Below are 113442 nucleotides of genomic sequence, written 5' to 3'. Positions count from 1 at the left end.
ATCATCGCGAACTCGAAGCCGAGTTCACGGGCGTCGGTGGCCTGCCGCACGAGGGAGTCGGGGGTGGTGCCGGAGCCGAAGTTGAGGAGGTTCACGCCGTATCGCATGACGCCAGTTTTGGTGATCAAGGACGCGGGTGTCGAATCCCGCCGCGCGTTTCACAGTGCGCCGCGCGGGTCTCGAACTCCGCTGACCGGGGCGCCCGTTGCCGGCGGGCGCCGCCCGGCCGGGTCCGGCCCCGTCCTACGGGCGGAGGTTCCAGCTCGCCACCACCGGGCGGCCGTGCTCCGTGCTCAGCCGGCTGACCGTGCCCGTCGCGAGGAGGAACATCGAGCCGCCCGACGCGGGCAGACCGAGGCGCCGGGCCGCAAGGACGCGCAGGAAGTGGCTGTGGGCGAAGAGGACCACGCTGCCCTCGCTGTTGGCGAGCGCCGCGTCCACCTTGGCCAGCATGCGGTCGGCGCGCTCGCCCACCTGCTCCGGGGTCTCGCCGGGGTGCTCCGGCGGGCCCGGGGCGACGCCGTCGGTGAAGAGGTACCAGTCGGGCCGCGTGCGGTGGATCTCCACGGTCGTGACGCCCTCGTACGCGCCGTACTCCCACTCGCGCAGATCCGGGTCGACGTACGCGTCGGGGCACCCGGCCAGCTCCGCGGTCTCCCGCGAGCGGATCCGCGGACTCGTGAAGGCCGCGCCGATCCGGAACCGGTCGAGGAGCGGGGCCAGCGAGCGGGCCTGCTCCCTGCCGTTGTCCGTCAGGGGGATGTCCGTCCAGCTGGTGTGCTGCCCGGTGAGGGCCCACGACGTCTCGCCGTGCCGGACGAGGAGCAGATCGCCCATGGTCGCGCCATTCCTGTTCTTCCGGTGGTGGCCGGACCGTGCGGCCCGGCCACCACCGAGACTGCCACGTCGCGCGGGCCACGCGCGTGGCGGCCCCGCCGAGGAGGGCCTACAGGCCCTGGGGTACTCGCGCGGGGCGGCCCGAGCCGCGGGTCAGGGCGTATCCGCCGACGCCCGCGAGCGCCGCGAGAATGCCGCCGGCCGCCGTCCAGAGCCAGCGCGAGGACCACCAGCCGGAAGCCCAGCCGTCCTCCGGCTCGGTGGCGGCGGCGGGCTGCTGCCGGTCCGAGCCCGCGCCCGGCACCAGCGGCTCCGCGAGCGCCCCGTCGACCGCCTGCGCGCCGCCCGCGTCGGTCGTGGTGACCTTCGCCTCGGCCCGCACGGGCAGCCCCAGATCGTCGGCCTTCAGGTCGGTGACCGTGAGCCGCAGGTAGTACGTACCCGGCAGTGGATCATTCGCCCACTGCTCCGACCAGGCCCTGACCGTACGCAGCGTGCAGGACAGCGAGACCGACCCGGCGTCCTGCGCGGCCGTCCTCGCCGGCGTGCCGAGCCGGCAGGCCTGGCGGCGCCGCAGACCGTCGTACACATCGACCCGCCAGGTCGACGCGGCGTGCCGCGCGGCCGCGTCGGGGAGCTTCACCGTGGCGTGCACGGTGGCCCGCTGCCCGGCGTCCACCGGGAACGCCCAGTACAGGTAGTCGCCCGTGGACGCCTCCGCGGTGGCCTCCTGGTCGGGGCGGATCGCGGTGGCGGTACGGAAGGAGGTACCGGCCTCGGACGGGGCGTCGCCCTTGTCGTCGTCGGCGGCGGCGACTCCGGGGAAGGCCAGCAGAGCGGTCGCGGCCAGCACGGCCGCCCGTCCCGTCACCCGTCCCGTCACATGTGTCCGTGTCGTACGCATCAGTTGGTCCTCCAGACCGCGAAGCGCCAGCGGGACAGCCAGCCCCAGACCAGACCGGCGACGAAGCCGACCAGTACGAGCAGACCCAGCAGCCACCAGCCGTGGCCGAGCCCGAAGGAGGCGACGTCCGAGGGCTCGTCGGGGGAGTCGACCAGGTCGACGGCCAGCTCGACCGGCAGCCCCGGCGTCGTCTTCACCGAGGCGGGCGCGGAGAAGGAATTGCTGACGCGCAGACAGACGGTCTCCGTAGCGCCGTACTTGTCGTCCTCGTCCATGTCGTCCGCTTCCGGCTTCGGATAGCGCAGACCCGTCGAGATCACGTCCGTACGACCGTCGCCGGACTCCTGGCCGCGTACGATCTCGCGGCCGCCCGGGGTCTCGGCGCGCAGCAGCACGCCGTAGTCCTGGTTGACGGCACGCTCGGCCGACACGCTCACGGAGGCGCGCAGCTCCTTGCCCGCGGGCACGTCCACGCGGTACCAGCGGTGCTCGCCGAACTTCTCGCGGTCGGTGTAGAGACCGGACTTCAGCCGCGGCGCGTCCGTGCACCGGGCGGCGCCCTCGGCCTCCACCGGGGTGACGGCCGGATCGGCGGCGCGGTCCACCAACTGCTTGACGCGACCCGCCAGTTCGTCGGTGTGCCGGATCGAGGTGTACGTCCCGCCGGTGGCCTCCGCGATGCAGCTCAGCTGGTCGCGGGTCTTGGCGTCCGGTACCAGGCCGAGCGTGTCGATGGTGAGGTGGATGCCCTTGGCGGAGATCTCCCGGGCCACCACGCACGGGTCGAGCGGCCGGCAGGTGTCCTCGCCGTCGGATATCAGCACGATGCGGCGGCTGCGCTCGGCGGTGTCGTCCGTCAGGTCGTCGGCCGCCTTGAGCAGCGTCGGGCCGATCGGGGTCCAGCCGGTCGGCGCGAGGGTCGCCACGGCGGTCTTCGCGTCGGTGCGGCCCGCCTTGTCGAGCCGCTCCACGGGGTAGAGCAGCTCGGTGTCCTTGCAGCCCGTCCTGCGGTCGTCGCCGCGGTAGTTGGCGCCGAGGGTGCGGATGCCGAGCGCGACCTCGTCCGGGGTGGCGTCGAGGACCTCGTTGAACGCCTGCTTGGCCGCGGCCATGCGGGACTTGCCGTCGATGTCGCGGGCGCGCATGGAGCCGCTGACGTCGAGGACCAGCTCGACCTTGGGGGAGGGCTGCGCCGGTTCGTCATCGTCATCGGCGGCCGCGGCGGGGCCTGCCGTGACGAGTCCGGCGGTCAGGGCGGCGAGCAGGGCGATGACCCAGGCCGCCGGCCGTTGTCTTGTGATCATCGCCGGATACTATTGATCTTGGGGGGCATCCCCCAAAACGGGGGGTCGGGCCGCGCCCCGAAGAGGTGCGGGGAACCGCGCGACCAGCCACGACGGTCCCGCGGATTCGGACCGGCCCACCACAACAGCGCTCAGCGCTCAGCGTTTGAGCTGCCGGCCCCCGAACGCCCCGGTCCCGTCCGCCTGCTTCCACCAGATCTCCAACGCCGTCTGATCCATCACCCTCCAGTCGGGCGTCGCCAGGACCAGCGCGTCACCGAGGCGGCGCCCGAGGTCCACCATCGTGCGCCCGGAGGGCGTGCGGTCACTGTCGTACGTATCCAGGGCCTGCGCCCACGTGTCCGCCGCCGCGAGGGCGGACTCCAGGACCGTCGCGTCCTGGAGCGCCTTGACCGCGCCCGCGCCGGTATGCGGCCGGGCCACCGCCGCGGCGTCGCCCACCAGCAGGACGCGGTCCGTCGCGCACCGGGGCGCCGTGAAGTCGTACATGGGCTGGAGGAAGAGCTCGTCGGGCGCCGTCGCGCGTACCAGTGCGCCCCAGTAGGGCGGCAGGAGGTCGTCGGCGACGTACCCGAGATGCGTGGCGAGCGCCTCGGTGAGCCCGCCCGGGGGCAGGCTGGTCGGCCCGGTGAGCCGCAGGTCGAGGCCGAGCCCGAGGTCGAGGTCCGGGGGCGGCGCGGTGTAGAGGACCCAGTTGACACGGTGGCCGCCGACGCCGTCGGGGATGCGGTAGAAGATGACGTGACCGCCGGGGAAGACGACGTACGCGCAGTCGTCGTCCGCCCACGGCCCCGGGTCGGCGAGCCGGCTCGCGGGATAGGCGCCGCGCCAGGCGAGATACCCGGCGTAGGCGGGGCGTACGTCGCCGAAGGCGGAGGTGCGGGCCACCGAGCGGTAGCCGTCGGCGCCGACGACGAGGTCGAAGCGTTCGGTACCGTCCGCCGTCTCGACGAGGGTGCCGTCGGGGCCGGGGCGCAGCGCCTCCACGGGTGTGCCCGCACGGAAGACCACCGTCCGCGGCACCCGGCGGCGCAATTCCCGCCACAGAGGACCCCAGTTGTACGTGCGGAACGGGAACGGCATCACGCCGATCTCCCGGCCCAGCGGGGCGGACCCGGCATCGCGCACGTACCAGCGGCGGCGCACTGTCCGCACCCACGGCATGCCCGCGTCCATGTACCCGGCGGACTCCAGCTCCGCGTACCGCGCGTCGTGCACCGCGAGCCCCACCCCGCGGTCCGCCAGATCACCGCCCGCGCGCTCGTACACGGTGACCTCGTCGGCACCCCCACGGCAGGCGGCCAGCGCGGCCGCGCATCCGGCGACGCTGCCACCCACGACAGCGACCTTGCCCCCACGCATCATGGGGGCCATCTTGGCAGCGGGGCCGCGCGGCTGTCAGCGCAGCGAGACACCTCGTCCGGCGAAGAACGGCTCGAACTCGTCGGCGGACATCGAGGCGGTGCGGGTCGCCGCGTCGACGCCCGACGGATTGTGGAGGTGCAGCCGCCCGTCGGCCGTACGGCCGGTGAGCAGCACCAGGTGACCGCCGCGGCCCGGCGCGGGGCGGTGCGGGCGGCGGATCTCGAAGTGCACGGAGGCGATGACCTGCCGCCCCTCGTCGAGGAGCGTGCCGATCTCCTCGACGGACAGATGCCGGTGGACGGTGGCGTCCACGCCGTGCGCCTCGCGCGCGTACTCGGCGAAGGGGGCGTAGATCATCCCCCGGATCACTCCATCGACCTCGGTGTAGGCGCCGTACTTCAGCGCGCCGTCCCGCAGTTCGAAGAGGGACGGCGCGGTGGGGCCGAGGGCCATCTGGAAGCACGTCATGCCGCAGAGGTGGCCGCACCAGCGGGCGTAGTCGTCCAGGGTGACCGCGCCCGATTCGCGCCAGGCCGGGTCCGCGGCCCGGTCGAACTCGTCGTAGACGATGGGCCCGACGAGTTCCGGCGAGGCGAACTGGGTGCGCGAGGGCGTCTGACAGGTGGCGCAGAGGGTCATGTCACTCCCGGTCGGACGTGGGGCGAGTCACTGACGATAACCGCTCAGGAAGCGGCCGATGCGGCTGATCGCCGCGTCGAGGTCGTCGGCGTGGGGGAGGGTGAGGATGCGGAAGTGGTCGGGGCGGGGCCAGTTGAAGCCGGTGCCCTGGACCACCTGGATCTTCTCCTGGAGGAGGAGGTCCAGGACGAACTTCTCGTCGTCGTGGATCGGATGGACCTTCGGGTCCAGCCGCGGGAAGGCGTACAGCGCGCCCTTCGGCTTGACGCAGGAGACCCCGGGGATCTCGTTCAGCTTCTCCCAGGCCCGGTCCCGCTGCTCGTACAACCGCCCTCCCGGCGCGGTGAGTTCGCGGATGGACTGGCGGCCGCCGAGCGCGGCCTGGATGGCGTACTGCGCGGGCGCGTTGGGGCACAGCCGCATGGAGGCGAGCATCGTCAGGCCCTCCAGATAGTTCCGCGCGTGCTGCCGCGGGCCGGTGACGACCAGCCAGCCGGACCGGAATCCGGCCACGCGGTACGTCTTCGACAGGCCGCAGAAGGTGAGGACGACGAGGTCGGGGGCGAGGGAGGCGACGCTGTGGTGCACGGCGTCGTCGTACAGGATCTGGTCGTAGATCTCGTCGGCGAAGACCATCAGGCCGTGCCGCCGGGCGAGATCGAGGATGCCCTCCAGGATCTCCTTCGGATAGACCGCGCCCGTGGGGTTGTTGGGGTTGATGATCACGACGGCCTTGGTCCGGTCGGTGATCTTCGACGCCATGTCGTCGAGGTCGGGATACCAGTCCGCGGACTCGTCGCACACATAGTGGACGGCCTTGCCTCCGGAGAGGGTCGTCACGGCGGTCCACAGGGGGAAGTCGGGGGCCGGGATGAGGACTTCGTCCCCGTCCTCCAGAAGAGCCTGCACCGCCATGGTGACCAGTTCGGACACGCCGTTGCCGAGGAAGACGTCGTCCACGGAGACCTCGTCGAGGCCGAGCGCCTGATAGCGCTGGGCGACGGCGCGCCGGGCGGAGAGGATGCCGCGCGAGTCCGTGTAGCCGTGCGCGTTCGGGAGCATCCGGATCATGTCCTGGACGATCTCCTCGGGCGCTTCGAAGCCGAAGAGCGCCGGGTTGCCCGTGTTCAGTCTGAGGACGCTGTGGCCCGCCTCCTCCAGGGCGTTGGCGTGCTCGATGACGGGGCCCCGGATCTCGTAACAGACCTCGCTGAGCTTGCTCGACTGCCGGAACTCCATGCGGTGCGCCTCCCGTGACGTGAGTTACTTGGTTTTACCAAGTCACACCTTGGGAAGTCCAACAACTTGTCTAGACTGCGTCACATGTCACCTCGCCGAAGCTACGACCAGTACTGCGCGGCAGCCCGGGCCCTGGACGCCGTGGGCGACCGCTGGACCCTGTTGGTCGTCAGGGAGCTGCTGGTCGGCCCCCGCCGCTACACCGACCTGCACGCGGACCTGCCGGGCGTCAGTACGGACGTCCTCGCCTCGCGCCTGAAGGACATGGAGCAGCAGGGCCTGACCACCCGCCGCCGACTGCCCCCGCCGGCGGCGGCGTACGTCTATGAACTCACTCCGAGAGGCAGGGAGTTGCTGCCGGTCCTCGAAGCCCTCGCCGCCTGGGGCGCACACGGCCTCGAAGAGCGCGGGCCCACCGACGCGGTCCGCGCCCACTGGTTCGCGCTCCCGCTGCTGCGGAGCCTCGTGCGGACGGGGGCCGAGGGCCTGGTGGAGGTACGGCTCGACGAGGGCCGCTTCCACGTCCGCCTCGCGGAGGGCGCCGACACCTACGGCGACGGCCCCGCCCCGGCCGAGCCCGACGCCACCCTCGCACTGGACGCCGCCACATGCGTGGCGGTGAGCCGCGGCGAACTCACCGTCGGGCAGGGCGTACGGGACGGGCGGATCGAGCTGTCCGGCGAGGGGGTCCTCGCCAAGGCGCTGCGCGAGACGTGACGGGCCCCTGCCCCCGGGAGTCCGGGGGCACCGGTCGGCTCAACCGCTCAGCGAATCCACCGGCTGGAGCGAGGGACGGCGGGCGGCCGCCTGCGCGAAGGCGAGCTCGCGCGCGGTGGCCATGTCGCTGAACGGAAGCAGCTCCCCGCGGACGGTCTGGTGCGGTTCGCTGCCCTTGCCGGCGATGAGGACGGTGTCCTGGGGGCCCGCCGCCGACAGGGCGAAGGCGATCGCCTCGCGACGGTCGGCGAGCCGCTCGAACGGGGTCCCGGTGGCGGCCAGACCGGGGGTGATCTCGTCGAGGATGGCCTCCGGGTCCTCGTCGCGCGGGTTGTCGGAGGTCAGGACGCACAGGTCGGAGTGGGCCCCGGCGATCCGCCCCATGTCGGCCCGCTTCGTGGTGTCCCGGTCGCCGCCGCAGCCGAAGACGGTGATCACCCGGCCGTGTGAGTAGCCGCGGATGGTGGCCAGGACCTTGTCCAGGGAGTCGGGGGAGTGGGCGTAGTCCACGATCACGGAGGTGCCGTCCGGGGTCTCGAAGCGTTCGAACCGGCCGGGAACGGGCGGCAGCTGACCGAGCGCGGCGACGAGGGCGTCCAGGCCGTGTCCGAGCACGTGGCAGGAGGCCAGCGTCGCGAGGGCGTTGGCCACCGAGTAGCTGCCCGGGAAGGGTATCGACGCCGGGTACGCGCGCCCCTCGTGATGGAGGGTGAACCGCGTCCCCGAGGCGCTCACGACGAGGTCCGTCGCGCGGTAGTCGGCCGGTACGTCGAGAGCGTACGTGGTCACCGCACCGGGCATCATCGCGGCGATCCCGGCACCTACCGGGTCGTCGGCGTTGACCACCGCGTGCCGGCACAGTCCCTGGAAGAGCCGGAGCTTGGCATCCCGGTAATCGGCCATCGTCCCGTGGTCGTCCAGGTGATCCTGCGTCAGGTTGGTGAACACCCCGACGTCGATGAACGTACGGTCCACCCGGTGCGTGAGAAGCGCCATGGAGGTGGCCTCAAGGACCACACTGCCGGTCGCGCGGTCCCGCATGTATCCCAGCAGGTACTGCAGGTCGGGCGACTCCGGGGTGGTGAGCACCGAACGCGGCATCGGGATCAGCTCGTCGCCGATCCGGCTGCCTGCCGTCCCGATGACTCCCACCTTCGCCCCGGCGGAGATCCGCAGGGTGGCTTCGACCATGTACGAGACGGACGTCTTTCCGTTGGTGCCGGTGATCGCCACCATGTCCATGTGCCGCCCCGGTTCACCGAAGTACCGGGAGGCCACCACCGCGGCCGCCCGTCGGGTGTCCGGCACCCGCACGGCACAGCCGGTCGCGGGCCACGGCAGCGCCTCCGGCAGCGGGTCCGCCCCTTCGACGAGGACGGCGACGGCGCCCCGCGCGAACGCGGCCGGCACCGAGCCCGGCCCGCCCTCCTGGTGTCCGGGCACGGCGACGAACACGGAACCGGGCACGACCCGGTCGACGTCGAAGGTCACGCCGGCGGTGATCGCGGTCGTGCCGGGGTCGCCCTGGAGTACGTGATGGTCGTGTCCGGCCAGCAATGCGCTCAGCTTCACAGTGGTCCCTTCGAGGTGGCGCGGCCCGGACGTGCGGTCGCAGCCAGGCGGCAGCACCGGCGGGGGCCGGGAAGCTGTGGTGGTGACGTGGAGCGGAAACGGAGATCGTCCGGCGGGCCGGGGCGGAGGCCCTGGACCCGGGGAAGAGAGCCGGGCGCGCGGCGTGGAGAGGCGGCGGGCCGGTACGAGAATCGCTAGCCGTGGTCGTGCAGTGCGACGACACGGGCATGGAGGGCCTGAGGTGTTCCCGCGAGGTCCACGAGATCCACGAGACCCATGAGACCCATGAGACCCATGAGATTCATGTGACTCATGAGCCCGAGTGTACGGCCGATCCACTACGGAGAGCCAACCGCCCGCCCGGACGGAGTCGTCCGGACGGGCGGGGGCGCTTCAGGAGGGGGGCGGCGAGGGTCATGCAGGGGGTGTGCCCCAGGTCGGTGTGGTGCCGAGGTAGGCGGGGACCCTTGGGGCGTCGGCGTACGACGTGTCTGTGGTGCGGCTGTAGTCGCCGATCTCGTTGAACGCCGACCAGTCGGACTTGTTCACCCGGAGCTGGATGTCACCGGTGTCCTTGCCGGCCGCCAGGGAGCCGCCGCCGAAGCCGACCTCCACGTAGGCGTCGGCGCCCGCTACCGGGGTGCTCAGTGGGACGACCTTGAGCTTGAGCCGGGAGCAGCCGACGGTCGCGTAGTCGCACACGGCGTTCACCGTGGGGGAGCCGCCGTCGCGGGTGAAGTAGTAGCGGGCCGTGACCTTGGTCAGGTCCAGGGAGCCGCTGCCCGTGTTGACGATCCGCAGGCCGGGACGGATGCCGTTGTCCGTGGCCGAGGAGTCGTTGTTCTTGTACCGGACCAACAGGTCCCCCGTCGGGTCGGGGTTTCCCCCGCCCGCGTCCGTGGTGACGCTCAGCGCGGCCGAGGACGCGGACGTGTTGCCCGTGGCGTCCCGCGCCCGCACGGTGTAGCTGTAGGCGGTGCTCGCGCTCAGACCGGTGTCGGAGTACGTGGTGCCCGACACCGGTGACGCGGCGACCTTGGCGCCGTCGCGGTAGACGTCGTACCCGCTCACTCCCACGTTGTCGGTGGACGCCGTCCAGGCCAGCGAGACGCTGCTCGCGGTCTTCGCCGTGGCCTTCAGGCCGGTCGGCGCGCTGGGGGCGGCGGTGTCGCCCGGGTCGGTGCCGCCCCCGGGCACGGCCGGGTGGGCGTTCTTCACCAGCATCGCGAACTGGTCGTGGAACCAGTGCCCGGCCAGCGGTGCGTCCGGCAGGGCGCCGGTCTTGCTGTTGCCCGCGTTGGGTGCGGTGTAGTCCGGGTCGCACATCGGGTCCTGGCGCTTGCCCTCGTCGTTCGGGATCTCCTTGCTGGCCCCGTCGGACTCACCCGGCGGCTTGATCCACAGGAAGGCGTCCAGGTGCGAGTCCGGGTGGCTGGACGGCGCACTCTGCGGGGGCTGTCCCAGACCCGCCCCGTCGACGTTGCACCACAGACCGCGATGCGTGCGCCGGTCGGCCTTGGACTCGGTGACGTAGGTGTCGAGGGTGGTGCTTGTGCTCTCGGCGGTCGGCCTGGCGGAGCCGCCCCAGCCGTTGCGGGAGGTGTCGACGACCATGCCGGTGGAGGCGGGCCAGCCGGCCGCGACCAGGGCCCGGTGCAGGTTCTTGGTGAAGTCCGACTCGTCGAAGTTGGGGTTCCACTCGTAGAACTTGCCGGACTTGACCATGTTGCCGCCGACCGTCTTGTCGGGGTCGGTCAGGAAGGGCTCTGCCAGCGGCGTGTAGTTGGAGACGTTCGTGATCAGCCCGTCGACGCTGCTCAGCCCGGCCGCTGTGCCCTTGGCGACGTCGGTGTACAGCTGTGCGGTCTGCGTGAGGTTCGTGTCCCAGCCGAGCCAGCCGGAGTGGGCGAAGTCCAGATAGGTGTAGACGTTGGGGATGGCGTGCAGCTTGTCCAGGGCGTACTGGGCGGCCTTGACGTAGATGCCGCTGCTCTTGGCCTGGGCGCACTCCGGGTCGGCGGTGTTGGTCACCAGGTTCGGCAGCCCGTCCGGCTCGATGACCGTCGTGATGCGGATGTCCCCGTACTTGGGGTTCTTGAAGACGTTCGCGATGACGTCGATGTAGTCGCTCTTGTAGCGGTCGAGGCCGGCCTGGGTGAGCGGCAGCTCGCCGTTGGAGGCCAGGGACGCGCAGTCCCGGCCGGGCAGGTCGTACACGACGAACGTGGCCGTGATCGGCTGCCCGGGCTTCTTCTGGGCCAGCGCCAGGTCGAGGTGGTCGGCCAGGCTCTTGCGGCCGGCGTTGGCGTCACCGCCGTGGATCGCCGCGATCCGGTCCAGCCAGACGGCGGTGGGATAGCTCTTGACCTTCTCCATCCTGGCCTTGAGCGCCGCGTCGGAGGTCTTGGCGATGGAACCCTCGACGCTGGTCGCGTAGTCCGGGTTGACGTAGAAGCTCGCCCCGGCGAACGGGTTGTCCACGTGTGCTTCCGCGGCGGCCGCGGGCTGTCCCGCGATCTGGCCGACCACCCCGAGCATCAGGGTGGCCAGTGCGGTGCCCAGAGCCGCTGACCATCGTCGGCGCGAGCGCCCCGGGCGTGGCTCGGCTGGTCTGTACGGGTCGGTCATCGTGTCTCCTCGGTTGTACGGTGCGGGTGGTGCCGGTCGTACGGTCCTGAGGGCGTCGGCGTGGGAGTCGTCGGCCCGGGCTACGGATTCCGTGTGGTGGCGTAGGACAGGCCGTATCCGTACGGGAAGAGCGCGGTCTTGCCGTCGCCGTCGTTGATGGGCTGCTGCGAGGCGCTGTTCATCCACGTCACCGGCAGCTTGCCGGTCGGGGCGTACGCGCCGAACAGCACGTCCGACACGCCGTTGCCCTCGGTGCCCGGCAACCACGCGGCCAACAGGGCCTTCCAGTCGGGCAGTTGCGCGGCGATGTCGAGCGGGCGACCGGAGACCAGGACCACCACGACGGGCACACCGCTCGCCTTGAGCCTGGCGAGGGTCTGGAGGTCCTCCTGGTCAAGGCCCATGCCGCCAGGACGGTCGCCCCGCCCCTCGGCGTACGGGGTCTCGCCGACGACGGCCACGGCTGCCGTGTAGCTGCCGTCGATCCCGTTGCCGTGGCGGTCGTAGGTGACCCGGGAGGAGTCGGTGACGGTCGACCGGATGCCCTGGAGGATGGTGGTGCCGGGCGTGATGGCGCCGCTGCGGCCCTGCCAGCTCATGGTCCAGCCGCCGCTCTGGTTGCCGATGTCGTCGGCGGACTTGCCGGCCACGAACAGCTTCGCGTTCCTCGCCAGCGGCAGGACGCCGCCACTGTTCTTCAGCAGCACCTGCGAGGCGCGTACGGCCTGCCGGGCCAGGGCGCGGTGCTCGGCGGAGCCGACCCCGGAGGTGTACGAGCGGTCGGTCAAGGGGCGCTCGAAGAGGCCGAGTTGAAACTTCTTGGTCAGGATGCGGCGGTTGGCGTCGTCGACGCGGGCCTGCGGGATACGGCCGGCGCCCACCTCGCCGCGCAGCAGGGTGAGGAACTTCCTGTAGTCGTGCGGGACCATCACCATGTCGACGCCCGCGTTGACGGCCCTGGTGATCTCGGCTCCGGTGAAGCCGCTCTGCCCGTCGAGCTGGTCGACCGCGGCCCAGTCGGAGACGACGAAGCCGTTGAAGCCGAGTTCGCCCTTGAGCACGTCGGTGACCAGGTACTTGTGGGCGTGCGATCGCACGCCGTTCCAGCTGCTGTACGAGAGCATCACCGAGCCCACGCCCCGCCGCACCGCCTCCTTGAACGGTGGCAGATGGACGGCGCGCAGCTCGGCCTCGGACAGCTCCGTGTTGCCCTGGTCGACCCCGCCGGTGGTGCCGCCGTCACCGAGGTAGTGCTTGGCGGTGGCGAGCACCGAGGCCGCATCCGCGCCCAGGGTCGCGCCCTGCATCCCGGTGACGAACGTCGTCATGGACGTGGCCAGTTCGGGCTTCTCGCCGAACGACTCGTAGGTCCGGCCCCACCGGTCGTCGCGGGCCACGCACAGGCAGGGCGCGAAGTCCCAGTCGATGCCGGTGCCCGCCATCTCCTCGGCCACCGTGCGGCCGACGCGCTGGACGAGGGCGGGGTCGCGGGTGGCGCCGAGGCCGATGTTGTGCGGGAAGATCGTGGCGCCGCGTACCGCGTTGTGGCCGTGCACCGCGTCGATGCCGTAAATCATCGGGATGCCGAGCGGGGTCGTCCGAGCGGTGCGCTGAAGTGCGTCGTAGGTGTCCGCCCAGGTCTGGGCGTTGTTGGGGCTGACGGTGGAGTCGCCTCCGGAGAGCACCGATCCGATGCGGTAGGTGGCGAGGTCGGAGGACGGGACGAGCGCGTCCTTCTCGATCTGCGTCATCTGGCCGATCTTGTCGTCGAGCGTCATCCGGGACAGCAGATCGGCGACGCGGTCGGGCACCGGCAGGGACGGGTCCTGATAGGGGAACCCGGCGGCGGTGACGGGAGGTTCGGAAGGCGGGGCGGCGGCGGTCGGCCCGGTCAGGGACAGCGCCACGGCGCACAACGCGGCGACGATCACCGGGCGCGGGCGGCGGGGGGACGACGAGCGGTTCATGCGGACAGGCCTTTCCGGGACGGTCGGCGCCGGGGGAGTCCCGGGGCCCGCCCTGTTGGCGCAGGGAGGAAGAGCGGGCCCCGGAGCGGGCGGGACGCGGCGGGCCCACCGGCCCGCCGGCCGGGTCACGCGACGGTGCAGGAGGTGCCGTTCAGGCTGAAGGCGGCCGGTTCGGCGAACGCGCCGCTGTAGGTCCCCTGGAATCCGAACGACTGGCTGCCGCCCGGCGCGATCCGCGCGTTGTGGGACAGGCCGCTCGCCGTGACCGCCCCCGACGACGGGGTGACGGACGCGTTCCAGGCGTTGGTGACCCGCTGGCCGGAGGGCAGGGTGAAGGCCAGCTTCCAGTTGTCGACGGCTGCCGAACCGGTGTTGCTCACGGTGACATCGGCGCTGAAGCCGCCCTGCCAGGTGTTCGTGCCGTACGCCACCTTGCACGCGGCCGGGCCGCCGGGGTCCGGGCCGGTGCCACCGGTGTTGACGGTCGACGAGAAGGAGTTCACCGAAAGGCCCGCGCCGTTCTGCCAGGGCTCGAAACCGGCCTGAACGCTCGTCAGGTACCAGTCGTTCTCAGCCATGCCGCGAGCGACGGCCTGCCGGACGAAGTCCATGACGTCGAAGCTCCAGCTGGTGATCGCCGACGGGGCGACGAAGGACAGCACGTCGTTGCCGCCGTTGTTCCCCGACCACACCTGCCAGGTGCGCCCGGCCACGGTGGCCGTCCCCACCTGGGAGCCTATGGGCTGGATCGGACCCACCTTGTTGGACCAGATCATGATCTCGGTCCGGTTCACGCCGTCCTTGCGCGGCGTCGGGTCGAGCCAGATGTCGTACGAGGCGTTGTAGACGGCGTCGCTGACATAGCCGTACGAGATGCTGGTGGGCGCGCTGGATACGGTGCTGAGCTGCGCCGGAAGGTTCGTGCCCGGTGAACAGTTGGTGTAGTGGCAGCCGTTGAAGATGGACGGGTACGACTTGGGGGCGCCGTTGGTCGGCACGGAACCGTCGGCCCGGGTGACCTTGAAGCCCGTGTCCGAGGCGGAGACGCACTGCGTTTCGCTGGTGCCCCAGCGGTTGTTCTGGACGACGTAGCGCCCCTGGACCGTGGTCGATCCGAACGGTTCGCAGATCGTGGTGTCGGCCTGCGCCGGTGCCGCCGTGGTGACCAGCGCGGCGACGACGGCGAGAGCCGTGAGGAGCGTTCCCAACAGTCCGCGCAGTGAGCGGATGTGATGCGGTGACGAGCGCATTCGGGGGCCTCTCGTGAGAGTGCGGGGGGCGAACCAGCGGGAGCGCTCCCCTCTGCCCCGTAATGGGAGCGCTCCCACTTGTGGTTCGGTCGTGGACTCTAAAAGGCTCACATGTCCCTGACAAGGGTGCGCACAGGGACCCGTCGAAGGAATTTCGAAGGGCCAGGTCAAGTGCGGTGCTCACAAGAGAGGTTCAAGGAGGCTCAAGGAGGTTCAGACTTGGGAGCGCTCCCGATGCGCCGAGGAGAGGCCACGCACGCCAAAAGGTGACGGACGGCTCAGGACGACGGATCAGGACGGGTCAGAACGGGTCAGGCGGAGTCACGGAGCACCAGCTCCGTGCGCAGGATGACGTGCCGCCAGGCCACCGCCGAGTCCTCCATCTCCTCCAGGAGCAGCCGCACCATGGTCCGGCCGATCTCCTCGATCGGCTGGCGCACCGTCGTCAACTTGGGGTCCGTGTGCTGCGCCAGCAGGAAGTCGTCGAACCCGATCACCGCGACGTCCTGCGGCACCCGGCGGCCCGCCGCGCGCAGGGCGTTCAGCGCTCCGGCGGCCATGGTGTCCGATGCGGCGAAGACGGCGTCGATCCCCGGTTCCCGCGCGATGATCTCGGCCATCGCCGCGCGTCCGCTCTGCTCGGTGAAGTCCCCTTCGACGACCCAGGACGGCCTGATGTCGACGCCCGCGCGGTCCAGCGCCTCGCGGTAGCCGCGCAACCGGCACTGGGCGACGTACATGTCCAGCGGACCGGTGATGGTCGCGACCGCGCCGCGGCCGCTGCCCAGCAGATGGTCGACGGCGCTCCGGGCGCCCCCGGTGTTGTCCGCGTCGACATAGGTGATGCTCTCGTCGCCCGAGCGCCGTCCCAGCATGACGGTGGGCAGCCCCGCGTCCGCGAGCATGTCGGGCAGGGGGTCCTGGTCGTGCACGGACATCAGCAGCACGCCGTCGACCCGGCCGCCGCGCGCGTACTCCACGAAGCGCCGCCGCTCGTCGTCCGTGCGCACCTGGGTGAGCAGCAGCTGCATCTTGGTGTCGGTCAGCGCGTCCCCGACGGAGCGGATGGTCTCCGAGAAGAACGGCTCCCCGAACTTCCGCCAGTCCGGTTCCGTCATGACCAGGGCGACCGCGTCCGCGCGACGCCCGGCCAGCGAACGGGCCGCCAGATTGGGCACGTACCCCAGCTCGGCGATGGCGCGCTGCACGGCATGGCGGGTCGTATCCTTCACGCCTGCCACGTTGTTGATGACACGGGAGACGGTGCCCCGCCCCACACCGGCGAGCGCGGCCACCTCCTCCAGGGTCGGCGCCGTGCCGGGGCGCTGCTTGCCCATGACCGTCTCCCCCCACCCACGAGAAGATCCGATCCTACGGCCAGGGCCGGCCGCGAACGACCAGTCCTGGCCCGTTGCGACTCGCGGCAGTCAGCGGCCGACGGCGCAGGCGTCCCCGTCGAGTGTGAACCGCGGCGGCGCCGACGAGTCACCGGTGTGGTCGGCGAGGTAGCCGAGGGTGACGCTCGCGCCGGGAGCGATCGTGGCGTTGTGAGGGGCGTTGGTGGCCGTGATGGTGTTGCTTCCCTGGGTGAGGTCGGTGTTCCAGTCGGAGATGACGGTCTGCCCGAGGGCCAGCGGGAACTCCAGTGTCCAGCCGTTCACAGGGGTCTTGCCGGTGTTGGTGACGGTGAGGTCGACCGTCGTGCCGGTGCCCCAGGTCTTCACGGTGCGGTCCACGCGGCAGGTGGGTTCCTCCCGTGCGAAGGACACGCGGTGCAGGCCGCCGGGCAGGTCGTTGACCACGTAGAACTCCCCGTCGACGGTGGTGCCGACCGATGTCACCTGGGTGGGCGTCCCGCCGATCTCGGCCTGCTCGTAGCCGCCTTCGCCGTCGGGGCGCAGCGCCCAGACCGTGGACGAGCAGTAGTCGGTGGCGATGTACGTGCCGCCGACGAGATCGGCGTATTTCCGGCCCCGGTAGACGTGACCGCCGATGACCGAGCAGCCGCCGGTGTACGGGGAGTAGGTGAAGACCGGCTCGGTGTGCTTCTCGCCGGGCACGCAGTGGCCGCCGTCGAACCGCTCCAGGCCCTCGTAGCAGGACCAGCCGAGGTTCAGCCCGCCCCGGCCGGGCGGGAGATGGTCGATCTCCTCCCAGCGGCCCTGGCCGACGTCGCCGATCCACATCGAGCCGTCGGCGCTGTCGAAGGAGAACCGCCACGGGTTGCGCAGCCCGTACAGCCAGATCTCGGGGCGGGCGCCCGGGGTGTCGACGAACGGGTTGCCGTCCGGGACGCAGTAGGCGAGCGGGGCGCAGGCGCGGCGCACGTCGATGCGCATGACCTTGCCAAGCAGGGTGTCAAGACGCTGCCCGGCGCGCAGGGGGTCCGCGGAGCCGCCGCCGTCGCCGATGCTCCAGTACAGGTTTTCGTCGGGGCCGAACGCGAGCTGGCCGCCATTGTGATTGCTGTACTCGGCGTGCGGCTGGGAGAGCAGGACCTCCAGGCGGGACTCGTCGAGCCGGTAGCGGGCGAGAGTGACCGCGCCGTCGGGCAGTGCCGTGTACGCCAGGTACAGGTGATGGCTGACAGCGAAGTCGGGCGGGACGGCGATGCCGAGCAGGCCGCGCTCGTTGCCCGATTCGTCCACGGCCGGCGTGATGTCGATGAGCGGGTCCCGGGCCAGGCCGGTGTCCGGGTGGTAGACGCGTACGGTGCCGGACTTCTCGGTGATGAACAGCCGGTCCGTGCCGTCGTCGGGGGCGACGAGGGCGGTGGGCCGTCTCAGCCCGGAGGCGACCTGGGTGGTGGTCGCACGGAGCGACGGCAGGGGCACGGGCGAGGCCGTCGCTGTGGGGGGAGCCGCCGCGAGGGACTGGGTCCCGGCGACGGGCGGCAAGGTGAGGGCGGTCAACAGGAGGGGCAGCAGAAGAGGCCAGGTCCAGCGGCGTCGTGACATATCGGCTCCAGAGGCGGAGCGCGCCAGTGCGCCGGGACGCGGACGGCCCGGCGCACCGACACGGTCAGCGGAAGTTCACATCACTGCAGAGGAAATACGTCTGGTCCATGTGCGAGGCCTGCCAGACCGTGTAGACGACATGGCGACCGCTGTAACCGGACGTGCTCACCGGGATCGAGTAGTTCTGGCTGGGCGCGTACTTGCCGGTGCGGGCCACCAGTTCGAGGTCGCTCCAGCGCAGCGGCTGGGTGGTGGGGTCGAAGCCCTGCCGGGTGACGTAGACCAGGAAGTAGTCCGCGCCGTGACTGGCCTGGTCGTACAGCTTGACGTCGAAGTCGGCCCCGACGTCCTTGGTCTTCCACGGGCCCACGGCGTCCAGCGAGTTGTAGCGGCCGCCCTCGGTCCGGCCGCCGCTGCACAGCTGACCGTCAGGGACGACCGCCTGGAAGTTGCCGCCGGAGCCGTTGCGGTACAGCCCGTTCCAGTTCCACATGGCGTTGGGGTTGGCCTGCCACGCCTGCCAGCACATGGGGTCCTCCTGGGCCATGGCCGGATTCTGGAAGTCGCTGCCCCAGCGCAGCCAGCAGCCGTAGTTGCGCGATCCCGGGTCGACGACCGACCCGTGGGCCACGGCGGTGCCGCTCCAGGGGAGCAGGCTGAGCAGCACCGCGACGAAGGTGCTCAGGACGAGCGGCAGACGGCCCCGCGACAGACGGCCCCGCGACAGACGACGACGCGGCAGACGACGACGCACGCTATGGACATGCGCATGACAATCCATGATCTCCTTCTTTCCGTGACGGAATGTTGGATTCCTGTGTGGGGGGGGGCGTTCGCATGCCGGTGTCACGGATCGACGCAGGTGACCGAGCCGATCGGCAGGTTGTTCCCGGTGGAGGTGGCGGTGAAGCCGAACGTCACGGTGCCGTCCGGCGGGATGCGGCGGTTGTGGTCGACGTTCTTCACCGTGACCGCGCCGTCGGAGCCGGTGCCCAGGGTGCCGTTCCAGACCTGGTTGATCTTGGTGCCGGTGCCCGGCTGCCAGCGCACGGCCCATCCGTCACGCGCGGTGGTGTTGTGGTTCATGACCTCGACGGAACCCTGGAAGCCGCCGTTCCAGTAGTTCGTCACCTTGTAGAGGGCCATGCACCCGGTGTGCGGGTCGGACGGGGTCGGCGTGGGCGTGGGCGTCGGCGTCGGGGTAGGTGTCGGGGTAGGTGTGCTCCCCGAGCCGCGGATCCCGGTCACCTCGCCGTTGCCGCCGTCGAAGACGATGTCGGAGCAGGAGAAGAAGTTCTCCTGGCTGTCCGACCGCACCCACTGGATGAACATCATCGCGTCACCGGAGCGGCCCGCTGGCAGCTTCACGTCCCAGTAGTAGTGACCGGACTCGCTGCCCACCGCGCCGGACTGCGGCGGGTCGGTGACGGTCTGGACGAGCTCCAGGTCGCCCCAGCCCAGCGGCTTCGTCGGGGAGTAGCCGGGCTTGGAGACGTACACCCGGAAGTCACCGGGGTGCGCCGCCCAGTTGCTGTGCTTGATCTTGATCGTCGACCCGGAGGTGAGGTGCGTCCGGGGCCAGTCGGCGCGTGCGGCGTTGTAGCCGGTGAAGTTGTACGGGGAGCGGTCGCCGGCGCTGCACAGCTTGCCGTCCGGGACGTAACCCGGGCCGCGTCCGCCCGCGTTGGAGTCGAGCACGGCGAACCAGTTGTACAGCGCGTTGGAGCCGCTCTCCGCGAGCGCCGCCTTGCACGCCGGGTTCGTCGGGTCGAGCGCGCCGGTGCCGGTCCTGGCGTCCAGATAGCAGAGGTAGGTCCGCGATCCGGGCGTCATCGTCACACCGTGCGCCTGTGCGCCGTGCTGACCGACCAGGACCAGACCGAGCCCGCCGAGCAGGGTGGCCAGCGCCGCCAGTAAGGACAGTGGTCGTCTCTTGCTTCGAGCCATGGTGCCTCCTGTGGTGGCTGTGAATGGGAGCGCTCCCATTCGTCGAATTGGATCGGGACTGTAGGAGGCTGGCGTGTCTCTGACAACCCTGATATCACGCCAATCCGCTGCGCGGACGCGGAATGCGAGGCGCAGGGCGGCGGCCGGGGTCCGGCTCGGGCGCTCATGTCCGCTTGAGCGGTAGCCGGGGTGAGTTGGGTGGTGATGTGACCGGCCTACCTTGACAACGGAACCCCGGAGAGCTTGCCGAAGGGGACCCACCACCAGGCACTGTCGTCTGCGATCACTCACGGTTACTACGCGCACCCCGTTGCTTCTGTGGGGGCGCTGATCTGCGGCTTCTGATGTAGGGGCCCCGGGGCGGGGCGGTTACGTCACAGTGAAGAACCGCTGGAAGTAGTCGGCCGGCACGCCTTCGCCGACCAGGATGCCCTCGGCTTCGATCCAGGCGTGGACGGCGAATGGCGGGTGGGTGCGCGCCCCGACGCACCAGGCCGGCCACTGCCCGCGCGTGCGACAGAGCAGGACGGCGGCCAGGGACCTGACCAGGCAGCCCCGTTGCCCTCCAGCGGTCAGGCTGACGGCGAGTACGGTCTTCCTGGCCTCGGCCGCCTCGGCGAGGGTGGCCGGGCGTGCACTGCCCTTCATCCGTTCCAGCACGGAGCGGATTCGGTCCGGTGGCTGGGTGGCCAGCAGGTGGGCGCAGGCCAAAGCCGCTCTGGTGGTGAGCCTGAGCCCAATGGGGACGGATCGGGGGTCGTGGGGGACGACTTGTGAGGTGGACATCGCCGGTCCTTTCAGGAGACGAGCAACCCGGCCGAGCGCAGTTCGCCGGCGATGCGGGTGATGTCCTGATCGGCCGCGCCGGGGCTGATGTCGTAGGTGGTGGTGAGCTCGTCCACCGCTCGCTCCATGGAGCTGTCGAGCAGCGTGCGCAGTATCAGTGCCGCAGTGGGATTGAGTGTGTAGTACTCGCCGCTGTGCTGGTCGAGCAGGACCATGCCGTACTCGGTTTCTGTGATCAGAATCCCCGGACGCAGAGTGATGCTCATGGTGTGACTCCTTAACTGTCGAGGCTCACCGGCCGGATGCCGCTGGGGATGCCACTGGGGGCCCCTCACGGGAGCGCAGCCACACCTCGCAGCCGACGGTCGGGTGCAGAAGAGCGCTCTCCAGATCCGCCGGCAGAGGTCGCAAACACCACTGACGCAGTACCTCCGGATCGACCAATCCCAGCCGGGCCAGGCGCGAGTCCTCGCACAGGGCGAGCAGCGACGCACGATGCCGACGCAGCCCCGTCTCCTCTTCCAGTGTCGCGTGTGCCTTGGTGGTGCGCCCCCGGCTGACATCAGGTACGACCCCGCGCGTCGCCTCCGCGATGAGCGGCTTGTACCGCCAGGGTGTTACGCGCTCCTCGGAACGCACAGCGAGCGCGGTTTCGATCATCCGGTCGTCGTAATAGGGCGCGGTGAAGACGATGCCGAGCGGCATGGACATCTGTTGCACATGCCGGGCGAAGCGGGACACGCTGTGCATGCCGACCAGTTCACGGTGTGCGCCGTGCCCGTCGCCGAGCGGCGGTGTCGTCGCGGCCTGCTCACCGATTGCCTCCCGGACAGCATCAACGGCTCCGGGGGTGACCCAGGGAGGCAGCCGCGGGGGAGTGTTCCACGTGAACATGGGCACACTCAGGGGCGGCTGGGGGCTGGTCAGGTCGCGGGAGACCTGCCGCAGCCAGGCCGCGTACGGACGTCGGTCGGCCAGCTGGCGCAGAGCCTGCCGACGAGACCACCGGTACTTCGCGGTGAACCCGCGGGCGTTGCGCCACGCCGTCCGCGGGTGGCGGGGGAACAGCTGGTGCACGCGGGCAGGGGCGCCGCCGAACAACTCGTCTCCGCCCATGCCGCTCAGGTGCAACGCCGAGCCGCGTTTCGCAGCCTGCTCCACGATGTACATGCGCCGGTGGCGGTTGACCGCGTACATCGATGGCGTGTCCAGTATGTCGTCCAGGGCGTCTACGCCGTCGAAGGTCAGGGGCACTGTGGAGGCCGGCACCACGTGGTGCTCCACATTGCCGAGTGCCTCAACGGTGCGGCGGGCGTAGTCGACGTCATCGCCGAGGACATCGTGGAGGGCTGCCGTATACGTGACCAGCTTGGCACCGGCACGCGCCGCCGTGCATACGACGGCTGTGGAGTCCACTCCGCCAAGGTCGGCGCTGATCAGGTCATGGCCGCCGATCCGTACGGCGAGCGCCTCGGTGAGGGCCTCACGAACGTACCGCGCGCCCTCTGCCAAAGGCAGCGCGTCGTCCGGTGGGGTCCAGCGGCGGCTGGTGTGGGCGCGCCCGGCGTGGTCCAGGACGAGGCGGTGGTCGCCAGGCAGGACGTCGACGTCCCGCCAGACGGTCTGCTCCGTGAACGGATGCAGCGTACCGGGGCTCAGAAGTTGGATGGCCAGGCGCTTCTCGTCGAGCCGGGCGTCAACCAGAGCGGCCAGGATGTCGGCTCGGTCGGAAGCGATGCGGCCCCCGCCGGACTGCCGGACACCGGCGTGGAAAACGCTGCGCACGCCGCTCACGGTGCCACGCACCACCACTTCGCCGCCGAGGCTGGCGATCACATGGTGGCTTCCCGGCCACCTGTCGGCGAACAGGTCGAGTTGCCGTGGCGAGGCGGCTGCCGCAGCCCGTTCCGCCTCCAGGGCCGTGACGGCGTGTTCCCCGCATACCGCGAGCCGGTTGGGCCCGCGGGTGGCCGTCGTGACACTGCCGGGCGCCCAGTTGCCAAGGAGCCAGGGCCTGCCCGAGGCGTGTGCGATCTGTTGGGTGGCAAGGACGCGGGCACGGGCCGCATGGTCCGCGACCGCGTCGGTGTCCGGGAAGGCGACAAACCACGGTGAAGGGGGAAGGGGAGTGTTGGCTGCCACGGCGGCCTCCGTTCAACTCATCCGTTCAACGCATCCGTTGAACTCATCGCTCACGGGTATGGAACGGCGGGGGCAGCCAAGAGCCGCCCCCGCCCGCCGATGCGCTCGGTCAGTGACGCGTTCAGGGACACGGCATCGGAAACGCCACACCGGTCACAACAAGCTTTGGCCGCCCAGCAGGTCGGGGTTGGCATTGCCGACCAGGCCCGTGATCTTGCGGAAGCCACCGGCCTCGGTGAGGGTGGGACGCTCATACGGTTGCTTGGCGGTGGTGGTGTGGCTGACGGCTTTATCGGTGCTGGTCGACGTGGACTCGTACTGCATGCGAGTGTCTCCTTCAGAGAATGTGAGTCGATTCCGCTGACACGGCGGAGTGCCTGCTCGGGCGCTGACCGCGGGTCGACGCGGATACACACGACGGGCTGTCACCCGTCGACCGGGACACGCGCGTCGCTGACCGGGAGCGGTGCCCTTCCGCTTCGATATGGGTCATAACTTGAGGCCCATAACAGTCCGCCCGCAGCCAAACGCCCTATTAAGTGGCGTGCCCACTACATGATGGACAAAGCTGCATCTAACCCGAACGAGTGAAAGCCCGGCTCGGTCGGCCATGAGGCCCTCGATGGGGCCGTGTCGGCAGTGCCTGGGACGACGGGGGCAGCCGAGTCGATCCGACCCCTTCGACACCCCCCGTGCACGCCAAATCCGTGCGGTGGCCCAAAACGCCGCTGTACTTCACTCTGCCGAAGAGGAAGAAGACCCGTGTCGTCGACATGCCCTGGGGAGGCCGGATGCGGAGGGACAGTGGAGGAAGGTCTCCTTGCTGCTCACCACGCGATTCGGCGATGCTGGGGACGGGAGAGTCCGTGGTGACCGTGGGGCGGTGGCTCGGGCGCTCCTCGCCTGCGATTACCCCGGTTACTATGCTCACTTCATGCCGGAGGCGCGATGAAGTGGGTGGCCTGAGGAAATGCTGAGAGAGGTCACCGCGACCCGCTACATCGAGCCCCTGCGCACCGGCGGTTCCGTCCCCGGCGTGGTCGAGGCCGACGATCTGGGCACGTACGTCGTGAAGTTCACCGGGTCCGCCCAGGGGCGCAAGGCTCTGGTCGCCGAGATCGTTGTCGGGGAGTTGGCGCGGCGGCTCGGGCTGCGCTTTCCCGAGCTGGTCCTCGTTCATTTCGACCCCGCGGTCGCCGTCGACGAGCCGCACCAGGAGGTGCAGGACCTGCTGCGCGCCAGCGCGGGGCTCAACCTCGGCATGGATCTCCTGCCGGGGGCGAAGGACTTCGCGCCGGACGCCGTCGACGTGGAACCGCTGGAGGCCGGCAGGATCGTCTGGCTCGACGCCCTCACGGCCAACGTCGACCGCACGGTGCACAGTTCGAACCTCATGGTCTGGCCCACGTTCGGTATCCGGCCGCCGAAGCTGTGGCTCATCGACCACGGTGCGGCCCTCGTCTTCCACCACCGCTGGGGGGCGTCCGCGCCCGACAAGACGTACGACTTCCGCCACCACGCCCTCGGCGGTTACGGCCCCGACACGGTCGCCGCCGACGCGGAACTGTCGCCGCTCGTCACGGAGTCCATGCTCCGCGAGATCGTCGCCCTCGTGCCGGATGCCTGGCTCGCCGACGAGCCCGGGTTCGCCTCGCCGGACGAGGTGCGCGAGGCGTACGTCGGCTATCTGCTGGCCCGCGCGCGCTCCTCGGCGGTCTGGCTGCCGACCGACTTCCCCAGCCGGGGGGAGCTGGCGGCGGCCGACGCGCGGCGAGCCGCCGCCACGGAGAAGGGGCGGCCCGATTGGCTCAAGCGCGTTCCCGATCTGCACGGGAAGCCTCCGGCTGAGCAGGACTGGTCGGCGCATCTTGACTGACCGCGCCGCCGCTGCTGCCGCCTGTGTGTTTCGGGTCGTGCGGGTCGGCCGTGGCTGGTCGCGCGGTTCCCCGCGCCCCTGACGGGGCGCGCCTCTGACGGGGCGCCTCTCCGACACGGACGAAGCCCCCGGCGCTGTGCGGTGCCGGGGGCCTGGTCATGAACGTACGCGCGAAGAAGGTCAGCGCAGCCGCTCGTACGCGGGAAGGGTGAGGAAGTCCGCGTAGTCCTCGTCCAGGGAGACTTGGAGGAGGAGGTCGTGGGCCTGCTGCCACTTGCCCGCCGCGAACGCCTCGTCGCCGATCTCGGCGCGGATCGCGTCGAGTTCCCGCGCCGCCACCTGGCGGGCGAGGTCGGCGGTCGCCCTCTCGCCGTTCTCGAAGACGACGCCCGCGTTGATCCACTGCCAGATCTGCGAGCGCGAGATCTCGGCGGTGGCGGCGTCCTCCATGAGGTTGAAGATGGCGACGGCGCCGAGGCCCCGCAGCCAGGCCTCGATGTAGCGGATGCCGACCTGGACGGCGTTGACCAGGCCGTCGTACGTGGGCTTCGCGTCGAGGGAGTCGATGGCGATCAGGTCCTCGGGCGCGACCCGCACGTCCTCGCGCAGGCGGTCCTTCTGGTTCGGCTTGTCGCCAAGGACCGCGTCGAAGGACTTCATGGCGATCGGGACCAGGTCAGGGTGCGCCACCCACGAGCCGTCGAAGCCGTCGCCGGCCTCGCGGTCCTTGTCGTTCTTGACCTTCTCGAACGCGACCTTGTTGACCTCCGCGTCCTTGCGGGACGGGATGAACGCCGCCATGCCGCCGATCGCGTGCGCGCCGCGCTTGTGGCAGGTGCGGACGAGGAGTTCGGTGTACGCGCGCATGAACGGGGCGGTCATCGTCACCAGATTGCGGTCCGGCAGGACGAACTTCGAGCCGCCGTCGCGGAAGTTCTTGACGATGGAGAAGAGGTAGTCCCAGCGGCCGGCGTTCAGCCCCGAGGCGTGGTCGCGCAGCTCGTAGAGGATCTCCTCCATCTGGTACGCGGCGGTGATCGTCTCGATCAGGACGGTCGCGCGGACCGTGCCCTGCGGGATGCCGACGTAGTCCTGGGCGAAGACGAAGATGTCGTTCCAGAGGCGCGCCTCCAGGTGCGACTCCGTCTTCGGGAGGTAGAAGTACGGGCCCTTGCCGAGCTCGACGAGCCGCTTGGCGTTGTGGAAGAAGTACAGGCCGAAGTCGACGAGCGCGCCGGGGACCGCGCGGCCCTCGAACTGGAGGTGGCGCTCGTCCAGGTGCCAGCCGCGCGGGCGCATGACGACCGTGGCGAGCTCGCCGGCGTCCTTGAGGGCGTACGACTTGCCCGTGCGCTCGTCGGTGAAGTCGATGCGGCGCTCGTAGGCGTCGGTGAGGTTGAGCTGGCCGAGGACCACGTTCTCCCACGTGGGCGCGGAGGCGTCCTCGAAGTCGGCGAGCCAGACCTTGGCGCCCGAGTTCAGGGCGTTGATGGTCATCTTGCGGTCGGTCGGGCCCGTGATCTCCACGCGCCGGTCGTTCAGCGCGGCCGGGGCCGGGGCGACCTTCCAGGAGTCGTCCTCGCGGATCGCGGCGGTCTCCGGGAGGAAGTCCAGCGTGGAGGTGGCGGCGATCTCGGCGCGGCGCTCGGCCCGCCGTGCGAGGAGTTCGTCACGCCGGGGCGTGAACAACCGGTGCAGCTCGGCCACAAAGGCGAGGGCCGCGTCGGTGAGCACCTCTTCCTGCCGGGGCAGGGGCTCTGCGTCGACGATGGCCAGCGGCGACGGCGCTAGTGCGGACATGAGCTGTCACTTCCTTCAGAGAGCTGCGCGGACGGTGCCGGGCGAGCCGCCGGGCAGACACAGTGGCACTGAGTGCCACAGGAGCCGAGGTGCGGCTGCGGGGCCCCGTCCGAGGTAACGGGCCTTCTGGTCAGTGGATACTAGTTTCCTCATGGTGGAAGTTCAATCGTTTGTTGATGTCGAGATTCTTTTCATCGACAGAACGTGGCGCTGGGTGCCATCCCGGTCACTCCAAGTGGATCAGGTCCTCCGCCGTGTCGATGTCGTACGCGTCGGCCACCCCACCGCACTCGATCAGCGTGACCGCGTCGGCGTGCGCCCGCAGATAGTCGCGTGCCCCTCGGTCGCCGACCGCAGTCGTCCCGATCCCCGCCCAGTGGTCGCGGCCGAACAGGACCGGGTGGCCGCGCTGCCCCTCGTACGCGGCCGCCGCGAGCGTCGACGGCGACCGGTACGCGGCACGCACCCGCGCCGTCGCCGCCGCGCCGATCCCCGGCTGGTCGACGAGAGACACCAGCGCGGCGGTCGCGTCCGTGTCCTGGAGCGAGGCGAGACCGGCCCTGAGGGAGGAACCCATGCCCTGCGCCCAGTCCGGGTTGTCGACCAGTACGCAGCCGGGGAGCGAGGCACGCGCGCGTACGGCGTCGGAGGAGGCGCCGAGGACCACGTGCACGCGCGCGCAGCCCGCGTCGCGCAGCACTCGTACGGCGTGTTCCACCAGGGGGCGGCCCCGGTGCTCCAGGAGTGCCTTCGGCCGACCGCCCAGGCGGCGGCCGCCGCCGGCGGCCAGCAGCAGTCCGGCGATCTCAGTCTCTGTCGTCATGACTCCTGGATACACCCGGAAAGTGGCGCATCCCGCGCCGGGAGCGGTTTACTGATCCACGACCCTCTGGTGCCTGACCAGCACCGCACGGGGTCGCGGGAAACGCACGAGAACAACCGCACGGCGGCGTACAGCGGCGTGCGAGGGGGAGAGCTGTGTTGCGGAGTATGGGGCAGAGGCGAGTGACGGGCGGCGACGAGGACCCGCGGGTGGCGGAACTGCGCGCCGCGGTGGCCCGGCTGCGCCGTGAACTCGCCGCACATCCGGCGGAATTCGCCGACCGGGGCATCGCCGAGGAAGAACTGGCCGCGCTCGCGGCCATGGCATCCGGCGGCACCCCCGAGATCCCCCGCCTGCGGCGGTCCCTGCTGCTCGTCGCGGGCGCGATCGGCTCCGTCAGCGCGCTGGCGACGGGGCTCGCGGCGGTGCGGGGCGCGGTGGAGATGTTCGGGGAGCAGGGCGGACGCTGAGGCGGGGGGCCCGGCGGTCCAGGGAGGACAGGGAGTACAGGGAGGACAGGGAGTACCCGGCGTACCCGGCGTATGGGGCGTACGTCGGTGTCGGCCTCCGTGTCGTTATGCCACCCAGGGGCGGCGGCTCGCGTCGGCGTCGGTCGTCCGGAGGTCCCCGGCCAGTGCCGCCGCCAGGCGGATCGCCGCCTGTTCCGACAGCTCGGGCGGGAGGGTGTACGGAACGCGGAGGCGGTGTTCGTGTGTTCCGGGGTCCGCCCCGAAGCGTGAGCCGCCCTCGATCCGTACGCCGTGCGCGAGCGCCGCGCGGGCCAGCGAGGACGCGACGGGCCGTCCCAGGTCCACCCAGAGCGAGAGCCCGCCCGGCGGCAACCGCCAGCGCCACTCCGGCAGATGGCGGGCCAGCGACGCCGCGAGGGCGTCCCGCTGCGCCCGCAGCCTCGGCAGCCGCTCGCGCAGCACGTCGTCCATGCCCCGCAGCAGATGCAGCGCCACCAGCTGCTCGATGACCGGCGTCGACATGTCGACCGGCACCCGTGCCATCGCCAGCTCCGTGATCAGCTTCGAGCCCGCCCGCACCCAGCCGATGCGTAGCCCGCCCCAGTGCGACTTGCTCAACGAGCCGACGGTCACGACCTGTTCGCCCGCGCCGTGCGGCGCCAGCGACGCGAACGGCGCGGGCGGCGGGCCGTCGAGCGCGATGTCGGCGATCGTCTCGTCGATCAGCAGCCAGGTGCCCGTGGCGCGGGCCGTCTCCAGGATGCGTACGCGCTGCTCACGCGGCATCAGACTGCCGGTCGGATTCTGGAAGTCCGGTACGAGGTACGCGATACGGGGCGCCGTCTGCCGCAGCGACGACTCGACGAGCCCGCTGTCCCAGCCGTCGTCCGTGACCGGCACGGGCACCACGCGCAGGCCCGCGCGGCGCATCGCGTCCAGGGCGTTGGGGTACGAGGGGTTCTCGACCAGGACCCGGTCGCCCTGGCTGCCGAGGAGCGACAGGGTCAGCGAGAGCGCGTGCTGGGCGCCCGTGGTGATCAGGATCTGCTCCGGGAGCGTGGGCAGGCCGCGCCGCGTGAAGCGCTCGGCGACGGCCGCTCTCAACTCCGGTATGCCGTACGGGTGGTAGCCCGGCGTCGGCGCGTGCTCGGCCAGCATCGCGGCCGCGGCGCCGAGCGCCGCGGTCAGCTCCGGCTCCGGGGCGCCGGGCGCCGCCACCGCGAGGTCGAGCACGCCGTCGCCCGCCTCGAACACGGCCACGCTGGACGGCCGCCGCCCCTCCGGCAGCTCCGTCCAGGTGCCCGCGCCGCGGCGGCTGCGCGCGTACCCGCCCTCGCGCAGTACGTCGTACGCCGCCGTGACCGTGGCCCGGCTCACCGAGAGCGCCGCGGCCAGCTCGCGCTCGGCGGGCAGCCGGGTGTGCAGGGGGATACGGCCGTCCAGCAGAAGGGTGCGTACGCCGTGGGCGAGCGCGCGGTAGCCCGGGTGCTCGCCGGCCGTTCCGGTCAGCAGGCCGGCCAGCTGACGGCTGCCCAGCCTCCTGTCCACCGTGTGGACCACCCGTGCCTCTGCCATGCCAACTCCCGCGTATTGGCCCTGCTCTCCAGGCCAATCAGCGTACAGACTCCCTCTCAGCCGGCTTCAACCAGCCGGTTTTCCACTTTTTGGCCCAGGAGGGGTGCAGATGGCAAGGACGGAGAGCGGACGCGTCGTCGTGGGGGTGAGCGGGTCGCTCGCGAGCCTCGCCGCGCTGCGGGTCGCCGCGGAGGAGGCGCGGCGCGGTCACCGCGTACTCGTCGCGGTGATCGCCTGGGAGCCGCCGGAGGGCGAGGCGCTGTACCTGCGCCACCCCGACCGGGCGTGGGCACGCCACTGGCAGGCCGAGGCCCGGGCCCGCCTCGACCGCGCCTTCGACGACGTCTTCGGCGGTGCGCCGCCCGGCGTCGAGTCCGAGCGCCGGGTGATCCGGTCCCGGCCGGGCCGCGCCCTGAGCGAACTGGCCTCCCGGCCGGACGACCTCCTCGTCCTCGGCACCCGCCCCACCGGATCCCGCCCCACCCGAACCCACCGCCACGTCCGCGCCCGCACCACGTGCCCGATCCTCGTCGTCCCGTCCCCGCGGGTGCCGAGACGCCTGCGGCGGGCGTTGCGCAGGGTGAGGGCGGAGGACTTCGCGTTGGTGGGGGAGTGAGGGGGAGTGAGGCTGAGGGGCATAGGGGCATAGGGGCGGGCATAGAGGTGTCGCGTACCAGGCGGTGGAGTCAAGGACCGCTGCGGATCAGGCCGCGGGTCGTGGCCGTCGCGACCGCCGCCGTGCGGGAGTCCACGCCGAGCTTGGCGTAGATGTGCACCAGGTGGGACTTGACGGTGGCCTGGCTCAGGAAGAGTTCCTTGCTGATCTGCTGGTTCGACAGGCCGTCCTTCACCAGGCGCAGCACCTCCAGCTCCCGGCGGCTCAGCGCCTGCGCGGGTGCCCGCATGCGGTCCATCAGGCGGTGCGCGATCGCGGGCGCGAGGGCCGACCGGCCCGACGCCGCGGTGCGGACCGCCGCGGCCAACTCCTCGGGTGGCGCGTCCTTCAGGAGGTATCCCGCCGCGCCCGCCTCCACCGCCGCGAGGATGTCCGCGTCCGTGTCGTACGTGGTGAGGACCAGGACACGCGGCGCCCCCTCGCGCGCGGTGATCGCGGCGGTCGCGGCGGCGCCATGCATCCCCGCGCCGAACTGAAGGTCCATAAGGACGACGTCGACGCCCTCAGGTCCGGCCTCCGCGGCCCGTTCCACCGCCGCCTCGGCCGTCGCCGCCTCCGCGACGATCTCGAAGTCCGGCTCCGCGTCGAGGACCGCGCGCAGACCGGCGCGTACGACGGGATGGTCGTCGGCGAGCAGCAGCCGTACCGTCGCCCCGGGCGCCCGCGTCACGCGGCGGCCTCCTTCGACAGCGCGGGCAGCGGCAGCGAGATCGCCACCGCCGTGCCCTGCCCCGGCCCGGACTCGACGGTGAAGGCACCGCCCAGCGACCGGGCCCGGGCCCGCATCGCGGGAATCCCGAAGCCGCCGCTGTCACTTGGGCGGCGGTCGTCGTCCGGGCCTGCGTCGCCCGGGGCCGCGCCCGTCGGAGCCCTGTCGGCTGTCGGGGCGGTGCCGTCCGGCGACTGGGTGGGCGTCGGCACTGTGGTGAGCCCGCGGCCGCCGTCACTTGGGCTGCCGTCGTCGTCCGGGCCTGCGTCGCCCGGGGCCGCGCCATCCGGACCCGTGTCCTTGGGCGCGCCGCCGGCCATGGGGGCGGTGGTGCCGTCCGGAGACTGGGTGGGGAGCCCGGAGGTGCTCTCACTTGGGCTGCCGTCGTCGTCCGGGCCCGCGTCGCCCGGGGCCGTGCCGTGCGGGCCCGTACCGTCTAGTGTCCCGGCGGCCGGCGGGGTGAAGCCGTGGCCGTCGTCCACCACGTCCAGCGTGACCGAACCCTCCATGAACGTCAGGGTGATCTCGGCGCGGGTGGCCTCCGCGTGTCGCACCGTGTTCGCCAGGGCGGACTGCGCGACGCGCAGCAGCGCCACTTCGTACGGGGTGGGCAGCTGTACCGGCGTACCGCTGAGCGAGAACCGCACACGCGGCCCCGCGCTCGACGCGCTCAGCCGCTCCAGGGCCCCGGCGAGCGAACCGCGCTCCAGGTCGGGTGGCGAGAGCGCGCGTACGAAACGGCGGGCCTCGGCCAGATTGTCCTGCGCGGCCCTCCGCGCCCCCTCGATGTGCGGCGCGGCCGGGGAGCCGTCCGGCAGGGCCCGCTGCGCGGCCCGCAGCAGCAACTGGATCGACGACAGGCCCTGCGCGAGCGTGTCGTGGATCTCCCGCGCCAGCCGCTCACGCTCGGCCAGCGTGCCCGCGGTCCGCTCGGCGGCGGCCAGTTCGGCCCGCGTGGCCATGAGCTCGTCGATCAGCTCGCGGCGGTGCTCGCTCTCCCGGTACAGCGCCTCGTACCCGAGAACCGTGGCCACGGCCACCGCAGCGCCGAGCAGCGGCCCGATGAAACTGCCCGGCGTGACCTGCGAGCTGTGCACCACGAAGCTTCCGATCGCGGCCCCCGCCGTCACGAGGACCGCGGGCAGCGACCAGCGGATCGGCAGCAGGTGCAGTTGCAGGAAGTACAGCGGGAACGCCGCCCACAGCCCGTCCGGCGAGAGGGCCAGCAGCGCCAGCCAGGCCACGCCCAGCGCCGCCAGCCACCATGCCGCCGCGCGCCGCGCCCCGGCCACGGCGGGGCTCAGCGTGCCCGCCGCGTACACGGCGGCCATGAGCAGTGCCGCCGCGACGACCCCGGCGGGGTGCGCCCCCTCGGAGTCGCCGCCCGCCAGCGCCTTGACCGCGGCGAGCGCCAGCAGCCCCGCGAGGAGGGCGTGCAGGCAGAGGCGGAGGGCGAGGGTTACGGGGGTGGGGACGCGGGTGTGGGAGGCGCGGGCCTGGGCTTGGGTTTGGGTTTGGGCTTGGGTTTGAGGCATGGGAGGGGCGTCGGGTCTCGTCTAAGTCTCGGTGGCGCGGCCGGTGGCTCTGTCTCCTCCACCGTACGGGCGGCCGCCCCCACCCCCCTCAACCAAAAGGTTGAAACGCGCCTCCCCCCTTCGATTCGAGTGAACCGTGCTGTGGCGCGATGCCCGGCCCCCGCCCGTCGCCGCAGGGTGGGGGCATGTTCGTCGCATGGAGAGACCTACGGTTCGCCAAGGGGCGGTTCGCCCTGATGGGAGCCGTCGTCGTGCTGATCACCCTGCTCGTCGGCCTGCTGTCCGGGCTGACCGCCGGGCTCGCCAGGGAGAACACCTCGGCCGTCACCGGGCTGCCCGCCGACCACCTGGCGTTCGCCGCGCCACCGGACGGCCAGTCCGTCTCCTTCACCAACTCGCTGGTGGAGGAGCGCGCCTGGGATACGTGGGCCGAGCGCCCCGGAGTGACGTCCGCGCAGCCCATCGGCATCAGCACCCTCAGCGCCACCACGGGCGACCGGTCGGCCGCGGTCTCCGCCTTCGGCGTCGAGCCGGACTCCGGGATCGCCCCGGACGGCGTCGCTCCGGGGCAGGTGGTGCTCTCCGAGAAGGCCGCCGAGGATCTCGGCGCCCACGTGGGCGACCGCGTCCGGCTCGGGGGCGGGGCCCTGCGGGAACGGGTCGCGCGGGTCGCGTCCGACGCCTCGTACAGCCATACGCCCGTGGTGTGGATCTCCCTCGATGAGTGGCAGCGGCTCGGGAACCGGGCCGGGACCGGGCCCGGGGAACGGGGGACCTCCGTGGACGGGCGGCAGGCGACGGTGATCGCGCTGCGGACGACGGCTGGCGTCGACCTCGCCGCCGGGGACGAGGCCGCGGGGACGGAGACGGAGTCGCTCGACGGCGCGCTCTCCGCCATCGGTTCGTACGAGGCCGAGAACGGGTCCCTGCAGTTGATGCGGGGCTTCCTGTTCGCGATCTCCGCGCTGGTCATAGGGGCGTTCTTCACCGTCTGGACGATCCAGCGGGGCGCCGACATCGCCGTCCTGAAGGCGTTGGGCGCCTCCACGCCCTATCTGCTGCGGGACGCGCTGGGGCAGGCCGTGGCGATGCTCGTCGCCGGTACGGCGGTGGGGACCGGGATCGCCGCGGCGGTGGGCGGGGCCATCAGCGGCGGTGACGTGCCGTTCGTCCTGGAACCGTCGACCGTGCTGTGGCCCGCCGGGGTGATGATCGCGCTGGGCGCGGTCGGGGCCGGTCTTTCCGTGCGACGGATCACCGCCGTCGATCCGCTGGTCGCGCTGGGGAGTGCTCGATGAGTCAGTCGTTGCTGCTGAAGGACGTCACGCTCACGTATCCCGACGGCGCGGGGCGGCTGACCGCGCTGGACGGCGTCGGGCTCGATGTGCCCGCCGGCACCATGACCGCGGTCGTGGGGCCCTCCGGGTCCGGCAAGTCCAGCCTGCTCGCCGTCGCGGCGACGCTGGTCACGCCCGAGCGGGGGCGGGTCGTGGTCGACGGCGTGGACACGGCGACGCTGAGCCGGTCCGAGAAGGCGGAGCTGCGGCGCCGCCGCCTGGGCATCGTCTTCCAGCAGCCGAATCTGCTGGCCTCGCTGACGGCGGTGGAGCAGTTGGAGCTGATGGCGCATGTGGACGGGCGGCGGCGGCGCTCCCGGGCGGCGGAAGTGCGGGGCCGCGCGCGGGAGTTGCTGGACGCGGTGGGGCTCGCGGGGGAGGCGGGGCGGCGTCCGCATCAGCTGTCCGGGGGACAGCGGCAGCGGGTCGGGATCGCGCGGGCGCTGATGAACGGGCCCGCGGTGTTGCTGGTCGATGAGCCGACCAGTGCGTTGGATCATGAGCGGGGGGCTGCGGTGCTTGCCCTGTTGGCGGGGCTCACGCGGGAGCGGGGGACGGCGACGGTGCTGGTCACCCATGACAGGGCGGGGCTCGCTGTCGCGGACCGGGTGGTGTCGATGGTGGATGGCAGGCTGGGGGATGGGCGCCGCGGAGGGGCGGGGTAGGGGGCTCTGGTGGGCGCAGGGGCGCCCGGGTTCCTGCGCCCACCAGAGTCTCAGTACGTCTTGACCCTGTCGGGCGCAGGCGCAGCAGGTGCGGGTGCTGACGCGGAATCCGCACGGTCGCCCCCGGTGGGGCGAGGTCGGGTCGGCCACCACAGGGAGCGGCCGAGGAGCGCGGCGACGGCGGGGACCAGGATCAGCGAGAGGACGAGTGCGGAGAGCATGATGCCGAGCGCCATCGCGAAGGCGACCTGCTCCTGACCGGGGCTCGTGGCGAGCGTGGCGAAGGAGCCGGCCAGGACCAGCCCGGCCGTCGCGATGGCCGGCGCCGTGTGCTGGACCGCGCGGGCCACCGCGGCCCGCGCCGGGCCCGGTCGCCGCATCTCCTCGCGGATCCGGTCGGCGATCAGGATGTTGTAGTCGGTGCCGAGCGCCACGACGAACAGGAACAGCACCAGCGGGAGGGTGAAGCTGACGCCCGGCTCGCCGAGGCCGTGCTGGAAGAGCAGCGTGGCCGCGCCGAGGGTGGCGGCGAAGCCGAGCCCGACGGAGAGCATCAGGGCCAGCGGCGCGAGCAGGCTGCGCAGGAGCAGCAGCAGGATCAACGCGATCAGCGCGGCCGCGACCGGGAACACGATCTTCAGGTCGTGGTCGACGGCGGTGGAGATGTCGGCGAAGACCGCCGCCGTCCCGCCCACGTATGCCGCCGTCCCGGCGGGCGCGTGCCGGGCGACCGCGTCCCGGACCGGTCCGGAGGCCACGTCGCGGGCCCGTCGGCTCTGCGCGTCCGCGGTCAGGTAGAGGTCGATGCGGGCGGCACGGCGGTCCTTGTTCAGGACGGTCTCCGCGACCTTGCCCACGCCCTTGACGCGGGTGAGCGCCCGGGAGAGGCCGTCCAGTCGGCCGGCGGTGAGGGTGGCGCCGTCCTTGGCGGTGACGAAGACGCTCGTAGGGTCGGACACACCGGCCGGCAGCGCGCGGGAGATCTCGGCCGCGGTGGCCGCCGCGGGGGTCCGGTCACCGGAGTCGGCCCGGCCGTAGTCCATGCGGATGCCGGTCAGCCCGGCGGCCAGCGCGGCGAGCAGGGCGACGGAGGCGGCCAGCATCGTCAGGGGCCGTCGTGTGACCAGCGCGCCGAGGCGGGCGGCACGGCCTTCGCCGGTCTTGTGGCGCAGGGTCTTGGAGGGCCAGAACATCTTGCGCCCGGCGGCCGCGAGCAGCGCCGGCAGCAGGGTGAGGCTGCCGAGCAGCATCACCAGGACCGCGACGGCGATCGCGGGGCCCAGCGAGCGGAACTGCCCGAAGGTCGCCACGCCCAGCGTGGCGAACGCGGCCACGATGGTCAGCGCCGCCGAGGTGATCGCGGTGCCCACCCGGCCGGAGACCTGCTCGGCCGCCTCACGGGCGGGCTGCCCGGGCCGGTCGCGCAGCTGCTCGCGGAAGCGGAAGAGCAGGAACAGCAGGTAGTCGATGCCGATGCCGAGCAGGACCACGTTGATCAGGTCCGGGGTGCCCGCGTCGAGCTTGCGCCCGGTGAGCAGCGCGGCGCCCGCGACGGCGCCCGCCGCCGTGCCGCCGATGACGGCGACCGCGAGCAGCGGCAGCAGGGCCGCCAGCACGCTGCGGAACACCAGCACGTTGAGCAGGACGATGAACCCCATGACGAGGGCGCCCCCGACCTTCGAGGCGGTCTCGTGGGCATCGGTGGTGTCGACGGTGTCGGCGAGGCTCCCGGTGAAACCGGTGCGCATCCCCGCCTCGGAGAACTCCGTGCGGGCGGAGTCCCGGAAGGTCCGGTAGACGCCCTGGACGCCTTTGTCCGAGGGGTTCCCGGTCAGCTGTACGGAGAGCAGTTCGAAACTCCGGTCGGGCGCCGTCACCCCCGGGGCGATCCGAGGCGTCTGGGAGCGGTCCGGGACCATGAAGTCCGGGCGGTCGTCCTCCCTGGGCATGACCACCCGGCGCTCGGCCAGCTTCTTCGCCCCGCCCGCGATCCGCTTCCGGTCGGCGGCGTCGAGGGCCTCGCCGTCGGAGCGGGCGACCAGCACCGTCACCGTGGTGGCGTCGGGGTCGTCGCCGAACTGCTCCTGGGCGATGTGCAGCGCGGCGGCCGAGTCGTAGCTGCGGGGCAGGAAGTCACCGGTCCGGTGCTGCGTGACGCGGGCGGTCAGTACGGGCGTCAGGGCGCTCAGCACGACACCCAGCACCACCCAGAGAGCGATGACCTTCCACGGGTTTCCGGTGGAGTATCCGGTCAGGGCGCGGATCAAAATGTCCTCCGGCGGACGGACTTGAAGCGGACGTCTGCCGGGGGCTCCCGGCATGTCCCCAGACCATCACCGGCAGGTGCCACCGGGCGTCGTGGCAGCGGATGATCCGGACCGGGGCCCTGGGTCCCTCCGCGGCCCGTGACCAGGACCCTGGTCCTGGTCACGACGCGGGTCGGCGACCGGGACGGGCGCCACGGCCCGCTGCCGCCGGTGCTGCCACGAAGGGCGCTGTGCAACCCTGTCCACACACAGGGGGGGGACAACGGACATGTCCAGGAGCCGATACGCCGGGGCCGGCGATGCCCGGGAGCCGCTGCGCACCGACGGCGCCGAGCCGCCGTGGTCCCGTAACGACGCACTCGTGACCGGCGGGGCCTGTGCGCTGAACCTGCTCAGCTACGTGTTCTTCAACGACCCGGACGGCCGGCACGTCGTGAGCGTGACCGGATTCCTCCTCGTCGCGCTGGCGGCCATGCCGCTGCTCGCCCGGCGCGAGCACCCGGTGGCGGCGCTCGCCGCCGTCCTGGCGCTCGACGCGACGGCCGCCCTGACCGTGCCCCTGCCCAGGCACTTCGGCGCCGTCCTGGTGGTCGCCCTCTACTCGGTCGCCAGGGCCTGCCCCGGCAGGGTGACGGCGGCCGCCGCGTTCGCGACGGTGTCGCTGACCCTGCTGAGCCAGAGCGGCGGCCGGATCCCGTCCTGGCAGGACGCCCTCACCTCGCCCCTCACCACCCTGATCGTCGTCGGCACCGCACTGGCGGTCAACCGCTGGCAGCGCGAGGTGGCGGCCAACCGCAGACTCCTCGCCGACCGCGCGGTGGCCGACGAACGCCGCCGCATCGCACGGGAGTTGCACGACATCGTGGCCCACCACATCACCACCATGCAGCTGATGGCCGGCGGAGCCCGCGCCAACCTCGCGCAGCCGGAGGTGGTCCGGGACGCCCTGGTCACCCTGGAGTCCTCCGGACGGCTCGCCCTGCGCGAGATGCGCCAGCTCCTCGACGTGCTGCGGGCCGGCGACGAACCGGAGGCCGCGCCGTCGCTGCCCCAGCCCGGCGTCGAGGACCTCGACCGCCTGGTGGACGAGTCGCGCCTCGCCGGACTGCCGACGGAGTTCGGCGTCCGCGGGCCCCGGCGCCCACTGCCGCCGACCGTCGGCCTCACGGTGTTCAGGATCGCCCAGGAGGCGCTCACCAACACCCGCAAGTACGCGGGGGCCGCCCGCGCCTCCGTACAGCTGACGTACGGCGAGGAACGGGTCACCATCGAGGTCCGCGACGACGGCGGAGGCGCACCGCCGCAGGAGGGGGCGTCGGCCGCGGGCTCGGGCGGTTACGGCCTCATCGGCATGCGCGAGCGCGTCGCCCTGCACGGCGGCACCCTCACGGTCGGCCCGCGGGCCGATGGAGGGTTCGCCGTGCTGGCCGACCTGCCGCTGCCCCCGGATGAGGCGGACAAGACGTACGAGACGTACGAGGCGGCCGGCGGGCACGAGGAGGCGCGCCGATGACCGGGAACGGGCCGACGCCGCCGACAATCAGGGTGCTCATCGTGGACGACCAGCCGCTGGTGCGGCGCGGCCTGTCGCTGATCCTCTCGCCCGACCCGTCCTTCGAGGTGGTGGGAGAGGCCGAGGACGGCGCGCAGGCCGTGACCCTCGCCCGCCGACTGCGCCCGGACGTCGTGGTGATGGACATCCGGATGCCCGTCCTCGACGGGGTCGGCGCGACCGCGGAACTCGCCGCCGCCGTGCCCGGCTGCCGGGTCCTCGCGCTCAGCACCTTCGACCTCGACGAGTACGTCGTGGGCGCCCTGCGCGCCGGGGCCTATGGATTCCTGCCCAAGGACAGCTCCCCGGAGGACCTGAGCGCGGCGATCCGCACCGTCCACGCCGGGGAGCCGCGGTCGCGCCGCGGCTGCTCACCCGGCTGATCTCCACGTTCGTACGGGCGCCCCGCGACGCACGGCCGGCGCCCGCCACCCATCTCGGCGAACTCACTCCCCGCGAGGTGGAGGTGTGGCGTCTGATGGCCACCGGCCTCGACAACACCGAGATCTCCCGCGCCCTGGACATCAGCCTGTCCACGGTCAAGAACTACATCACCAGCATCTTCGACAAGCTGCCCGCCCGCGACCGGGCCCAGGCGGTCATAGCGGCCTACGAATCGGGCCTGGTCAAACCCCGAGACCCGGCAACAGACGCCGACACCGGCTAAGGCTCAGGAGCCGGCCCCCGCGTTGGTCAGGGCCGAAGACAGCTCCACAGCCACCTGCTGCAACACCGGCACGATCTTCTCCGTGGCCGCCTCGGTGACCCGACCCGCAGGGCCGGAGATGGAAATGGCCGCCGCCGTGGGCGAGTTGGGCACCGGCACGGCGAGGCACCGCACGCCGATCTCCTGCTCGTTGTCGTCGACGGCGTACCCCGCGCGGCGGACCTCGTCGAGCGCGTCGAGGAACCCGTCCGGCGTGGTGATCGTCTTCTCGGTGGCCGCCGGCATCCCGGTGCGCGCGAGCAGCGCCCGGACCTCCTCCGGCGGCGTGTACGCGAGCAGCGCCTTGCCGACGCCCGTGGAGTGCGGCAGGACCCGCCGGCCGACCTCGGTGAACATCCGCATGGAGTGCTTGGACGGCACCTGTGCGACGTACACGATCTCGTCGCCGTCGAGCAGCGCCATGTTGGCCGTCTCACCGGTCTCCTCGACGAGGCGGGCGAGGTAGGGCCGGGCCCAGGTGCCGAGCAGCCGCGAGGCCGATTCGCCGAGGCGGATCAGGCGCGGGCCCAGCGAGTAGCGGCGGTTGGCCTGCTGGCGTACGTAGCCGCAGGCGACCAGCGTGCGCATGAGGCGGTGGATCGTCGGGAGGGGAAGGCCGCTGCTGGCGGAGAGTTCGCTGAGACCGACCTCGCCCCCCGCGTCCGCCATCCGTTCGAGCAGATCGAAGGCGCGCTCGAGTGACTGCACACCGCCGCTCGCGGCGGGGGGCTTCGAGACGGCGACTTCAGCAGGGGCGTCGTTGGCGCTTGACGTCGGCACGGCGCGTTCCTTTCGGTGCTGGCGGGCAAGGAAGCAGCCTACCGGGCGGTTCTTCCCGGGGGCTCTCGCGCGAGGGGGCGTCATCCCCGGTCAGACGGGTTTTGCCCGGTTCTCCGCAGGGTTGTCCCGTGATCCGTGACGCTGCCGTTGTGGGTAGCTACGTTCTGGCAAGCGGAATTCTAATTCCACGTTGTGGAAACGTCCAGTGGGGAAGTCCGCCCTTGACGCCGCGGGGCGGAGCGTGAAAACTCCTTCAACAGAACGTTGAATTCCGTTAAGCGGAAACAAAAGGTCTGTGAAGCGGAACAGAAGAAAGGGGACGCGGGTGTCCGAGAAGGACGTGAACGGCGTGGACGGCGTGGACGTGGACGCAGGCGTCGGCGTGCATGTGGACCTGGTGCTGCGCTCCACCCGCGTCGTCACCCCGGAAGGGACCCGCGCCGCCTCGGTCGCCGTCTCCGGCGGGAAGATCGTGACCGTCGGCGCGTACGACGCCGCCGTACCGGACGGCGCACGCCTGGAGGACTTCGGCGACGACGTCCTGCTGCCCGGCCTCGTCGACACGCACGTCCATGTGAACGACCCCGGCCGCACGGAGTGGGAGGGCTTCTGGACCGCCACCCGCGCCGCCGCGGCCGGCGGCATCACCACCCTCGTCGACATGCCCCTCAACTCCCTGCCGCCGACGACCACGGTGGACAACCTGCGGACCAAGCAGGACGTCGCCCGCCCCAAGGCGCACATCGACGTCGGCTTCTGGGGCGGCGCCCTGCCCGACAACGTGGCGGACCTCAAGCCCCTGTACGACGCGGGCGTCTACGGCTTCAAGTGCTTCCTCTCGCCCTCCGGCGTCGACGAGTTCCCCGAGCTGAACCAGGACCAGCTCGCCACCTCCATGGCCGAGATCGCCGGGTTCGGCGGGCTCCTCATCGTGCACGCCGAGGACCCGCACGAGCTGGACGCCGCCCCGCACAAGAGCGGCCCCAAGTACGCCGACTACCTCCAGACGCGGCCCCGCGTCTCCGAGGACACCGCCATCGAGGGCCTCATCGCCGTCGCGAAGCGGATCGGCGCCCGGATCCACGTACTGCACCTGTCGTCGTCGGACGCGCTGCCGCTGATCGCCGCCGCCAAGCGCGAGGGCGTCAAGCTGACGGTGGAGACCTGCCCGCACTATCTGACGCTGACCGCCGAGGAGGTCCCCGACGGGGCGAGCGAGTTCAAGTGCTGCCCGCCCATCCGGGAGGCAGGCAACCAGGACCTGCTGTGGGAAGCGCTGGCCGACGGCACCATCGACTGCGTCGTCACGGACCACTCGCCCTCCACCGCCGACCTGAAGACCGACGACTTCGCGACCGCGTGGGGCGGCATCTCCGGCCTCCAGCTGAGCCTGCCCGCGGTCTGGACCGAGGCCCGCAAGCGGGGGTACGGCCTTGAGGACGTGGTGCGCTGGATGTCCACGCGCACCGCACAGCTGGTCGGACTCGACCAGAAGGGCGCCATCGAGGCCGGCCGCGACGCCGACTTCGCGGTCCTGGCGCCCGACGAGACCTTCACCGTGGATCCCGCGGAGCTCCAGCACCGGAACCGAGTCACGGCGTACGCGGGCAAGACCCTCAGCGGCGTCGTGAAGTCCACCTGGCTGCGCGGCGAACGCATCCTGCACGGCGGCGAGTTCAGCGAACCCGCAGGCCGGCTTCTGGAAAGGAACAACTGAAACAGTGACGGCGCAGCACACAACCCCTGTGGCTACTTTCACCGGCGACGCGAGCCCCTACGGCGGCGGCGAGCCCTACGCCGACTACCGCACGGCCGACTTCCCCTTCACCCAGTACGCCAACCTCGCCGACCGGCAGCTCGGCGCCGGTGTGATCGCCGCCAACGACGAGTTCTTCGCGATGCGCGAGAACCTGCTGCTCCCGCACCCCGCCGTGTTCGACCCCGAGCACTTCGGGCACAAGGGCAAGGTCATGGACGGCTGGGAAACCCGCCGCCGGCGCGGTGTGTCGGGCGAGCACCCGTGGCCCACCGAGGACGACCACGACTGGGCGCTCGTGCGCCTCGGCGCCCCCGGCGTCATCCGCGGCATCGTCATCGACACCGCCCACTTCCGCGGCAACTACCCCCAGGCCGTCTCCGTCGAGGGCACCAGTGTCGAGGGTTCGCCGACGCCGGAAGAGCTCTGCGGCGACGACGTGAAGTGGACGACGCTCGTCCCGCGTACGCCCGTCGGCGGTCACGCCGCCAACGGCTTCGCCGTCGGCATCGAGCAGCGCTTCACGCACCTGCGGGTCAACCAGCACCCGGACGGCGGCATAGCCCGCCTGCGCGTGTACGGCGAGGTCGCCGCCGACCCCAAGTGGCTCGCCGCGCTCGGCACGTTCGACGTCGTCGCCCTGGAGAACGGCGGCCGGGTCGAGGACGCCTCCGACCGCTTCTACTCCCCGGCCACCAACACCATCCAGCCGGGCCGCTCCCGCAAGATGGACGACGGCTGGGAGACCCGCCGCCGCCGCGACAACGGCAACGACTGGATCCGCTACCAGCTCGTCCAGCGGTCCGAGATCCGCGCCGTCGAGATCGACACCGCCTACCTCAAGGGCAACTCGGCGGGCTGGGCCTCCCTCTCCGTACGCGACGGGGGAGAGGGCGGCGAGTGGGTCGAGGCGCTGCCCCGCACCCGGCTGCAGCCCGACACCAACCACCGCTTCGTCCTGGACGCCCCGGTCGTCGGCACGCATGTGCGCGTCGACATCTTCCCGGACGGCGGCATCTCCCGCCTGCGCCTGTTCGGTTCGCTGACCGAGGACGGCGCGGCCAAGCTGGTGGCCCGCCACCAGGAGCTGGGCGGCTGATCCGCGCCCGCTCCCGCTGAACGTGGGGCGCACCGGGTGGACAGCCCCGGTGCGCCCCGCACCCATGTCCCGGGCACGTCAGGCGGCGTGGCCGCCGTCGACCGACAGCTCGGTGCCGGTGACGTACGCGGCGTCGTCCCCGGCGAGATAGCCGACCAGGGACGCCACCTCCTCGGCGGAGCCGAAGCGGCCGAGCGCCGTCATCGCGCTCTGCCCGTCGGCGAAGGGGCCGCCCGCCGGGTTCATGTCGGTGTCGATCGGGCCCGGCTGGACCAGGTTCGCGGTGATCCGGCGCCCGCCGAGCTCCCTCGCGAGCGCCTTGTTGAGGCCGATCAGCGCCGCCTTGCTCGTCGCGTAGAGCGTGCCGCCGGGGCCCGGCACCCGCTGCGCGATGCAGCTGCCGATGGTGATGATCCGGCCGCCGTCGCGGAGCCGTCCGGCCGCCGCCTGGGAGGCCAGGAAGACCCCTCGTACGTTGACCGCCAGAACCCGGTCGACGTCGGCGAGCGTCAAGTCGCCGAAGGGGCCGAGGACTCCGATGCCCGCGTTGTTCACCAGGATGTCCAGGCCGCCCAGGTCGTCGGCCGCGCGCTCCACCGCGCCCGCGGCGTCCCCCGGGTCGGCCGCGTCCGCCCGGACGGCGATGCCGCGCCGCCCCATGGACTCGATCTTCGCGACGACCTCGTGGGCCGCCGCCTCACTGTGGACGTAGGTGATCGCCACGTCCGCGCCCTCCTGGGCCAGGCGCAGCGCGATCGCCGCGCCCATGCCGCGGCTGCCGCCGGTGACCAGGGCCGTCCTGCCGGTGAGAGTAGACATGTCCGTACCTCTTCCGCGTCTTCATCGGGATATCCACATATCCGCCGCTCTGGGCGGTAAGTGCTTGCGGGTTCAATGAAAGACGTTCGCGAGGGCGTCGGCTGGCGGTAAACGGACGCGGTCATCAAGGACGCCGAAGCGCCGCAGCAGCCCCCAGCCGTGCCGCTCGTCGGTGACTTCGTGGACCACGCCACCGGCGCCCCGGATCAGCAGGACGACACCGAGAAATTCCAGTAGCCGCTTCATGGTGAAGATCCTCACTCCGCGCGACTTTCGTAGCCGATCACGCGCGCGGGCCGTCCAGGGCCGTCCCGGGCCGCCAACGGTGCGTAGATTTGTCGACCATGAGCGGTACTGAGGACGCACGGCCGTGGGCGTTGCCCTCCGCCATCGCGCGGGAGTTCGACCCGGGGTTCGACCCGGGCCGGGCGGGGCGCAGGCCGCGGCGGACCGTGCGCGACTGGTTCGCCGACTTCACCTGCTTCGCAGCGGCCGTCCTCATCGGGATGACCGGCGCCGACGCGATCAGCGCCAACCCGCACATCTCCCCGGGCCTCGCGGAGTTCGACCAGGTCCTCGGGGCCCTCGCCTGCGCCGCCGTCTGGCTGCGCAGACGCCGGCCGGTCGGCTTCGCCGTCGCGATGGTGCCGATCGGCATGGCCTCGGACACGGCGGGCGGCGCGGCGGCCGTCGCCCTCTTCACCCTCGCCGTGCACCGGCCCTTCCGCTACGTCGCGTGGATCGGCGGGGCCTCGCTCGCGGTGATCCCCTTCGCGTACTGGATGCGGCCCGATGCCGACATGCCGTACGCGGTCTCCATCGCCTTCGGGGTGCTGATCACCGTGGCGGTCATCGGCTGGGGCATGTTCGTGCGCTCCCGCCGCGAGCTCCTGCTCAGCCTGCGTGACCGCGCCGTCCGCGCCGAGAACGAGGCCGCGCTCCGCGCCGAACAGGCCCAGCGGCTCGCCCGCGAGGCCATCGCCCGCGAGATGCACGACGTGCTCGCGCACCGCCTCACCCTGCTCAGCGTCCACGCGGGCGCCCTGGAGTTCCGCCCCGACGCGCCCCGCGCGGAGATCGTCCGCGCCGCGGGCGTCATCCGGGAGAGCGCCCACGAGGCCCTCCAGGACCTGCGCCAGGTGATCGGCGTCCTGCGCGGCGGCGACGCGGACGCCCCGGGCCGCCCGCAGCCCACGCTCGCCGCCCTGGACGCGCTGGTCGCCGAGTCCCGCGAGGCGGGCATGAAGGTCGTCCTCGACAGCCGGGTCACGGACCCCGGGGCCGTGCCCGCAGCCCTCGGCCGCACCGCGTACCGCATCGCGCAGGAAGCCCTGACCAACGCCCGCAAGCACGCCCCCGGCGCCGAGGTCACCGTCACCGTCGCGGGCGCGCCCGGCGAGGGCCTGACGATGTCCGTACACAACCCCGCGCCGCCCGGCGACGTACCGAAGGTGCCCGGCTCCGGGCAGGGCCTGATCGGACTCACCGAACGTGCCCACCTCGCGGGCGGCAGCCTCGCCCACGGACCCGGGCCCGACGGCGGATTCCACCTGGAGGCCTGGCTACCGTGGGCGTCATGAAACCGATCAGGCTGCTGCTCGTCGACGACGACCCGCTGGTGCGCGCCGGGCTCTCCTTCATGCTCGGCGGCGCGGACGACATCGAGATCGTCGGCGAGGCGGGCGACGGCACCGAGGTCGCCCCGCTGGTCGGTGAAGTCCGGCCGCACGTCGTCCTGATGGACATCCGCATGCCCATGATGGACGGCCTCGCCGCCACGGAGGCGCTGCGCAAGCGCCCCGACGCGCCCGAGGTCATCGTCCTCACCACGTTCCACGCCGACGAACAGGTCCTGCGGGCCCTGCGGGCGGGCGCGGCCGGGTTCGTCCTGAAGGACACGGCGCCCTCGGAGATCGTCGCGGCGGTCCGCGCGGTCGCCGCGGGCGAGCCCGTCCTCTCCCCGTCGGTGACCCAGCAACTGATCACCCGAGTGACGGGCGACAACCCCCAACTGGACCGCAGGCGCCGCGCGCTGTCCCGGCTCGACACGCTCGGCGAGCGCGAACGCGAGGTCGCCGTGGCGGTGGGCCGGGGCGGCTCGAACGCGGACATCGCGGCGCAGCTGTTCCTGAGCGTGGCCACGGTGAAGGCGCACGTGTCCCGCATCCTCACGAAGCTGGACCTCAACAACCGTGTGCAGATCGCCCTGTTGGCGCATGACGCGGGGCTGCTGGACGAGGACCGGGAAGGCTGAGCACCCGCGTCCTCCGCGTTTGTCACCTGTGTGGCTAGTCCTCCGCGCGTCGCTGGTTCACGGTGGTCCCTCCTGGCTGAGAACTGCCCGAGTGCCCACCCGAGTGGAAGGGACCAGCGGTGAGACGAAGAGGATTTGTGGCGGGGACGATCGGCGCACTCTCAGGGGTCACCCTCGGCTCGGGCCCCGTCCGGGCCGACGCGCCGGCGCCCCGGTCCTGGGCCGGGCGAGGCGCGCAGGAGTGGCGGGCCGTCCCGGCGCCAGGCAGCACCCCGGCCGCACAGCTGCGCGGCATCGCCGCGGCCGGGCCGGAACTGGCCTGGGCCGTCGGCGAGGAGAACCTCTCCGTGTCGTCGCAGGCGCGGGCGCTGGCCATGCTCTGGAACGGCAGCACCTGGTCGAAGACCGACCTGTCGCGCCTGGACTACACGGGCCGGCTGAGCGACGTCGCGGGCGTCTGCTCCACCGCGGCGTGGAGCGTGGGTCTGCCCGCGGGGAACGCGAGCCCGCTGCTGCGCTGGGACGGAGCCACCTGGCGCGAGGCCACGTTCCCGGGCAGGGGCGAACCGGGCGTCAGGCTGGAAGCGGTGGCGGTCGGCCCCGACCGGCGGGTGTGGATCTGTGGCAGCCGGGGCGGCGCGGTGCGTCTGCTGATGGGGGACGGGCGGCGGTGGCGGTGGCTGGACCCGCTGCCGGTCGCGAGCGCCATCCTGTACCGGGTCGTCGTGCGTACAGCGGACGAGATCTGGGTGAGCGGTGACCAGGGGTACGGCGGCGGCTGGCGGGGGCTCGTGGCCCGCTGGAACGGGTCATGGACGGTCCTGCCCCCGATCGCGGGCGGCCGTCTCGGCATCGCGGACCTGCACGCGGCCGCCGCGGACGACGTATGGGCCGTGGGCACCGAGGCCGGTGTCGGGGGACCACCGGGGCGCCCCGGCAATCCCGCCCTGGCCCATTGGGACGGCACGGCGTGGACCCGGGTCGAGGCGGGCTTCACCCTCGGAGCGCTGTCCGGGATCGCGGGTGACGCGCGGGGCCGCGCCGCCTGGATATCGGGGTGGAACCACCAGGACCAGAGCCGCAGTACGTATCTGCGCCGGGACGGCGACGGCTGGACCGTCGTCCGAGGCCCGGCGGGCCCGGCGACGGCTCCCTACCTCAACGGTGTGACGGCCGTCCCCGGCACCGCCGGATTCTGGTCGGCGGGCATGACGAGCCCCGCCGCCCTCCCGTCGACCGAGGCGTATACGGAACGCCTCGACGCCTGACGCCGCCGACGACCGGTCCGGTCCGCCCTTGCGGGGCGCCTCAGCCCGCGGGGATCTCGGACATCAGCACCAACCGCCGCTCGCGCCGCGACAGTTCGCACGCCTCCGCGATCCGCAGCGCGTGCAGCGCCTCACGGCCGTCGCAGGGGTTCTCCCGCTCCCCTCGTACGACCTCGACGAACGCCGCGAGCTCCGCCTCGTACGCGGGGGCGAAGCGCTCCAGGAAGCCGGGCCAGGGCTTGACGGGCGCGGGCGGACCGGCCGGTTCCGTCGAGGTGAGGGGCGTGCGGTCGTCCAGGCCGACCGCCAACTGGTCCAGTTCTCCGGCCAGTTCCATGCGTACGTCGTAGCCCGCGCCGTTGCAGCGGGTCGCCGTCGCCGTGGCGAGGGTGCCGTCGTCGAGGGTGAGGACCGCCGCCGCCGTGCCGACGTCGCCCGCCTCGCGGAACATCGCGGGGCCCGCGTCGGAGCCGGTCGCGTACACCTCGGTGACCTCGCGGCCGGTCACCCACCGCAGGATGTCGAAGTCGTGGACCAGGCAGTCGCGGTAGAGGCCGCCGGAGAGCGGCAGGTACGCGGCCGGGGGCGGGCACGGGTCCGAGGTGATCGCCCGAACGGTGTGCAGCCGCCCGAGCCGGCCCGCGCGCACCGCCGCGCGCGCCGCCGCGTACCCCGCGTCGAAGCGCCGCTGGAAGCCCAGTTGCAGCACCGTGCCCGCGGCCTCGACCTCGGCGAGCGCGGCCAGCGTGCCCGGCAGGTCGAGCGCGATGGGCTTCTCGCAGAAGACCGGGAGCCCGGCCCGCGCCGCCCTGCCGATCAGTTCGGCGTGCGCCGAGGTCGCCGCCGTGACCATCACGGCGTCCACCCCGATGGTGAAGACGTCGTCCACCGAGGGCGCGGGCACCGCCCCCGTCCGCGCCGCGAGGTCGGCGGCCCGCACCGGGTCCGCGTCGGCGACGACGAGCGACGTCACGTCGGGGTGACGGCTCAGGGCCGCCGAGTGAAATGTGCCGATACGGCCCGTTCCGATCAGTCCGATGCGCATGGACCCACCCTCGCCATGCCCACCCCACGGTGTCAATCCTTTGTCCGGACAAAGGTACTGGCCGACGACCACGCTGTCCGGACAACAGGACTTCACAACTTCCCGTCATCATCTCCCGGCACTACGCTCGGGCCGTGTCCAAACCAGTCGCCAAACCAGCTCAGGACAAGCGGGTCGACGACCCCGCCCTGACCCTCCGGCTCGGCGTCGACCGCAGCAGCCCGATCCCGCTCTACTTCCAGCTGGCCCAGCAGCTGGAAGCGGCGATCGAGCGCGGCGCCCTCACCCCCGGCAGCCTCCTCGGCAACGAGATCGAGCTCGCCGGACGGCTCGGCCTCTCCCGGCCCACCGTCCGCCAGGCCATCCAGTCCCTCGTCGACAAGGGCCTGCTCGTGCGGCGCAGGGGCGTCGGTACACAGGTCGTGCACAGCCAGGTCAAGCGCCCCCTGGAGCTCAGCAGCCTCTACGACGACCTGGAGGCGGCGGGCCAGCGCCCCGGGACCCGCGTCCTGCACAACGCCCTGGAGCCCGCGTCCGCCGAGGTGGCGGCCGCGCTCGGCGTCGGCGAGGGCGACGAGGTGCACCGCGTCGAGCGGCTGCGCCTGGCCCACGGCGAGCCGATGGCGTACCTCACCAACCACCTCCCCGCGGGACTCCTCGACCTCGACACCGAGCGCCTTGAGGCCACCGGGCTCTACCGCCTCATGCGCGCATCGGGTCTCACCCTGCACAGCGCCCGCCAGTCCGTCGGCGCCCGCGCCGCCACCGCCGACGAGGGGGAGCGCCTCGCCGAACCCGCCGGAGCCCCGCTGCTCACGATGCGGCGCACGACCTTCGACGATACGGGGCGCGCGGTCGAGCTCGGCGCGCATGTGTACCGGGCCTCGCGCTACTCCTTCGAGTTCCAGCTCCTCGTACGGCCGTAGGTCCCAAGTCGCTCACGGTCGTCAGAATGTTCTGACAAAGCCATTGACGCTGCCGCGCGCCCGCCGCTAGAACTCCCCCAGCCGCATTCGGGCGGCCGGGAGAAGAGGTGGTCCCATGCGCACAGCCCGTACAGCACCCCGTACGGCCGCGGCCCTCATCGCGACCGCGGTGATCGCGCTCGCGGGGTGCAGCAGCTCCGGCGGCAAGGACGACGAGGAGAAGTCGGGGGACGGCTCGGGCGGCGGCAAGGGCGTCGACACGCCCCGCCTCAAGATCGCCATGGTCACGCACTCCGGTGAGGGCGACACGTTCTGGGACATCGTCCAGACCGGCGCCGAGCAGGCAGCGCGCAAGGACAACGTCGAGTTCCTCTACGCCAACGACAAAGAGGGCAAGGGCCAGGCCGAGCTGGTCCAGTCGTTCGTCGACAAGAAGGTCGACGGGATCGTCGTGACCCTGGCCAAGCCCGAGGCGATGGAGTCCGTGCTCGCCAAGGCGGCGGAGGCGGGGATACCGGTCGTCACGATCAACTCCGGGGGCGAGTTCTCGGCGAAGTCCGGCGCGCTCGGCCATATCGGCCAGGACGAGTCCGTGGCCGGTGAGGCCGTCGGCGAGGAGCTGAACAGGCGCGGCAGGAAGAAGGCGCTCTGCGTCATCCACGAACAGGGCAACGTCTCCCTGGAACAGCGCTGCGCGGGCGTCAAGAAGAGCTTCGACGGCTCGGTCGAGAACCTGAACGTCGAGGGCACCAACGCGCCCGGCGCCCAGTCGTCCGTCAGTGCGAAGCTCCAGGCCACCAAGGGCATCGACGCCGTCGTCACGCTCGGTGCGCCCATCGCGGCCGTCTCGGTGAAGGCCAAGGAGGACGCCGGGGACGCGGCCGGGAAGGCGGAGGTCGTCACGTTCGACCTGAACGCCGAGGTCGTCAAGCGCCTCAAGGCCAAGGAGGTCGGTTTCGCCGTCGACCAGCAGCCCTACCTCCAGGGCTATCTCGCCGTCGACCAACTGTGGCTCTACAAGACCAACGCCAACGTCCTCGGCGGCGGCAAACCCGTCCTCACCGGCCCCGCGATCGTCACCGGGAAGGACGTGCCGAAGCTGGAGAAGTACACGGCCCGCGGTACCCGATGAACGCATGTGTGATCCGCGTGGTCGATACTTGGGCGGCTGGGGCCGGGGATCCGGACCGGCCGCACCGAGGAGCAGAACAAGAAGGGCACGGCGTCGTGGCAAGGGTTCAGACAGGGGTACGCGCGGTGGGCGCCGTGCTGGTGGCGGTGCTCGGAGCGTCCCTCGTGGGGTGCAGCAGCACGGGCGGCAAGCGCGCCGAGGACGCCCGCAAGGCGGCGACGGCCCAGGGGAAGGCGGCGGTGAACACGCCGCGCTGGACCTTCGGCATGGTGACGCACTCGGGCGACGGCGACACGTTCTGGGACATCGTCCAGAGCGGCGCCGAGCAGGCGGCCGTCAAGGACAACATCAAGTTCCTGTACGCCCATGACGACGAGGCCCAGCAGCAGGCCCAGCTCGTGGACTCCTACATCGACAAGAAGGTCGACGGCATCATCGTCACGCTGGCCAAGCCCGACGCGATGAAGGGCGCCCTGGCTCGGGCGGAGAAGGCCGGCATCCCGGTGATCACGGTGAACTCCGGCTCCGCGGAGTCCAAGGAGTTCGGCGCGCTCACCCACGTCGGCCAGGACGAGACGATCGCGGGCGAGGCCGTCGGCGAGGAGCTCAACAAGCGTGGCAGGAAGAAGGCGCTGTGCATCCTGCACGAGCAGGGCAACGTCGGCCATGAGCAGCGCTGCGAGGGCGCCAAGAAGACCTTCGACGGCACGATGCGGAACCTGTACGTGACCGGCACCAACATGCCCGACGTGCAGTCCTCCATCGAGGCCCGCCTCCAGACCGACACGTCGATCGACGCGGTCGTCACGCTCGGCGCGCCCTTCGCGGACACCGCCGTGAAGGCGAAGGAGGGCGCGGGCAGCAAGGCGGAGATCGACACGTTCGACCTGAACGAGAAGGTCGCCGCCGGTCTGAAGTCCGGCTCCCTCGGCTTCGCCGTCGACCAGCAGCCCTACCTCCAGGGCTACCAGGCCGTGGACCTGCTCTGGCTGTACAAGTACAACGCCGACGTGCTCGGCGGCGGCAAGCCGGTCCTGACCGGACCCCAGATCATCACCAAGGACCAGGCCGCCGAGCTCGAGGAATACGCGAAGCGAGGGACCCGATGACCGCCACAGCCCCGGCGCCGGCTCCGCGGACCAAGAGCGACGAGCGCCTCCTGAAGACCTCGCCGCTGAAGAAGCTGATGGGCCGCCCCGAGCTGGGCTCGGTCGTCGGCGCCATCGCCGTCTTCGTCTTCTTCGCCGTCGTCGCGGACGACTTCCTGCAGGCCAACAGCATCGCCACGGTGCTGTACGCCGGCTCGACCATCGGCATCATGGCGGTGCCGGTCGCGCTGCTGATGATCGGCGGCGAGTTCGACCTGTCGGCGGGCGTCATGGTGACGACCTCCGCGCTGATCTCCTCGATGTTCAGCTACCAGATGACGGCGAACGTCTGGGTCGGCGTGCTTGTCTCCCTCGTCGTGACCCTCGCGGTCGGCGTCTTCAACGGCGTCATGCTGACCCGCACCGACCCGCCGAGCTTCATCATCACGCTCGGTACGTTCCTGATGCTGACCGGCATGAACCTCGGCTTCACCAAGCTGATCAGCGGCACGGTCTCCACCAAGTCGATCGCCGACATGGAGGGCTTCTCCTCGGCGAAGGAGGTCTTCGCCTCGACGATCTCCGTCGGCGGCGTCGACTACAAGATCACCATCGTCTGGTGGCTGGCCCTCATCGCGGTCGCCACCTGGGTCCTGCTGCGTACGCGCGTCGGAAACTGGATCTTCGCGGTCGGCGGCGGCGAGGACGCGGCCCGCGCGGTCGGTGTCCCGGTCGCCGCGACCAAGATCGGCCTCTATATGGGCGTCGCGTTCGGCGCCTGGGTCTCCGGCCAGCACCTGCTCTTCTCGTACGACGTGGTCCAGTCCGGCGAGGGCGTCGGCAACGAACTGGTCTACATCATCGCGGCCGTCATCGGCGGCTGTCTGATCACCGGCGGCTACGGCTCCGCGGTCGGCGCGGCGGTCGGCGCGCTGATCTTCGGCATGGTCAGCAAGGGCATCGTGTTCGCCGAGTGGAACCCCGACTGGTTCAAGTTCTTCCTCGGAGTGATGCTGCTCCTGGCCACCCTGCTCAACCACTGGGTCCGCAAGCGCGCGGAGGCGACGAAGTGACCACGGACACGACCAAGGCGGACGCGGCACCGGCGGCGGGGGAGCGCGACCCGCTCGTCGAACTCGACGACGTCAGCAAGTACTACGGCAACGTCCGCGCCCTCGAAGGCGTGTCCCTCGTGGTCCACGCCGGGGAGATCTCCTGTGTGCTCGGCGACAACGGCGCGGGCAAGTCCACCCTCATCAAGATCATCGCGGGGCTGCACCAGCACGACGCGGGCGGCTTCCGCATCGAGGGCGAGGACGCGCGGCTCGGCTCGCCGCGCGAGGCACTGGACCGCGGCATCGCCACGGTCTACCAGGACCTCGCCGTGGTCCCGCTGATGCCGGTCTGGCGGAACTTCTTCCTCGGCTCCGAGCCGACGAAGGGCGTAGGACCCTTCAAGCGCATGGATGTCGACCTCATGCGCGAGACGACCCGCGCGGAGCTGCTGCGCATGGGCATCGACCTGCGCGACGTGGACCAGCCCATCGGCACGCTGTCGGGCGGCGAACGCCAGTGCGTGGCGATCGCGCGCGCCGTCCACTTCGGCGCGAAGGTCCTCGTCCTCGACGAGCCGACGGCGGCGCTCGGCGTCAAGCAGTCGGGCGTCGTCCTGAAGTACGTCGCCGCGGCGCGGGACGCGGGCCTCGGAGTGGTCTTGATCACCCACAACCCGCACCACGCGTACCTGGTCGGCAACCGCTTCGTCCTCCTCAAGAGGGGCTCGATGTCCGGCAGCTACACCCGCGACGAGATCACCCTCGACGAACTGACCCGCCAGATGGCGGGCGGCAGCGAACTGGACGACCTCCGCCACGAACTGGAGGCCGACCGCACCCCGTAGCGAGGCGCGCCCCCACGGGGCATCCGAGCCGCGGGTCCCCGTTGTGCGCGCCCCCGCGAGCGTGAGGCAGAATCGCCGCAATGAGCACCTACCGCGACCTCGCGCACCGCGGCTCCGCCCGAGCCACCGTCCTGCGAACCGTGGGCACGCGGGAGCGCCGGTCCCATCTGACGGCGCCCCGCGTCCCCACCGTCGGCATCGACATCGGGGGCACGAAGGTGATGGCGGGCGTCGTCGACGCCGACGGCAACATCCTGGAGACGCTCCGCACGGAGACCCCGGACAAGTCGAAGAGCCCCCGCGTCGTCGAGGACACCATCGTCGAGCTGGTCCTGGACCTCTCCGACCGCCACGACGTCCACGCGGTCGGCATCGGCGCGGCGGGCTGGGTCGACGCGGAGCGCAACCGCGTCCTGTTCGCCCCGCACCTGTCCTGGCGCAACGAACCGCTCCGCGACCGCATCTCGGGCCGCCTCGCGGTCCCCGTGCTCGTCGACAACGACGCGAACACCGCCGCGTGGGCGGAGTGGCGCTTCGGCGCGGCCCGCGGCGAGGACCACCTGGTCATGATCACGCTGGGCACCGGCATCGGCGGCGCGATCCTGGAGGACGGCCAGGTCAAGCGCGGCAAGTTCGGCGTCGCCGGCGAGTTCGGCCATATGCAGGTCGTCCCCGGCGGCCACCGCTGCCCGTGCGGCAACCGCGGCTGCTGGGAGCAGTACAGCTCGGGCAACGCGCTGGTCCGCGAGGCCCGCGAGCTGGCCGCCGCCGACTCCCCGGTGGCGTACAGCATCATCGAGCGCGTCAAGGGCAACGTCCCGGACATCACCGGGCCGCTCATCACGGAGCTGGCCCGCGAGGGCGACGCGATGTGTGTCGAGCTGCTCCAGGACATCGGCCAGTGGCTCGGCGTCGGCATCGCCAACCTCGCCGCCGCCCTCGACCCCTCCTGCTTCGTGATCGGCGGCGGTGTCAGCGCGGCCGACGACCTCCTGATCGGCCCGGCCCGCGACGCGTTCCGCCGTCACCTCACCGGCCGCGGCTACCGCCCCGAGGCCCGCATCGCCCGCGCCCAGCTGGGCCCCGAGGCGGGCATGGTGGGCGCCGCCGACCTGGCCCGCCTGGTCGCCCGCCGCTTCCGCCGCGCCAACCGCCGCCGCGTGGAGCGCTACGAACGCTACGAGCGTTACGTCGAGGCACGCCGCTCCAACGACCGCACTTCGCAGGGAACCCCGTAGATGACCGTCCCCCGCCAGCCCTCGCCCCCGGAGTTCCCCGGCGCGCCCGAGCCGGGCCGCGACGGAGACAGGACCGAGGACCGCCGCCACATGATCCGCCGCCGCTGGCTGACGGCGACGATCATCGTGCTGCTGATCGGCGTCCCCGCCGGGTACCTCGTGATCTCCGCGAACCAGAGCCGCAACAGCGGCCGCGACAAGGAGGACAAGTACTCCGCGACCGGCCTCACCGAAGGCTGGCCCTCCAGGGTGCAGCGCCGCCTGTACGACGTGCCGGTCCCGCCGTACTCGGCGGAGGTCGCCTACTACGAGACGAACAACTGGCGCACCAGCCGCCTGTACGTCCAGTTCCTCACGAGCAACAAGGGCCTGGACAAGTTCCTCAAGCAGATCGGCACGACGACGAGCGCGCTCAAGCCGAACGACCTCACCATCAGCAAGCGCGACCGGAACGTCGTCGGCTGGGAGTTCACGGGCCGGGGCCCGTGGTCGGGCCTCACCCATGAACGCAAGGACCCGAGGCCGACGCAGGACATCGTCGTGGACCGCGCGAACCCCGAGCACCCGATGGTGTACCTCGTCTCGACGACGACGCCCTGAGACCCACGGCTCACCCGGCGGCGGCCCACGCTTCGTACACGGCCGCCGCGACCCCCAGGTCCTCCCAGGCCATCCCCGCCGACTTGAACAGCCGCGGCCGCCCCTCCCGGGGCTTCACCCCGCCCCGGACGAGGGCCGCCAGCGTGTGCGGCGAGGCCAGGTCGTAGGTGCCTTCGGCGGCCGCGAGGATCAGGTCGCCGCACTCCCGCGCCGCCACCTCCCGGGACTCGGTCACCACCGTGGCGCGGCCCACGAGGGAGGCGTCGACCTCGCGGGCGTCGGGTTCGTGGGAGCCGACCGCGGCGACCGTCGCGTGCTCGGGGAGCAGGGCGCTGTCGAAGAGCGGGGTGCGCGCCGTGGTGCAGCAGCACACCACGTCCGCGTGAGCCACGTCCTCGGGGCCCGCGGCGGCCGCGGTCAGGCCCGCGGCGCGGCAGCGGTCGACGAAGGCGGCCACCCGGTCCGCGTCCCGGGCGACCACGTCGACGTGGACCAGGCAGGGCCGCACCGCGCGCACCGCCTCCACATGCCCCCACGCCTGCGGCCCCGTCCCGAAGACCAGCAGCCGGCGCGCCTCCGGGACCGCCAGGTGCCCGATCGCCACCCCGGACACCGCGGGGGTGCGCAGCGAGGTCAGCGCGATGCCGTCCAGCAGCGCCAGGGGCGCGTGGGTCGCCCCGTCCAGCAGGACGTACAGGCCCTGGACGCGGGGCAGGCCACGGCCGGGGTTGGCCGGTGTGACCGTGGCGATCTTGACGCCGGTGTACGAGGTGGTGGCCGACGGCATCAGGAGCAGCTGGCCGCCGGGTACCTCCACGACACCGCGCGCGGGCTCCGCTTCCGGGTCGAGGCCCGACGCGAGGACCGCTTCCAGCGCGTCGATCGCGGCGGACATCGGGACGAGGCGGGCCATGGCCGCGGCGTCGAGGTGGAGTGTGGCGGGGGACGGTGGCCTGCGGTCGCTCATGTCGCTCATGTGGTTCCTCACGTGGATGGCCTGCCCACTCCGCGCCCGCCCATCCGACCGGCCGCCGCCTGCTGACAGGGTGACACCGCGCGACCAGGCGGGTGACTCCCCGGTCCTGTGTCGTTGCCTGCGGCCTCCCACGGAGTTGAGGTGAGCTCGTTCCAACTCCCTCACACCCTGGAGGTTCCCCTTGTCGCGTACCCGTTCACGCACCCGGCTGCTCCGCGCCGGCGTGCTCACCGCCGCTTCCGCGGTGCTGGCAGGCACCGCCCTGACCTGCGCCGCCGAGGCGGCCCCCCGGCCCGAGCCCAAGGAGAGCTCCAAGGAGAGCGTGCAGGTGCTCGACTGGCTGGCGGTCAAGCAGTCGGACAGCAGGCCGGACCACCCGCATGTCGGCGTCGACTGGACCGTCCACTCGCACCTGTACACCAACCACCACGGACGGCCCGGCAAGAAGATCGGCGACGCCTCGGCCCAGTGCAGCGTGGTCGACGTGCGGCGCCACGGGTACGTCGCCATGTGCCAGCGGGTGCTGCGGACCGACAAGGGCGGCATCAGCCTGAGCGACACCATCGACCACGTCGGTCCCTCTCCGCACGGCGGGCTCTCGAAGGTCACCGGCGGCACGGGCAAGTACCGCGAGGCCGAAGGCCAGGCCGAGGTCACCACGCACGGCGACCTCACCCGGTTCCGCATCCTGCTCGACGACTGACCGCACGCCCGGTACGGGCGTGAGCGCATGCCCGGTCCGCCTGCTGGGGCGCCAGCAGGCGGACCGGGCATTCCGCGCTCTGGAGAGGCGTAAATGCCACCTATCGGGTGAAATGGTCTAGAGCCCGCTGAACCACGCTAGGGGCCGATCATGGGTGACCGAAACTCTGTGACCGTAGGGGTGCTCGGCTCCTACGGCGGGCGGAACGTGGGGGACGAGGCGATCCTCACCGCCATGCTCGACCGCATCCGCGCCGGACGTCCGGACGTCGACGTCGTGCTCTTCTCCCGCACCCCCGAGTACAGCCGCGTCGCCCACCCGGACGTCGAGGTCGTCGGCTGGGAAGGCGTGTGCCGGGAGTGGATCTCCGAGCACCTGCGCCGGCTCAGCGTGCTCGTGCTCGGCGGCGGCGGGATCCTCTACGACACCGAGGCGCGCCGCTATCTGCGGCTGGCCAGGACCGCCCAGGACCTCGGCGTCCCGGTCTTCACCTACGCCGTGGGCGCCGGGCCGCTCACCGACGAGGCGGACTGTGCGTGGGTCCGTACGACGCTCTGCGACGCGGCCGAGGTCACGGTGCGCGACGAGGAGTCCAAGCTCGTCCTGGAGGAGGCCGGGCTCTCCCGGCCGGTCTCGGTCACCGCCGACCCGGCGCTGCTGCTCGAACCGGGAGACGGGGGCGGAGAACTCCTGCGCGCCGAGGCGGTTCCCCCCGGAGTGCGGCTCGCGGGGATGAGCGTGCGGGAGCCCGGCCGTGCCGCCGAGCACCTCGACGAGGAGGGCTACCACCAGCTGCTCGCCAACGTGGGCGACTTCCTCGTACGCAGGCTGGACGCGCACGTCGTCTTCGTCCCGATGGAACGCGACGACATCCGGCACGCCCACGCGGTGGTCTCCCACATGGCGGACGCCGACCGCTGCACGGTGCTGCACGGGAACTACCGCCCGCAGCAGGTGCTCGACATCGTCGCGCGCCTTGACCTGGCCATCGGCATGAGGCTGCACTTCCTGATCTTCGCGGCGCTCGCCGACATCCCCCTGCTGCCCCTGCCCTACGCGGGCAAGGTCTTCGACTTCGCCCAGCAGGTCGGCGCGCCCGCCCTGCGTGGCGTGGTCAGGGAGAACACGGGCCAGCTCCTGGCGGAGGTCGACCGGCTGTGGGACGAGCGGCCCGCCCGTATGGCACACATGTCCGCACGGACGCAGACGCTGCGGCTGCGGGCCGCCCGGACCGCCGACCGGTTCCTCGCCTACCTCGACCGCACCGCGCCCGGTCCCCTCAAGGAGGAACCGTGTCCCATTTGATGCCGCCCCGCGTTCCCCGGAGCGTGGAGCTTCCCCCGCGCCAGGCTCTGCACGCGGGCACCACCCAGGTGCTGGTGATCGGCGGCGGGCCGGCCGGTATCGGGGCGGCCATCGGGGCCGCGAACGCGGGCGCCGAGGTGGTCCTCGTGGAGCGGTACGGCTTCCTCGGCGGCAACGCCACCGCGGCGCTCGTCATGCCCCTGATGAGCTTCCACAACGAGGTCAAACAGGCCGTCGCCGGTGACGCCGCACGCCTGCTGCCGCCCGACCACGGCGAGGGCGAACCGGTCGTCGGCGGCGTCCTGTGGACCCTGCTCGAACAACTGGTCCGCGCGGGAGCCGCGATCCGCCCCTCGCTCGAAACCGGCTACACGGTGCCCTTCGACGCGGAGCTGTTCAAGCTGGTCGTGTACGAGCTGCTGGAGAGCCACGAGGTCCGCACGCTGCTGCACGCCTTCGCCTCCGGTGTCCTCACCCTGCCCGACCGCGCGCGGGCGGTGTTCGAGACGAAGTCGGGGCCGGTGGTCATGGACGCGGACGTGATCGTCGACTGCACCGGGGACGGCGACATCGCCGCGGCGGCCGGTGCCCCGTACGACATCGGCCGACCGGAGGACGGCTGGACGCAGCCCATGACGCTGATGTTCCGCATGGTGCGCTTCGACCACGGGGAATTCACCGCGTACGCCCGCGCCAACCCCGACCAGTGGAAGGGCGTGCACGGGCTGTGGGACCTGGTGCGCGCCGCCACCGACGCCGGGGAACTGGACCTGCCGCGCGAGGACATCCTCTTCTTCGCCACCCCCAACACCGGCGAGATCGCGGTCAACTCCACCCGCGTCACCGAAGTGCTCGGCACCAGCGTCTGGGACCTCACCCGCGCCGAGTTCGCCGCCCACCGCCAGATGGCGCAGATCGGCCGCTTCCTGCGGGAGCGGGTACCGGGCTTCGCCGACTCGTACGTCGTGCAGAGCGGCGTCCAGGTCGGCGTCCGCGAGACGCGCCGGATCACCGGTGAGTACCTGCTGACGGGCGACGACGTGCTGAGCGCCCGCAAGTTCGACGACGCCATCGCCCGCGGCGCGTACCCGGTGGACATCCACAACCCGAGCGGCCGCGGAACCACGCTGAAGCGGCTCCCGCGCGGCGAGTCCTACGACATCCCTCTGCGCTGCCTCTTCCCCCGCGACGTGGACCGCGTCCTGGTGGCAGGCCGCTGCATCTCGGGCGACCACGTCGCCCACTCCTCGTACCGCGTCATGCCGATCTCGATGGCCACCGGCCAGGCGGCGGGCGTCTGCGCGGCGCTGGCCGCCGCCCAGGGCAGACGGCCCCGGGACGTCCCGACGAGCGCGGTACAGCGTGAACTGCGCTCGCAGGGCGCCAGCCTCCACTGAGGACCGGCTGCCGGGCCCGGGCCACAGGCGTGGTGTACAGGACGAGATTGCGCTCATAGCGGCCGAGCGCCCTGTCGTAGGGCCCGGCACAGGTGACCAGCGCCAGCCGGTGGGGGCCGTCGGCGGCGAAGAGATCAGCGGGGAGCCGTTCCTGACGGTACGTGCGCCGCGCCGTGACGCGGTACGCGCGGACCCGCCCGTCGGCCCCCGTCACGTCGATGCGGGTGCCCAGCGGCATCCGGTGCAGAGCGGCGAAGGGCCCGAGTCCGTCCTCGCGGGTGTCGACGTGCCCGGCGATCAGCACGGTGCCGTTCGAGGAACCCGCGGCGGCCCCCAGCGCCCACCACCCGCCGGTGCGCACGTCCTGCGGCAGGGCCAGAGTCCCGTCACCCGCGGCCGCGACCGGTACGACGTCGGCGTCGAGGCCCTTCGGCCCGTGGACGCGTGTCGGGGGCGAGGCGGCCGGCGTACTGGTGCCGGTGGCCGCACTGTGTACGCCGGCGGGCAGCGGACCCGCGTCCCTTGGGCCGGTCTGCGGTGTGCCCGGGAGCAGCCACCCGGCGGCCACCACGCTCAGCCCGCATGCGGTCGTGAGCAAGGCGGCCGACCGGTGGCGTGCCATGGTTCAGCGCCGGTCGGCCGAGCGGTGACGGGTGCGCCAGGACCAGGCGGCCCCTCCGGCGGCGAGGAGCCCGCCGGCCACGCTGAGAACCCCGGCCGCGGCCAAGGAGCCCTCGCCGGCCAGGGCGACGTCGGCGGCGGCCAGCCGGCCTCCACCACCGGCCCGGACCGTTCCGGCGTCCTTGGCCGCGTGGCAGGTGCCGCCGCGGACCATGTCCAGGTGCATCGCCACGACGGGGCGGGCGGCGCGGGCGGCGGCCTTGACCTCGGCGTTCCTGCCCGCCTTGAGCTCCTGGTCGATCAGCGCGAGCGTCTTGCGGTGCGCGGCGTCCTGGGCGGTGAGCCATGCCGCGTCGTACGCGGGGCCGCCGGCCTTCGCCTGTACGGCGGCCAGCTCCTTCTTCTGCTGCGGGGAGGGGGAGCCGGGCAGCGTCACGTTCAGCTTGCCGGCGAGCGTCTTCAGATCCGCGTCCAGCTTGGAGTGGTCCCGCACCAGGACACCGCCGGCGTGTTTCACGCACTCGGTGGTGGCGTTCCTCCCGGCATCCTGTCCTGCCGCGATCTCCGCGAGATTGCCCTGATGGGCCCGTTTCGTGAACATCTCGTCCTGCGCGCCCACCTCGGCGGCGAACGCGTACGGCGCGGATATACCGGACAGCGCCACCGCCACGGCGGCGGCGGACAGCAGTCGTCTGCGCATCGGTACTGCTCCCTTCGAACCGGCCCGGGAACGCCCCGCACGCCGGCCGGTGATCGGACTACGGGCGCATGGACAGCGCCCAGCACCCATGTCTTCCACGGCGGCCCCCGGCCTTCTCGGCCACGGTGTGCCGTTCACCCGGACAGCCGACGCGCCGCCGAGCCGGGCGGCCCGACCGGTGAGCGCGGGTAATCGATGGTTCCGCAGATCGTGATTGTTCCGGGGCGCGCGCTGAACGACCTTTAAGTGGTCGACAAAGACCCATCACCCCGCACTGGTTGGAGGGCCCGTCATGGCCTGGATCTATCTGCTCATCGCCTCCGTCTTCGAGGTCGTCTTCGCCCTCGGCACCAGCACCACCGAGGGCTTCACCAAGCTGGGCCCCTCGCTGCTGACCGCTGCCGCGGCGGCCGGCGGCATCTTCTTCCTCAGTCTGGCGCTGAAGTCCCTCGACGTCGGCGTCGGTTACACCGTCTGGACCGGCATCGGCTCGGTCGGCACCGTCACCTTCGGCACGATGATGTTCGGCGAGGACCTCGGCGTCGGCAAGGTCCTGGCGTTCGTCCTCATCATCGGCGGTGTGCTCGGCCTCAAGCTCGCCGACCGCCTCACGGCCGACGCGCCCTCTGCGACCGCCTGACCCCGGCAGCCCACGCACCATCCTCGGCGCATCCGCCGTACCACTCTTCAAGGAGCACCGTCATGGCCTGGACATTTCTCGCGATCGCCATCGTCTTCGAGATCGCCTTCGCGCTCGGCACCAACGCCACCAAGGGCTTCACCAAGCTCTGGCCATCCGTCTTCACCCTGCTCGCCGCCGCCGCCGGCATCTACACGCTCAGCCTGGCGCTGAGATCGATGGACGTGGGCGTCGGCTACACGATCTGGACCGGCATCGGGTCCATCGGCACCGTCATCCTCGCCGCCCTCATCTACAAGGAGAAGATCACTCTTCCCAAGCTCGCCTCATTCGCCGCCATCGTCGCAGGCGTCGTCCTTCTCAAGGTCTCCGCCGCCGTCTGACAGGGACGCCGTCTCCTGGGCGATCGCGGCGAAGGCGCGGACCCGGGCGGACTCCCCGCTGCGGCGCCACACCAGACCCCAGGACAGACGGGGCGCGTCGTGGATGGGTATGTAGGCGATGTCGGGGCGGCTGTAGAAGCGGGTCACCTGGGCGCCGACGGGGGAGATGCCCTCGCCCGCGGCGATCAGGGCCAGGGCCTCCTGGAAGGTGTTGACCGTCGGCCCCTTCTCGATCGGCCTGCCGCTGGGGGTCCGGCTGGGGGTGCGGAACTCCTGCCAGTAGTCCGGCAGCGTGGTCGAGAACCTGAGGACCTTGTCCCGGGCGAGATCCTCCAGCGACACGGAGCGGCGCCCGGCGAAGGGGTGGCGTGCCGCGACGGCGAGCATCTGGGCTTCGCGGACCAGGACGGGGCCGGTGACCAGGTCGTCCTCCGTGACGGGGAAGGAGGCGACCAGCAGGTCCAGCTCACCGGCCCGCAGCGCGCTGAACGTATCGCTGAACTGGATCTCGCGGATGCGCACTTCGCACTCCGGGTGGCGGGCCCGGAAGACGTCCATGGTCTGCAGCAGCACGTCACCGGCGCCGGCGCCCACGAACCCCACCGTCAGCACTCCGTGGATGCCGCGCCCGGCGGCCACCGCCCTGGCGACCTCCTCCTGGATCTGCCGGTAGGCAGGCGCGATGCCGTCGCGCAGCTGGTGGCCGACCGGGGTCAGGCCCACCCGGCGGCTGGTGCGCTCGAAGAGCGCCACCCCGATCTGGCGCTCCAGGGTCTGGATGATCTGGCTGACCCGGCCCTGCGACAGGCCGAGGCGCTCCGCGGTCCGGCGGAAGTGCAGCTCCTCGGCGAGCGTCAAGAACGTCTCTATCTCATGTCTTTCCAGGCCGGTCGTCATTGATTAGTCCCCCCAATGGATCGTTCCGCGAATCGTCATTGTTCCGGACGGGCCCACCGGACGATCGTGGAGGGGCAGCCGAGGAGGGAGGGACAGCATGCAGCACAGGCAGCGCATCGATCCGTACGCCGCGGGCCCGCGGGGCCACCGGGCGTTGCTCGACGCCGACCGTGCGCTGCGCGAGGAGGCGCTCATCGACAGCCGCCTGCGGGAGCTGGTGCTCATCCGCACCGCTCAACTCAACGGCTGCGCCCACTCCCTGGAGCGGCACACCAAGGAGGCGCTGCGCCTCGGGGAGAGTCCCGAGCGGCTGACCCAGCTCCCGGCCTGGCGGGACTCCCCGCTGTTCACTCCGACCGCGCGGGCCGCCCTGGCCCTGACGGAGACGGTGACGCGGCTCCCGCCCGACGGGGTCGGCCAGGACATCTACGACGACGCCGAGAACGTCCTCGGCCCGCGCAACCTCGCCCACCTCGTCCTGACCGTCGCTCTCGCCAACGCCCTCGACCGTGTCGCCGTCACCGCCAGGCTCCCGCCCGTCAGTCCGGTATGAGCTGGGTTCCTTCGTAGGCCAACCACTGGGCGAAGCTGTGGAGTCCGCGCCGGAGGCCGGTCGTCGGCGCCCACCCGTCCGGTGGGGCCCCGTCGGCGGCCGGCGGTCGGCGGGGGCCCACCGAACGGATGGGCGCCGTCTCGATCCCCACGGGGCGGACGGCCCCGCACACCGCTTCCGCCATGTCGGCGACCGTGCACGGCTTCGGCCCGGCGAGGGTGAGCACGTGCGCGGCATGCGCGGCGGGGGGTGTGCGCAGGACCAGCGACACGGCTTCCGTGAGGTCGCTGACATGCAGCGGGTACAGCGGGCTGTCCGGATCCTCGTCGACGACCACCGGTTGGCTGCGCAGCGCGTTCCACACCATGCGGCCGATCGGAGTGTCCCGGGAACACCCGGGGCCGTACACATCGCCCGGATGCAGGACGTACGTGACGGGGTCGGCCGGCGGTGTGCCGTCGGGGCCGGTCAGGAGCCGGACGGTCAGACGGGCGGCGGCGCCCCGCGGGCCCGGTTCGAGCCCCTTCAGGTCGACGACGGCGCCCCACCCGGGCTCGTCGAACGGGAGGACCGAGGCGACGGCCGTCACCGGGTGGCCGCGGTCCGCGAGCCCGCGTACGACGTGTTCGCCGAGGGGAGTCGCCGCTCCGAGCACCGCGACGCGGCCCGCCGGAGACGGCGTCCGGGACAGTACCCGAGAAGGCACCCGGGACGGCGTCCGGCGGCTCGTCCGCGGCGTCGAGACGCGTTCGGCTGCTTCCCGGCCTGCCTCCATACCGTCCCGGGCGACATGAGAGAGCTCTTCCCTTCGCGCCGCGATCTGTTCCTCGGTCCGCGTGTGGCTGATGCCGCCCGGGCCGATGGTCGCCAGCGCTTCGGCGAGGACCGCGGGGTCCGGTGAGACGCCCGGCCCGTGGGGGGCGGGCCGGTGTCCGTCCCGCCGGTCCACCCACCCCATGGTGAAGGCGGTGAGCCAGGTCCCTCGTACGCTGCTCGCCTCCGCGCCCGCGCCCGCCCGGCCCGGCGACGGACGCAGCAGGCCCGCCGGGACTCCCGCGCCTTCGAGATAGCGCTCGCAGTCCAGGTGCAGCCAGCGCTGCGGACCGGGGGCGGTGACACGGACTGCGCACTGCGCGACGCCGTGCTTGAAGAACGGGATCACATTCATGCCGGTCAGTCGGAGGCCCTCCCTGCCGGGGCGGTCCGACGGCAGGAAGCACACGGACCGGCGCGGCCCCCGGAACGCGTTGCCGGAGATGCTGCCCCGGTCCTCGTGCTCGGCCAGGTTCGGCACCGAGACATAGCGGGGGACGCCCTGTTCACGCAGGTAGCGGTACATGAGGATGTCGTCGGGCCAGCCTCCGAGACGGCTCCTGCCGTACTCCACGAACCCGTCGGCGACGCGACGCGGCAGGATGACGGCCACGCACGGGAAGTACTCGTTGACCGCTCCCACCCACCGGGCCCCCGCCATGGCTCCCAGGCGCACGGCGGCTCCATTGCGCGAGTCCCAGAGCGCGAACAGGGCGAGCGCCGCGTCCGGCATCTCCTCGATGGCCGACCGGGCCCGCTCGAAGAGGGATTCGGACAGCACCATGTCGTCCTGAACGACCAGTTGGTGGGTGGCTCCCTCGTCGATGGCGGACCAGGCCGCCAGCGCCGTACGGAGCACGGAGGGCGTGCCTCCGGGGTCGGGGTCCATGACGACACGGAGCGCCCCCGGCGGTGCCCCCGACGCCAGTCTCTCTGCGGCTTCACGTCGCTTCGGGTGGGTCATCACCACACCGCTCAACCGATAACGCGTCACGCGCCCTCCACGTGTCCCGGGGGTCCCCCGTGCCTGGGTGCGTGCCTGGGTGCCGCAGCCGGATCCGGACATTACGGCGAGGCCCCGGGCCCCGCAAGAGCGCCGAAAAGGCCCTCTGGTACCGGCCGTCGGGCGGCACGGATGCTGGCCGGACGCACCCCAGGACGCACCCGAGCACACACCGGACGCACGAGGGGATACCCATGACCACAGGGCTGGACGGAACGGCGGCCGCCGCCTCCGAGGCACCCGCAGCACCTCGGCTGGAGAAGCTGCGCGACGCGCGCGTGCTCGTCACCGGCGGCGGTGGCCTCGTCGGCAGCCGTCTCGTGTTCCTGCTGCACAGGGCGGGTGCCGAGGTGACCGTGCTGGACCGGATGGACGCCTACCCGGAACCCACTCACGCGATGTTCGCACTGGCCCGGCGCGGAACCAGGACGGTGATCGGCGACGTCTGCGATCCGGACGCGGTGCGCCGTCTGTGCCGGGCCGCGGACTACGTGGTGCACGCCGCCGCCTACGCCGATGTCGCCGCGTGCACCAAGCGGCCCGACATCGCCTTCCGCGCGAACGTGCAGGGCACCCAGGTGGTCCTGGAGCAGGCCGCCGCCTCCCGGGTCCGTCGACTGGTGCTCGTCTCGTCGGCGTCGGTGTACGGGGACGGCCCGCGCGACGCCCGGGGCCCGCAGGAGTTCCACGAGGACCAGCAGCTGTTCCCGCTGTCGGTGTACGCCAACTCCAAGCTGTGGGCCGAGCACCAGACGCGGCTGATGCTCGGCGGCTCGTCCGGGACCGAGTACGCGGTGGTGCGGTATTTCTCCGTGTACGGCGACCCGCAGGTCCCCAAGCCGGGCAGCCACTCGTGGATGGTGCCCTGGCTGGCCATGCACGCCCGGGCGGGACTGCCGATGCGGCTCAACGGCGGCGGCTCGCAGGTGCGGGACCTCGTCCATGTCGACGACGTCGCCGCGGCCACGGCCCTGGCCCTGGTCGAGGACCGGATGGCGGGGCAGACCGTCAACGTGGGCACCGGCGTGCCCACATCCGTGCGGGACGTGGCCGAGCTCATCGCCCCGCACTTCCCCGGTTCCCGGTGCGTCACCACCCCGCGGCCGAAGGGCGATCCGCTCGGTGGGTACGCCTCCACGGCGCGCTGCCGCGAGCTGCTGGGCTGGCAGGCGCGCATCGGGGTGCGCGAGGGCGTCGAGCGGTACGTCCGGTGGCTGACCGCCACACCGCACGTGGTTCCTGACTGGCTGACCGAGTCGGCCGCGTGACAGCCTCCTCGCTGACGAGTGGTCACGGCAACGCGCGCGAAAGGCGGCACGCGATGAGCTATGTCGGTTCCTACATCTGGTCGTTGCGTCAACTGGTGGGCAGCAGACCACTGCTCGTACCCGGCGTCCAGGTCCTGCTGCTCGACGACGCCGGGCGGGTGCTGTTCCAGCAGCGCGCCGACTCCGGCGTGTGGGAACTGCCGGCGGGGGCGTGCGAGGAGGGCGGTGACTTCGCCGACGCGGCCGTGCGGGAGCTCGCGGAGGAGACCGGTCTTGAGGTCGACCGGGCGGACCTGGTCGCCTTCGGTTCGATCTCCGACCCGAAGGTGCACACGGTCACCTATCCCAACGGGGACGTCACTCATTGCTTTGCCCTGTGCTTCATGGCCACGCGCTGGACCGGGACGCTGTCCCCGGGCGCGGATGAGGTGCTCCAGGCGGAGTTCCGCCACCCTGGGGACGCCCCGCACCCACTGCACCCGCCGACCGGCGTGGCGTTGGACATGCTGGACGCGTTCCGCTCCACGGGAAGGTTCCAGGCCCGATGAGCGCGGAGCGGGCGGTACGGGCCGTCGTGCCGTGCCGGGCCTGTCTGTCGGGTGAGGACCTGGACTGGCTCGGCGGCCGGGCGGTGAGTCTCGCACTGGATCTGACGACCACGGTGGAGGTCCTCCCACCGGGTCAGCCGCTTCCGGACACGGGCGCCAAGGCCCCTGTGGCCGGGGGGAGTTGGCCGGAGGAGGTGTGGGCGTTCCTGCGGGAGAGGCTGCCGGGGCTCGCCCCGCGGCCCCCGGCCGTCTCGGTGCACAGCGACGCGCCCGCCGCGAGCGGCCTCTCCTCGTCCACCGCACTGATCGTGGCGCTCTTCCGCGCCTTCGCCGACGCGGGCGGGCCGGCCGTGCCCGTCCCGGTGCGCACCCTGACCCAGTGGGCGTACGAATTCGAGTTCGCGGTGTTCAACGGCGGCGGCATGGACCACGTCGCCGTCGTCGAAGGGGGCGCGCTGCTGCTGGAGGGCAGGGCGAGCGGGCTCCCGGCGATACGGGAGCGCATGGAGTTCCCGCAGGCCCTGGCCGTCGTCGTCGTGGACTCCGGCAGCCGCAAGGACACCGGAGGGCACATCCGCTCCGTGCGGGCGCAGCTCGCCGCCGGTGACGCGGATCTGGCCGCGTACACGGCCCGCGCCGACGAGGCGTCGAAGGCGGTGTGGGAGGCGCTGAGGTCGGGCGACCACATGGCGCTCGGTGCCGCGATGAGCCGGGCGCACGAGGCCATGCGCGACTTCCAGGGAATGTCGACGCCGCTGCTGGAGGAGCTGCGCGACCTGGCTCTGCGCTCCGCCGGTCTGCCGCTGAAGCTGAGCGGGGCCGGCGGAGGCGGTGCGCTGGTCGGTGTCTGCCCGGCGGCCGACCAGCCGGAGGTCGTCGAGGCGGTCCGCCGCGCGCTGCGCCCGGCCCACCCGCGGGCCCGGGTGATCCCCGCCCGCGCGGCGGCCGGGTCGGCCCCGCCCGGATGAACCGCGTCGGCCTCGCCTAGATGAAGGGGTCGTAGTCGTCGGCGAGCAGGGGCCTGCCGCCGCCCTTCGCGATCTCCTCCAGTTCGAGGTTCGAGCGATGGCGTGCGCAGTGGAAGCGGCAGTCCCTGCTCGGGTCCACCATGCCGCGGTCGGAGTCCCGCCAGATGTCGGCCAGGTCGTCCGTCACGGCGTCACCGATCCGGGCGAGCGGGTTGCCGCGGTGGTACGCGCACACATAGACGCCCGACGGTGTGACGAGGGTGCGTAATTCGGCCACCGGGCAGCGGTGGTAATCCTTCGGCTGGACCGGGCCCACGTGGGTCCTGAGGGACGTCAGGGTGGAGGAGTTGACGAGCTGGAACGTTTCGCTCTCCAGCCCGGCGGCCTTCTCCAGCTGACGGTCGACGGAGTCGAGCAACTGCCGTGGCACGTCGATGACGTGGTGGTCGTCGTCGAACATGGCCTTCGTCTCGAAGTAGTCGCATCCGATGCCGTGGGCCAGCTCCGCGGCCCGGAGCACCTCGTGATGGTTGCTCACCGTGCTGCCGTCCTTCAGCTGCCGCGACATCACGAGGAAGGAGTAGCCGAGGGCGCCCCGCTTGGCCTCGGCAAGGAGCCGCATGTTCGCGATCACCTTGTCGAAGACGCTGCCGCCCTTGCGGTCCGGGCGGAACACGCCGTACGTCTCGCTGGTACCGGCGTCGACGGAGACGCGCACCCAGGCGGCGTACTCCGCCAGCTCCGCCAGATTCTGCTTGATCATGGTGCCGTTCGTGACGACGCCGACGGCGAGCCCCGCCTCGCCCAGGATGCGCAGGACGCCGCGCGTGCCGCGGTGGGCCAGCGGTTCGCCGCCGCCGATGAGCACCACCGCCCGTACGGACATGGCCACGAGCTCCTCTGCGAGCGCGGCGAGCCTCTCGGGCGTGAAGCGGCCCTGGTTGAGGAGCTTGCCGCTGATGCACTCGGGGCAGGCCAGGTCGCAGAAGGTCGTCGGGTCTAGGTCCACGACAAGGGGGGCGGCGGAGGGGGCGCCGGACGCGACTTCCAGGACCCGTGGCCAGTCCCTGGGCTGGTACAGCTTCGACACCAGGTCAAGACGGTCTGACGGCATGGCGATCTCCTCATGGTCGTGGACGAGGGAATCGGTCGGCGTGGCCCGCGGCTCCCGTACCGCGGCTACCCCTTGACCGCGCCGCTGGCGAGTCCCGCGGCGATCTTGCGCTGGACGATCAGGAAGAAGACGACGACGGGGAGGGCGGTGAGCGTCGCACCGGCCATCAGTCCGCCGTAGTCGGTGCCGAATCCGGTCTGGAAGGAGACCAGCCAGATGCTGAGGGTCTGCTTCTCCGTACTGGACAGCAGCACATAGACCAGGACGTACTCGTTCCAGGCCTGGACCATGGCGTACACGGACGTGGCGACGAGACCCGGCCCGAGCAGCGGCAGGACGATCCGCCGGAAGGCACCGAACCGGCCGCACCCGTCGACCATCGCGGCCTCCTCCAGCTCCACGGGGATACCGGCGATGAACCCGCGCAGCATCCACACGGTGAACGGCAGCATGAAGACGAGGTACGTGAGGACCACCCCGCTCAGGGTGTCCGTCAGGCCGACCTCGTTGAGGAGGAGATAGAGCGGGATCACCAGGGCGGCGAGCGGGACCATCTGGATACCGAGGATCACCAGGACGAACGCCTTGCGTCCGGCGAAGCGGAACCGGGCGAGGGCGAACGCGGCCAGCGTGCCGATCAGGAGGGAGACGACGACGGTGCCCAGGCCGATGAGGGCGCTGGACCGGGCGTTGGCCCAGAAGGTCTCCGTCCCCATGGCCCGGGTGAAGTTCCCCAGGGTCAGCTCGCCGGGCCAGAAGCTCGGCGGGTACCGCAGGATCTCGGACGCGGGCCGGAACGCCGTGAGGAGCATCCAGAAGACGGGGAATCCGGCCACGGCCGCCACCAGCAGCCCGAGCAGGTCGTATCCGCGCCGCGGACGACGGTTCGGCGGACGGCTCACTCGACTTCCCCCATCTTCAGCATCTGACGTAGGTACACGACGGACCCGGCGAGCAGGAGCACCACGGTGACCAGGGCGATCGCGGCCCCCGCGCTGTAGCGGTTGACGGCGAAGGACTCGATGAAGGAGTAGACGCCCAGCAGGTAGTACTCCCGCTCGGGCTGACCGCCGCGCATCAGCCAGATCTGGCCGAACACGCCGAAGTCCCAGATGGCCATCAACGTCGTGACCATGACGAAGGCCGGTTTGATGACGGGAAAGGTGACGTGCCGGAACAGTTGCGTGGGCCGCGCGCCGTCGAGGAGCGCCGCCTCCTCCAGCTCCGGCGGAACCTGGGTGAGCGCGGCGTGCAGGGTGACCGCCGCGAAGGGTACGGCTCCCCAGACGACGACTCCGGTGATGACCGCGAACCCCTGCCAGGGGTCGGTGAACCAGTTGTGCTTGGTGAAGTCCACCAGGGGCAGCCGGCCGAGCAGCCAGTTGACGACTCCGTAGTCCGCGTCGAACAGCCAGCGGAAGACGGACGCGGCGACCATGACGGGCATGGCCCACACGGCGATCAGCACCGAGACCATGATCAGCCGCACCCACGCCGAGACCCTGCGCATCAGAAGTGCGGTGAACAGGCCGAGCAGCATGGTGAGGACGACACAGACGACGGTGAAGAGCGCGGTGCGGGCCACGACGGTCCAGAAGAAGCTGTCGCCGAAGACCGTCCGGAACTGGTCGAACCCCACCCAGGGCGGGGCCGCGCCGCTGAACAGTTCCTTGCGCGTCATGTCCTGGAACGACAGCAGGACCATGTCGACCAGCGGATAGCCGAGCACGACGACCAGGGAGAGCACGGTCGGGGCGATCAGCAGATAGGGCATCAGACGGTGGCGCCCGCCGGGTGCCCGCCGTCCGCGGTGTCCGGCCGGGCGCGCACCGCGGGGCTCCGGGGCCGGTGCCTGCCGGGCCGGCGGCGGCTTCGTCGCCTCAGTGCTCATTGATCACGGCGTCGATCCTGCGGTCCGCCTCCAGGGCGGCGGCCCGTACCGACTTCTTGCCGGTGGCGATGGTCTCCAGCATCTCCGGGAGGATGTTCGACTTCTCCACAGCGGTCCATCCGGGTGCCAGGGGCGTCACCCACCCCCGCTCGGCGGCCCGCGCGGCGGGGCCGTTGATGCCGCCGGACGCGACATCACGCAGCTGGACGGTGTTGTTGGGAAGCGTGTCGGCGGCGATCAGCCGGCGCTGTGAGGTGCGGTCGGTGAAGACGCGGATCCACTCCGCGGCCAGTTTCTGGTTCCCGGACTTCACCGGGACGGCCAGGGTCGACCCGCCGAGGAAGGGAGGCAGCAGCTTCCCGGACGGGCCGGGGAAGGGGAACGTGGCGAACCGGCCGCGCAGCGCAGGGTCCCCGCCGGAGCGGCTGTCGGCGGCGGCCCCGGCCTCCCAGGTGTTGCCGTAGAAGACGCCCACGCGCCCCTGTCCCACGACGGCCGGCTGGTCGCCGTTGTCCTTGGCGCGGTCGCCGACGTAATAGGTGTCGAGCAGCTTGTGCCAGGCGGTCAGTCCTGCGACGGACCGGGGCGTGGACAGGGCGCCCCGCCAGCGGCCGTCGCTCTCGACGGCCATCTCGCCGCCCGCGTCCTTCACGAACGCCATGGCCGCGTACCAGTACCGGCCGGGCATGTAGAAGGCGGAGAAGTTGCGGTCCTTCCCGTACTCCTTCTTCAGGTCGTCGAGGGCCGCGGTCAGCTCGGGGTAGGTGCGGGGCGCCCGGCTGACGCCGGCCCGCTTGAAGTAGTCGGTCCGGTAGATGCCCACGCGGGCGCCCGCGTAGTACGGCACGCAGTAGGTCTTGCCGTCCATCCGGCACGCGTCCGCCAGCGCGCCGAGCCACTGCCGTGACCGGTCGAACCGCTTCGGGTCGAGCGGGGCGAAGGCGCCGTTGACGATGTAGTTGGTGGTCTCGCTGTTGCCCATCTCCACCACGTCGGGGACGTCCCGGCCGGCGAGCACGGCGTCGAGCTTCTGGTTCTTGCTGGTCCACTGCTGGTACTGGACCTTCACCTCGGTTCCGGGGTGCTTCTCGGCGAAGCGGGCGTTGGCCGAGGCCACCAGCTCCGGCCAGCTCTCCCGGGCGTCGACCGTGAGCCACACCGTCAGCTCTCCCTCGCCACGCGCGTCCCGGCCACCGGACGTACACCCCGCCTGGGCGAGCAGCAGGAGACTGCCGAGCAACATGGGCCAGCGGAGCCGTCGCAGTGCCATGGTTTCCTCCGTGGCGGTCGTCGGGAGAGTCAGTAACTACCCGACCGCACGGGGCTTCTGCACGGCGCCTCCCTGTTTCGGCTTGAAGACACCGGCAGCCGCCAGAGGGGCAGCCGCTTTGAGTCAAAGGGAGCGGCGTGTGACAAAGCGGCTCTTGACGGTGACGGTCCGCTGCCCCACCTTTTGCTCCTACGCTCATGCCCCCCATCGAAGGGTGAGTACGTGACCGAGCAGAGGACGACTTCCACCGATTCCGGCACCCGGCCCTTACGGGTCAACTCCTGGAACGGCTGGGACCCGCTTCGGCATGTCATCGTCGGGCGGGCCGAAGGCACCGTGGTGCAGGCACCCGAGCACGCGGTACGACGCGACTACCCGGACGACGGTTTCCCCCTCGGCACGTACGGGCCCATGCCGCCGGACATGGTGGCCGAAGCCGACGAACAGCTCGACGACTTCGCCGCGCTGCTGGAACGGCGGGGCATCCGCGTGGACCGCCCGACGCCCCTCGACTTCACGCAGGCCGTGTCGACGCCCGAGTGGACGCACGACTCGATGTTCGGCTGCATGCCTCCCAGGGACCTCCTGCTGACCGTGGGCAACGAGGTCCTGGAAGCGACCATGTCGTACCGCAGCCGCTGGTTCGAGTACCTCTGCTACCGGCCGGTGCTGCAACGGCTGTTCGACGGTGACGCGAGGATGCGCTGGGAGGCGGCGCCCAAACCGCGGCTGACGGACGCCTCCTACAAGCCCGGCTTCTGGGACGTGTTCAACGAACTGACGACCGAGGAACAGCTCGCGCGAGTGCGCGACTACGACCTGGTGCTCACCGAGGCCGAGCCGCTGTTCGACGCCGCCGACGTGGCGCGCTTCGGCAAGGACCTGTTCGTCCAGCTGTCGTTCGTCACCAACCGCGGCGGATACGACTGGCTGACGCGGCACTTCCCCGACCACCGGGTGCACGCGGTGACCTCGACCAACACCCATCCGCTGCACATCGACTCCACCTGGGTGCCGCTGCGCCCCGGTCTCGTCCTGCACTGCGGTGAGCGGCTCGCCGACGCCGAACTGATGGAGTTCTTCAAGCTCAACGACTGGGAGGTCGTCGAAGCGGTCCAGCCGGCCAGCTGGGACCACCCGCCGAAGCTCTCCTTCTGCAGCCCCTGGCTGGCGGCGAACATGCTCAACCTCGACCACGACACCCTGTGCGTCGAGGAGAACGAGGTGCGCCTGGCCGACCAGCTCTCGTCGTACGGGTTCGAGATCGTCCCGGTGCCGTTCCGCGCGGTGGGCCCGTTCGGCGGTGGCCTGCACTGCTCGACGGTCGACATCGAGCGCGAGGGGACGCTGGAGGACTACTTCCCCCGCCGGTACGGACGGTTCTGAACGACGTGGTCCGGGCAGTGATCTTCGACTTCTACGGCACTCTCGTGCGGATGGTCCCGCCGCTGCCGCCCAGCCACCGGGCGATCTTCGCCCGCAGAGGTCTGACGGAGCAGGGCGACCGCTGGGGCGACCAGTGGTCGGTGGGGCCGCGCGAGGGCGAGGAGCACACGGCTCACTCCGTCAGCGAGGAGGCGTACACGGCCTGGGAGCGGGAGCGGCTCCGACGCAGGGCGCGCGCCTGCGGGGTGCCCGAGCGTGAACTGGCCGGGCTGGTAGCGGAGTTGGACCGGGCGATGAAAGACATCCGGCTCGCGCTCTTCGACGATGTGCCCGACGTGCTGGCTGATCTGCGTGAGCGGGGATTGCTGGTCGCCGTCTGCTCCAACTGGTTCTGGGATCTCGACCGGTGCCTCGACGAGGTGGGCCTGGCCGGGCTGGTCGATGTGGTGGTCAGCTCGGCGCAGGCGGGGGCGCGCAAGCCGCACCCGCTGGCCTACCGGGCGGTGCTCGACCGCTGTGGCCTGCGGTCGGAGCAGGCCCTGTTCGTCGGTGACATCTGGGGGCCCGATGTGGAGGGCCCGCTGGCCGCGGGCATGCGCGCCGTGCATCTGTGGCGGCCGGACCGCGCGGTGGAAGGCGTGGCGCCGCCCCTCCCGCCGGGGGCGGCGCGGATCACCGGCCTGCGGGAGCTCACCGCTCCGCTGGTGACCGGTGCGTCAGCCGGTCCAGCAGGTTGCGGGTGACGCGTACGACTCCCGGGTCCTGTTCCCGGCCGCAGACGACGGGCCAGTCGGTGGTGCCGGCGGTGAACACCGTGCCACCCGCGGTGTACAGGCCCATGGTGGCGGCGCGCGGACTCGTGATCGCGGGCTCGCGCACCGCGCCGTTCCAGTGCCCCCACTTGAAATGGTGAAAATCCTCGTGGACGGGGTCGAGGACATGGATGCCGAGAATAAGGAAGGATTCCGGCGTTCCGTCGATTCCCGTCGCCCACGCGATTCCGTCGCTGTCGTAGGCGAACGCGGCACCGTCGCACTCGTAACCGATGAGGGGAGTTCCGGCACCGAGCGCGTCGGGAATCCCCCCGTCGGAGCCGTCGCGCAGCCCGGTGCCCTCATAGATCCAGTGATCGGCATGCTGCACGGTGTATCCGGCGCGGGGCCGGTCTCCCGGCCATTCGCTGCTCGGCCACATCCCACCGTTGCGGAAGCTGACTCCGGTGAGCCCGTTCTCCGGCTCTCCGACACCTTCGGGGTCAGGACGCCACCAAAGGTCGGTTGCGGGCAGATGGGGATACACGTCGCCCACATGGTGGTCGGTGTCCGACACGAAGGCGGTGTTTCCGTCGGTCGGGTGGACGCGCCACCAGCAGGTGTTGGCGCTCAGGAAGGCGACGTTTCCCCGGTCGCGTACGAACTGCTCCACGTGGGCGCGCATCGCCGCGCTCCAGTATTCGTCGTGTCCGACGCTGAGCAGCAGATCGTAGGGCGCAAGGAAATCGGGATCTTCATGCAGGTCGAGGTCTGTGCAGTATTCGACGGCGTAGTCGTTGCGTTCGAGCCATGAGATGAAGGGGGCGTCCCAGTACGCGAGGTCGATGACGCCGCCCGGCCGGTGCAGGCTGATCTTGTGGCCGCGTGGTGCGCCGTCGCCGCCCCGCTGGTACACCGGATTGTCGTAGAGGCTGGCGGCCCGCTCCTCGCCCCGCCGGTCCGACCTGTTGTACGCGTGCCGGGTGAAGGTGGATTTCTTGTAGAGGATGCGTGAGCGTCGGCCCGGATACCGCGGCCGGACCACGAAGAATTCCCGCTCGAACCCCTCGATGCTGTCGGAATCCAAGCGAGGCGCGCATTCCGCGTACTCCTCCCCGCCCGACTCTCCCTCGATGAACTGGACGAGGTGGATGCCCGTATTCCAATCACCCGGGATGGGGAAGGAGACAGCGGGCCACTCCCAGTCGACGGCGGGGGAGGCCCTCCCGGGATGCCCATCGGGGTGGGCCGGAGGTGAATGAAGCGTTCCAGGCTTCCACGCCGATTCTCCGACGAAGTCCAGCTCCTTTCCGAGCCGGTAAAAACGCACCCGGAAAAGAGGGGCGTCCGTCGAGACGTGGAGGAACAGGCAATCGCCTGCGGTGACGCTTTCGCGGCCGACGTAGCCTTCTATCACACTGCCCCCTGGATCGCGTCGGCCCGTCATATTAGGCGGCCGCCGATGATTCGACAACGGCACGGCGCGAACCGGCCACTCCTGGGCCCCTTCTGGACACAAGACCCGGCCGGTCGACTCTGTTATCCGCCGGTGGGGTAGTGCGGAAGCCGACGCAGAACCTTCCACTGATCAGTGAGGGGCAGCCGAATGAGCGGTGAATTCCGCGTACGGGAGCTGGTTCTGGGAATTGAGGGTCTGGCGCTGCTGCGCCACGCCATCGACGGGGACGAGAAGTTCCTGCGGGAACGGGTCGAGGACATCCGCCGGTTCGCCGTCGGCGACGCGCCGCTGCCGGACGGCGGGGCGGCCGTCGGGGAGCTGGACGCGGCGGACGGTTACGCGGCCTGGTCCGCCGTCTACGACTCCCTTCCCAGCTCCTACATCGAGGTGGAGGAGCCGGTGGTGCACGCCCTCCTCGACCGGGGCCGGGCAGGCGGGGCGGGCGGCACCGCGCTCGACGCCGCCTGCGGCACCGGCCGGCAGACGCTGGCCCTGACCTCGCGCGGCTACCGCACCATCGGGGTGGACCAGTCGCCACAGATGCTGGAGAAGGCCCGCGGCCACGCGCCCGACGCCGAGTACCGCGTCGGGCATCTGGAGAACCTCCCCCTCGACGACGACTCCGTCGATCTCGCCGTGTGCTCACTGGCGATGACGCACCTGCCGGACCTCTCCGCGGGCATCTCCGAACTGGCGCGGGTCGTCCGGCCGGGCGGGCGGATCGTCATCTCCGACATGCACCCCTTCGTCATCTCGCTCCAGGGACAGTGTCTGTTCGTCCACGGACCCGAGCGCCTGGCGTTCGTCCGCAATCACGTCCATCTGCCCAGCCGCTACCTGGCGGCCTTCAGGCGGTCCGGCCTCACCGTGCTCGGCTGTGACGAGCCCCTCTTCAACGGACGGCTCGCCCCTGGTGGTTACGAGGAGTACATCGCCGACGCGGCCCGCGCCGCCTGGGACGGCATCCCCTTGGTCATCGTCTGGGAAGCGGCCGTCCCGGCCTGAGCCCGCACCACCGGAAGAGACCTGAGGAGAGGAGCCCGGCCCCCATGCCCCTCGTTGTGGTGCGTCACTCGGAACGACCGGAACTGTGGGACCGCATCCCTGAACAGTTCGCCGGAGTCGTACCGGAGTACAACCTTCACGGCGACATCAACGGCGACTACTGGAACCGCCTGTTCGAGGACTTCGGCGACTACCAGTTCGTCCTGTACGACGACGGGAGCGACGAGATCGTCGGCGCGGGCCGCTCCCTGCCCCGTACCTGGGACGGCACGGCAGAAGGGCTCGGACCCGGTCTCGACCACTCCATCGCGCTGGCCTTCGAGGAACGCGACGCCGGGCGCGACCCGGACGTGCTGTGCGCCCTGGGAATCGAGGTCGCGGCGGCCCACCAGGGCAAGGGGCTGTCGAAGGTGCTCCTGGACCAGATGGCGGCGACCGCGCGCGCCGCGGCGCTCGGCACGGTGATCGTGCCGGTCCGGCCCACCTGGAAGGAGCGGTACCCGCTCATACCGATCGAGCGCTACGCCGCCTGGACCCGCGACGACGGCTCGCCCTTCGACCCGTGGATCCGTACGCAGGTCGGTGCCGGGGGCGCCGTCGCCGCTGCCTCCGCGCGCTCGTCGCGGATCACCGGGACGGTCGGCGAGTGGGAGAGCTGGACGGGGCTGCCGCTCCCGGGCGACGGTGAGTACGTCTTCCCCGGTGGCCTCGCCACCCTGAGCATCGACCGCGGGCGGGATCTGGGCACTTACTGGGAGCCGGGCGTGTGGATCACCCACGACGTCACTCGTGGGGTCGCCCACGAGGTCATTCAGGACGTCGGTCGTCCAGGAGCCGTTCCCCGCACCGGATAGCGGTCCAGGCGAACTCCGCCATCAGCCGCCTCTGCGCCGGCCCGGCCTCGGGGCGGCGTTCGGCGGGCAGACCGGCGGGCCCGACGGTGGACACGGCGGCCTGCCTCAGCCTGGTGAGGGCCGCGGTGTCCGCGCCGCCCGGGGGCGCGTGCCGACGAGCGGCGTCCGCTGCCTGGCGGCCGAGGAGCAGACAGTGGGTCCACAGCTCCTCCGCGAAGAGGGCACCGAAGAGCCGGGACACACCGGCGGTCAGATCGGACGGCATCTCTTCGCCGACCACGTCCCGGACGCGCTCTTCCGTCAGCCCGGTCACGGGCAACGCGTCATGCCACCGTACGTGTTCGCGTCGGCCGTCCGCCGCGGCCTCCTGACAGGCCGGCCGCAGATAGCCCTCGCCGTACCGCATGTAAGGCAGCAGACCCGGCTCCTCCAGGACCCACCCGCCGCGCAGCATCCCCTCGGCGCCGGCGGCGTCCATAGGGCAGGCGGCGAGTCGTATGCCTTGTGCCGCGTGTCCGTTGATGCTGCTGGTACCGATGTGCTCCACCACGTTGGGGACCGCGAGCAGACCCATCCGGCTCCGAGCGCGGAAGAAGACGGACAGCATCTCGTCGTCGTGGCGCTCCGAGCTGTCCCGGGCGAACGCGCGGAACTCCGCGGCTTCGTCCGTCGGCAGACAGATGGCCAGGGACGGAGTGAACTCTTCCGGGACGGCGCGCACCCAGGCGGCTCCGGCCAGCGCGGCGAGCCGTGACGCGGCGCCGTTGCGTGCGTGCCAGTTGGTGTAGAACACCAGGGCCTCGCGGGGGAACCGGGCCACGCAGCGGGCGACGAGGTCCAGCAGTCCGGGTGGCGCGGCGACATCGTCCTGCACCACCAGATGGTGGGTCGCCCCGGACTCGGCCGCCGCCCACGCCACCAGTGCCGTCCGCAGCGCCGACGGCGTGCCGTCCGGATCCGGGTCCAGGGCCAGCCCTCCGAGCCCCAGGCGGTCGGCCAGCTCCTCCGCCTGGTCCTTGCGTACAGGGTGGGTCATGACGGCCGAGCTGATGCGTACTGCGGACACGGACACCATTGAGCTCCTGTGTTCGGATGTCACGGCCGGCCCTTGGAGCGCCAGCGGGACCTGGCGATGGCGTCCGAGTCGGTCCGGAACTGGACAGCGGCTTGATTCTCGGTGGGATCGGAGGGTGAGCGGGGCTCATGCGGCCTCTCGTCGGACCGCCGGAGCGCCCGCAGGAAGAGAAACGGGGCGGCGCTCAGCCAACAGAGCCCCACGAGGGCGTCGGCCAGGACCCGGACCACGAAAGGAGGGAGGAAGACCCAGTGAACGGCCGTCACACCCAGAGCCGAGAGGAGCAGAGCGAGCGCGAGCAGCAAGACCGGCCGGGCTCGTCCCATATGCCACCCATCTCACGACGCGTGCCGCCTGCATCGAGGATAGGGAGAGCCGTCGGCTCACGGAAGACGCCCGCATCCGAGGAAGACGCCCGCATCCGAAGGAAGACTCCCCGCGTCTACGCGCCGGGCTCCGCCCAGTGGATCCCGTCAGCGGTGGCCACCAGGCCGCCCGGACGCAGCGGACCGCTCTCCGCGAAGTCGCCTCCCGCGACTCCCCGCTCGGCGAGCAAGTCGCTCTCGGTGAAGGCGTCGGCCAGCATGGGGCATTCGTCCCACGGGTCACCGTCGGGGTTCGCCTGGTAGTCGTGGGCCGTCGCGTCGAGCACGCGGGCAGCCGTCCCGAGGCGGTCGGCGAAGGCCTCGGAGTCGATGAGCACGCGGTCCTTCGACGCCACGCCTCCCACCAGGTTGACGAACGAGACCGTGGCGTCCGCCTGACCCCCGGTCACCTTGTGGGCCTGCCAGAAGTAGCCGTCCTTTTCGGCCTCCATGTTGTAGAAGGCGGCGAGGAAGTCATGGAAGACGGAGTACTCACGCCGGTAGCGGCTCTCGAATTCCTCGAAGGCGCGCCGCTCGTCCATCCCGTCACCGAGCACGCTGTTGACCGACCGGGCCGCCAGCATGGCCGAGTAGGTCGCCAGGTGGACCCCGGAGGAGAAGACGGGGTCGATGAAGCACCCGGCGTCACCGACGAGCGCCACTCCGGGCGCCCAGAACCGGGTGTTGCAGTAGGAGTAGTCCTTGCGGACGCGCACCTTTCCGTACGTTCCCTCCGTGACGCGCCGGGCGTCGACCAGCATGTCCCGTACGGGCGGGCACTGGGCGACCAGCCGGGCCAGGCCCTGTTCGGGGTCCCCCTGGACCCGGGCGGCGTGCTCGCGGCGGATGACGGCGCCGACGCTGGTGAGCCGGTCGCTGAGGGGGATGTACCAGAGCCATCCGGCGTCGAAGGCGGCGCACAGGATGTTCCCCCGGTTCGGTGGTGGCAGCCGGCGGCCGCCTTCGAAGTAGCCGAACACCGCGACGTTGCGGAAGAGAGGGGAGAACACCCGCTCGCCGCCGGCCGCGGCGTGGAGCCGTCCGGTGTTGCCGGAGGCGTCGACGACCCAGCGGGCACGGATGTGCCGGTCCTGGCCGTCCGGCGTCCGGTAGGTCAGGCCGTCGACGCGGCCGTTCTCGTCGCGGCCGAGACGGCGCACGGTGCAGCCTTCCCGAACCTGCGCTCCGACGTGGCGGGCGTGGTCGAGCAGCAGCGCGTCGAACTTGGTGCGCTCGACCTGGTAGGCGTACCCCTTCTCGGAACCGAGGCCGGGCGATTCCGCGAAGGAGAACGTCCACGGTTCCGGCGCCTTTCCCCAACGGAACGTTCCCCCGTGCTTGCGGACGAAGCCCGCCGCGTGGAGCGCGTCCTCCACTCCGAGCAGGCGGCCGATGCCGTGCACGGTCGCCGGCAGGAGGGATTCCCCGATCTGGTAGCGCGGGAAGTGCTCGCGTTCGAGGAGCAGTACGTCGTGTCCCGCCTTGGCGATCAGTGCGGCGGCCGTGGAACCTCCGGGGCCGCCGCCGACCACGGCGACATCGAACTGTTCGGTACGCGTACTCGTCATGGAGACCTTCTCTCTGGGCGGTCACCAGGCCACCGGCAGGCTGAGCGGTGACCTGATGGGCGAGTCGTCGTCCCACGTGGGGGGCTGTCCGGTCAGGTGCAGGCCGGGGAAGTGGTCGAGCAGTGCTTCCAGAGCGACGCTCATCTGGGTGCGGGCGAGGTGCGCGGCGACGCAGTTGTGCGGGCCCCGGCCGAACGCCAGGTGCGGGTTGTCGGCGCGGTCCAGGAGCAACCGGTCCGGCTCCGCGAAGACGTGCTCGTCCCGGTTGGCCGCGGCCAGCACCGGCAGCACGGCCTCTCCGGCGCGGATGGTGCGTCCGTGGAGGGTGACGTCCTCCGTGGCCTGGAGGACGACGACACCGTTCTGTACGGGGAGGAAGCGCAGCAGCTCCTCGACCGCGACGGGCAGGGCCGACCGGTCGCGCAGGAGCCGCGTGTAACGGTCCGGTTCGGCCAGGAGGGTCAGCGCGGCGTTGGCGAGGAACATCGTTGTGGTGCGGTAGCCGGCGACGAGCATCGACAGGCCGAAGGCCAGGACGCTCTCCTCCTCCAACTCCCCGTTGTCCTGGGCGCGGAGCAGCTGGGAGAGAATCCCGTGGCCGGGGGCGCGCCCGCGCCGAAGGCGCCCCAGCAGGTCCGTCATGTAGGCGCGCAGCAAGGGGGCGGCCCGGCGGCCCTCTTCGAGAGTGACCAGTGCGCCGAGGGCGTCGTCCGCCAAGGGGAGGAAGAAGTCGCGGTCCTCGAAGGGGATGCCCACGAGATCGCACATCACCAGCAGAGGGAAGGGCTCGCAGAAGCCGCCCACCAGGTCGCCGGGCGGCCCCGAGGCGGCGAGGTCCGCCAGCAACCGGTCGGCGGTGGCGCGTACGGCCGGCCGCGTCCACCGCACGGAGCGGACGCTGAGCGAAGTGGCCAGGGCTTGCCGCAGGGCCGTGTGCTGCGGGCCCTCCAGCTCCATCATGGTGACGAGGCCGGGAGCGCCCGTCGCGTCCGCGGTCGCGGGCTGGTCCTCGATGGTCGGCCGGATGAACCGGCTGTCCGCCAGCAGGTCGCGCACGTCCTCGTATCGGGTCACGAACCACGCCGGGGCGCCGAAGGGCGTCCTGACCCTGGCGACCGGACATCCCTGGCGCAGAAGCCGGTACTCCGCGGGCGGGCCCATGCTGCCTGGCGGAGGAGACGGAAAGGGCCGAACGGTTTCCTCGGGGTCCGGATAAGGCTCGGGGTCCGGATAGGGCAGGTCAGACGGGCACGGCATCCTTCCACGCTCCTCGGCGGCACACGTGGTGCCTCGGCGACACACGTGGTGATGGCTTCCTGCATACCCTTGGCGCCGCACACCGATCCGATGCCGCGCACAAACCACCGATGCTGACGAACCGGGTGCGCGGCGGCCGCACGGCGGCCGTGCGGGGGTGCGACCGCGCACCCGTGGGGTGCCCCCGCCGCATCCCGTTTCCCGGCGTCCCTGAAGCCAACTACCCTGAGCAGCCCCGACGGTGGGGGAGGGTACGGGGGTACGGGGAGGTGCATCGCATCAGTTACCGCAGGCCGACCGGGCGCGGTGGGAGTGTGACCGGCAGGCCGGCGCCCGCGGTGCTGCCCCCACCGCTACGCGCGTGGCTCGGGCCGGTCGCGGCCCTCGCCACGCTCATGGTCGTCGCGCTCGGGGTCCTGTACGCCGGTCACAGCGAGCCCGGCAGGGCGGACAGGTGGATCATCCGGCCGACGGCGGACAGTGTGCGGCCGCCGTGGCGGAACGCCGCTCTGGCCACGGACTTCCTGGCGGAGCCCGCGGGAGCGGCGATGCTGGTCGTGGCCGCAGTGACGGGCTGCCTGCTGCTTCGGCATCCTCGCGCGGTGGTGCTCGTCGTCGCCGGGGCCGGCCTGACCGTGGGGACGACGACGCTGCTCAAGTCCCTGGTGGGGCGCACCATCCACGGCGACGGCAACCTGTCGTACCCGAGCGGGCACACCGCTTTCCTCACCGCGCTCGCCCTCATCGTGGCGCTGCTCGCGACCGGCCGGCTCGGCCTCGGCAGGACGGCCGGAGCGTTACTCGTGCTCGCCGCGGCGCTGGTCGCCGGTGCCGCCATGGGCTGGGCGCAGGTCGCGCTGGGCGCGCACTACCCGACCGACGTCCTCGGCGGCTGGTGCACCGCGCTGGCGGTGGTTCCGGCGACGGCGTGGCTGGTCGACCGGATGGCAGAGGCCCGTCGGCCGCAGCACCGCTGACACCACGTCAACTCACGTCACGCCAGGCGGCGGAACGCGGGTTTCACCGGTCGCCCGGCCAGCCAGGGGGTGGGGTCAGCGGCGTCCAGCGCCTTCCGGTACACCGCACATGCCTGGGCCACCACGTCGACGGTGCGGTCGATGTCGGCGTCGTCGAGCGCGCTGCTCACCACGAACGACGGGGCGAGCACCCCGCCCGCGAGGAGCCGGCGCAGGAACAGGGTGCGGTACCGCTGCGACGGCTGCCCGTTCTCGTCGAGGGTGGCGAAGACCAGGTTGCTGGCCCGGCCCCGGACGACGATGTGGTCGCCGACGCCCATGCTCGCCGCGGCGGAGCGGACACCGGCGGCCAACCGCTCGCCGAGGGCGTGCAGCCGCGCGGTGATGCCCTCCTCGACGTAGGTGGTCTGCACGGCCATCGCGGCCGCCAGCGAGTGCGTTTCCGCGCCGTGTGTGGTGGACAGCAGGAACACCCGGTCGCCGGAGTGGCGCAGCCCGCCCCGCTCCATCAGCTCGCGGCGCCCGGCCAGCGCGGAGACGGCGAACCCGTTGCCCAGCGCCTTGCCGAACGTGGAGAGGTCGGGGACGACGCCGTACAGGCCCTGGGCGCCCGCCTCGGACCAGCGCAAGCCGGTGATCATCTCATCGAAGACCAGTACGCAGCCGTGCCGGTCGGCCAGCTCGCGCAGGCCCATGAGGTATCCGGGCGGGGGCTCGGTGTGGGTGGCGGGTTCGAGGATCAGGCAGGCGACCTCGTCCTGGTACCGGGTGAGCAGCTCCTCCGTGGCGGCCAGGTCCCCGTAAGGGAACGACACGGTGAGTTCGGTGGTCGCCGCCGGGATGCCGGCGGACATCGGCGTGGTGCCGATGAACCAGTCGTCGACGGAGAAGAACGGATGGTCGCCGCAGATCGCCACCCTCGGGCGCCCGGTGACGGCGCGGGCGAGGCGCACCGCGGCGGTGGTGACGTCGGAGCCGTTCTTCGCGAACTTCACCATCTCGGCGGTCGGCACGGTGGCCAGGAAGCGTTCCGCGGCGTCGACCTCCACGATGGACGGCCGGACGAAGTTGGAGCCGCGGTCGAGTTGCCGCCGCACCGCCTCGATCACGCGTGGGTGGGCGTGGCCGAGGCTGACCGACCGCAGACCGGAGCCGTACTCGATGTAGCGGTTGCCGTCGATGTCCCACACGTGGGCGCCGCGGCCGTGGCTGATGACCGGGGCCAGGTCCTCGGGGTACTGGTCGTCGCCCTTGGCGTAGGTGTGCGCGCCCCCGGGGATCATGGCGTGCAGCCGCTCGTTGGCCAGCCGCGACCGGGGCAGGAGGAACTCCTCAGTGTCCACGCCGACTTCAGCTCTCTCTCTGCTTCAGGGCTTCGGCGAGGCCGGGCGCCTCCCGGTCCCGTCGGGACATCGATGTGACCGGCAGCGGCCAGGGGATGGCCAGTTCCGGGTCGTCGAAGGCGATCGTCACGTCCTCGGCCGGATCGTGCGGGCGGTCGATCCGGTACGAGATGTCAGCGGTTCCGGTCAGCGCCTGGAAGCCGTGCGCGCACCCCGCCGGGATGTACAGGGTCGTCTGCGTCTCGCCGGACAGCTCGAAGAAGGCGCGGTTGCGGTACGTCGGGGAGTCCGTCCGCAGATCCACGACGACGTCGAAGATCTCCCCGTACGAGCACCGCACCAGCTTGGCCTCGCCGGCCCCGGAGCGCAGGTGCAGGCCGCGCAGCACGCCCCGGACCGAGCGGGACAGGCTGTCCTGGACGAAGGAGTCCGGGTCGAGGCCCACCGAGCGGACCACGTCGGCGTCGAAGGTGCGGCAGAAGAAACCGCGCTCGTCGGCGTACGGCGTCGGCTCGAACAAGTATGCCCCGGCGATCGCCGGGACTTCGGTGGCTTTCATCGGCTCTCCTGCGGGGCGGTCGACGGGAACAGGGCCGTGGTCAACGCGGCGAACTGGCGGGCGAGATGCCGGGCGGCGGCCTCGTTGCGTTCGGTGAGGGTCCGGCGCAGCTCCGCCGCGCGTTTTTCCAGGGCCCGGAACTGTTCGAGCAGCCGGTCGGCGTCGACCTCGCGGGCCGGATGGCAGTACGCGCCGAGGCCCATGCGGTCCATGAGCGCGTCGCTCTTCGCCGCATAGCTGACGGCGAGCGTCGGCGTGCCGACCTTCAGCGCACAGATCAGGTTGTGGTACCGGGTCGCCACCACGGTGTCGGCAGCGGCCATCTCCTTCATCAGGTCGGCGAGGGAGGCGGCCTCGGCGGCGGTGACCAGCGGTGAGTCCACCGCGTCGAGGATCGCGGCGACCACCGGCGCGTCGCAGTCGTCGCCGGTGAGCAGCCGGACCGGCCTGCCGTCCTCGACCAGCGCGCGGACGAAACGGATCGTCCCGTCGAGGTAGCGCCGGTGGATCTCCTCGGCCCGGGCGCGGTCGTCGTCGCCGCCGTGGAAGTCCATGACACCGACGCAGACCGTGCCAGGGGACGCGGCGGCAGCAGGTGCGGGCAGGGCGAACGCGAGGTCCGGGTAGACCTCGTCGCGCGCGGTGTCCACGCCCATCGCCCTCATCGCGTCGCGGGACAGGGAGTCCCGGTACGACCGGTACGCGGCAAGCCGCGCCGACCAGCGCACCAGGGCCCGGGTCGGCCGGTTGCCGATCGCGGCGGCGCCGACACCGACCAGCGCGACCCGGGTGCCGAACAGCCGGCCGCTCGCGCAGAGCAGGAACAGCGAGTACGGGAAGCCCCACGGCCGCAGCGGCAGCGTGGCCTCCAGGACGCCCATGCCCGGCACGATCACCACGTCGTGCCGGCGCACCCAGGCGGCGGTGCGGAAGGCGTCGACGAGTTTGCCCAGACCCTTGCCCGCGATCGCGCCCGCCCGTGACGCGGTCCGGTACTCCCCGCGGTACCAGTGCAGCCGCGTCGCGGGGATCCGGTACCGGGCCGCGACGACCTCGGGCCCGCCGCACAGCGCGTCCACGACCGCCTCCGGGTGCTCGGCGCGGAGGTACCCGAGCACGGCCTCAAGGGACCCGTCGTTGCCGAGGTTGCCGGAGCCGAGCAGCCCGAACACCCCGACGTGGGCAGCGTTCACGCCTGCCCCCCTGTATGACCTGCACGACCTGCACGGCCTTCACGCCCGGCCACGAGGGCGTCGACGGAGACCGTCAGCTCGGCCGGGTCGGCCGGGGCGCGGTCCTCGACCCGCTCACCGGCGCCCGGCCGGACCCGGCTGGCCATCCACGCGGCCAGGTGGCGGTAGCACGCGCGCCGGTCGGCCGTGGACAGCGGTGCCCGCCGGATCGCCGCGACGAAGCCCCAGACGTACTCGGCGAGCAGCCGGGGCGTCGGGTGCAGCGGGCCTGCCCGGCGCGGGTCCAGGTTGACGCACCGGGAGCGCTTGCCCGGGTTCGCGCGCTCGGCGCGGGTGGGGTGGTCGCGGCGGAAGTACAGCAGCTCCGGCACCTGGTGGAAGGGCCCGTGCAGGACGATCTCGGCGACGAACGTGCGGTCCGCGTGGTGGTAGCTGTCGTGCGGCTTCACCCGGCGCAGCACGTCGGCCCGCATGACGCCGTAGAAGTCGTCGCCACCGGGCTCGAACAGCAGACTGCGGAAGCGCTCCGGCGCGTGCGGCGAGTCGGTGGCGAGCCCGTACTCGTACGGGACCTTCACCTGGCCTTCGCCGTCGATGACCGCCTGGCCGGAGTGCGCGAGGACCACGTCCGGCCGCTCGTCAAGGGCCGATACGCAGCGCCGCAGCAGGTCCCGGGCGTACAGGTCGTCGTGCGACGCCCACTTGAACAGCTCGCCGCGGCACTCGGTGAACACATGGTTGTGGTTCGGTGCCGCGCCGATGTTCCGGGGCAGCCGGATGTACCGGACGCGCGAGTCCCGCGCGGCGTACCGGCGGCAGATGTCCTGGGTCCCGTCGGTCGAGGCGTTGTCGGAGACGACCAGCTCGAAGTCCTCGTAGGTCTGGCCGAGCAGGGCGTCGAGCGCCTCGGCGAGGTACTCCTCGCCGTTGTACACGGGCAGGCCGATGCTCAGCCTGGGTTGCGCGGTGGTCATGAGGTCCTCACTTCGGGAAGGGAGTCGCGGTGGCGCTCACGCAGGGCGGACCGCAGCTGCAGCCACCACACGGCCGAGCCGCTGACGGTCGCGGCGGCGACGCCCCAGGCCGAGCCGACCGTGCCGGCCACGGCCGCCCCGCCGAGCCCGCCGCCGACATAGCAGGCGGACGCGTACAGCTGGCTGCGCAGGCTGCGCCGGGCCGCGCCGAGCGCGCGAAGCCCGGCCGCCGCGCCGGTGCCGAGCCCGGCGCCCGCGACGCCGAGCGCGGCCGGCACGATGAGCTCCGAGGCGGAGCTCCAGACGCCGCCGAGCACGAACTCGCCGAGCCGGTCCGGCACAAGGAGCAGCGCCCCGCCCCAGAGCAGCGCGGCGACGGCCTGCGCGCCGCCGAGGAGGAGGCAGAAGGCGCCGAGCCGGTGCGGGGCCCGCCGCACCACCCGTGCCGCCTCCGCGACGGTGACCAGCGACAGACCCATCAGCACGGCGAGGAACGGGCCGAGCAGGAGTTCCGCGCCCCGGATGACACCCACCGCGCTGACCCCGACGATCGCGCCGAGCCCGTACGCCCGCAGCTGGCTCGCCCCGCTGACGCAGGTGTTCTCGACCAGATACCGGTAGCCGAGGTCGCGGTGCTCGCGAACCCACTCGCGGGCTCCGGTCAGCCGGGGCCGGATGCCGGACTGGAAGCAGCCGTACACCGCGGCCACCGCGGCGGACGCGCCCCAGGCGAGCACGTACGCGGCCACGCTGCCCACACGGGCCGCCACCACCATGGCCGGGACGAGCGCGACGCCCCACACGAGGTCGTTGACGAACGCTTTGCGCCCGGCCCCGGCGGCGAAGAACGCGTACCGCCAGGCGTCCTGCAGCAGCAGCCCCGGCAGCATGACGCCGAGACCGGCGAACGCGGTCCCCACGCGGCCGCCGAGCGCGAGGCCGACCACCAGGCTGACCGCGCCGATGGCGGCACCGACGCCGAGCGCGGTACCCGACGACCGGGCCACCGCCCCGCGCCAGGACGCGTCCGGCACACCGCTGAAGCGCACCACGAGCGGGTCGGTGGCGAGGCCGCGGGAGACGCTGAGCACCACGCCGTACGTCACCCAGGCCAGGCTGAACACGCCGAACGCGGCAAGCCCCAGCGAGCGTGCCACGTAGATCCCCACCACGAAGTTGGACATGCTGGAGGCCGCCTGGTCGGCGAGGCCCCAGGACAGCCGGCCGACGACGGCCCGCCTGGCGGTGGGCCGGGCCGTCTTCTGCCTCCCGGTGGTCATCGGCGTCATGCCTTGAGCAGCCCGGCACCGTGCAGGGCGTCGGCCGCGGCGACGACGGTGTCGAACGGCAGCCCGGACCGCTCGGCGACGTCCAGCAGAGCGTGCTCGCCGTCGGAGAGGTTGAGTACCCAGAGCATGGCCATCTGGGCCTGCTTCGCGTCGCTGCGGCCGCCCAGCGAGTCGTACAACCCGCGTCGGCCCAGCTGTGGTTCGCCGTAGGGGCTGAGGTTCACGTACCGCCGGTCGCGGTCGAGGACGGCGAACGCCTCGCGGCAGACGGCGAGCGTGTCCTCCATCGCCTCCGGGGAGACGAAGTCCAGGTTGTCCGCCGAGGTGTGGTACTCGGGGTAACCGGCGTACGGGGTCCGGCTGAGCGAGCCCACGCCGAGGTCGAATCCGGGCGAGCAGAACTGCCGCTCGTCGTAGCCGTACGGAGTGAACTCGGTGATGTGGTGCGGGCGTTCGGAGGCGGCAAGGACGTGCCGCATCACCCGGTCGATCTGCGCGTCGCCGCTCCTGCTCTGCTTGTACGTCAGTTGGCCCCGGTCGCCCGCGCAGGCCAGCACGAGCCCGTGCTTGACCCGCTCGATCCGCTCCTTGTTGCGGGCCAGCCAGGTGATCGCCCCGATGGTGCCGGGCGCGAAGACGAACCGGTAGGTGTAGTACGGCGTCGTCTCCGCCAGCGCCCGGGCCAGGAACGTCGCCACCGCGATGCCGGCCAGGTTGTCGTTGGCCAGCGACGGGTGGCAGACGTGGCAGGAGACGATCACCTCGTCGGGGACCTGCCCGGGGACGACGTGCTCGGCGTACGTGAGGTGGCCATCGGTGAGGGTGGAGTCGACGCACACCTCGTACTCGCCGTCCGGCAGCGCGTCCAAGGTCTCCTCGGCGAGACAGAATCCCCACTGCGGCTGGTAGTAGCTGGTGCGGTACGGCACCCAGGTCGGGTGGTCGGGGAGGGTGTGCAGATGCGCGCGCAGTTCGGCCAGCGGCATGGTCGTCGACACCGGCACGCTGTAGCCGAGCACATGCAGGCTGGACGCGCCGAAGTCGACGACCCGCTTGCCGGTGGCATCGGCGATGTACGCGTCCCGGATGTTCCACTCCTGCGGCACCGTCCAGTCGAGCACCTGCGTCCCGGTCGGCACCTCGTGGGTCCGCAGCGGAACGTACTCGTCGACGATCTCCAGCGTGGCGCGCACGCCGTCGCCGGTGATGCTCCGGCACAGCGGGTACAGCCGCTCCACCAGCGCGTGCATCTCCTCGCCGGCCGCGGTCACCGGCGCCACCGCAGGGTGTCGTCGACGGTACCGGCGTCGGACGCCGCGCGCAGCACGGCAAGGCGGGTGAAGCGCCGCTCGAAGTCCTCCCTGGTCAGCCCGTACTTCCGGTAGGCCTCGGCGAGTTCGCGCGCCCCCTGCCGCACCGTCCACTCGCAGTCGAAGCCGGGAATCGCGGCGCGGAAACGGGAGAAGTCCACCCGGTAGGACCGCGGGTCGGCGCCGTTCTCGCCGGTGATCCGCACCTTCGCGCCGGACACCGCCTCGGCGACCTGCCCGGCGATCTCGGCGACCGTGACGTTGTTGACCTCGCTGCCGATGTTGAACGCCCGGTCGTGCACCGCCTCCCGCGGCGCAGTCAGCGCGGCCGCGAAGGCCCGTGCGATGTCGGCGGCGTGCACCAGCGGGCGCCAGGGCGTGCCGTCGGAGAGCACGAGCACCTCGCCGGACAGGAGCGCGTGGCCCACCAGGTTGTTCAGCACGATGTCGGCGCGCAGCCGGGGCGAGTGGCCGAAGGCGGTGGCGTTGCGCATGAACACCGGGCTGAAGTCGCCGTCGGCCAGCGCGTGCAGATCGTCCTCCACCCGCACCTTGGACTCCGCGTACGGCGTCACCGGCCGCAGCGGGGCATCCTCCCCCACCAGTCCTTCGCCGCCGGCGGCGCCGTAGACCGAGCAGGTCGACGCGTACAGGAAGCGCCGCACTCCTGCGTCGCGGGCCAGCCGGGCAAGGCGTACGGACGCGTGGTGGTTGATGTCGTAGGTGAGGTCCGGCGCCAGCGATCCCAGCGGGTCGTTGGAGAGCGCGGCCAGGTGGATCACGGCGTCCACCCCGGCCACGTGTTCGGCCGTGACGTCGCGCAGGTCCACCCGGTGCCCCGGCGGGTCCGCGGGCGGCGGGCCGAGCACGCAGTCGGCGAACAGGCCGGCGTCGAGACCGACGACCTCATGCCCGGCGGAGCTGAGAACCGGGGCCATCACGGTGCCCAGATAGCCCTGATGTCCGGTCAGCAGTACGCGCAAGGTTCATTCCCCCAGATCGGAAGTGCCCAGATCGAGCGTGAGTTTGGTGACGGCGAACGCCTCGGCGTAGCGCGCGTGGCATTCGATGCCGCGGATCCGTGCGAGGCCGAGGAAGGCCTCCCGGTCGTACCAGGGCCGGTGCCGCTGCGAGGGGTAGTGCTCCTGCAGCAGCCGCACCTTCCGTTCGGCGGTCTCCGGCGACAGCGGCTGGTACGCCGCCGGACGGCCGAGATCGCCGTCCCACTTCACGATCTCGTAGCCGAGCACGAGGTGGTCGCGGAACGCGGTGGTCAGCAGCTTCGCCAGGCCGCGGTGATCCTGGTGCGCGTCATCGGTGCGCGGGGCGAGGACCAGATCCGGCTCGGTCCGCTCGCGCAGCTCCTCGACCGCGGCCTTGGCCTCGTCCCACTGCGCCGGCAGCCGGCCGTCCGCCAGCTTGAGCACGGTGAGCCGCAGGTCGGCGCCCGGACAGAAGGCGGCGAGCGCGGCCTGCTCCTCCTGCTCCCGCTCGCTGCCACCACCGGAGAGCACCAGCGCGTCGACGCGGATGCCCGGGTGCGCGAGGCACATCGTCAGCAGCGTGCCACCGGCGCCGATGGCGATGTCGTCGCAGTGCGCGCCCACCGCGACGAGCCGGTCCAGGCGCCGCCCGGCCCCGAGCCGGATCACGCGGTCCCCACCCCCGCCCCGTCCCGCTCCCACACGGCCCACGGGCGGTCGCCCCGGGTGTAGGCGTCGTCGAGCGCGGCCCGCTCCTTGACGGTGTCGGTCGGCTTCCAGAAGCCGCGGTGCTGGTACGCCGCCAACCGGCCGCGCTTGGCCAGTTGGGCACATCCGTCAGCGACCAGGTCCCCGTTCTCCGGGATGTGGTCGAAGACCTCCTGACGGAGCACGAAGTAGCCGCCGTTCTCCCACAGCGGCAGTTCGCTCACCGCGGTGATGCCTCCCACCAGGCCGTCCTCGCCCAACTCCACGCAGTGGAACGACGATTGCGGCGGCACCACCATCATCGACGCGCCGGCGTCGCGCCGGGCGAACCGGTCGATCATCTCCGGCAGCGGGGCGTCGGTGAGCACGTCGGCGTAGTTGGCGAGGAACATCTCGTCGCCGTCCAGGTGGTGCCGCACCCGGCGAAGGCGTTCCCCGATCGGTGACTCGATGCCGGTCTGTACGAACGTGATCGTCCAGGAGGCGATGTCGGTGGACAGCAGCTCGGTCTGCCCGCCCCGCAGCACGAAGTCGTTGGACGTCGTCTCCTCGTAGTTGAGGAAGAAGTCCTTGATGTGGTGGGCCCCGTACCCGAGGCACAGGATGAACTCGGTGTGCCCGAAGTGCGCGTAGTAGCGCATGACGTGCCAGATCAGCGGCCGCGGGCCGACCATCGCCATCGGCTTGGGTATGTCGTCGGACGCTCCGGCGCGCATACGCAGCCCATAACCGCCGCAGAACAGTACGACCTTCATGCCGCGACCTCTTTCATGACGGCCTCTTTCATGACGTGGCCTCGACAATGCTCAGTTCCGGGATGGGAAAGACCAGGCGGCCGCCCCAGGCGTGCACGAAGGACAGCTGCTCGACCAGCTCGGCCCGCAGGTTCCAGGGCAGGACGAGGACGTAGTCCGGTCGGTCGGCGGCTATCCGCTCGGGCGACAGGATCGGGATACGGGTGCCCGGGGTGAACCTGCCGTGCTTGTAGGGGTTCCGGTCGACCGTGTACGGGAGCAGGTCGGGCCGGATGCCGCAGTGGTTGAGCAGCGTGTTGCCCTTGCCCGGCGCGCCGTAGCCGACGACCGTCTCGCCGCGCTCGGCCGCCTCGACGAGGAACCGCAGGAGGTCCCGGCGCACCTTGGCCACCCGGGCGGAGAACTCGGTGTACCCGGACAGTTCCTGGAGCCCGGCGGCCTTCTCCTGGTCCAGTACGTCGGCCACCCGCCGGGACGGCTCGCCGGCCACCTCGGCCGGCCGCGCCCACAGCCGGATGGAGCCGCCGTGCGTGGGCAGCAACTCGACGTCCACGAGCGCGAGCCCGCCGCTCGCGAGGGCTCGGGCCGCCGACGCGACCGTGTAGTACTGGAAGTGCTCGTGGTAGATCGTGTCGTACTGGTTCTCCTCGATCAGGGTCAGCAGGTGCTGCACCTCGATGGAGACCCAGCCGTCGTCGGCGACCAGGGCGCGCAGCCCCTCGGTGAACCCGACCACGTCGGGGATGTGCGCGTACACGTTGTTGGCCACGACCAGGTCCGCCGGGCCGTGCTCGGCGCGGACGGCGGCGCCGGTGTCCGGGCTCAGGAACTCGGTGAGCGTGGGCACGCCCGCGTCGCGCGCCGCGGCGCCGACGTTCACCGACGGCTCGATGCCGAGGCAGCGGATCCCGCGGTCCACCACGTGCTTCAGCAAGTACCCGTCGTTGCTGGCGACCTCGACCACGAAGGCGCCGGAGCCGTCGGAGCTGTCGGAGCTGTCGGAGCCGTCGGAGCCGAGGCCCACCCGCTGTACGGCGTCGGCGACGAACGTGCGCGCGTGCTCCACCCAGGAGGTCGAGTACGAGGAGAAGTACGCGTACTCCTTGAACGTCTCCTCCGGCGTGATCAGCGGAGGGATCTGCGCGAGCCAGCAGTCGGTGCACACCCGCAGGTGCAGCGGGTACGCCGGCTCCGGTTGGTCCAGTTGGTCCGCGGCGAGAAAGCTCTCACACGGTGGCGTCGCCCCGAGGTCGACGACGCTCGCCATCGCCTCCGAGCCGCAGAGTCGGCAGCGTGTCATGTTTTGCCCCCCATAGTGCCCCCCATTGATTCCGTCCGACCCGCGATCGCGGTGCGGTACCCCTCCACCAGGCGCTCCAGACCGACGGCCGGGCTGAAATCCCGCTCGTAACGGCGCCGGGCCGCCCGGCCCATCTCCTGGTTGCGGGCGGGCTCGGCCGTGATCCGGCGCAGGCAGGACGCGAGCGAGGCGGGCTCACCCGGCCGGTGAAGCAGCCCGGCCACCCCGTCCTCGACGAGTTCGACGAAGGCGCCGTGGCCGGCGGCGACGGCCGGGACCCCCGCCGCCATCGCCTCCACGACCACCAGGCCGAACGCCTCGAGCCACGTCGAGGGAGCCACCACGGCGACCGACCGTGCGATGGCCCGCCGGCACTGCGCCGCGTCGTACAGGCCGACATACCGCACGTCGTCCCGGCCCGCCGCCCAGGCCGTCACCTCCCGCTCCAGCGGCCCCGCGCCGGCGATCACGAGCGGCACGCCCACACCGCCGCCCGCGGCGATCTCGTCCCACGCGGCCATGAGCAGCCGCACGCCCTTGGCCTCCGCGAGGCGGCCGAGATAGAGCAGATGCTCGCCGGCGCCCGAGCGGCGGGCATCCGGGTCCGGCACGAAGTTGTGCTTCACGGCTAGGCGTTCGGCCGGCATGCCGGACCGCACCAGGACGTCGCGCTGCGCCGCGGAGATGCAGAAGAACCGCTCCACGCCGGACCACCACCGCCGCCGGTTGACGAGAAGACTGACCGCCAGCGGCACCGTCGCGAGCCGGGAGTTCCGGTAGCAGCCGTGCCGGACGGCGGGCAGCGGCGTCGCGCCGACGCACTCGGTGCACGGCTGGCCGTCCCGCTGCAGCGTGCCGGGCGGACAGACCTGGGTGTAGTTGTGCAGCGTGGCGACGGCGGGCACGCCTGCGTCGGCACAGGCGGCGAGGACCGCGGGCGACAGGAGCGGGAAGACGTTGTGGACGTGCACCACGTCCGGCCGCTCGGCGCGGAGCCGGGCGGCGAGCTCCGTGCGGACCCCCGGGTTCCACGGCACGAGCAGCGGCACCGCGGCCTTGCTCAGCAGGGACCGGGCGGCGATGTCGTCGCTGCGCCGCTCGAACAACTCGACCCGGTGGCCCGCCGCGCGCAGCACCGCCACCTCCTGGTCGACGACGTTGTTCTCCCCGCTCGGCTGCGCCGAGGAGTAGCGGTTGTGCACCACGAGGACGTGCATCTTTGAGGTCACTTCCGATCCCTGGCCCATCGCGGGACATGTCGTTGAGGGGCTTTGGGCGCCGCGAAAGGCGTGGTCGCCGCGGGCGCCGCGAGGAGCGAGGCGGCCAGGGCCAGATGCAGCAGATACGGCGAGGCGTCGCCGAGACCGGCCTCGGTGTACGACGCGATCGCGCAGTAGCTGATCAGGAAGATCGCACAGGCCCTCGCCAGTGACGGCGGCCGCAGCAGCGCGACACCGGCGAGGACGGTGATGATCGCCGCCACGAGGGTGACGCCGGTCCAACCCTGCTCGTGGTAGACGGCCAGCCAGCTGTTGTCGATCGGCAGCCCGCCGAACGACTTGTCGCCCAGGCCCATGCCGAACAGCTTCTCCCCGGTCGTCCGGGGCGCCGCAAGCAGCGCGTCCCAGACCTTCGCCCGGCCGGTGAGGCTGGTGAGGTGCTCCTGGCTCTGTCCGCGCAGGAACCACGCCCGTAGCGCGGGGGCGAACCCCACCGCGGCCACCGCGGCGCACAGCACCGCCCAGGTGAAGAACCGGCGGGCGGCGGCACTGGTCAGGACGAGCGAGCCGATCGCCAGCGCCAACCCGATGAGCAGGCCGAGCGTGGCCGTCCGGGTATGGGTCAGCGCGAGCAGGACGAGTGAGGGCACGACGATGACCGCGGCACTGGCCCTGTCGGTCCGGCGGCCCAGCACGAGCAGCACGGTGAGACCGATGATCACCGCGGCGTACTGTCCGATCTGCGGCGGGGTGAGCGGCCACAGCGCTCCGACAAGGCGTCCGCCGTACAGCTCGGGCATGGCCGCTCCCGGTGAGACGACCGCGCCCGCGGCGACCGACCCGAGCACCGCGAAGTACATCCGGATGTGGTGCCGGACGAAGCCGAGCCCGCCGTCCCACCAGCGGCTGAGCAGCCACAGCGTGCCGACGAAGAGGGCCAGCCGGGCGCAGCGGAACAGCGCACCGAACCCGGACTCCAGTTGCACGCTGGAGATGAGGCTCGGCACGAGCAGCAGGGTGAGCAGGAGCACGAAGGCGCTCGCCCGGATGCGCAGCCGGAGATTGACCGCGAGCGCCAGCGTGAACGCGGCGACCAGCGCGCCCATGGTGACCAGCTGGATGAGGGAGCGGGGCAGCGGGATGATGGTCTTCGCCCCGGCGGACCCGAGCGTGTTGAGGATCAGCAGCCCCCAGACGACCCCGACGGCCTTCGGTGTGCCGGCCGGGAGCGGTCCGGCGCCGGACCGCGTGTCCTCCGTGACCGCTCCGCCCGGCAGCCCACCGCGCCGCAGCTCCCCGCCCATCTCAACCACCGGCCCGTGGGTCGAAGGTGCTGCCCGCGTCCTGCTCGTACGGCATGCCCTGCCACTGCCCGGAGTCGAGCACCCGGCTCGGGTCGTGGGCGACGAACTTCCACGGTCCGACGTAGACGTTGTCGTGCCAGCGGTTGTGCTGCTTGTGGGTGATCGCCTCGGCCACCCGCTCGCCCTTGTACGGCGACCAGTCCGGATAGGTGCCGTAGTTGGCGAGGACCGCCATGCGGTCGCACTTCACCGAGCACTTGACGACGGACTTGTCCAGGACGAAGCGGTTGTCGTGGATGTCCACCCGCTGTGTCTTCCACCGGCAGTCGGCGTGGAGCGGCGCGGTGGCGATCGCCGGCCGCGCGCAGCGGTCGGTCTTCTTCACCAGCAGCGTGCAGTCACCGGACGAGGTGTTGGCCGGGCTGTTGCAGAACCGGTCGGCGTTCTCCCACAGGGTGATCCCGGACCAGTTGTTCTCCAGCACGTTCCGGTAGACCTCGATCTTGTCCGTGCGGGCCCGGACCCGTGGTTCACCGCCGGACTCGGACAGGTAGACGGTCGCGAACGGGAAGCTGTCACCGCGGTCGGCGTACCTGCGGCCCTCGACCCAGTTGTTCCGCCGGATCGTGTTCTTCCGGATGACCGCGTTGTAGCTGGTCTCGTAGATCAGCGCGGCACCGTCGTTGGCCTCGAGGACGTTGTCCTCGATGCGGAAGTCGTTGTTGTTGGTGTCCGCCCACAACCCGGTTCCGCGGTTGTCGTGCACCCAGTTGCCGCGTACGTCGGCGCCGTCGACGGCCCAGAACTTGACGCCCCCGGTGCAGCCGCAGCCCTTCCGCCGCCGCTCCCAGTCGTCGGTGTTGTTGCCCACGATCTCGTTGCCCTCGACCACCAGGCCGCGGATGCGGCCCTCGGCCTTGTACGCGTTCATGCCGTACTGGCCGTTGCCGCGCAGGCAGCTGGCGCGGACTCGCTGGCGGGCACCGGCCATCAGCCCGGCACCGGAGTTGTGCTGGATCTTCGCGTGCTCGATCACCCACCCGTCGGCCGAGTCATGGTTGACCACGCCCTCGTCCGGCGGCGCCACGAAACGCTGCACGGTCAGATGGCGGATGGAGACGTCGCGGGCACCGCCGCCGAACGCGTACTGGTTGGTCTTCCGGCCGTCGAGCACCGCGCCCGGCGCGCCGAGGTAGCGGTTCCCCTTCTTGGGGATGACCTGCGCGTAGCGGTCCGGCGTGAGCCTGTGCCTGCCGGGCCGGAGCCAGAACGTGGTGTTCGCGGGGCTCTTCTTGGTCTTCGCGGCCAGGTCGCCGACCACCGCGGGGTCGACCGTCACCGCGCCCTTCGGTGCCTTCGCGGGACCGGCCGCGGGCTTGGCGCACACGCGGGCCACGGTCCGGGCCGCGGACGTGGACGGCGCGACGGTCGGCTCCGCCGCCGGGGTGCCCGGCGTGCTCACACAGCCGGTCGCCAGCAGGACCGGCGCCGCCACCGGCACCGCCCAGTTCCGCCACTTGATCCCCACGCGTCCCCCTTCCTAGCCGTGGAACCTGAGTACGGTGGTGAACCCCTCCACGCCGTCGGCGAAGCCGGTGCCGACCAGCGCTGTGGTGGGTTCCTTGCGTCCGAAGCCGGGGGAGTACCAGCCCAGCGTGGGGTATCCCCTGCTCGAAGAGCTCGGGGAAGGGTCACTCTCGCCGCGATGCGCCCGCCAGCTCAGCTGCCCGGGGAGTTCGAGTACCGCGGAGCGTTCCTCGCCGTCCCGGGTCCAGGTGAGCTCCGCCCGGTCGCCCACCAGGTCGGCGGTGATCGTGGGGCCGAGGTGGAACGCCAGGCGCGCGGCCCGGCGCGGGCCACGCACCTCGTCGATCACGCGCAGCTCCTGGCTCGCGGCGGTCAGCTCCACCCGGCGGCGGTGCACGGAGCCCTGGTAGCCGTCGTGCTCGGCGCTCCAGCGGGTCACGCTCCCGTCGGCTGTGTCCGCGACCAGGACGCGGCTGCGGGCGTGCCGGGTCCACAGGAACGGGCCGCCGGAGACGGACTGGTCACCGCCGTCCAGTTGCAGGGTGTTGTGGCCGAGGGTCGACCGGAAGTACCGCCGCCACTCGGGCTGCCCGTGGTAGCAGTACGTCCCCGGGTCGGCGAGCACGTCGACCCCGTCGTGCCGGACCTCCACGGACAGCGCGTCCGCGTGGGCGTGCGCGGCGATGGACAGGAAGCCGTGCGGACCGCCGTCGCAGCGGCACCAGATCTCCCCCGGACCGCGCAGGATGGTCATGCCCGCGTCGGCGAAGTGGGCAGGTCGGCTTGGCGGGCGGGTCACGGCCGGCGCGGTTCCTTCTTCCGCGTACGGCCGGATGAGCGCGGCAAGGAGCGGGGTGCGCACATCGGTACCGGTCACCGCCGGCCACCAGGCGAGCCGGCCGAACACGGCGTCCCCGGTGGCGAGGAGCGAGGCCCAGCGGTCGGTGCCCGCGCCGTCCACGACCAGGCCGTGCCCGTCGTCCGCGTCGCCCTGGCGCGGCGGCCGCAGCCGGTTGTCCACGATGGCCGCGAGCGCGTCGGTCATGCGCAGCAGCACCAGCCGGATCGACGCGGGGACCGGCACGCCGGCGGTGTCCGCCTCGGCCACCGCGGCCAGGCCGAGCTCAAGGACGAGTCCGTGGTACTCGGTGGCCAGCTCGCGGTTGAGACCGGAGCCGAAGGTGTTGCTTCGCAGATGCCGCTCCAGCGACCGCAGCGCGTCGGCCCGCCAGCGCGCCGAGGAGGGGAACCATCCGAACGCGCAGGCCGCGGCGGCTTGCCCGGCGGCCTCGGCGATGACGTGGTTGTTCGCCGAGGACCCCCGGCTGGGGAAGGCGGCCAGCCAGCGCTGGTGGTGCCAGACCTGACGGCGCGCCACCGGGTTGCCCTCGAAAAGACCGGCCGCGCCCGGCCAGCCGTCGAGCAGCCGGCGTATCCACACCCAGGACAGCAGCCGGATCCCCAGCTCGATGCCGCTGATCCAGTGCACACCGCGCAGCGGTGGGTTGGCCGCCCACCAGGACCGCAGGTGGGCGGCCACGCGTTCCGCGTACCGCTCGTTCCCGGTGATCGCATAGGCGGCGGCGAGCACGGTGAGGTACTGATGCCGGGACAGCTCCCAGATCTGCTTGATGTCGCCGACCGCGTCCTCGTTCCGGTACGGCACGTCGAAGGCGTAGCCCCACGGAGCCCGCCGCCCGGTCTTCGGGTCGTACCACCAGTCCGGGTCGGCCAGGTCGTCGCGGTCCACCCCGAAGTACTCGACGTGCCCGGCCATCAGCCGGTCCGCCTGGGCGACGAGACGTTTCGCGGCGTCCGGTGGTACCGCGGCGATCGTCCCGGCGGGCAGTACCGCGGTGAAGCGGGCGCCGGTCACGCTCGGGCAGTCCGGCCGCGCCGACCGCCACCGCCGCCTGCGCACCGCGTCGCCCACCCGGCCGCCGACCTCCCGCGGCCCCATCCGGGACAGCCGCCGCAGGTACCAGCCCGCGTTCATGGTCACCGCGCGCTCGTCAGCGTCACCGGCGCGCCACCGGCCAGGCCGGTCCGCACGGCGAGCGTGGCCGCCGTGGTGGCGATGAGGGACGGCAGCGGCACGGGCATCGGCCCGCCGGTCCGCACGGCCTTGACGAACGCGGCCAGCTCGGCGGACTGGCCCTTGTCCCGGGCCTTGGGCAGCCGCGAACTGACCCACCGCTTGCTGCCGACCGTGCCGTTCGAGAACACCGAGGCACGGACGAAGTCGTCGAGCCGCAGCGCGCGGCCGTCCGCGACCATGTCCAGCGTCTCCTTGGGGAAGGAGGCCGGGCCGGTGGTGACGTAGCTGATGGTGGCGGTGGACCCGTCCGGGTAGCGCAGCACGACCTGCAAGTCCTCGTTGCCGGGCGCGGCGGTCGCGTACACCGAGACGGGATCGGCGGCGAGCAGCCAGCTCACCGTGTCGATGAAGTGCCCGCCCTCACCGGCGAACCGCGAGCCCTCACTGCCTTGTTGGAGGTACCAGCTGCCGTGCGCGAGGCGGCCCGCGTTGACCAGATAGCGGACGTTCGCCGGGCCGGTCCGGGTGCCGAACCGCTTCCTGGCCTCCTGGAGCAGCGGCGCGAACCGCCGGTTGAAGCCCACCTGGAGCCGGTCGTTGCCGGACTCCTCCACCGCCGCGAGCACGCCTGCCAGGTCGTCCTCGGTGAGCGCCAGGGGCTTCTCCACGAACACCGCCTTGCCGGCGAGCAGGGCCCTCCGGGTCAGTTCGGCGTGCGAACTGTGCCGCGTGACCACGAACACCGCGTCGATGGACGTGTCGCCGAGCACGGCGTCGAGATCGGTGCTCGCCTCGGCGAAGCCGAACTTCCGCTTCCCGTTGGCGGCGGACAGCGCCGTCGTGGTGACGACCGTGGACAACTCGACGCCGTCGCGCTGTGCCAGATGCGGCAGCAGCATCGACGTCGCGTAGTTTCCCGCGCCGACGAACGCGAGCCGCACCGGCGTCCTGGCAGCCCGCGCCGGGCCCCGCTGTACGCGCACCGCGGGCACGGCCACCGACGGGGCCTCCGCCTCCGCGGCCTGTTCGGGGTATCGGAACAGCACCGCCACGGCCTTCAGCTCGCCGTCCTTCAGACGCTCGTACGTCTTGACGGCGTCATCGAAGTCGGCGATGTGGGAGATGAGGGGCTCCACGTCGACGCGGCCGCGGGCGACGAGATCGAGGAAGCACGCCAGGTTGCGGCGCTCGGTCCAGCGCACGTAGCCGATCGGGTAGTCCCGCCCCTCCAGCTCGTACTCCGGGTCGTAGCGCCCGGGGCCGTAACTGCGGGAGAACCGTACGTCCAGCTCCTTCTCGTAGTACGCGTTCCACGGCAGGTCCAGGCGGCACTTGCCGATGTCGACGACCCGGCCGCGGTCCCGGCTCAGCCGGGCGGCCAGCTCCACGGGCTGGTTGCTGCCGCCACCGGCGGCCAGGTACACCTGGTCCACGCCGTGACCGCCGGTCAGCTCGGCGACGGCGGCCTCCACGGCCGCGGACGCGGGATCGCCGCAGGCCGCGGCGCCCACGCGCTCGGCGAGCTCGCAGCGCACCGGGTCGGGGTCGGCCCCGACGACGCGGACCCCCGAGGCGGCGAGGAGCTGCACCACCAGCTGCCCGATCAGACCGAGGCCGATGACCAGCGCCACGTCGCCGAGCTGCGGTTCGCCGCGCCGGACGCCCTGCATCGCGATCGACCCGACGGTGCCGAAGGCCGCGTGCCGCGGCGCGAGGCCGTCCGGCACCCGGGCGTAGAGGTTCTTCGGCACCCAGTTCAACTCGGCGTGCAGCGCGTGCTCATTGCCGGCGCAGGCCACGAGGTCACCGACCGCCACATCGTCGATCCCGGTGCCGACCTGCTCGACCACCCCGCACAGCGAGTAGCCGAGCGGCGTGTAGGAGTCCAGCTTGCCCATCACCTTGCGGTAGGTGGCGGGCACCCCGTTGGTGGCCACGCTCTGCATGACCTTGGCCACCTGGTCCGGCCGGGAGCGGGCCTTGCCCACCATCGACATGCCCGCCTCGGACACCTTCATCAGCTCGGTCCCGGTGGAGATCAGCGAGTAGGCGCTGCGGACAAGCACGCCGTCCGGCTTGCACCCCGGCACCGGCACGTCGAGCAGCGCCAGCTCGCCACTCCTGTAGTTCTGCACAACCTGTTTCACAAAGCTCCTCTTGTTTCCACGCTGTCAAGCCGCTTGGCTCTGGCCGGAGCCAGAGGTCGCGCCGCGATACCAGTACTCAAGGGTCAGTACGTGCCACAGATGCTTGGAGAAGTCCCGCTGCCCGGCGGCGTCCTCGGCGACCATCCGCGCCAGCGCGTCGCGGCGCAGGATCCCGGAACCGACGAGCACGCCGTCGTTCACCACCTCGCGCACCAGCGGTGCCAGATCCCGGCTCATCCAGGCCCGCAGCGGGGCGCTGAACAGGCCCTTGGGCCGGTACGCGATCTCCCGGGGCAGGATGGAGGTGGCCGCCTCCTTGAGGACGGCCTTGCCCTGCCGTCCGACGATCTTGCGGTCGCCGGGCACGGCGAACGCCGCCTTGACCACCTCGACGTCCACGTACGGCACCCGCACCTCGGTCGACGCGGCCATGCTGGAGCGGTCCGTGTAGGCGAGGTTCAGGCCCGGCAGGAACATCCGGGCGTCACCCAGGCACATGCGGTTCACGAAGTCGTCGAGTTCGTTGTCCTCGTAGATGTCCGCGTGCTCGGTCAGCACGTCGTCGACCGTCCCGGCCAGGTCCGGGTTGACCAGGGCGAGCAACTCGTCCTGGTCGTACATGGTGTAGCTGCGCCGGAACGCGGTCTCCTCCGGCAGATCGGCGAAGGAGAGGAACCGCTTCGCGAAGCGCACCGACCGGTACCCCCGGCGGGCCGTGGCGACCGGCAGCCGGTCCACGGCCCTGGACAGACCGCGCCGCAGCGGCCGCGGGACGCGCTGGTAGCGCAGCGCGAGCAGATTGGCCAGGTGCTTGCGGTACCCGGCGAACAGCTCGTCGGCACCCATCCCCGAGAGCATCACCTTGACCCCGGCCTCCCGGGCGGCCTCGCAGATCAGGAACGTGTTGATCGCGGCGGGGTCGCCGATCGGCTCGTCCAGGTGGTACGTCATCCGCGGCAGCAGGTCGAGCACGTCCGGAGCGATCTCGATCTCATGCAGGTCGACGCCGAACCGCTCGGCCACCTGCCGGGCATAGCGCAGGTCGTCCGGCATCGCCTCGAACCTGGCGTCCTCGGCGCGGAATCCGATCGTGTACGCGGAGATCCCGGGCCGGTCGCGGGCCGCGAGGGCGGTCAGATAGCTGGAGTCGAGACCGCCGGAGAGGAAGGTGGCCACCGGTACGTCGGACAGCAGGTGGCGCCGGGTCGACTCCTCGACGACGGCGGCCAGATCCGGCCGCTCGCCGCTCAAGGCCCGCTCCCGGCCCTCGGCGGCGACGTCCTTCAGATTCCAGTACCGGCCGCGCTCCACCCGGCCGTCGGCCCGGCACCGCAGCCAACTCCCCGGCGGCAGCTTCTCCGCCTCACGGAACGCGCAGCGCGAGTCGGGCACCCAGTAGTACAGCAGCGAGGCCACCAGCGCCCCCTGGTCCACCTCCAGCGACCCGCCGGTCACGGCGGCGAGCGCCTTGAGCTCGGAGGCGAACATCAGGCCCGTACCCCGCCGCAGGAAGAACAGCGGCTTGACGCCGAGCTGGTCGCGGGCGAGCACCAGGTCACCGGTCCGCTCGTCGAAGACCGCGAACGCGAACATGCCGCGCAGCCGGGGCAGGCAGTCCGTGCCCCAGCGCCGCCAGGCCTCAAGGAGCACCTCGGTGTCGGAGGTGCCGCGGAAGCGCACCCCGGCGGCCGCCAGCTCGGCACGCAGGTCGGGCGCGTTGTACAGCTCGCCGTTGTACGTCAGGGCGAGGCCGCCCGAGACCATCGGCTGGGCGCCCGTCCCGGACAGGTCGATGATGGCGAGGCGGCGGTGCCCGAGGTGCACCTCGCCGTCACCGGTGGGGTGGCTGTACCGGCCCGCCCCGTCCGGGCCGCGGTGGGCGAGGACATCGGTGAGCCGGTCGGTCACGACCTTCCCGTCCGGCCATCGGTAAGTGCCTGCGATGCCACACATGTTCTACTGCGCCTCCTGGTCGCTGTCCGGGACCCGTGCGGCCGGCATCGAGGGCCGTTCCGTCCGCGGCCGGCCCTCCCCCACTGCCTCAACGGCGTGGGAGGTACCCCCACCGCTCTGCCGGGCCGTCTCGCTCTGCCGGGCCGACCGCTCGTGAGGGCCGCGCGGCGCGGTGTGCGGCCCCTCCCACAGCGTGCCGTCGGTCCGGTCACGCGGATCGGGGTCGATCAGCACCACACCGATCACCGGAATGCGCTGGTCCGCGAGGTGTCGGGCCACGGTGTGCAGCCATGCGGCGCTGCCGTGCCCGGCGCGTACGACGAGCACGGTCCGGCCACCGAGGTACTGCAGGTCGGTCCACGCCGTGCCGGGCGCGACCGAGCCGACGCCGAGCCGGCGCCCCTGCTGCGCCACGGCCGCGGCACGCTCGTCGCCGACCACGGTCACGCCTTCCGGTATCCGGCGGCTGTCGGCGAACTCCGGTCCTGGCAGACCGTCGATGACGACCACCGGCCCCTCCGCCGCCAGCGCCCCGGCGACGTCAAGGGCGATCACGCTCGTACTGCGCGCACAGCCCAGTTCAAGCAGCGACACCGGTTCCGCGGAGCCGCGCACGGTGCGGGCCAGGGTCGCGGTGAGCCTCGTCCGTGCCGCCCGGGTCCGTCGGCGCTGCCACAGCCGGGCCGACAGGCGGGGCGTGCGGCGCAGCTCCGCGATGACCGAGGCGCCCAGGTTCGCCGCGATCTCCCGGCGCAGCACGGGGCGGTCCGCCACCACCGAGCCGACCGCGGCAAGGACGAGCCCGAGGACGAGCCCGAGGACGAGCCCGATCGCGGCGTCGGTGGCGGCGGCCCCGGGCAGGGAGTGCCGCACCGCGCGCGGTGCGTCCACGATCTGCGTGCCGGCGACGAGCCTGGGCGTGCCGGTGCGCGCCTCCGCGGCGCGCTCGTCGAAGTCGGCGATCCGCGAGTTCAGCTCGGCCCGGCGCGCGAAGAGCGACTCGATGCTCGCCGACGCCTTCGGGTCGGTTTCCGGCGACCGGTCGCCGATCGCGTTGTTGACCTGCGCCAGCTCTTCACGCATGCGGTCACGCTGGTCGAGCAGCGCCTTGGCCTCGGCCTTCGCGGTCTCCCGCATCCGCCGCACATGGTCCGCGACGAACGCGTCGGCGAGCGCCTCGGCCCGGGCCACCGCTTCCGCGTCGCTGGCACCTGTCACATCGATCTGCAGCAGGTTGTTGGTCAAGCCGGTGCCCCGGTAGTCCCGCATGAAGTCTTCCGGGCTCTCCGGGGAGTCGAGGGACCGCAGGGCCGCACCCGCGATCCGGGTGGTACCGAGGAGTGCGACGTCGGTGCGGATCAGCGTTCCGGTGTCGTTCGGCTGGTCCTCCTTGTGTACGACGAGCACCTTGGTCACCGCGGTCGGTGGCGGCGGCAGCAGCACCGCCACCGCCACGCCGACCAGCAGCCCCAGGAGCGCCAGGGAGCACCAGAGGCGGCGACGCCTGCGCACCGCCACCACCAGCGCGTGCAGGTCGAGGAGCGGAGTGGCTGCCGACGACTCCGAAGCCGTACTCGTCGTCACACCGAACCTCCCGTCGCGTGGCCGCGGACCGCGAGCGCCGGAGCGGCGTTCGCCGGAGGACGGCCGGCGGACCGCGTCGGACGGGCCCGGACCGGGCCGGCGACGACGATGCCGACGACCTCGTGCCCGGCGTCCGCGCACGCCCCGGCGATACCGGCGAGCTCCCCCTCCGTCCAGCTGCCCGCGCTGACCACGATCAGGGCGCCGGACTCGGTGTCGCGGTCCGGCACCATCGGCTGGGACACCGGGACTTCCACCACCCGCAGCACGGGATATCCCCTGCTCGAAGAGGACGGGGAAGGACCGCTCCGGGCCTCGGCGACGAGCTGCCCGGCGGCCAGGCGGGCGATCTCGTCACCCTCCGGTACGACGACCAGCAGCCGCCGGTGGGCCGGCAGCCGGAGGCGAGCGCACACCCGCCGGTAGCGGATCCGCCTGCCGGCCTCGTCGCCGGATGTCTGCGGGGCCGGGATGTCCCACCGGGTGTCGAGGCCCAGGAGCCGACGGATCCGGGCCCGCGGGCCATGGCCTTTCGGCCGGTGGGCGCGCTGTTCACCAGGCACGTCGACGGTGCCGAGGAGCGTCGAGCCCAGCGCCGCGGCGATCTCCGGTTCGGTGCGCAGCCGGCGATTCATCCGTGCGGCGGCGAGATGGCCGACGACCGCGAGCAGGAAGAACAGCAGAGCCCCGCCGACGACGAGCTGCGTCCTCGTCGGCGGCGCCTCGCCGGTCGGCCGGGCCGCCGGACCCATGACGACCATGCCGGCCTTGTCGGACGCCGGGTCGGCCTGGTCCAGCTTCTTCATGGCCTCCTCCAGCGCGGTGCGCAGCTTCTCCAGCGAGGTGCGGGCCTGCACGCTCTCCACGGTCCGCCCCGGATCGGCCGCGTCGGCCAGCTCGGTGATGCGGCGGTTGGTCTCCCTGACCTTCTCCCGCAGTGCCTCGGGTCCCGTGGCCGCTTCGGGCTCGGTGCCGTCGCCCGCGATCCGCGCGGCGAAGGTGACGAACTCCTTGGCCATCCGGTCGGAGAGCCGCTGCGCGCGCTCCGGCGTTCCGGCCGTACCGGAGATCTTGATGATGTTCCCGTCGGCGGCCTTGGCGCTCACTCGGTCCCGCAGCTCGCCGCCCGGCCGGCCGAGCTTGGCGGCCGCGCGGTCGACCACCGCCGAACTCGTCGCGATGTCCACCTGCGTCAGCAGCTCGCGCTCCTCCCACTGCCCCGGCAGCAGGACCGACGCCGACGCCGTGTAGCGCGGCGGAAAGAGCACCGAGGCGCCGTAGCCGACGAGCGCGCCCACCACGGCGAGGACGGCGAGAAGCCGCCAACGCCGACGGAGGATCCGCCCGACCGTGACCAGGCGTATCGGGTCATCGCTCAACGGCGCGGCCTCTTCCCTGCCCGGGCCGGGCGGCCCGACACCGGAGTGTGGTCACGGCAGGCGGCGGCGTAGGCGGCGAGCAGCGACGCCTGCGAGTTCCGCCAGGAGAGCCGCCCGCTGATCCGCTCCTGGCCGATCTCGCCCATCCGGGCCCGCTGCTCCGGGTCGTCGAGCAACACCGTGATGAGCTTGGCGAATTCGGACTCGTCGTCGTCGGGCGCGTAGACGGCGGCGTCACCGGCGGAGACACGCGCCTCCCGGAGGTCGAACGAGACGATGGGGCGGCCCATCGCCATGTACTCCAGGACCTTGTTCATGGTCGACACGTCGTTGAGCGGATTGCACGGGTCGGGGGAGAGGCACACGTCCGCGGTGGACAGGTAGCGCACCAGGTCGGCGTCCGGGATGCGCCCGGTGAACTGCACCTGTTCATCGAGCCCGAGCCGCCGGGACAGCTCCACCATCGCGTCGAAGGCGTCGCCGGAACCGACGAACACCGCATGCCAGTCGGTCCGCCCGAGCTCGTCGCGCAGCTTCGCGAGGGCCCGCAGGGCGTAGTCGACGCCGTCCTGAGGGCCCATGACGCCGAGATAGCACAGCAGATGAGGCTTGCCGCGCTTCAACTCCGGCTCCGGCGGCACCGGTTGGAACCGGTCGGTCCGGGGCGCGCTGCGCACCACGAAGACGTCCGCGGGGCGTTGGCCGCCACGGCGTATCGCGACGTCCCGGTAGCTCTCGTTCGTGGCGAGCACGACATCCGCGGCCCGGTACGTCAGCCGCTCCAGCGCGCACACGGCGCGGTAGAGCAGATCCTCGCCGCGGTCGAACCGGGAGAGGTACAGCTCCGGTACGAGGTCGTGCTGGTCGAAGACGAACCGCGCGCCGCGCCGCTTCAGCCACAGTGCCGGCAGGAACAGCAGGTCGGGCGGGTTGCAGGCGTGGACCACGTCGACCGGGCCGACCGTGCGGGCAAGGCGGGCCGTGTGCCACAACGCCGATCCGTACTCCCGCAGGTATCCGGCAGGACCGCCGGTGGCCGCGCGCAACGGGTAGCGGTGGATCCGCACCCCGTCGATCTCCGCCTCCGGCTCCGTGTCCCGCGTACTCCCACGGGGACAGATGACGTCCACCCGCCAGCCCGCGTCGCGCAGCGTCGTGCACTCCTGCCACACCCGCCGGTCGAACGGCACCGACAGGTTCTCCACCAGGATCAGCGCGCGCCGGCCCGGCCGGTCGCCGCCGACCGTGTCATCGAACGATGTGTCACCAAGCAAGGCCCACGTACCCCGGTTCGGCCCGGCGCGCGTCGGCGTCGGGAAGGTGGACGAGATCGATCAGCACCGGACCGTCGCCGCCATGGGGCAGCGCCGCGAGCACGGCCGGGTCCCTGGTCCCGACCAGCAGCACCTCGGCATGGTCGAGCACGTCGTCGACGGAGTCGGCGAGCAGATGTGCGAGGTGCGGCAGCCGGGTCTCGATGTACTCGCGGTTCGCGCCCAGGAGCCGGGAGAGGCTCACGTTGGCGTCGTGGATCCGCAGGTCGTAACCCCTGCCGTGGAGCCTCTCCGCCAGCTCGACGAGCGGGCTCTCGCGGAGGTCGTCGGTGCCGGATTTGAAGGACAGCCCGAAGAGGCCCACCCGGCGCTTGCCGGTGCGCTCGACCAGCTCCACCGCGCGTTGCAGATGCGCGGAGTTGGAGGGCAGCACGTGGGCGAGGATGGGCACCGAGACGTCGGCCCGCTGCGCCGCGTGGACCAGGCTGCGCAGGTCCTTGGGCAGGCAGGAGCCGCCGAAGGCGAAGCCGGGCCGCAGATAGGCGGGGCTGATGTTGAGCTTGCGGTCGGCCAGGAACACGTCCATCACCTGGTGCGAGTCCACCCCGAGCGCCTGGCACACCGCGCCCAGCTCGTTCGCGAAGCCGATCTTGAGGCCGTGGAACGCGTTGTCCGCGTACTTGATCGCCTCGGCCGTCGGCACCGGCACCCGGAACACCTCGCCGGGCAGGCTGCCGTACAGCGCCGTCACCGCGTCGCCGCTCGCCGCGTCGAACTCGCCGATGACGGTCTTGGGCGGGTCGAAGAAGTCCCGCACGCTCGTGCCCTCGCGCAGGAACTCCGGGTTGACCGCGACCCCGAACTCCACCCCGGCCGTGCCGCCGACGGACTTCTCCAGGATCGGCACCAGCAGGTTCAGGCAGGTGCCCGGGAGCATGGTGCTGCGGAACACGACGGTCTGCCACCCGCCCCGCTCGGCCAGCACGGCACCGATCTGCTCGGTGACCCGCTCCAGGTACGTGGTGCACAGACTGCCGTTGGGCTCCGACGGCGTGCCCACGCAGACCAGCGACACCTCGCTGCCCATGATCGCCTCGCGGACGTCGCCGGTGGCGCGTAACGCTCCGGTCCGCACGACCTCGGCGATGAGCTCGCCGATCCGCTCCTCGACCACCGGGGCCTTGCCGTCGTTGACCAGGTCGACCTTCACCTGGTTCACGTCCACCCCGATGACCTCGTGACCCATGCTGGCCAGGCACGCGGCCGACACACAGCCCACGTAGCCGAGCCCGAAAACGCTGACCCTCATGACCCGTCCCCCCAAGGCAGGCCCTTTGGGCCCGCGGTCCGCGCGGCGGCCGGTATCCGGCTTCCGCGCATCAGTACGCCCCATGCCCATGGACCACCGCACGCAGCGTCTTCCACAAGATCACTGTGTCCAGGGCGAGCGACCAGTCCTCCACGTACCGCAGGTCGAGGCGGACCGCCTCCTCCCACGGCAGGTCGCTGCGTCCGCTGATCTGCCACAGTCCGGTGAGCCCGGGCTTGACGAGGAGACGCCGCCGGATGTCCGGGCCGTACGCGGCGGACTCCTCCGGCAGAGGAGGCCGCGGACCGACGAGTGACATCGATCCGGTGAGTACGTTGAACAGCTGCGGCAGCTCGTCGATCGAGTACCGGCGCAGCACCGCTCCCACCCGGGTCACCCTTGGATCCCGGCGGAGCTTGAACAGCAGGCCGGCGCCTTCGTTGCGGTCGGCCAGCTCGGCACGCGCCCCGTCGGCCCCGGCGACCATGGTGCGGAACTTGAAGATGGTGAACTCGCGGCCGTCCTTGCCGACTCTGCGCTGGCGGTAGAACGCCCCGCCCCGACTGTCCATCAGTACGAGCAGCCCGACGAGCACCATCAGCGGCGCGAACAGCATCAGCAGGATCACCGCGCCCATCCGGTCGACGACCCCTTTGACCGCCCGGCGGCCCCCGGTGAACGTCGGCATGCTGACCCGCAGCAGCGGAATCCCGAGCACCGCGTCGACGTGCAGCCGCGGTCCCGCCACCTCCATGAGCACGGGGGCCACGACCATCTCGGCATCGCAGCCCTCGAGGTTCCAGGCCAGCCGCTGCAGCCGGTCCGGCGACCAGTGCGGGTCCGGTGTGATCGCGACGACACGGTAGCCGTCGCGGCGGACGTGGCCCGCGACGTCCGACAGCAGGCCGACGACCGGCACGCCGTCCAGTTGGTCACCGTCGAGCCCGAGGCCGTCCGTCGTGCACACCGCGTCCACCCGCCAGCCGAGGTGCGGGAACCTGCGGGCCCGGGTGATCAGGTCCTGCACGGTGGCCAGGCTCCCGGCGGCGAGCACCGGTCGCAGGCACCGTCCCTCTTTCCGCTGTCTGTGCAGCCGGAGGCGCAGCAGATACCGCGCGGTCATGGTGACGAGCGCGATCGCGGGGATCGCGACGAAGATCCAGAGTTTGATGTTGCGCGAGGTGAGGGCGATCCCGCCGAGCGCCAGTACGACGACCGCCGTGAACAGTGAGCGTCCGAGGCGACGGAATTCCTCGGCGCCCTCACCGAGCACGGCAGGAGCCCACGCCCGGCTTACCGCAAGCGCACCCAGCACCAGTAGCTCGGTGCCGAATGCGAGAATTCCCCACTTCTCATGCCAGTTGGCCGCGTCCCGGGCCCCGAAGAAGATCCCGATCGCCGCCACCACAAAAGCGGTGGCCACGGTATCGCTAATGATCACGGTACGGCGGTACCGCTGCTCCCAGTCGATCGCGGGCCGTCTGATTATCCCGTCCGCCAGACGCCCGCGCGCCGACGGAAACGGGCTGACTAATCCCCCCTGCCGCACAGAACCCCCCAGGACCCCAGTGATTCGACGTGCTCGCCCAACACTGCCCCTCCCCCCGGAAGGCCCCCGCCCCCCGCACATGGCATCCCGCTATTCCAGCGCTGGTGCGTTGGAGCCCGTCGAAACCCCGGGTGCTCCCCACACCCAGGACCCGGCAGGTCAAGAATTGATCACCCCACGTCTGGCGCGGAGGACGCGACCGCCGACTGTCCATGGCGTCGGACCTATAGATCATTAATGGTCGCCTCGCGCCGGAACAGCTGAAGCACGGTCAATCTAGACCATGGGGACCGGTATGAAGAGAGGATGTAAGGAATTTGTGCTCAAGCTTTGAGACGGAATTCAACGACCGGCGACTGCGTGCAGGCGCCTTGACGCCACGGCACGCTCCACCGGCTCGCCCCCCGAGGTGACGCTCAGCGACGCGTAGAGCCTGGCTGGTTCCGATCCACCGTCAGGGCCGGTGTCCTGACCCCCGGACCATGATCACCAGGCGTCCGCGCGTGCCCGTGTGAACGCGGCACTGCTGCGGATGCCGCGCCAGCGCCTCCATGCCCTGGCTTTCGAAGCTGATCGAATCACCTTCTCCCAGGGTCCGACCACCTGTTTGACTCCTGATCCCGGGCGTCGCCAAGACCGTTACCGGCGCCGCGGAAGGAAAAGGGAGCCCCGTGCTCCCAGAAGAGGGGAAAGTTATGAGGGCAACAGGCAGTTGGACACGCAAGGCCGTGCTGACAGCGACGCTGGCTACGGCGGGTCTCGTTCTGAGCACCGGCGCCGCCTCGGCCGAGACGACGGGAACCGAGATGTCCCCGGCGGCTGCCGGCAGTTTCATCCTGTTCAAGGACGACAACTTCAGGGGTGGTTCCCACACGTTCACCAGGGCGGACAGCAACTTCAACGACAACAAATGGTCCACCAGTGGAAAGGTGGACAACTCGGCCAGCTCCATGAGGAACAACTACCGGCAATACATGTACCTCTTCCAGCACGTGGGCTGTTCCGGCATGAGGTATGTGGCCGAACCCACCAGCGAGGACAGGAAGCTGTCGAAGAACACCGGGCCTGGCCAGCCGGTCGAATACAACAACAGGGCGAGCTGCCTCCGTTTCGGGCACCACTGAGGCGACCGGTGCGCGGCACCTGCTCCTGTCAGCAGGTGCCGCAAACCCGATGAACGCATCCATGTGAAGCCGACACGGAGGGGGCAACCGTGCCCAGGCGCTCTTGGGCTGCCGTGCTGCTGGTCCTTGCCGTCGGTTGCGGCGGACCCCCGGCGACGCCTGCCGACCCGCCGCCGCAGCCGACCGGCGTCCCGGCAGCCGGCAGGGAGGCTCGTCACCTGGCCCTCCCATTCGACACCTACGACCTTTCCACCGCCGATATGCAGACCGTCGAGACGGCCGTGGATGTCCTCGTCGGGCGCTGCCTGCGCCGACAGGGCATCGCCTGGCAGTCGCTGAGCTTGCCCCGGGGCGAGGCCGACCCGACCCACCGGCGCCGCTACGGGGTGATGGAGCCGCTCATCGCGGAACGCTTCGGGTACCACCTGCCGCCGGACACCCCCGAAGCGGCGAAACGACAACGGCAGCACAAGGCCCGTGCCCGGCTGCCCATGGACGTACAGATCGCCGCGTTCGGCAAGACGGGGACGGGCGGCTGCTGGAAGAAGGCGCACACCTCACTGCTGCGCCAGGGCCCCGGCCCCGATATCGATCGGCTGTACGCACACCACACGAAGACGCTCGCGGCGTCACGGCAGCAGGCGCCGGTCACCAGGGCGGTGCGGGCCTGGAAGACGTGCATGCTGGCCAAGGGCTACCGCTACGAAGACCCGTACGAGGCCGGCGCCGACAAACGCTGGTGGAACTCCCGGCGGCCATCCCAGAGGGAGCTCGCCACGGCGGTGGCCGACGTGGCGTGCAAGGAAGAGACCCGGCTGGCGATCATCTGGGCGGGCGCCGAGACACGGCTGCAGCGCGAGATCATCCGTACCCACGGGGCGGAGTTCGAGCGTGCCGCGACGGCCAAGCGCCGCCGGCTCGCCTTCGCACGAGGCGTTCTCACCCGGGAGCAGGACGACCCCGGCCCTGTCGCCACGTCACCCCGCTGACAGGACGAGGCAGGAGCCCGGCCACCGCACTTACCTCACCACCGTCGACCGTGTCCGCCGCAGCAGTCGTTCCGCGTCTGCCGTCCTCCGGTAGTGGACGCTGCCCCCGGCCCGTGTACGGACCAGCAGCCCGGCCCGGTACAGCCGGGTGAGGTGATAGGAGACGGTGGACGGGCTCAGATGGTGACGAGCGGCGAGCTGGGTCGTGGTGTGCGGGTGCCGAAGGCTCGCGAGCAGCGTCAGCCGGGTGTGCCCGAGCACTTCGCCCAGGACCGCGGCTGTCCCATCGTGTTCAGCCGACCGCCGCGGGGCGTCTGGGCGAATGGCGGGGTAGATCAGATAGCGGCCGTGCCGGCAGCGAGGGTCGGGTCCGAGGTACCAGCGACGTGCGAACCACGAGGGGACCAGGGTGAGGCCGCCGACCCTCTCCGTCTCCTCGTCCACGGCGCCGGTGAGGCGGATGGTGTGATCGTCGTAGGCGACCGCCGGATGCAACGACGAAATGCCGGCGCGCAGGCCGCCCTGGGCGGTGATGCGGGCCCGGTGGGCGATGTCCACCTCGGCGTGGTCCCGGATCGCGACCCAGTGCGGCGCGAGGCACCGCTCCCAGAACATGCCGACCTCGTCAGCCAATTGCCGCGCGCAAGCGTGCTCCCCCGCATCCAGGAATGACCGGAACGTACGCCGTGCTTCCTCGGCACGCCCGCCGCGCGGCCAGTCGCATCCTTCCAGCAACCGCTGCAGGAGATCGGCGAAGTGCGGCGTCGTGGTACCGGCGAGCTGGTGCAATTCGGCTTCGATGTCAGGGCGGACGTCCGGCAGGTCCATGGGGAACAGCTCCGCCGGCAAGCGGTAATGCCCGGCGAAGATGGCGGACAGCAGTGGCAGCCGCCGCCATAGTGCCGGGTTTCTCGCCGCACGCTCCCAGGGCGGCTCCGTACGCGCCGTGCTCGGCATGAGGTGATGGCGTACCGCTACGGCGGCTTCCACCAGAGGAGACACGGCGAACCGAGTGTCCGCGAGCGCGTCCGGGGTCATCCGCAACCGAATCATCAACCCGCCAATTCCAGCGCGGCACGCTCGGCCTCGGTGAAACCATGGTCGGCGGCGGTCGGGCTGGCGAAGTAGTTCAATCGCGCGTCCATGTGTCCTCTTCCGTGCTTCGTCGTGGGCTACTCCTCTGGGACGAGACAGCCCGACGCGCTGTGACACGGACACATGTGATCCACGTCTCCCCGAACCGTCAGAGACCTGCGAGGTGAGGGTGGCCGTGAGATTCGTGATAGAGATGAGAACTTGGTGTGCGGAGCCGACAGAACCGGGTAACGTCTAGGTCATGTTCTTCCAGACGCCGATTTACGAGTGAGAGCGTGATGGGCCCCTGCTGACGTCCTCGACGTCGCCGCGCCCGTCCCCCACCGATGAATCCGTAGATCACTTCACACCATTCCGGGAGAACCCGTGAGCAAGAACATCAACAACCCCGTGGGCATGGGCGGCGGCAAGCGCAAGAAGCTGTCCCGCGCCGAACGGCAGAACAACGGTCCGCACCGTAACCTCGACCGCCAAGGTGCCGCCGACCAGAAGGCGGAGCTGGTGCGCAAGATGCGCGAGAAGGTAGGCACGGCCGAGGGCGCCGGGCAGACGAGCGACGACACCGCACAGAGCTGACGCACCGCCGCCGCAGGGCGGCACCGCATGGGGCAGGGCCAGGACCGCGACGCGCGGTCCTG

99 protein-coding genes and 2 pseudogenes (1 of these 101 only partly in view) are annotated in these 113442 nt (G+C 71.6%); 37 read left to right on the top strand and 64 right to left on the bottom strand.

Going from position 1 to position 113442, the window contains the following annotated elements; translation table 11 throughout:
• From ACWDVB_RS23420 to ACWDVB_RS23390, 7 genes are all read right to left on the bottom strand, one after another.
• On the bottom strand, positions 1 to 107 hold the start of the coding sequence (locus ACWDVB_RS23420; protein WP_451517653.1) for a TIGR03619 family F420-dependent LLM class oxidoreductase. It extends 799 nt beyond the left edge of the window; the window shows 107 of its 906 coding nt (coding positions 1-107); it begins with the start codon at positions 105 to 107; its stop codon lies beyond the left edge, outside the window.
• Between the two features lie 136 nt (positions 108 to 243).
• On the bottom strand, positions 244 to 837 hold the full coding sequence (locus ACWDVB_RS23415) for a histidine phosphatase family protein (protein ID WP_451517652.1): 594 nt from the start codon (positions 835 to 837) through the stop codon (positions 244 to 246).
• A 109-nt stretch (positions 838 to 946) separates the two neighbouring features.
• A complete protein-coding gene (locus ACWDVB_RS23410; RefSeq protein ID WP_451517651.1) occupies positions 947 to 1741 on the bottom strand; it encodes a hypothetical protein in 795 nt (264 codons plus the stop codon).
• The gene (locus ACWDVB_RS23405) at positions 1741 to 3045 is read right to left on the bottom strand and encodes a VWA domain-containing protein (protein WP_451517650.1); all 1305 of its coding nucleotides are present in this window, start codon (positions 3043 to 3045) and stop codon (positions 1741 to 1743) included. The genes ACWDVB_RS23410 and ACWDVB_RS23405 overlap by 1 nt, the downstream gene beginning before the upstream one ends.
• A gap of 138 nt (positions 3046 to 3183) precedes the next feature.
• Positions 3184 to 4407: an FAD-dependent monooxygenase gene (locus ACWDVB_RS23400; protein ID WP_451517693.1), complete on the bottom strand. Its 1224-nt coding sequence runs from the start codon at positions 4405 to 4407 to the stop codon at positions 3184 to 3186.
• A gap of 36 nt (positions 4408 to 4443) precedes the next feature.
• Complete coding sequence (locus ACWDVB_RS23395; protein WP_451517649.1) at positions 4444 to 5049, bottom strand: peptidase; 606 nt, start codon at positions 5047 to 5049, stop codon at positions 4444 to 4446.
• Between the two features lie 27 nt (positions 5050 to 5076).
• Positions 5077 to 6288, bottom strand: coding sequence for a pyridoxal phosphate-dependent aminotransferase (locus ACWDVB_RS23390; RefSeq protein ID WP_451517648.1), 1212 nt, complete (start codon positions 6286 to 6288; stop codon positions 5077 to 5079).
• Positions 6289 to 6372: 84 nt separating this feature from the next.
• On the opposite strand from ACWDVB_RS23390, the gene ACWDVB_RS23385 reads away from it, so the two are divergent.
• The gene (locus ACWDVB_RS23385) at positions 6373 to 7005 is read left to right on the top strand and encodes a winged helix-turn-helix transcriptional regulator (protein ID WP_451517647.1); all 633 of its coding nucleotides are present in this window, start codon (positions 6373 to 6375) and stop codon (positions 7003 to 7005) included.
• Positions 7006 to 7044: 39 nt separating this feature from the next.
• Here the strand turns inward: ACWDVB_RS23385 and ACWDVB_RS23380 are convergent, their stop codons facing one another.
• From ACWDVB_RS23380 to ACWDVB_RS23325, 12 genes are all read right to left on the bottom strand, one after another.
• A complete protein-coding gene (locus tag ACWDVB_RS23380; protein WP_451517646.1) occupies positions 7045 to 8577 on the bottom strand; it encodes a UDP-N-acetylmuramoyl-L-alanyl-D-glutamate--2,6-diaminopimelate ligase in 1533 nt (510 codons plus the stop codon).
• Between the two features lie 414 nt (positions 8578 to 8991).
• Positions 8992 to 11205 (bottom strand): glycoside hydrolase family 6 protein, encoded by a 2214-nt coding sequence (locus tag ACWDVB_RS23375; RefSeq protein ID WP_451517645.1) that lies wholly within the window; start codon positions 11203 to 11205, stop codon positions 8992 to 8994.
• Between the two features lie 80 nt (positions 11206 to 11285).
• Positions 11286 to 13172 carry a glycoside hydrolase family 3 protein gene (locus tag ACWDVB_RS23370; protein WP_451517644.1) on the bottom strand — a complete coding sequence of 629 codons (1887 nt, stop codon included), beginning with the start codon at positions 13170 to 13172 and terminating at the stop codon, positions 11286 to 11288.
• Between the two features lie 125 nt (positions 13173 to 13297).
• On the bottom strand, positions 13298 to 14422 hold the full coding sequence (locus tag ACWDVB_RS23365) for a GH12 family glycosyl hydrolase domain-containing protein (protein WP_451517643.1): 1125 nt from the start codon (positions 14420 to 14422) through the stop codon (positions 13298 to 13300).
• A gap of 311 nt (positions 14423 to 14733) precedes the next feature.
• Positions 14734 to 15759, bottom strand: coding sequence for a LacI family DNA-binding transcriptional regulator (locus ACWDVB_RS23360; RefSeq protein WP_451517642.1), 1026 nt, complete (start codon positions 15757 to 15759; stop codon positions 14734 to 14736).
• A gap of 90 nt (positions 15760 to 15849) precedes the next feature.
• The gene (locus tag ACWDVB_RS23355; protein ID WP_451517641.1) at positions 15850 to 17379 is read right to left on the bottom strand and encodes a PQQ-dependent sugar dehydrogenase; all 1530 of its coding nucleotides are present in this window, start codon (positions 17377 to 17379) and stop codon (positions 15850 to 15852) included.
• A 64-nt stretch (positions 17380 to 17443) separates the two neighbouring features.
• Positions 17444 to 18160 (bottom strand): lytic polysaccharide monooxygenase auxiliary activity family 9 protein, encoded by a 717-nt coding sequence (locus tag ACWDVB_RS23350; RefSeq protein WP_451517640.1) that lies wholly within the window; start codon positions 18158 to 18160, stop codon positions 17444 to 17446.
• 65 nt (positions 18161 to 18225) lie between these two features.
• Positions 18226 to 19326 carry a lytic polysaccharide monooxygenase auxiliary activity family 9 protein gene (locus tag ACWDVB_RS23345; protein ID WP_451517639.1) on the bottom strand — a complete coding sequence of 367 codons (1101 nt, stop codon included), beginning with the start codon at positions 19324 to 19326 and terminating at the stop codon, positions 18226 to 18228.
• A 369-nt stretch (positions 19327 to 19695) separates the two neighbouring features.
• Positions 19696 to 20112: a lasso peptide biosynthesis B2 protein gene (locus ACWDVB_RS23340; protein ID WP_451517638.1), complete on the bottom strand. Its 417-nt coding sequence runs from the start codon at positions 20110 to 20112 to the stop codon at positions 19696 to 19698.
• 11 nt (positions 20113 to 20123) lie between these two features.
• Positions 20124 to 20378: a lasso peptide biosynthesis PqqD family chaperone gene (locus ACWDVB_RS23335; protein WP_451517637.1), complete on the bottom strand. Its 255-nt coding sequence runs from the start codon at positions 20376 to 20378 to the stop codon at positions 20124 to 20126.
• Positions 20379 to 20403: 25 nt separating this feature from the next.
• The gene (locus tag ACWDVB_RS23330) at positions 20404 to 22254 is read right to left on the bottom strand and encodes an asparagine synthase-related protein (protein WP_451517636.1); all 1851 of its coding nucleotides are present in this window, start codon (positions 22252 to 22254) and stop codon (positions 20404 to 20406) included.
• 153 nt (positions 22255 to 22407) lie between these two features.
• A complete protein-coding gene (locus tag ACWDVB_RS23325) occupies positions 22408 to 22578 on the bottom strand; it encodes a keywimysin-related RiPP (protein WP_451517635.1) in 171 nt (56 codons plus the stop codon).
• A 646-nt stretch (positions 22579 to 23224) separates the two neighbouring features.
• On the opposite strand from ACWDVB_RS23325, the gene ACWDVB_RS23320 reads away from it, so the two are divergent.
• On the top strand, positions 23225 to 24130 hold the full coding sequence (locus ACWDVB_RS23320; protein ID WP_451517634.1) for a HipA family kinase: 906 nt from the start codon (positions 23225 to 23227) through the stop codon (positions 24128 to 24130).
• Positions 24131 to 24310: 180 nt separating this feature from the next.
• On the opposite strand, the gene aceB is transcribed toward ACWDVB_RS23320, so the two are convergent.
• Positions 24311 to 25930 (bottom strand): malate synthase A, encoded by a 1620-nt coding sequence (gene aceB / locus ACWDVB_RS23315; protein WP_451517633.1) that lies wholly within the window; start codon positions 25928 to 25930, stop codon positions 24311 to 24313.
• A gap of 226 nt (positions 25931 to 26156) precedes the next feature.
• Complete coding sequence (locus ACWDVB_RS23310; RefSeq protein WP_451517632.1) at positions 26157 to 26753, bottom strand: nucleotidyltransferase family protein; 597 nt, start codon at positions 26751 to 26753, stop codon at positions 26157 to 26159.
• A gap of 155 nt (positions 26754 to 26908) precedes the next feature.
• Here ACWDVB_RS23310 and ACWDVB_RS23305 point away from each other — a divergent pair, with 155 nt between their 5' ends.
• On the top strand, positions 26909 to 27223 hold the full coding sequence (locus ACWDVB_RS23305; protein WP_451517631.1) for a DUF5955 family protein: 315 nt from the start codon (positions 26909 to 26911) through the stop codon (positions 27221 to 27223).
• Between the two features lie 105 nt (positions 27224 to 27328).
• Here the strand turns inward: ACWDVB_RS23305 and yczR are convergent, their stop codons facing one another.
• The gene (yczR, locus tag ACWDVB_RS23300) at positions 27329 to 28798 is read right to left on the bottom strand and encodes a MocR-like transcription factor YczR (RefSeq protein ID WP_451517630.1); all 1470 of its coding nucleotides are present in this window, start codon (positions 28796 to 28798) and stop codon (positions 27329 to 27331) included.
• Positions 28799 to 28907: 109 nt separating this feature from the next.
• Between yczR and ACWDVB_RS23295 the strand changes: the two genes are divergently transcribed.
• The gene (locus ACWDVB_RS23295; protein ID WP_451517629.1) at positions 28908 to 29414 is read left to right on the top strand and encodes a universal stress protein; all 507 of its coding nucleotides are present in this window, start codon (positions 28908 to 28910) and stop codon (positions 29412 to 29414) included.
• Between the two features lie 70 nt (positions 29415 to 29484).
• Here ACWDVB_RS23295 and ACWDVB_RS23290 read toward each other — a convergent pair whose 3' ends face one another.
• Together ACWDVB_RS23290 and ACWDVB_RS23285 are read right to left on the bottom strand one after the other, a co-directional pair.
• Positions 29485 to 30144, bottom strand: a complete 660-nt coding sequence (locus ACWDVB_RS23290) for a response regulator (RefSeq protein ID WP_451517628.1) — start codon at positions 30142 to 30144, stop codon at positions 29485 to 29487.
• A complete protein-coding gene (locus ACWDVB_RS23285; protein WP_451517627.1) occupies positions 30141 to 31718 on the bottom strand; it encodes a histidine kinase in 1578 nt (525 codons plus the stop codon). Before ACWDVB_RS23285 ends, ACWDVB_RS23290 begins: the two co-directional genes overlap by 4 nt.
• Positions 31719 to 31903: 185 nt before the next feature.
• Between ACWDVB_RS23285 and ACWDVB_RS23280 the strand changes: the two genes are divergently transcribed.
• Both ACWDVB_RS23280 and ACWDVB_RS23275 read left to right on the top strand, forming a co-directional pair.
• Complete coding sequence (locus tag ACWDVB_RS23280) at positions 31904 to 33016, top strand: ABC transporter permease (RefSeq protein WP_451517626.1); 1113 nt, start codon at positions 31904 to 31906, stop codon at positions 33014 to 33016.
• Complete coding sequence (locus ACWDVB_RS23275; RefSeq protein WP_451517625.1) at positions 33013 to 33720, top strand: ABC transporter ATP-binding protein; 708 nt, start codon at positions 33013 to 33015, stop codon at positions 33718 to 33720. The genes ACWDVB_RS23280 and ACWDVB_RS23275 overlap by 4 nt, the downstream gene beginning before the upstream one ends.
• A gap of 50 nt (positions 33721 to 33770) precedes the next feature.
• On the opposite strand, the gene ACWDVB_RS23270 is transcribed toward ACWDVB_RS23275, so the two are convergent.
• Positions 33771 to 35987, bottom strand: coding sequence for an MMPL family transporter (locus tag ACWDVB_RS23270; protein ID WP_451517624.1), 2217 nt, complete (start codon positions 35985 to 35987; stop codon positions 33771 to 33773).
• A 268-nt stretch (positions 35988 to 36255) separates the two neighbouring features.
• Here ACWDVB_RS23270 and ACWDVB_RS23265 point away from each other — a divergent pair, with 268 nt between their 5' ends.
• Positions 36256 to 37500: a sensor histidine kinase gene (locus tag ACWDVB_RS23265; RefSeq protein ID WP_451519665.1), complete on the top strand. Its 1245-nt coding sequence runs from the start codon at positions 36256 to 36258 to the stop codon at positions 37498 to 37500.
• Positions 37497 to 38206, top strand: a pseudogene (locus tag ACWDVB_RS23260) (response regulator). Before ACWDVB_RS23265 ends, ACWDVB_RS23260 begins: the two are co-directional and overlap by 4 nt.
• 3 nt (positions 38207 to 38209) lie before the next feature.
• On the opposite strand, the gene ACWDVB_RS23255 reads toward ACWDVB_RS23260, so the two are convergent.
• Positions 38210 to 39025 (bottom strand): IclR family transcriptional regulator, encoded by an 816-nt coding sequence (locus ACWDVB_RS23255; RefSeq protein WP_451519666.1) that lies wholly within the window; start codon positions 39023 to 39025, stop codon positions 38210 to 38212.
• Between the two features lie 382 nt (positions 39026 to 39407).
• Here ACWDVB_RS23255 and allB point away from each other — a divergent pair, with 382 nt between their 5' ends.
• Positions 39408 to 40742 carry an allantoinase AllB gene (allB, locus tag ACWDVB_RS23250; RefSeq protein ID WP_451519682.1) on the top strand — a complete coding sequence of 445 codons (1335 nt, stop codon included), beginning with the start codon at positions 39408 to 39410 and terminating at the stop codon, positions 40740 to 40742.
• Positions 40743 to 40746: 4 nt separating this feature from the next.
• Positions 40747 to 41880, top strand: coding sequence for an allantoicase (gene alc / locus ACWDVB_RS23245; RefSeq protein ID WP_451519667.1), 1134 nt, complete (start codon positions 40747 to 40749; stop codon positions 41878 to 41880).
• Positions 41881 to 41958: 78 nt separating this feature from the next.
• On the opposite strand, the gene ACWDVB_RS23240 is transcribed toward alc, so the two are convergent.
• Positions 41959 to 42699 (bottom strand): 3-oxoacyl-ACP reductase family protein, encoded by a 741-nt coding sequence (locus ACWDVB_RS23240; RefSeq protein ID WP_451519668.1) that lies wholly within the window; start codon positions 42697 to 42699, stop codon positions 41959 to 41961.
• Positions 42700 to 42771: 72 nt separating this feature from the next.
• Positions 42772 to 42945: a hypothetical protein gene (locus tag ACWDVB_RS23235; RefSeq protein ID WP_451519669.1), complete on the bottom strand. Its 174-nt coding sequence runs from the start codon at positions 42943 to 42945 to the stop codon at positions 42772 to 42774.
• A gap of 98 nt (positions 42946 to 43043) precedes the next feature.
• Between ACWDVB_RS23235 and ACWDVB_RS23230 the strand changes: the two genes are divergently transcribed.
• From ACWDVB_RS23230 to ACWDVB_RS23220, 3 genes are all read left to right on the top strand, one after another.
• The gene (locus ACWDVB_RS23230) at positions 43044 to 44279 is read left to right on the top strand and encodes a sensor histidine kinase (RefSeq protein ID WP_451519670.1); all 1236 of its coding nucleotides are present in this window, start codon (positions 43044 to 43046) and stop codon (positions 44277 to 44279) included.
• On the top strand, positions 44276 to 44953 hold the full coding sequence (locus ACWDVB_RS23225; protein WP_451519671.1) for a response regulator: 678 nt from the start codon (positions 44276 to 44278) through the stop codon (positions 44951 to 44953). Before ACWDVB_RS23230 ends, ACWDVB_RS23225 begins: the two co-directional genes overlap by 4 nt.
• A 137-nt stretch (positions 44954 to 45090) precedes the next feature.
• The gene (locus ACWDVB_RS23220) at positions 45091 to 46221 is read left to right on the top strand and encodes a hypothetical protein (protein WP_451519672.1); all 1131 of its coding nucleotides are present in this window, start codon (positions 45091 to 45093) and stop codon (positions 46219 to 46221) included.
• Positions 46222 to 46261: 40 nt separating this feature from the next.
• Here ACWDVB_RS23220 and ACWDVB_RS23215 read toward each other — a convergent pair whose 3' ends face one another.
• Complete coding sequence (locus ACWDVB_RS23215) at positions 46262 to 47266, bottom strand: Gfo/Idh/MocA family protein (protein ID WP_451519673.1); 1005 nt, start codon at positions 47264 to 47266, stop codon at positions 46262 to 46264.
• A 188-nt stretch (positions 47267 to 47454) separates the two neighbouring features.
• Here ACWDVB_RS23215 and ACWDVB_RS23210 point away from each other — a divergent pair, with 188 nt between their 5' ends.
• From ACWDVB_RS23210 to ACWDVB_RS23180, 7 genes are all read left to right on the top strand, one after another.
• Complete coding sequence (locus ACWDVB_RS23210; RefSeq protein ID WP_451519683.1) at positions 47455 to 48192, top strand: GntR family transcriptional regulator; 738 nt, start codon at positions 47455 to 47457, stop codon at positions 48190 to 48192.
• A gap of 115 nt (positions 48193 to 48307) precedes the next feature.
• Positions 48308 to 49324 (top strand): sugar ABC transporter substrate-binding protein, encoded by a 1017-nt coding sequence (locus tag ACWDVB_RS23205; RefSeq protein ID WP_451519674.1) that lies wholly within the window; start codon positions 48308 to 48310, stop codon positions 49322 to 49324.
• Between the two features lie 95 nt (positions 49325 to 49419).
• Positions 49420 to 50433 carry a sugar ABC transporter substrate-binding protein gene (locus ACWDVB_RS23200; protein ID WP_451519675.1) on the top strand — a complete coding sequence of 338 codons (1014 nt, stop codon included), beginning with the start codon at positions 49420 to 49422 and terminating at the stop codon, positions 50431 to 50433.
• On the top strand, positions 50430 to 51485 hold the full coding sequence (locus ACWDVB_RS23195; protein ID WP_451519676.1) for an ABC transporter permease: 1056 nt from the start codon (positions 50430 to 50432) through the stop codon (positions 51483 to 51485). The genes ACWDVB_RS23200 and ACWDVB_RS23195 overlap by 4 nt, the downstream gene beginning before the upstream one ends.
• Complete coding sequence (locus ACWDVB_RS23190) at positions 51482 to 52312, top strand: ATP-binding cassette domain-containing protein (RefSeq protein ID WP_451519677.1); 831 nt, start codon at positions 51482 to 51484, stop codon at positions 52310 to 52312. Before ACWDVB_RS23195 ends, ACWDVB_RS23190 begins: the two co-directional genes overlap by 4 nt.
• Positions 52313 to 52392: 80 nt before the next feature.
• Positions 52393 to 53550, top strand: a complete 1158-nt coding sequence (locus tag ACWDVB_RS23185; protein ID WP_451519678.1) for an ROK family glucokinase — start codon at positions 52393 to 52395, stop codon at positions 53548 to 53550.
• Positions 53551 to 54150 (top strand): sugar kinase, encoded by a 600-nt coding sequence (locus ACWDVB_RS23180; protein ID WP_451519679.1) that lies wholly within the window; start codon positions 53551 to 53553, stop codon positions 54148 to 54150.
• A gap of 10 nt (positions 54151 to 54160) precedes the next feature.
• On the opposite strand, the gene ACWDVB_RS23175 is transcribed toward ACWDVB_RS23180, so the two are convergent.
• Positions 54161 to 55126 carry an ornithine cyclodeaminase family protein gene (locus ACWDVB_RS23175; protein ID WP_451519680.1) on the bottom strand — a complete coding sequence of 322 codons (966 nt, stop codon included), beginning with the start codon at positions 55124 to 55126 and terminating at the stop codon, positions 54161 to 54163.
• Positions 55127 to 55307: 181 nt separating this feature from the next.
• On the opposite strand from ACWDVB_RS23175, the gene ACWDVB_RS23170 reads away from it, so the two are divergent.
• From ACWDVB_RS23170 to ACWDVB_RS23160, 3 genes are all read left to right on the top strand, one after another.
• Positions 55308 to 55829: a hypothetical protein gene (locus ACWDVB_RS23170; RefSeq protein WP_451519681.1), complete on the top strand. Its 522-nt coding sequence runs from the start codon at positions 55308 to 55310 to the stop codon at positions 55827 to 55829.
• Between the two features lie 150 nt (positions 55830 to 55979).
• Positions 55980 to 57134, top strand: coding sequence for a polysaccharide pyruvyl transferase family protein (locus ACWDVB_RS23165; protein ID WP_451518440.1), 1155 nt, complete (start codon positions 55980 to 55982; stop codon positions 57132 to 57134).
• Positions 57122 to 58531, top strand: coding sequence for an FAD-dependent oxidoreductase (locus ACWDVB_RS23160; protein WP_451518441.1), 1410 nt, complete (start codon positions 57122 to 57124; stop codon positions 58529 to 58531). Before ACWDVB_RS23165 ends, ACWDVB_RS23160 begins: the two co-directional genes overlap by 13 nt.
• A gap of 37 nt (positions 58532 to 58568) precedes the next feature.
• On the opposite strand, the pseudogene ACWDVB_RS23155 reads toward ACWDVB_RS23160, so the two are convergent.
• Positions 58569 to 59153: pseudogene (locus ACWDVB_RS23155) on the bottom strand (class F sortase); the annotation flags it as partial.
• Positions 59154 to 59156: 3 nt separating this feature from the next.
• The gene (locus ACWDVB_RS23150; protein WP_451518442.1) at positions 59157 to 59852 is read right to left on the bottom strand and encodes a DUF4142 domain-containing protein; all 696 of its coding nucleotides are present in this window, start codon (positions 59850 to 59852) and stop codon (positions 59157 to 59159) included.
• A gap of 292 nt (positions 59853 to 60144) precedes the next feature.
• Here ACWDVB_RS23150 and ACWDVB_RS23145 point away from each other — a divergent pair, with 292 nt between their 5' ends.
• Both ACWDVB_RS23145 and ACWDVB_RS23140 read left to right on the top strand, forming a co-directional pair.
• Positions 60145 to 60492: a DMT family transporter gene (locus ACWDVB_RS23145; protein ID WP_451518443.1), complete on the top strand. Its 348-nt coding sequence runs from the start codon at positions 60145 to 60147 to the stop codon at positions 60490 to 60492.
• 62 nt (positions 60493 to 60554) lie between these two features.
• Positions 60555 to 60875, top strand: a complete 321-nt coding sequence (locus tag ACWDVB_RS23140; RefSeq protein ID WP_451518444.1) for a DMT family transporter — start codon at positions 60555 to 60557, stop codon at positions 60873 to 60875.
• Here ACWDVB_RS23140 and ACWDVB_RS23135 read toward each other — a convergent pair.
• A complete protein-coding gene (locus ACWDVB_RS23135; protein ID WP_451518445.1) occupies positions 60819 to 61772 on the bottom strand; it encodes a LysR family transcriptional regulator in 954 nt (317 codons plus the stop codon). The genes ACWDVB_RS23140 and ACWDVB_RS23135 overlap by 57 nt on opposite strands.
• 97 nt (positions 61773 to 61869) lie before the next feature.
• On the opposite strand from ACWDVB_RS23135, the gene ACWDVB_RS23130 reads away from it, so the two are divergent.
• Positions 61870 to 62325, top strand: coding sequence for a carboxymuconolactone decarboxylase family protein (locus ACWDVB_RS23130; RefSeq protein WP_451518446.1), 456 nt, complete (start codon positions 61870 to 61872; stop codon positions 62323 to 62325).
• On the opposite strand, the gene ACWDVB_RS23125 is transcribed toward ACWDVB_RS23130, so the two are convergent.
• Entirely contained in the window at positions 62312 to 64027 is a 1716-nt protein-coding gene (locus ACWDVB_RS23125) for a hypothetical protein (RefSeq protein WP_451518447.1), read from the bottom strand. The genes ACWDVB_RS23130 and ACWDVB_RS23125 overlap by 14 nt on opposite strands.
• 308 nt (positions 64028 to 64335) lie before the next feature.
• Between ACWDVB_RS23125 and ACWDVB_RS23120 the strand changes: the two genes are divergently transcribed.
• The 3 genes from ACWDVB_RS23120 to ACWDVB_RS23110 are packed head-to-tail and all read left to right on the top strand — an operon-like array spanning position 64336 to position 66925.
• Entirely contained in the window at positions 64336 to 65409 is a 1074-nt protein-coding gene (locus ACWDVB_RS23120) for an NAD-dependent epimerase/dehydratase family protein (RefSeq protein WP_451518448.1), read from the top strand.
• A 53-nt stretch (positions 65410 to 65462) separates the two neighbouring features.
• Positions 65463 to 65957, top strand: coding sequence for an NUDIX domain-containing protein (locus ACWDVB_RS23115; protein ID WP_451518449.1), 495 nt, complete (start codon positions 65463 to 65465; stop codon positions 65955 to 65957).
• Positions 65954 to 66925: a mevalonate kinase family protein gene (locus ACWDVB_RS23110; protein ID WP_451518450.1), complete on the top strand. Its 972-nt coding sequence runs from the start codon at positions 65954 to 65956 to the stop codon at positions 66923 to 66925. Before ACWDVB_RS23115 ends, ACWDVB_RS23110 begins: the two co-directional genes overlap by 4 nt.
• Positions 66926 to 66941: 16 nt before the next feature.
• Here ACWDVB_RS23110 and ACWDVB_RS23105 read toward each other — a convergent pair whose 3' ends face one another.
• From ACWDVB_RS23105 to ACWDVB_RS23090, 4 genes are all read right to left on the bottom strand, one after another.
• Positions 66942 to 68039 carry a radical SAM protein gene (locus ACWDVB_RS23105; RefSeq protein WP_451518451.1) on the bottom strand — a complete coding sequence of 366 codons (1098 nt, stop codon included), beginning with the start codon at positions 68037 to 68039 and terminating at the stop codon, positions 66942 to 66944.
• Between the two features lie 65 nt (positions 68040 to 68104).
• The gene (locus ACWDVB_RS23100) at positions 68105 to 68941 is read right to left on the bottom strand and encodes a carbohydrate ABC transporter permease (protein ID WP_451518452.1); all 837 of its coding nucleotides are present in this window, start codon (positions 68939 to 68941) and stop codon (positions 68105 to 68107) included.
• Positions 68938 to 69930: a carbohydrate ABC transporter permease gene (locus ACWDVB_RS23095; RefSeq protein WP_451518453.1), complete on the bottom strand. Its 993-nt coding sequence runs from the start codon at positions 69928 to 69930 to the stop codon at positions 68938 to 68940. Before ACWDVB_RS23095 ends, ACWDVB_RS23100 begins: the two co-directional genes overlap by 4 nt.
• Positions 69920 to 71200, bottom strand: a complete 1281-nt coding sequence (locus tag ACWDVB_RS23090) for an extracellular solute-binding protein (RefSeq protein ID WP_451518454.1) — start codon at positions 71198 to 71200, stop codon at positions 69920 to 69922. Before ACWDVB_RS23090 ends, ACWDVB_RS23095 begins: the two co-directional genes overlap by 11 nt.
• Positions 71201 to 71422: 222 nt before the next feature.
• On the opposite strand from ACWDVB_RS23090, the gene ACWDVB_RS23085 reads away from it, so the two are divergent.
• A complete protein-coding gene (locus tag ACWDVB_RS23085; protein WP_451518455.1) occupies positions 71423 to 72586 on the top strand; it encodes a serine/threonine protein kinase in 1164 nt (387 codons plus the stop codon).
• A gap of 5 nt (positions 72587 to 72591) precedes the next feature.
• Positions 72592 to 73329, top strand: a complete 738-nt coding sequence (locus ACWDVB_RS23080) for an HAD family hydrolase (RefSeq protein ID WP_451518456.1) — start codon at positions 72592 to 72594, stop codon at positions 73327 to 73329.
• Here ACWDVB_RS23080 and ACWDVB_RS23075 read toward each other — a convergent pair.
• On the bottom strand, positions 73277 to 74785 hold the full coding sequence (locus ACWDVB_RS23075; RefSeq protein WP_451518457.1) for a N,N-dimethylformamidase beta subunit family domain-containing protein: 1509 nt from the start codon (positions 74783 to 74785) through the stop codon (positions 73277 to 73279). The two genes, ACWDVB_RS23080 and ACWDVB_RS23075, sit on opposite strands and share 53 nt — an antisense overlap.
• Positions 74786 to 74944: 159 nt before the next feature.
• Here ACWDVB_RS23075 and ACWDVB_RS23070 point away from each other — a divergent pair, with 159 nt between their 5' ends.
• Complete coding sequence (locus tag ACWDVB_RS23070) at positions 74945 to 75802, top strand: class I SAM-dependent methyltransferase (RefSeq protein ID WP_451518458.1); 858 nt, start codon at positions 74945 to 74947, stop codon at positions 75800 to 75802.
• Positions 75803 to 75846: 44 nt separating this feature from the next.
• A complete protein-coding gene (locus tag ACWDVB_RS23065; RefSeq protein ID WP_451518459.1) occupies positions 75847 to 76656 on the top strand; it encodes a GNAT family N-acetyltransferase in 810 nt (269 codons plus the stop codon).
• On the opposite strand, the gene ACWDVB_RS23060 is transcribed toward ACWDVB_RS23065, so the two are convergent.
• The 3 genes from ACWDVB_RS23060 to ACWDVB_RS23050 form a co-directional block, all read right to left on the bottom strand.
• On the bottom strand, positions 76610 to 77731 hold the full coding sequence (locus tag ACWDVB_RS23060) for a hypothetical protein (protein WP_451518460.1): 1122 nt from the start codon (positions 77729 to 77731) through the stop codon (positions 76610 to 76612). The genes ACWDVB_RS23065 and ACWDVB_RS23060 overlap by 47 nt on opposite strands.
• 442 nt (positions 77732 to 78173) lie before the next feature.
• On the bottom strand, positions 78174 to 79664 hold the full coding sequence (locus tag ACWDVB_RS23055) for a tryptophan 7-halogenase (protein ID WP_451518461.1): 1491 nt from the start codon (positions 79662 to 79664) through the stop codon (positions 78174 to 78176).
• 21 nt (positions 79665 to 79685) lie between these two features.
• Positions 79686 to 80825, bottom strand: a complete 1140-nt coding sequence (locus ACWDVB_RS23050) for a cytochrome P450 (protein ID WP_451611989.1) — start codon at positions 80823 to 80825, stop codon at positions 79686 to 79688.
• A gap of 410 nt (positions 80826 to 81235) precedes the next feature.
• On the opposite strand from ACWDVB_RS23050, the gene ACWDVB_RS23045 reads away from it, so the two are divergent.
• Positions 81236 to 81898, top strand: a complete 663-nt coding sequence (locus ACWDVB_RS23045; RefSeq protein ID WP_451518463.1) for a phosphatase PAP2 family protein — start codon at positions 81236 to 81238, stop codon at positions 81896 to 81898.
• 17 nt (positions 81899 to 81915) lie between these two features.
• Here ACWDVB_RS23045 and ACWDVB_RS23040 read toward each other — a convergent pair whose 3' ends face one another.
• The 21 genes from ACWDVB_RS23040 to ACWDVB_RS22940 all read right to left on the bottom strand — a co-directional run bounded on the left by ACWDVB_RS23040 (position 81916) and on the right by ACWDVB_RS22940 (position 109596).
• The gene (locus ACWDVB_RS23040; protein WP_451518464.1) at positions 81916 to 83241 is read right to left on the bottom strand and encodes a glutamate-1-semialdehyde 2,1-aminomutase; all 1326 of its coding nucleotides are present in this window, start codon (positions 83239 to 83241) and stop codon (positions 81916 to 81918) included.
• Between the two features lie 7 nt (positions 83242 to 83248).
• Entirely contained in the window at positions 83249 to 83800 is a 552-nt protein-coding gene (gene rfbC, locus ACWDVB_RS23035) for a dTDP-4-dehydrorhamnose 3,5-epimerase (RefSeq protein ID WP_451518465.1), read from the bottom strand.
• Positions 83797 to 84993, bottom strand: a complete 1197-nt coding sequence (locus tag ACWDVB_RS23030; RefSeq protein ID WP_451518466.1) for a polysaccharide pyruvyl transferase family protein — start codon at positions 84991 to 84993, stop codon at positions 83797 to 83799. Before ACWDVB_RS23030 ends, rfbC begins: the two co-directional genes overlap by 4 nt.
• Positions 84990 to 85967, bottom strand: coding sequence for a glycosyltransferase family 2 protein (locus tag ACWDVB_RS23025; protein ID WP_451518467.1), 978 nt, complete (start codon positions 85965 to 85967; stop codon positions 84990 to 84992). The genes ACWDVB_RS23030 and ACWDVB_RS23025 overlap by 4 nt, the downstream gene beginning before the upstream one ends.
• Entirely contained in the window at positions 85964 to 87256 is a 1293-nt protein-coding gene (locus ACWDVB_RS23020) for a hypothetical protein (RefSeq protein ID WP_451518468.1), read from the bottom strand. The genes ACWDVB_RS23025 and ACWDVB_RS23020 overlap by 4 nt, the downstream gene beginning before the upstream one ends.
• Entirely contained in the window at positions 87253 to 88536 is a 1284-nt protein-coding gene (locus ACWDVB_RS23015; protein ID WP_451518469.1) for a DUF4910 domain-containing protein, read from the bottom strand. The genes ACWDVB_RS23020 and ACWDVB_RS23015 overlap by 4 nt, the downstream gene beginning before the upstream one ends.
• Positions 88524 to 89549, bottom strand: a complete 1026-nt coding sequence (locus tag ACWDVB_RS23010; RefSeq protein WP_451518470.1) for an NAD-dependent epimerase/dehydratase family protein — start codon at positions 89547 to 89549, stop codon at positions 88524 to 88526. Before ACWDVB_RS23010 ends, ACWDVB_RS23015 begins: the two co-directional genes overlap by 13 nt.
• 3 nt (positions 89550 to 89552) lie before the next feature.
• A complete protein-coding gene (locus tag ACWDVB_RS23005) occupies positions 89553 to 90218 on the bottom strand; it encodes a PIG-L deacetylase family protein (RefSeq protein WP_451518471.1) in 666 nt (221 codons plus the stop codon).
• Positions 90215 to 91012, bottom strand: coding sequence for a glucose-1-phosphate cytidylyltransferase (locus ACWDVB_RS23000; RefSeq protein ID WP_451518472.1), 798 nt, complete (start codon positions 91010 to 91012; stop codon positions 90215 to 90217). The genes ACWDVB_RS23005 and ACWDVB_RS23000 overlap by 4 nt, the downstream gene beginning before the upstream one ends.
• A 28-nt stretch (positions 91013 to 91040) precedes the next feature.
• Complete coding sequence (locus ACWDVB_RS22995; protein ID WP_451518473.1) at positions 91041 to 92312, bottom strand: class I SAM-dependent methyltransferase; 1272 nt, start codon at positions 92310 to 92312, stop codon at positions 91041 to 91043.
• Positions 92309 to 93529, bottom strand: a complete 1221-nt coding sequence (locus ACWDVB_RS22990; protein ID WP_451518486.1) for a glycosyltransferase — start codon at positions 93527 to 93529, stop codon at positions 92309 to 92311. Before ACWDVB_RS22990 ends, ACWDVB_RS22995 begins: the two co-directional genes overlap by 4 nt.
• 8 nt (positions 93530 to 93537) lie before the next feature.
• Positions 93538 to 94836 (bottom strand): O-antigen ligase domain-containing protein, encoded by a 1299-nt coding sequence (locus ACWDVB_RS22985; protein WP_451518487.1) that lies wholly within the window; start codon positions 94834 to 94836, stop codon positions 93538 to 93540.
• Between the two features lies 1 nt (position 94837).
• Positions 94838 to 96364, bottom strand: a complete 1527-nt coding sequence (locus tag ACWDVB_RS22980; RefSeq protein WP_451518474.1) for a right-handed parallel beta-helix repeat-containing protein — start codon at positions 96362 to 96364, stop codon at positions 94838 to 94840.
• A gap of 12 nt (positions 96365 to 96376) precedes the next feature.
• Positions 96377 to 98359 (bottom strand): alginate lyase family protein, encoded by a 1983-nt coding sequence (locus ACWDVB_RS22975; RefSeq protein ID WP_451518488.1) that lies wholly within the window; start codon positions 98357 to 98359, stop codon positions 96377 to 96379.
• A 2-nt stretch (positions 98360 to 98361) separates the two neighbouring features.
• Positions 98362 to 100548 (bottom strand): bi-domain-containing oxidoreductase, encoded by a 2187-nt coding sequence (locus tag ACWDVB_RS22970; protein ID WP_451518475.1) that lies wholly within the window; start codon positions 100546 to 100548, stop codon positions 98362 to 98364.
• A gap of 24 nt (positions 100549 to 100572) precedes the next feature.
• A complete protein-coding gene (gene asnB / locus ACWDVB_RS22965; protein ID WP_451518476.1) occupies positions 100573 to 102501 on the bottom strand; it encodes an asparagine synthase (glutamine-hydrolyzing) in 1929 nt (642 codons plus the stop codon).
• A 3-nt stretch (positions 102502 to 102504) separates the two neighbouring features.
• Entirely contained in the window at positions 102505 to 104085 is a 1581-nt protein-coding gene (locus tag ACWDVB_RS22960; protein ID WP_451518477.1) for a Wzz/FepE/Etk N-terminal domain-containing protein, read from the bottom strand.
• Positions 104082 to 105464: a Wzz/FepE/Etk N-terminal domain-containing protein gene (locus tag ACWDVB_RS22955; RefSeq protein WP_451518478.1), complete on the bottom strand. Its 1383-nt coding sequence runs from the start codon at positions 105462 to 105464 to the stop codon at positions 104082 to 104084. Before ACWDVB_RS22955 ends, ACWDVB_RS22960 begins: the two co-directional genes overlap by 4 nt.
• The gene (locus ACWDVB_RS22950; RefSeq protein WP_451518479.1) at positions 105461 to 106738 is read right to left on the bottom strand and encodes a glycosyltransferase family 4 protein; all 1278 of its coding nucleotides are present in this window, start codon (positions 106736 to 106738) and stop codon (positions 105461 to 105463) included. Before ACWDVB_RS22950 ends, ACWDVB_RS22955 begins: the two co-directional genes overlap by 4 nt.
• Positions 106728 to 108047 (bottom strand): nucleotide sugar dehydrogenase, encoded by a 1320-nt coding sequence (locus ACWDVB_RS22945; protein WP_451518480.1) that lies wholly within the window; start codon positions 108045 to 108047, stop codon positions 106728 to 106730. The genes ACWDVB_RS22950 and ACWDVB_RS22945 overlap by 11 nt, the downstream gene beginning before the upstream one ends.
• A gap of 70 nt (positions 108048 to 108117) precedes the next feature.
• Positions 108118 to 109596 (bottom strand): sugar transferase, encoded by a 1479-nt coding sequence (locus ACWDVB_RS22940; RefSeq protein ID WP_451518481.1) that lies wholly within the window; start codon positions 109594 to 109596, stop codon positions 108118 to 108120.
• 671 nt (positions 109597 to 110267) lie between these two features.
• On the opposite strand from ACWDVB_RS22940, the gene ACWDVB_RS22935 reads away from it, so the two are divergent.
• The gene (locus ACWDVB_RS22935; protein WP_451518482.1) at positions 110268 to 110720 is read left to right on the top strand and encodes a peptidase inhibitor family I36 protein; all 453 of its coding nucleotides are present in this window, start codon (positions 110268 to 110270) and stop codon (positions 110718 to 110720) included.
• An 89-nt stretch (positions 110721 to 110809) separates the two neighbouring features.
• On the top strand, positions 110810 to 111709 hold the full coding sequence (locus tag ACWDVB_RS22930) for a hypothetical protein (RefSeq protein ID WP_451518483.1): 900 nt from the start codon (positions 110810 to 110812) through the stop codon (positions 111707 to 111709).
• A gap of 30 nt (positions 111710 to 111739) precedes the next feature.
• Here ACWDVB_RS22930 and ACWDVB_RS22925 read toward each other — a convergent pair whose 3' ends face one another.
• Positions 111740 to 112666 carry an ArsR/SmtB family transcription factor gene (locus tag ACWDVB_RS22925; protein WP_451518484.1) on the bottom strand — a complete coding sequence of 309 codons (927 nt, stop codon included), beginning with the start codon at positions 112664 to 112666 and terminating at the stop codon, positions 111740 to 111742.
• A 504-nt stretch (positions 112667 to 113170) separates the two neighbouring features.
• Here ACWDVB_RS22925 and ACWDVB_RS22920 point away from each other — a divergent pair.
• Positions 113171 to 113380 carry a DUF6243 family protein gene (locus ACWDVB_RS22920; protein ID WP_451518485.1) on the top strand — a complete coding sequence of 70 codons (210 nt, stop codon included), beginning with the start codon at positions 113171 to 113173 and terminating at the stop codon, positions 113378 to 113380.
• Positions 113381 to 113442: the final 62 nt, after the last annotated feature.

The organism is Streptomyces sp. NPDC003379 (genome assembly GCF_053589195.1).
This window is presented reverse-complemented; position numbering and strand designations above follow the sequence as displayed.

What these genes read in the sequence shown, in the direction of transcription:
- ACWDVB_RS23225 (WP_451519671.1), top strand. Translation starts at nt 44,276, where the DNA reads ATGAAACCGATCAGGCTGCTGCTCGTCGACGACGACCCGCTGGTGCGC.
- rfbC (WP_451518465.1), bottom strand. Translation starts at nt 83,800, where the DNA reads ATGAAAGCCACCGAAGTCCCGGCGATCGCCGGGGCATACTTGTTCGAG.
- ACWDVB_RS23205 (WP_451519674.1), top strand. Translation starts at nt 48,308, where the DNA reads ATGCGCACAGCCCGTACAGCACCCCGTACGGCCGCGGCCCTCATCGCG.
- ACWDVB_RS23150 (WP_451518442.1), bottom strand. Translation starts at nt 59,852, where the DNA reads ATGCGCAGACGACTGCTGTCCGCCGCCGCCGTGGCGGTGGCGCTGTCC.
- ACWDVB_RS23050 (WP_451611989.1), bottom strand. Translation starts at nt 80,825, where the DNA reads ATGGGCCCGCCCGCGGAGTACCGGCTTCTGCGCCAGGGATGTCCGGTC.
- ACWDVB_RS22925 (WP_451518484.1), bottom strand. Translation starts at nt 112,666, where the DNA reads ATGCCGAGCACGGCGCGTACGGAGCCGCCCTGGGAGCGTGCGGCGAGA.
- ACWDVB_RS23350 (WP_451517640.1), bottom strand. Translation starts at nt 18,160, where the DNA reads ATGGATTGTCATGCGCATGTCCATAGCGTGCGTCGTCGTCTGCCGCGT.
- ACWDVB_RS23320 (WP_451517634.1), top strand. Translation starts at nt 23,225, where the DNA reads ATGCTGAGAGAGGTCACCGCGACCCGCTACATCGAGCCCCTGCGCACC.
- ACWDVB_RS23145 (WP_451518443.1), top strand. Translation starts at nt 60,145, where the DNA reads ATGGCCTGGATCTATCTGCTCATCGCCTCCGTCTTCGAGGTCGTCTTC.
- ACWDVB_RS23285 (WP_451517627.1), bottom strand. Translation starts at nt 31,718, where the DNA reads ATGCCTCAAACCCAAGCCCAAACCCAAACCCAAGCCCAGGCCCGCGCC.
- ACWDVB_RS22975 (WP_451518488.1), bottom strand. Translation starts at nt 98,359, where the DNA reads ATGAACGCGGGCTGGTACCTGCGGCGGCTGTCCCGGATGGGGCCGCGG.
- ACWDVB_RS23360 (WP_451517642.1), bottom strand. Translation starts at nt 15,759, where the DNA reads ATGGGCAAGCAGCGCCCCGGCACGGCGCCGACCCTGGAGGAGGTGGCC.
- ACWDVB_RS23240 (WP_451519668.1), bottom strand. Translation starts at nt 42,699, where the DNA reads ATGTCTACTCTCACCGGCAGGACGGCCCTGGTCACCGGCGGCAGCCGC.
- ACWDVB_RS23415 (WP_451517652.1), bottom strand. Translation starts at nt 837, where the DNA reads ATGGGCGATCTGCTCCTCGTCCGGCACGGCGAGACGTCGTGGGCCCTC.
- ACWDVB_RS23365 (WP_451517643.1), bottom strand. Translation starts at nt 14,422, where the DNA reads ATGCGCTCGTCACCGCATCACATCCGCTCACTGCGCGGACTGTTGGGA.
- ACWDVB_RS23390 (WP_451517648.1), bottom strand. Translation starts at nt 6,288, where the DNA reads ATGGAGTTCCGGCAGTCGAGCAAGCTCAGCGAGGTCTGTTACGAGATC.
- ACWDVB_RS23065 (WP_451518459.1), top strand. Translation starts at nt 75,847, where the DNA reads ATGCCCCTCGTTGTGGTGCGTCACTCGGAACGACCGGAACTGTGGGAC.
- ACWDVB_RS23385 (WP_451517647.1), top strand. Translation starts at nt 6,373, where the DNA reads ATGTCACCTCGCCGAAGCTACGACCAGTACTGCGCGGCAGCCCGGGCC.
- ACWDVB_RS23405 (WP_451517650.1), bottom strand. Translation starts at nt 3,045, where the DNA reads ATGATCACAAGACAACGGCCGGCGGCCTGGGTCATCGCCCTGCTCGCC.
- ACWDVB_RS23410 (WP_451517651.1), bottom strand. Translation starts at nt 1,741, where the DNA reads ATGCGTACGACACGGACACATGTGACGGGACGGGTGACGGGACGGGCG.
- ACWDVB_RS23125 (WP_451518447.1), bottom strand. Translation starts at nt 64,027, where the DNA reads ATGGACCCCGACCCCGGAGGCACGCCCTCCGTGCTCCGTACGGCGCTG.
- ACWDVB_RS23180 (WP_451519679.1), top strand. Translation starts at nt 53,551, where the DNA reads ATGACCGTCCCCCGCCAGCCCTCGCCCCCGGAGTTCCCCGGCGCGCCC.
- ACWDVB_RS23120 (WP_451518448.1), top strand. Translation starts at nt 64,336, where the DNA reads ATGACCACAGGGCTGGACGGAACGGCGGCCGCCGCCTCCGAGGCACCC.
- ACWDVB_RS23185 (WP_451519678.1), top strand. Translation starts at nt 52,393, where the DNA reads ATGAGCACCTACCGCGACCTCGCGCACCGCGGCTCCGCCCGAGCCACC.
- ACWDVB_RS22995 (WP_451518473.1), bottom strand. Translation starts at nt 92,312, where the DNA reads ATGACACGCTGCCGACTCTGCGGCTCGGAGGCGATGGCGAGCGTCGTC.
- ACWDVB_RS23165 (WP_451518440.1), top strand. Translation starts at nt 55,980, where the DNA reads ATGGGTGACCGAAACTCTGTGACCGTAGGGGTGCTCGGCTCCTACGGC.
- ACWDVB_RS23310 (WP_451517632.1), bottom strand. Translation starts at nt 26,753, where the DNA reads ATGACGACAGAGACTGAGATCGCCGGACTGCTGCTGGCCGCCGGCGGC.
- ACWDVB_RS23265 (WP_451519665.1), top strand. Translation starts at nt 36,256, where the DNA reads ATGTCCAGGAGCCGATACGCCGGGGCCGGCGATGCCCGGGAGCCGCTG.
- ACWDVB_RS23105 (WP_451518451.1), bottom strand. Translation starts at nt 68,039, where the DNA reads ATGCCGTCAGACCGTCTTGACCTGGTGTCGAAGCTGTACCAGCCCAGG.
- ACWDVB_RS23135 (WP_451518445.1), bottom strand. Translation starts at nt 61,772, where the DNA reads ATGACGACCGGCCTGGAAAGACATGAGATAGAGACGTTCTTGACGCTC.
- ACWDVB_RS23295 (WP_451517629.1), top strand. Translation starts at nt 28,908, where the DNA reads ATGGCAAGGACGGAGAGCGGACGCGTCGTCGTGGGGGTGAGCGGGTCG.
- ACWDVB_RS23235 (WP_451519669.1), bottom strand. Translation starts at nt 42,945, where the DNA reads ATGAAGCGGCTACTGGAATTTCTCGGTGTCGTCCTGCTGATCCGGGGC.
- ACWDVB_RS23055 (WP_451518461.1), bottom strand. Translation starts at nt 79,664, where the DNA reads ATGACGAGTACGCGTACCGAACAGTTCGATGTCGCCGTGGTCGGCGGC.
- ACWDVB_RS23090 (WP_451518454.1), bottom strand. Translation starts at nt 71,200, where the DNA reads ATGGCACTGCGACGGCTCCGCTGGCCCATGTTGCTCGGCAGTCTCCTG.
- ACWDVB_RS23335 (WP_451517637.1), bottom strand. Translation starts at nt 20,378, where the DNA reads ATGAGCATCACTCTGCGTCCGGGGATTCTGATCACAGAAACCGAGTAC.
- ACWDVB_RS23130 (WP_451518446.1), top strand. Translation starts at nt 61,870, where the DNA reads ATGCAGCACAGGCAGCGCATCGATCCGTACGCCGCGGGCCCGCGGGGC.
- ACWDVB_RS23280 (WP_451517626.1), top strand. Translation starts at nt 31,904, where the DNA reads ATGTTCGTCGCATGGAGAGACCTACGGTTCGCCAAGGGGCGGTTCGCC.
- ACWDVB_RS23060 (WP_451518460.1), bottom strand. Translation starts at nt 77,731, where the DNA reads ATGGTGTCCGTGTCCGCAGTACGCATCAGCTCGGCCGTCATGACCCAC.
- ACWDVB_RS23375 (WP_451517645.1), bottom strand. Translation starts at nt 11,205, where the DNA reads ATGACCGACCCGTACAGACCAGCCGAGCCACGCCCGGGGCGCTCGCGC.
- ACWDVB_RS23215 (WP_451519673.1), bottom strand. Translation starts at nt 47,266, where the DNA reads ATGCGCATCGGACTGATCGGAACGGGCCGTATCGGCACATTTCACTCG.
- ACWDVB_RS23355 (WP_451517641.1), bottom strand. Translation starts at nt 17,379, where the DNA reads ATGTCACGACGCCGCTGGACCTGGCCTCTTCTGCTGCCCCTCCTGTTG.
- aceB (WP_451517633.1), bottom strand. Translation starts at nt 25,930, where the DNA reads ATGTCCGCACTAGCGCCGTCGCCGCTGGCCATCGTCGACGCAGAGCCC.
- ACWDVB_RS23370 (WP_451517644.1), bottom strand. Translation starts at nt 13,172, where the DNA reads ATGAACCGCTCGTCGTCCCCCCGCCGCCCGCGCCCGGTGATCGTCGCC.
- ACWDVB_RS22985 (WP_451518487.1), bottom strand. Translation starts at nt 94,836, where the DNA reads ATGGGCGGGGAGCTGCGGCGCGGTGGGCTGCCGGGCGGAGCGGTCACG.
- ACWDVB_RS23140 (WP_451518444.1), top strand. Translation starts at nt 60,555, where the DNA reads ATGGCCTGGACATTTCTCGCGATCGCCATCGTCTTCGAGATCGCCTTC.
- ACWDVB_RS23400 (WP_451517693.1), bottom strand. Translation starts at nt 4,407, where the DNA reads ATGCGTGGGGGCAAGGTCGCTGTCGTGGGTGGCAGCGTCGCCGGATGC.
- ACWDVB_RS22945 (WP_451518480.1), bottom strand. Translation starts at nt 108,047, where the DNA reads ATGAGGGTCAGCGTTTTCGGGCTCGGCTACGTGGGCTGTGTGTCGGCC.
- ACWDVB_RS23075 (WP_451518457.1), bottom strand. Translation starts at nt 74,785, where the DNA reads ATGACGGGCCGACGCGATCCAGGGGGCAGTGTGATAGAAGGCTACGTC.
- ACWDVB_RS23025 (WP_451518467.1), bottom strand. Translation starts at nt 85,967, where the DNA reads ATGACCACCGCGCAACCCAGGCTGAGCATCGGCCTGCCCGTGTACAAC.
- yczR (WP_451517630.1), bottom strand. Translation starts at nt 28,798, where the DNA reads ATGGCAGAGGCACGGGTGGTCCACACGGTGGACAGGAGGCTGGGCAGC.
- ACWDVB_RS23000 (WP_451518472.1), bottom strand. Translation starts at nt 91,012, where the DNA reads ATGAAGGTCGTACTGTTCTGCGGCGGTTATGGGCTGCGTATGCGCGCC.
- ACWDVB_RS23230 (WP_451519670.1), top strand. Translation starts at nt 43,044, where the DNA reads ATGAGCGGTACTGAGGACGCACGGCCGTGGGCGTTGCCCTCCGCCATC.
- ACWDVB_RS23325 (WP_451517635.1), bottom strand. Translation starts at nt 22,578, where the DNA reads ATGCAGTACGAGTCCACGTCGACCAGCACCGATAAAGCCGTCAGCCAC.
- ACWDVB_RS23195 (WP_451519676.1), top strand. Translation starts at nt 50,430, where the DNA reads ATGACCGCCACAGCCCCGGCGCCGGCTCCGCGGACCAAGAGCGACGAG.
- asnB (WP_451518476.1), bottom strand. Translation starts at nt 102,501, where the DNA reads ATGTGTGGCATCGCAGGCACTTACCGATGGCCGGACGGGAAGGTCGTG.
- ACWDVB_RS23115 (WP_451518449.1), top strand. Translation starts at nt 65,463, where the DNA reads ATGAGCTATGTCGGTTCCTACATCTGGTCGTTGCGTCAACTGGTGGGC.
- ACWDVB_RS23340 (WP_451517638.1), bottom strand. Translation starts at nt 20,112, where the DNA reads ATGTCCACCTCACAAGTCGTCCCCCACGACCCCCGATCCGTCCCCATT.
- ACWDVB_RS22990 (WP_451518486.1), bottom strand. Translation starts at nt 93,529, where the DNA reads ATGCACGTCCTCGTGGTGCACAACCGCTACTCCTCGGCGCAGCCGAGC.
- ACWDVB_RS23095 (WP_451518453.1), bottom strand. Translation starts at nt 69,930, where the DNA reads ATGAGCACTGAGGCGACGAAGCCGCCGCCGGCCCGGCAGGCACCGGCC.
- ACWDVB_RS23020 (WP_451518468.1), bottom strand. Translation starts at nt 87,256, where the DNA reads ATGACGCCGATGACCACCGGGAGGCAGAAGACGGCCCGGCCCACCGCC.
- ACWDVB_RS23275 (WP_451517625.1), top strand. Translation starts at nt 33,013, where the DNA reads ATGAGTCAGTCGTTGCTGCTGAAGGACGTCACGCTCACGTATCCCGAC.
- ACWDVB_RS23345 (WP_451517639.1), bottom strand. Translation starts at nt 19,326, where the DNA reads ATGGCTCGAAGCAAGAGACGACCACTGTCCTTACTGGCGGCGCTGGCC.
- ACWDVB_RS23175 (WP_451519680.1), bottom strand. Translation starts at nt 55,126, where the DNA reads ATGAGCGACATGAGCGACCGCAGGCCACCGTCCCCCGCCACACTCCAC.
- ACWDVB_RS23070 (WP_451518458.1), top strand. Translation starts at nt 74,945, where the DNA reads ATGAGCGGTGAATTCCGCGTACGGGAGCTGGTTCTGGGAATTGAGGGT.
- ACWDVB_RS23395 (WP_451517649.1), bottom strand. Translation starts at nt 5,049, where the DNA reads ATGACCCTCTGCGCCACCTGTCAGACGCCCTCGCGCACCCAGTTCGCC.
- ACWDVB_RS23110 (WP_451518450.1), top strand. Translation starts at nt 65,954, where the DNA reads ATGAGCGCGGAGCGGGCGGTACGGGCCGTCGTGCCGTGCCGGGCCTGT.